General features: G+C 38.1%; 111 protein-coding genes and 1 pseudogene (2 of these 112 cut by a window edge). 69 read left to right on the top strand and 43 right to left on the bottom strand.

Annotated elements, in window-relative coordinates; genetic code table 11:
- Positions 1 to 496 carry the 5' end (the start) of an NAD(P)H-dependent flavin oxidoreductase gene (locus B9T30_RS08150; RefSeq protein WP_086184534.1) on the bottom strand. It extends 551 nt beyond the left edge of the window, so only the first 496 of its 1,047 coding nucleotides appear in the window; its start codon is at positions 494 to 496; the stop codon falls past the left edge of the window.
- Between the two features lie 246 nt (positions 497 to 742).
- Here B9T30_RS08150 and B9T30_RS08145 point away from each other — a divergent pair, with 246 nt between their 5' ends.
- Positions 743 to 1,264 carry a hypothetical protein gene (locus B9T30_RS08145; RefSeq protein ID WP_086184533.1) on the top strand — a complete coding sequence of 174 codons (522 nt, stop codon included), beginning with the start codon at positions 743 to 745 and terminating at the stop codon, positions 1,262 to 1,264.
- Positions 1,265 to 1,485: 221 nt separating this feature from the next.
- Here the strand turns inward: B9T30_RS08145 and B9T30_RS08140 are convergent, their stop codons facing one another.
- The 4 genes and pseudogenes from B9T30_RS08140 to ahpF all read right to left on the bottom strand — a co-directional run bounded on the left by B9T30_RS08140 (position 1,486) and on the right by ahpF (position 5,221).
- Complete coding sequence (locus B9T30_RS08140) at positions 1,486 to 2,187, bottom strand: VIT family protein (protein ID WP_086184532.1); 702 nt, start codon at positions 2,185 to 2,187, stop codon at positions 1,486 to 1,488.
- Between the two features lie 122 nt (positions 2,188 to 2,309).
- Positions 2,310 to 2,654 carry a hypothetical protein gene (locus B9T30_RS08135; RefSeq protein WP_086184531.1) on the bottom strand — a complete coding sequence of 115 codons (345 nt, stop codon included), beginning with the start codon at positions 2,652 to 2,654 and terminating at the stop codon, positions 2,310 to 2,312.
- Positions 2,655 to 2,862: 208 nt separating this feature from the next.
- Positions 2,863 to 3,598: pseudogene (locus B9T30_RS08130) on the bottom strand (IS5 family transposase).
- 57 nt (positions 3,599 to 3,655) lie between these two features.
- Positions 3,656 to 5,221, bottom strand: coding sequence for an alkyl hydroperoxide reductase subunit F (ahpF, locus tag B9T30_RS08125; RefSeq protein WP_086184530.1), 1,566 nt, complete (start codon positions 5,219 to 5,221; stop codon positions 3,656 to 3,658).
- Between the two features lie 275 nt (positions 5,222 to 5,496).
- Here ahpF and B9T30_RS08120 point away from each other — a divergent pair, with 275 nt between their 5' ends.
- Together B9T30_RS08120 and B9T30_RS08115 are read left to right on the top strand one after the other, a co-directional pair.
- The gene (locus tag B9T30_RS08120; RefSeq protein ID WP_004648713.1) at positions 5,497 to 5,718 is read left to right on the top strand and encodes a DUF1653 domain-containing protein; all 222 of its coding nucleotides are present in this window, start codon (positions 5,497 to 5,499) and stop codon (positions 5,716 to 5,718) included.
- 63 nt (positions 5,719 to 5,781) lie between these two features.
- Positions 5,782 to 6,372 (top strand): O-methyltransferase, encoded by a 591-nt coding sequence (locus B9T30_RS08115; protein ID WP_086184529.1) that lies wholly within the window; start codon positions 5,782 to 5,784, stop codon positions 6,370 to 6,372.
- A 142-nt stretch (positions 6,373 to 6,514) separates the two neighbouring features.
- On the opposite strand, the gene B9T30_RS08110 is transcribed toward B9T30_RS08115, so the two are convergent.
- Positions 6,515 to 6,721: a KTSC domain-containing protein gene (locus B9T30_RS08110; RefSeq protein ID WP_086184528.1), complete on the bottom strand. Its 207-nt coding sequence runs from the start codon at positions 6,719 to 6,721 to the stop codon at positions 6,515 to 6,517.
- A gap of 314 nt (positions 6,722 to 7,035) precedes the next feature.
- Between B9T30_RS08110 and B9T30_RS08105 the strand changes: the two genes are divergently transcribed.
- On the top strand, positions 7,036 to 7,809 hold the full coding sequence (locus tag B9T30_RS08105; protein WP_086184527.1) for a glucose 1-dehydrogenase: 774 nt from the start codon (positions 7,036 to 7,038) through the stop codon (positions 7,807 to 7,809).
- Between the two features lie 89 nt (positions 7,810 to 7,898).
- On the opposite strand, the gene ahpC is transcribed toward B9T30_RS08105, so the two are convergent.
- Positions 7,899 to 8,462, bottom strand: coding sequence for an alkyl hydroperoxide reductase subunit C (ahpC, locus tag B9T30_RS08100; protein WP_004648718.1), 564 nt, complete (start codon positions 8,460 to 8,462; stop codon positions 7,899 to 7,901).
- Positions 8,463 to 8,992: 530 nt separating this feature from the next.
- Here ahpC and B9T30_RS08095 point away from each other — a divergent pair.
- From B9T30_RS08095 to B9T30_RS08070, 6 genes are all read left to right on the top strand, one after another.
- A complete protein-coding gene (locus B9T30_RS08095; RefSeq protein ID WP_413772564.1) occupies positions 8,993 to 12,958 on the top strand; it encodes a DUF3418 domain-containing protein in 3,966 nt (1,321 codons plus the stop codon).
- Between the two features lie 33 nt (positions 12,959 to 12,991).
- Positions 12,992 to 14,101, top strand: a complete 1,110-nt coding sequence (locus B9T30_RS08090) for a beta-ketoacyl-ACP synthase III (protein WP_086184525.1) — start codon at positions 12,992 to 12,994, stop codon at positions 14,099 to 14,101.
- Between the two features lie 392 nt (positions 14,102 to 14,493).
- Positions 14,494 to 16,512, top strand: coding sequence for a hypothetical protein (locus B9T30_RS08085; RefSeq protein ID WP_086184524.1), 2,019 nt, complete (start codon positions 14,494 to 14,496; stop codon positions 16,510 to 16,512).
- A gap of 88 nt (positions 16,513 to 16,600) precedes the next feature.
- On the top strand, positions 16,601 to 18,316 hold the full coding sequence (locus B9T30_RS08080) for an AAA family ATPase (protein WP_086184523.1): 1,716 nt from the start codon (positions 16,601 to 16,603) through the stop codon (positions 18,314 to 18,316).
- Positions 18,317 to 18,434: 118 nt separating this feature from the next.
- A complete protein-coding gene (locus B9T30_RS08075) occupies positions 18,435 to 19,418 on the top strand; it encodes an ion transporter (protein WP_086184708.1) in 984 nt (327 codons plus the stop codon).
- A gap of 247 nt (positions 19,419 to 19,665) precedes the next feature.
- Positions 19,666 to 20,118, top strand: coding sequence for a hypothetical protein (locus B9T30_RS08070; RefSeq protein WP_086184522.1), 453 nt, complete (start codon positions 19,666 to 19,668; stop codon positions 20,116 to 20,118).
- A 49-nt stretch (positions 20,119 to 20,167) separates the two neighbouring features.
- On the opposite strand, the gene B9T30_RS08065 is transcribed toward B9T30_RS08070, so the two are convergent.
- Together B9T30_RS08065 and B9T30_RS16795 are read right to left on the bottom strand one after the other, a co-directional pair.
- Positions 20,168 to 21,112: a 3-carboxyethylcatechol 2,3-dioxygenase gene (locus B9T30_RS08065; RefSeq protein ID WP_086184521.1), complete on the bottom strand. Its 945-nt coding sequence runs from the start codon at positions 21,110 to 21,112 to the stop codon at positions 20,168 to 20,170.
- Between the two features lie 408 nt (positions 21,113 to 21,520).
- On the bottom strand, positions 21,521 to 21,652 hold the full coding sequence (locus B9T30_RS16795; protein ID WP_264754377.1) for a hypothetical protein: 132 nt from the start codon (positions 21,650 to 21,652) through the stop codon (positions 21,521 to 21,523).
- Positions 21,653 to 21,857: 205 nt separating this feature from the next.
- Between B9T30_RS16795 and B9T30_RS08055 the strand changes: the two genes are divergently transcribed.
- The gene (locus B9T30_RS08055; protein WP_086184520.1) at positions 21,858 to 22,778 is read left to right on the top strand and encodes a LysR family transcriptional regulator; all 921 of its coding nucleotides are present in this window, start codon (positions 21,858 to 21,860) and stop codon (positions 22,776 to 22,778) included.
- A 238-nt stretch (positions 22,779 to 23,016) separates the two neighbouring features.
- Here the strand turns inward: B9T30_RS08055 and B9T30_RS08050 are convergent, their stop codons facing one another.
- Positions 23,017 to 23,469, bottom strand: coding sequence for a DUF441 domain-containing protein (locus B9T30_RS08050; protein WP_086184519.1), 453 nt, complete (start codon positions 23,467 to 23,469; stop codon positions 23,017 to 23,019).
- Positions 23,470 to 23,609: 140 nt separating this feature from the next.
- Between B9T30_RS08050 and B9T30_RS08045 the strand changes: the two genes are divergently transcribed.
- The gene (locus B9T30_RS08045) at positions 23,610 to 24,320 is read left to right on the top strand and encodes a pseudouridine synthase (protein WP_086184518.1); all 711 of its coding nucleotides are present in this window, start codon (positions 23,610 to 23,612) and stop codon (positions 24,318 to 24,320) included.
- Here the strand turns inward: B9T30_RS08045 and B9T30_RS08040 are convergent.
- From B9T30_RS08040 to B9T30_RS08030, 3 genes are all read right to left on the bottom strand, one after another.
- Entirely contained in the window at positions 24,317 to 24,757 is a 441-nt protein-coding gene (locus B9T30_RS08040; protein ID WP_086184517.1) for a GNAT family N-acetyltransferase, read from the bottom strand. The genes B9T30_RS08045 and B9T30_RS08040 overlap by 4 nt on opposite strands.
- 91 nt (positions 24,758 to 24,848) lie before the next feature.
- The gene (locus B9T30_RS08035; protein ID WP_086184516.1) at positions 24,849 to 25,184 is read right to left on the bottom strand and encodes a type II toxin-antitoxin system RelB/DinJ family antitoxin; all 336 of its coding nucleotides are present in this window, start codon (positions 25,182 to 25,184) and stop codon (positions 24,849 to 24,851) included.
- A gap of 115 nt (positions 25,185 to 25,299) precedes the next feature.
- Complete coding sequence (locus tag B9T30_RS08030) at positions 25,300 to 26,205, bottom strand: pseudouridine synthase (protein WP_086184515.1); 906 nt, start codon at positions 26,203 to 26,205, stop codon at positions 25,300 to 25,302.
- Positions 26,206 to 26,340: 135 nt separating this feature from the next.
- On the opposite strand from B9T30_RS08030, the gene tsaE reads away from it, so the two are divergent.
- From tsaE to hfq, 4 genes are all read left to right on the top strand, one after another.
- Positions 26,341 to 26,817 carry a tRNA (adenosine(37)-N6)-threonylcarbamoyltransferase complex ATPase subunit type 1 TsaE gene (tsaE, locus tag B9T30_RS08025; RefSeq protein ID WP_086184514.1) on the top strand — a complete coding sequence of 159 codons (477 nt, stop codon included), beginning with the start codon at positions 26,341 to 26,343 and terminating at the stop codon, positions 26,815 to 26,817.
- Entirely contained in the window at positions 26,810 to 28,768 is a 1,959-nt protein-coding gene (gene mutL, locus B9T30_RS08020) for a DNA mismatch repair endonuclease MutL (RefSeq protein ID WP_086184513.1), read from the top strand. The genes tsaE and mutL overlap by 8 nt, the downstream gene beginning before the upstream one ends.
- Positions 28,769 to 28,774: 6 nt before the next feature.
- Positions 28,775 to 29,719, top strand: a complete 945-nt coding sequence (miaA, locus tag B9T30_RS08015) for a tRNA (adenosine(37)-N6)-dimethylallyltransferase MiaA (protein WP_086184512.1) — start codon at positions 28,775 to 28,777, stop codon at positions 29,717 to 29,719.
- A gap of 91 nt (positions 29,720 to 29,810) precedes the next feature.
- Positions 29,811 to 30,341: an RNA chaperone Hfq gene (gene hfq / locus B9T30_RS08010; RefSeq protein WP_086165791.1), complete on the top strand. Its 531-nt coding sequence runs from the start codon at positions 29,811 to 29,813 to the stop codon at positions 30,339 to 30,341.
- 215 nt (positions 30,342 to 30,556) lie between these two features.
- On the opposite strand, the gene B9T30_RS08005 is transcribed toward hfq, so the two are convergent.
- Positions 30,557 to 31,861: a peptidylprolyl isomerase gene (locus tag B9T30_RS08005; RefSeq protein ID WP_086184511.1), complete on the bottom strand. Its 1,305-nt coding sequence runs from the start codon at positions 31,859 to 31,861 to the stop codon at positions 30,557 to 30,559.
- Complete coding sequence (locus tag B9T30_RS08000; RefSeq protein WP_086184510.1) at positions 31,861 to 34,323, bottom strand: LPS-assembly protein LptD; 2,463 nt, start codon at positions 34,321 to 34,323, stop codon at positions 31,861 to 31,863. The genes B9T30_RS08005 and B9T30_RS08000 overlap by 1 nt, the downstream gene beginning before the upstream one ends.
- Positions 34,324 to 34,443: 120 nt before the next feature.
- On the opposite strand from B9T30_RS08000, the gene B9T30_RS07995 reads away from it, so the two are divergent.
- The 28 genes from B9T30_RS07995 (at position 34,444) to pyrF (ending at position 56,531) form a co-directional block, all read left to right on the top strand.
- A complete protein-coding gene (locus B9T30_RS07995; protein ID WP_086184509.1) occupies positions 34,444 to 35,457 on the top strand; it encodes an aminoglycoside phosphotransferase family protein in 1,014 nt (337 codons plus the stop codon).
- Positions 35,457 to 36,146: an N-acetylmuramate alpha-1-phosphate uridylyltransferase MurU gene (murU, locus tag B9T30_RS07990; RefSeq protein WP_086184508.1), complete on the top strand. Its 690-nt coding sequence runs from the start codon at positions 35,457 to 35,459 to the stop codon at positions 36,144 to 36,146. The genes B9T30_RS07995 and murU overlap by 1 nt, the downstream gene beginning before the upstream one ends.
- A gap of 84 nt (positions 36,147 to 36,230) precedes the next feature.
- The gene (rsmG, locus tag B9T30_RS07985) at positions 36,231 to 36,863 is read left to right on the top strand and encodes a 16S rRNA (guanine(527)-N(7))-methyltransferase RsmG (protein WP_086184507.1); all 633 of its coding nucleotides are present in this window, start codon (positions 36,231 to 36,233) and stop codon (positions 36,861 to 36,863) included.
- A 25-nt stretch (positions 36,864 to 36,888) separates the two neighbouring features.
- Positions 36,889 to 37,671, top strand: coding sequence for a ParA family protein (locus tag B9T30_RS07980; RefSeq protein WP_086184506.1), 783 nt, complete (start codon positions 36,889 to 36,891; stop codon positions 37,669 to 37,671).
- Positions 37,668 to 38,555: a ParB/RepB/Spo0J family partition protein gene (locus B9T30_RS07975; protein WP_086165797.1), complete on the top strand. Its 888-nt coding sequence runs from the start codon at positions 37,668 to 37,670 to the stop codon at positions 38,553 to 38,555. Before B9T30_RS07980 ends, B9T30_RS07975 begins: the two co-directional genes overlap by 4 nt.
- 24 nt (positions 38,556 to 38,579) lie before the next feature.
- Complete coding sequence (locus tag B9T30_RS07970) at positions 38,580 to 39,218, top strand: MotA/TolQ/ExbB proton channel family protein (protein ID WP_086184505.1); 639 nt, start codon at positions 38,580 to 38,582, stop codon at positions 39,216 to 39,218.
- Between the two features lie 8 nt (positions 39,219 to 39,226).
- On the top strand, positions 39,227 to 39,649 hold the full coding sequence (locus B9T30_RS07965; protein ID WP_004648746.1) for an ExbD/TolR family protein: 423 nt from the start codon (positions 39,227 to 39,229) through the stop codon (positions 39,647 to 39,649).
- Complete coding sequence (msbA, locus tag B9T30_RS07960; RefSeq protein WP_086184504.1) at positions 39,649 to 41,376, top strand: lipid A export permease/ATP-binding protein MsbA; 1,728 nt, start codon at positions 39,649 to 39,651, stop codon at positions 41,374 to 41,376. Before B9T30_RS07965 ends, msbA begins: the two co-directional genes overlap by 1 nt.
- A gap of 3 nt (positions 41,377 to 41,379) precedes the next feature.
- On the top strand, positions 41,380 to 42,384 hold the full coding sequence (gene lpxK / locus B9T30_RS07955) for a tetraacyldisaccharide 4'-kinase (RefSeq protein ID WP_086184503.1): 1,005 nt from the start codon (positions 41,380 to 41,382) through the stop codon (positions 42,382 to 42,384).
- A 12-nt stretch (positions 42,385 to 42,396) separates the two neighbouring features.
- Positions 42,397 to 43,158, top strand: a complete 762-nt coding sequence (gene kdsB, locus B9T30_RS07950) for a 3-deoxy-manno-octulosonate cytidylyltransferase (RefSeq protein WP_086184502.1) — start codon at positions 42,397 to 42,399, stop codon at positions 43,156 to 43,158.
- Positions 43,159 to 43,187: 29 nt separating this feature from the next.
- Positions 43,188 to 44,171, top strand: a complete 984-nt coding sequence (locus B9T30_RS07945; RefSeq protein WP_086184501.1) for a DNA polymerase III subunit delta' — start codon at positions 43,188 to 43,190, stop codon at positions 44,169 to 44,171.
- A 17-nt stretch (positions 44,172 to 44,188) separates the two neighbouring features.
- On the top strand, positions 44,189 to 44,530 hold the full coding sequence (locus tag B9T30_RS07940; RefSeq protein WP_086184500.1) for a PilZ domain-containing protein: 342 nt from the start codon (positions 44,189 to 44,191) through the stop codon (positions 44,528 to 44,530).
- Between the two features lie 27 nt (positions 44,531 to 44,557).
- Positions 44,558 to 45,331: a TatD family hydrolase gene (locus B9T30_RS07935; RefSeq protein WP_086184499.1), complete on the top strand. Its 774-nt coding sequence runs from the start codon at positions 44,558 to 44,560 to the stop codon at positions 45,329 to 45,331.
- Positions 45,332 to 45,376: 45 nt separating this feature from the next.
- On the top strand, positions 45,377 to 45,994 hold the full coding sequence (locus B9T30_RS07930; protein ID WP_004648754.1) for a TetR/AcrR family transcriptional regulator: 618 nt from the start codon (positions 45,377 to 45,379) through the stop codon (positions 45,992 to 45,994).
- Between the two features lie 9 nt (positions 45,995 to 46,003).
- The gene (locus tag B9T30_RS07925; protein WP_086184498.1) at positions 46,004 to 46,564 is read left to right on the top strand and encodes a prepilin-type N-terminal cleavage/methylation domain-containing protein; all 561 of its coding nucleotides are present in this window, start codon (positions 46,004 to 46,006) and stop codon (positions 46,562 to 46,564) included.
- Positions 46,554 to 46,967 carry a type II secretion system minor pseudopilin GspI gene (gspI, locus tag B9T30_RS07920; protein WP_086184497.1) on the top strand — a complete coding sequence of 138 codons (414 nt, stop codon included), beginning with the start codon at positions 46,554 to 46,556 and terminating at the stop codon, positions 46,965 to 46,967. The genes B9T30_RS07925 and gspI overlap by 11 nt, the downstream gene beginning before the upstream one ends.
- A complete protein-coding gene (gspJ, locus tag B9T30_RS07915) occupies positions 46,964 to 47,602 on the top strand; it encodes a type II secretion system minor pseudopilin GspJ (protein ID WP_086184496.1) in 639 nt (212 codons plus the stop codon). The genes gspI and gspJ overlap by 4 nt, the downstream gene beginning before the upstream one ends.
- Positions 47,603 to 47,653: 51 nt before the next feature.
- Positions 47,654 to 48,601, top strand: coding sequence for a type II secretion system minor pseudopilin GspK (gene gspK, locus B9T30_RS07910; protein ID WP_171264147.1), 948 nt, complete (start codon positions 47,654 to 47,656; stop codon positions 48,599 to 48,601).
- 142 nt (positions 48,602 to 48,743) lie between these two features.
- Complete coding sequence (locus tag B9T30_RS07905) at positions 48,744 to 49,340, top strand: 6-pyruvoyl trahydropterin synthase family protein (protein ID WP_086184494.1); 597 nt, start codon at positions 48,744 to 48,746, stop codon at positions 49,338 to 49,340.
- A 49-nt stretch (positions 49,341 to 49,389) separates the two neighbouring features.
- On the top strand, positions 49,390 to 50,103 hold the full coding sequence (gene ung / locus B9T30_RS07900; protein WP_086184493.1) for a uracil-DNA glycosylase: 714 nt from the start codon (positions 49,390 to 49,392) through the stop codon (positions 50,101 to 50,103).
- A complete protein-coding gene (locus tag B9T30_RS07895; RefSeq protein WP_086165812.1) occupies positions 50,100 to 51,224 on the top strand; it encodes an enoyl-CoA hydratase/isomerase family protein in 1,125 nt (374 codons plus the stop codon). Before ung ends, B9T30_RS07895 begins: the two co-directional genes overlap by 4 nt.
- A gap of 2 nt (positions 51,225 to 51,226) precedes the next feature.
- Entirely contained in the window at positions 51,227 to 51,763 is a 537-nt protein-coding gene (gene tadA / locus B9T30_RS07890) for a tRNA adenosine(34) deaminase TadA (RefSeq protein ID WP_086184492.1), read from the top strand.
- Between the two features lie 45 nt (positions 51,764 to 51,808).
- Complete coding sequence (locus B9T30_RS07885) at positions 51,809 to 52,240, top strand: SRPBCC family protein (protein ID WP_086184491.1); 432 nt, start codon at positions 51,809 to 51,811, stop codon at positions 52,238 to 52,240.
- A 17-nt stretch (positions 52,241 to 52,257) separates the two neighbouring features.
- Complete coding sequence (cmk, locus tag B9T30_RS07880; RefSeq protein ID WP_086184490.1) at positions 52,258 to 52,947, top strand: (d)CMP kinase; 690 nt, start codon at positions 52,258 to 52,260, stop codon at positions 52,945 to 52,947.
- A 107-nt stretch (positions 52,948 to 53,054) separates the two neighbouring features.
- Positions 53,055 to 54,731: a 30S ribosomal protein S1 gene (gene rpsA, locus B9T30_RS07875; RefSeq protein ID WP_004648769.1), complete on the top strand. Its 1,677-nt coding sequence runs from the start codon at positions 53,055 to 53,057 to the stop codon at positions 54,729 to 54,731.
- Positions 54,732 to 54,894: 163 nt separating this feature from the next.
- Positions 54,895 to 55,197, top strand: a complete 303-nt coding sequence (locus B9T30_RS07870; protein WP_004648770.1) for an integration host factor subunit beta — start codon at positions 54,895 to 54,897, stop codon at positions 55,195 to 55,197.
- 25 nt (positions 55,198 to 55,222) lie between these two features.
- Complete coding sequence (locus B9T30_RS07865) at positions 55,223 to 55,588, top strand: lipopolysaccharide assembly protein LapA domain-containing protein (protein WP_086184489.1); 366 nt, start codon at positions 55,223 to 55,225, stop codon at positions 55,586 to 55,588.
- A 262-nt stretch (positions 55,589 to 55,850) separates the two neighbouring features.
- The gene (gene pyrF / locus B9T30_RS07860) at positions 55,851 to 56,531 is read left to right on the top strand and encodes an orotidine-5'-phosphate decarboxylase (RefSeq protein WP_086184488.1); all 681 of its coding nucleotides are present in this window, start codon (positions 55,851 to 55,853) and stop codon (positions 56,529 to 56,531) included.
- 82 nt (positions 56,532 to 56,613) lie between these two features.
- Here pyrF and B9T30_RS07855 read toward each other — a convergent pair whose 3' ends face one another.
- Positions 56,614 to 57,522: a lysine exporter LysO family protein gene (locus B9T30_RS07855; protein ID WP_086184487.1), complete on the bottom strand. Its 909-nt coding sequence runs from the start codon at positions 57,520 to 57,522 to the stop codon at positions 56,614 to 56,616.
- A gap of 51 nt (positions 57,523 to 57,573) precedes the next feature.
- Entirely contained in the window at positions 57,574 to 59,085 is a 1,512-nt protein-coding gene (locus B9T30_RS07850) for a flavin-containing monooxygenase (RefSeq protein WP_086184486.1), read from the bottom strand.
- 158 nt (positions 59,086 to 59,243) lie between these two features.
- Between B9T30_RS07850 and B9T30_RS07845 the strand changes: the two genes are divergently transcribed.
- From B9T30_RS07845 to B9T30_RS07835, 3 genes are all read left to right on the top strand, one after another.
- On the top strand, positions 59,244 to 60,251 hold the full coding sequence (locus B9T30_RS07845) for a helix-turn-helix domain-containing protein (RefSeq protein WP_086184485.1): 1,008 nt from the start codon (positions 59,244 to 59,246) through the stop codon (positions 60,249 to 60,251).
- Between the two features lie 84 nt (positions 60,252 to 60,335).
- Positions 60,336 to 61,484, top strand: coding sequence for a cell division protein ZapE (zapE, locus tag B9T30_RS07840; RefSeq protein WP_086184484.1), 1,149 nt, complete (start codon positions 60,336 to 60,338; stop codon positions 61,482 to 61,484).
- Between the two features lie 362 nt (positions 61,485 to 61,846).
- Positions 61,847 to 64,009 carry a malate synthase G gene (locus B9T30_RS07835; protein WP_086184483.1) on the top strand — a complete coding sequence of 721 codons (2,163 nt, stop codon included), beginning with the start codon at positions 61,847 to 61,849 and terminating at the stop codon, positions 64,007 to 64,009.
- A 400-nt stretch (positions 64,010 to 64,409) separates the two neighbouring features.
- On the opposite strand, the gene B9T30_RS07830 is transcribed toward B9T30_RS07835, so the two are convergent.
- Both B9T30_RS07830 and B9T30_RS07825 read right to left on the bottom strand, forming a co-directional pair.
- A complete protein-coding gene (locus B9T30_RS07830; RefSeq protein WP_004648781.1) occupies positions 64,410 to 64,874 on the bottom strand; it encodes a MarR family winged helix-turn-helix transcriptional regulator in 465 nt (154 codons plus the stop codon).
- A gap of 183 nt (positions 64,875 to 65,057) precedes the next feature.
- Positions 65,058 to 65,375 carry a hypothetical protein gene (locus B9T30_RS07825; protein ID WP_086184482.1) on the bottom strand — a complete coding sequence of 106 codons (318 nt, stop codon included), beginning with the start codon at positions 65,373 to 65,375 and terminating at the stop codon, positions 65,058 to 65,060.
- Positions 65,376 to 65,883: 508 nt separating this feature from the next.
- Between B9T30_RS07825 and B9T30_RS07820 the strand changes: the two genes are divergently transcribed.
- Both B9T30_RS07820 and B9T30_RS07815 read left to right on the top strand, forming a co-directional pair.
- A complete protein-coding gene (locus B9T30_RS07820; protein ID WP_086184481.1) occupies positions 65,884 to 67,410 on the top strand; it encodes a TerC family protein in 1,527 nt (508 codons plus the stop codon).
- A 255-nt stretch (positions 67,411 to 67,665) separates the two neighbouring features.
- On the top strand, positions 67,666 to 68,397 hold the full coding sequence (locus B9T30_RS07815) for a hypothetical protein (protein WP_086184480.1): 732 nt from the start codon (positions 67,666 to 67,668) through the stop codon (positions 68,395 to 68,397).
- A 59-nt stretch (positions 68,398 to 68,456) separates the two neighbouring features.
- Here B9T30_RS07815 and thiM read toward each other — a convergent pair whose 3' ends face one another.
- From thiM to B9T30_RS07800, 3 genes are all read right to left on the bottom strand, one after another.
- Positions 68,457 to 69,278 (bottom strand): hydroxyethylthiazole kinase, encoded by an 822-nt coding sequence (gene thiM / locus B9T30_RS07810; RefSeq protein WP_086184479.1) that lies wholly within the window; start codon positions 69,276 to 69,278, stop codon positions 68,457 to 68,459.
- Between the two features lie 60 nt (positions 69,279 to 69,338).
- Positions 69,339 to 70,508 carry a hypothetical protein gene (locus B9T30_RS07805; RefSeq protein WP_086184478.1) on the bottom strand — a complete coding sequence of 390 codons (1,170 nt, stop codon included), beginning with the start codon at positions 70,506 to 70,508 and terminating at the stop codon, positions 69,339 to 69,341.
- 230 nt (positions 70,509 to 70,738) lie between these two features.
- The gene (locus B9T30_RS07800) at positions 70,739 to 71,002 is read right to left on the bottom strand and encodes a hypothetical protein (RefSeq protein WP_004648786.1); all 264 of its coding nucleotides are present in this window, start codon (positions 71,000 to 71,002) and stop codon (positions 70,739 to 70,741) included.
- Between the two features lie 407 nt (positions 71,003 to 71,409).
- Between B9T30_RS07800 and pepN the strand changes: the two genes are divergently transcribed.
- Entirely contained in the window at positions 71,410 to 74,019 is a 2,610-nt protein-coding gene (gene pepN / locus B9T30_RS07795; RefSeq protein WP_086184477.1) for an aminopeptidase N, read from the top strand.
- An 81-nt stretch (positions 74,020 to 74,100) separates the two neighbouring features.
- Here pepN and B9T30_RS07790 read toward each other — a convergent pair whose 3' ends face one another.
- The gene (locus B9T30_RS07790) at positions 74,101 to 75,249 is read right to left on the bottom strand and encodes a DUF1624 domain-containing protein (protein ID WP_086184476.1); all 1,149 of its coding nucleotides are present in this window, start codon (positions 75,247 to 75,249) and stop codon (positions 74,101 to 74,103) included.
- Between the two features lie 784 nt (positions 75,250 to 76,033).
- On the opposite strand from B9T30_RS07790, the gene B9T30_RS07785 reads away from it, so the two are divergent.
- A complete protein-coding gene (locus tag B9T30_RS07785; protein ID WP_086184475.1) occupies positions 76,034 to 77,728 on the top strand; it encodes a DUF4394 domain-containing protein in 1,695 nt (564 codons plus the stop codon).
- A gap of 119 nt (positions 77,729 to 77,847) precedes the next feature.
- On the opposite strand, the gene B9T30_RS07780 is transcribed toward B9T30_RS07785, so the two are convergent.
- Together B9T30_RS07780 and B9T30_RS07775 are read right to left on the bottom strand one after the other, a co-directional pair.
- On the bottom strand, positions 77,848 to 78,291 hold the full coding sequence (locus B9T30_RS07780; protein WP_086184474.1) for a universal stress protein: 444 nt from the start codon (positions 78,289 to 78,291) through the stop codon (positions 77,848 to 77,850).
- Positions 78,292 to 78,426: 135 nt separating this feature from the next.
- Entirely contained in the window at positions 78,427 to 78,867 is a 441-nt protein-coding gene (locus B9T30_RS07775) for a universal stress protein (RefSeq protein WP_086184473.1), read from the bottom strand.
- 268 nt (positions 78,868 to 79,135) lie between these two features.
- Between B9T30_RS07775 and B9T30_RS07770 the strand changes: the two genes are divergently transcribed.
- From B9T30_RS07770 to B9T30_RS07760, 3 genes are all read left to right on the top strand, one after another.
- The gene (locus tag B9T30_RS07770; RefSeq protein WP_413772563.1) at positions 79,136 to 80,146 is read left to right on the top strand and encodes an alpha/beta hydrolase; all 1,011 of its coding nucleotides are present in this window, start codon (positions 79,136 to 79,138) and stop codon (positions 80,144 to 80,146) included.
- A gap of 90 nt (positions 80,147 to 80,236) precedes the next feature.
- Positions 80,237 to 80,569, top strand: a complete 333-nt coding sequence (locus B9T30_RS07765; RefSeq protein ID WP_413772562.1) for an SMR family transporter — start codon at positions 80,237 to 80,239, stop codon at positions 80,567 to 80,569.
- An 8-nt stretch (positions 80,570 to 80,577) separates the two neighbouring features.
- Positions 80,578 to 81,132 (top strand): TetR/AcrR family transcriptional regulator, encoded by a 555-nt coding sequence (locus B9T30_RS07760; protein ID WP_086184470.1) that lies wholly within the window; start codon positions 80,578 to 80,580, stop codon positions 81,130 to 81,132.
- A gap of 385 nt (positions 81,133 to 81,517) precedes the next feature.
- Here the strand turns inward: B9T30_RS07760 and B9T30_RS07755 are convergent, their stop codons facing one another.
- The 4 genes from B9T30_RS07755 to B9T30_RS07740 all read right to left on the bottom strand — a co-directional run bounded on the left by B9T30_RS07755 (position 81,518) and on the right by B9T30_RS07740 (position 85,584).
- Entirely contained in the window at positions 81,518 to 82,702 is a 1,185-nt protein-coding gene (locus tag B9T30_RS07755) for a benzoate/H(+) symporter BenE family transporter (RefSeq protein WP_086184469.1), read from the bottom strand.
- Between the two features lie 187 nt (positions 82,703 to 82,889).
- Positions 82,890 to 83,540 carry a leucine efflux protein LeuE gene (gene leuE, locus B9T30_RS07750; RefSeq protein ID WP_086184468.1) on the bottom strand — a complete coding sequence of 217 codons (651 nt, stop codon included), beginning with the start codon at positions 83,538 to 83,540 and terminating at the stop codon, positions 82,890 to 82,892.
- A 76-nt stretch (positions 83,541 to 83,616) separates the two neighbouring features.
- Positions 83,617 to 84,606: a transaldolase gene (gene tal / locus B9T30_RS07745; protein WP_086184467.1), complete on the bottom strand. Its 990-nt coding sequence runs from the start codon at positions 84,604 to 84,606 to the stop codon at positions 83,617 to 83,619.
- An 87-nt stretch (positions 84,607 to 84,693) separates the two neighbouring features.
- On the bottom strand, positions 84,694 to 85,584 hold the full coding sequence (locus B9T30_RS07740) for a LysR family transcriptional regulator (protein WP_086184466.1): 891 nt from the start codon (positions 85,582 to 85,584) through the stop codon (positions 84,694 to 84,696).
- 104 nt (positions 85,585 to 85,688) lie between these two features.
- Here B9T30_RS07740 and aceI point away from each other — a divergent pair, with 104 nt between their 5' ends.
- Positions 85,689 to 86,117 carry a chlorhexidine efflux PACE transporter AceI gene (gene aceI / locus B9T30_RS07735; protein ID WP_086184465.1) on the top strand — a complete coding sequence of 143 codons (429 nt, stop codon included), beginning with the start codon at positions 85,689 to 85,691 and terminating at the stop codon, positions 86,115 to 86,117.
- A gap of 153 nt (positions 86,118 to 86,270) precedes the next feature.
- On the opposite strand, the gene B9T30_RS07730 is transcribed toward aceI, so the two are convergent.
- On the bottom strand, positions 86,271 to 87,788 hold the full coding sequence (locus B9T30_RS07730) for an acetyl-CoA C-acetyltransferase (RefSeq protein ID WP_086184464.1): 1,518 nt from the start codon (positions 87,786 to 87,788) through the stop codon (positions 86,271 to 86,273).
- Positions 87,789 to 88,029: 241 nt separating this feature from the next.
- Here B9T30_RS07730 and B9T30_RS07725 point away from each other — a divergent pair, with 241 nt between their 5' ends.
- From B9T30_RS07725 to dnaX, 5 genes are all read left to right on the top strand, one after another.
- Positions 88,030 to 89,421: a 3-oxoacyl-ACP reductase gene (locus B9T30_RS07725; protein ID WP_086184463.1), complete on the top strand. Its 1,392-nt coding sequence runs from the start codon at positions 88,030 to 88,032 to the stop codon at positions 89,419 to 89,421.
- A 165-nt stretch (positions 89,422 to 89,586) separates the two neighbouring features.
- Positions 89,587 to 90,441: a MaoC family dehydratase gene (locus B9T30_RS07720; RefSeq protein WP_086184462.1), complete on the top strand. Its 855-nt coding sequence runs from the start codon at positions 89,587 to 89,589 to the stop codon at positions 90,439 to 90,441.
- Positions 90,442 to 90,538: 97 nt separating this feature from the next.
- Positions 90,539 to 91,789: a serine hydrolase domain-containing protein gene (locus B9T30_RS07715; RefSeq protein ID WP_086184461.1), complete on the top strand. Its 1,251-nt coding sequence runs from the start codon at positions 90,539 to 90,541 to the stop codon at positions 91,787 to 91,789.
- A gap of 120 nt (positions 91,790 to 91,909) precedes the next feature.
- Positions 91,910 to 92,371, top strand: a complete 462-nt coding sequence (locus tag B9T30_RS07710) for a copper resistance protein NlpE N-terminal domain-containing protein (RefSeq protein ID WP_086184460.1) — start codon at positions 91,910 to 91,912, stop codon at positions 92,369 to 92,371.
- A 134-nt stretch (positions 92,372 to 92,505) separates the two neighbouring features.
- A complete protein-coding gene (gene dnaX / locus B9T30_RS07705) occupies positions 92,506 to 94,608 on the top strand; it encodes a DNA polymerase III subunit gamma/tau (RefSeq protein WP_086184459.1) in 2,103 nt (700 codons plus the stop codon).
- A 2-nt stretch (positions 94,609 to 94,610) separates the two neighbouring features.
- Here dnaX and B9T30_RS07700 read toward each other — a convergent pair whose 3' ends face one another.
- Both B9T30_RS07700 and B9T30_RS07695 read right to left on the bottom strand, forming a co-directional pair.
- Positions 94,611 to 95,048: an acyl-CoA thioesterase gene (locus tag B9T30_RS07700; protein WP_086184458.1), complete on the bottom strand. Its 438-nt coding sequence runs from the start codon at positions 95,046 to 95,048 to the stop codon at positions 94,611 to 94,613.
- A gap of 122 nt (positions 95,049 to 95,170) precedes the next feature.
- The gene (locus B9T30_RS07695; protein ID WP_086184457.1) at positions 95,171 to 96,331 is read right to left on the bottom strand and encodes an iron-containing alcohol dehydrogenase; all 1,161 of its coding nucleotides are present in this window, start codon (positions 96,329 to 96,331) and stop codon (positions 95,171 to 95,173) included.
- 117 nt (positions 96,332 to 96,448) lie between these two features.
- On the opposite strand from B9T30_RS07695, the gene B9T30_RS07690 reads away from it, so the two are divergent.
- Genes B9T30_RS07690 through B9T30_RS07675 form a run of 4 tightly spaced genes read left to right on the top strand, consistent with a single transcriptional unit; the run spans position 96,449 to position 100,199 of the window.
- Positions 96,449 to 96,973, top strand: a complete 525-nt coding sequence (locus B9T30_RS07690) for a low molecular weight protein-tyrosine-phosphatase (protein ID WP_086184456.1) — start codon at positions 96,449 to 96,451, stop codon at positions 96,971 to 96,973.
- 13 nt (positions 96,974 to 96,986) lie between these two features.
- Entirely contained in the window at positions 96,987 to 98,021 is a 1,035-nt protein-coding gene (gene murB / locus B9T30_RS07685; protein ID WP_086184455.1) for a UDP-N-acetylmuramate dehydrogenase, read from the top strand.
- Positions 98,022 to 98,027: 6 nt separating this feature from the next.
- Complete coding sequence (locus B9T30_RS07680; protein WP_086184454.1) at positions 98,028 to 99,155, top strand: YdcF family protein; 1,128 nt, start codon at positions 98,028 to 98,030, stop codon at positions 99,153 to 99,155.
- Positions 99,156 to 100,199 (top strand): alpha/beta hydrolase, encoded by a 1,044-nt coding sequence (locus B9T30_RS07675; protein ID WP_086184453.1) that lies wholly within the window; start codon positions 99,156 to 99,158, stop codon positions 100,197 to 100,199.
- A 488-nt stretch (positions 100,200 to 100,687) separates the two neighbouring features.
- Here the strand turns inward: B9T30_RS07675 and B9T30_RS07670 are convergent, their stop codons facing one another.
- Positions 100,688 to 101,686: a helix-turn-helix transcriptional regulator gene (locus B9T30_RS07670; RefSeq protein WP_086184452.1), complete on the bottom strand. Its 999-nt coding sequence runs from the start codon at positions 101,684 to 101,686 to the stop codon at positions 100,688 to 100,690.
- A gap of 196 nt (positions 101,687 to 101,882) precedes the next feature.
- Between B9T30_RS07670 and B9T30_RS07665 the strand changes: the two genes are divergently transcribed.
- From B9T30_RS07665 to B9T30_RS07650, 4 genes are read left to right on the top strand one after another with little or no spacing between them, the layout of a single operon-like run.
- A complete protein-coding gene (locus B9T30_RS07665; RefSeq protein ID WP_086184451.1) occupies positions 101,883 to 103,439 on the top strand; it encodes a circularly permuted type 2 ATP-grasp protein in 1,557 nt (518 codons plus the stop codon).
- 24 nt (positions 103,440 to 103,463) lie between these two features.
- Positions 103,464 to 104,066 (top strand): alpha-E domain-containing protein, encoded by a 603-nt coding sequence (locus B9T30_RS07660; RefSeq protein ID WP_086184450.1) that lies wholly within the window; start codon positions 103,464 to 103,466, stop codon positions 104,064 to 104,066.
- The gene (locus B9T30_RS07655; RefSeq protein ID WP_086184449.1) at positions 104,063 to 104,842 is read left to right on the top strand and encodes a transglutaminase family protein; all 780 of its coding nucleotides are present in this window, start codon (positions 104,063 to 104,065) and stop codon (positions 104,840 to 104,842) included. Before B9T30_RS07660 ends, B9T30_RS07655 begins: the two co-directional genes overlap by 4 nt.
- Before the next feature lie 26 nt (positions 104,843 to 104,868).
- A complete protein-coding gene (locus B9T30_RS07650) occupies positions 104,869 to 105,603 on the top strand; it encodes a proteasome-type protease (protein ID WP_086184448.1) in 735 nt (244 codons plus the stop codon).
- A 96-nt stretch (positions 105,604 to 105,699) separates the two neighbouring features.
- Here the strand turns inward: B9T30_RS07650 and alr are convergent, their stop codons facing one another.
- Positions 105,700 to 106,767 carry an alanine racemase gene (gene alr / locus B9T30_RS07645; RefSeq protein ID WP_086184447.1) on the bottom strand — a complete coding sequence of 356 codons (1,068 nt, stop codon included), beginning with the start codon at positions 106,765 to 106,767 and terminating at the stop codon, positions 105,700 to 105,702.
- 428 nt (positions 106,768 to 107,195) lie between these two features.
- Between alr and B9T30_RS07640 the strand changes: the two genes are divergently transcribed.
- Positions 107,196 to 107,612 carry a DUF4259 domain-containing protein gene (locus B9T30_RS07640; RefSeq protein WP_086184446.1) on the top strand — a complete coding sequence of 139 codons (417 nt, stop codon included), beginning with the start codon at positions 107,196 to 107,198 and terminating at the stop codon, positions 107,610 to 107,612.
- Positions 107,613 to 107,698: 86 nt separating this feature from the next.
- On the opposite strand, the gene dnaB is transcribed toward B9T30_RS07640, so the two are convergent.
- The 9 genes from dnaB to cyoC all read right to left on the bottom strand — a co-directional run.
- On the bottom strand, positions 107,699 to 109,144 hold the full coding sequence (gene dnaB, locus B9T30_RS07635; protein WP_086165854.1) for a replicative DNA helicase: 1,446 nt from the start codon (positions 109,142 to 109,144) through the stop codon (positions 107,699 to 107,701).
- 252 nt (positions 109,145 to 109,396) lie between these two features.
- Entirely contained in the window at positions 109,397 to 109,843 is a 447-nt protein-coding gene (gene rplI, locus B9T30_RS07630; RefSeq protein WP_004648824.1) for a 50S ribosomal protein L9, read from the bottom strand.
- Between the two features lie 9 nt (positions 109,844 to 109,852).
- Entirely contained in the window at positions 109,853 to 110,080 is a 228-nt protein-coding gene (gene rpsR, locus B9T30_RS07625; RefSeq protein WP_004676982.1) for a 30S ribosomal protein S18, read from the bottom strand.
- Between the two features lie 11 nt (positions 110,081 to 110,091).
- A complete protein-coding gene (rpsF, locus tag B9T30_RS07620) occupies positions 110,092 to 110,478 on the bottom strand; it encodes a 30S ribosomal protein S6 (RefSeq protein WP_004648827.1) in 387 nt (128 codons plus the stop codon).
- 144 nt (positions 110,479 to 110,622) lie between these two features.
- Complete coding sequence (locus B9T30_RS07615; protein WP_086184445.1) at positions 110,623 to 111,375, bottom strand: DUF3142 domain-containing protein; 753 nt, start codon at positions 111,373 to 111,375, stop codon at positions 110,623 to 110,625.
- A 7-nt stretch (positions 111,376 to 111,382) separates the two neighbouring features.
- Positions 111,383 to 113,494, bottom strand: coding sequence for a hypothetical protein (locus tag B9T30_RS07610; RefSeq protein WP_086184444.1), 2,112 nt, complete (start codon positions 113,492 to 113,494; stop codon positions 111,383 to 111,385).
- 112 nt (positions 113,495 to 113,606) lie between these two features.
- Positions 113,607 to 114,485 (bottom strand): heme o synthase, encoded by an 879-nt coding sequence (gene cyoE, locus B9T30_RS07605; protein ID WP_086165857.1) that lies wholly within the window; start codon positions 114,483 to 114,485, stop codon positions 113,607 to 113,609.
- 10 nt (positions 114,486 to 114,495) lie between these two features.
- A complete protein-coding gene (gene cyoD / locus B9T30_RS07600; RefSeq protein ID WP_004648831.1) occupies positions 114,496 to 114,822 on the bottom strand; it encodes a cytochrome o ubiquinol oxidase subunit IV in 327 nt (108 codons plus the stop codon).
- Positions 114,822 to 115,343: the 3' portion of a cytochrome o ubiquinol oxidase subunit III gene (gene cyoC / locus B9T30_RS07595; protein WP_004648832.1), read on the bottom strand. Its footprint extends 96 nt past the window's final position; only the last 522 of its 618 coding nucleotides appear in the window; the start codon falls outside the window, past its right edge — the gene reads right to left on this strand; its stop codon occupies positions 114,822 to 114,824. The genes cyoD and cyoC overlap by 1 nt, the downstream gene beginning before the upstream one ends.

Genomic DNA, 115,343 nt, shown 5'->3' with positions numbered 1-115,343 from the left:
CGGCTTCAATTTTAAGTGCTTCAGCTAGATTCGTCGCTGAAACCATAGTCATAATCCCAGCATTTTTTAATGCTTGAATTTGATGTGGATGTGGAATGCCGAAGTGGAAACTGACTGCTTTAGGCTTTGTTTCTAAAACTAAATTTAAATAATCATCATGATCTAAAAAACTTGGATAAATACATTCTAATTCAGTTGGAGGAACTGCATTATATTTCTCAAATTGAGGAATTAAATATTGAATCCACTGCTTTGCAAGGTCATGGTCTAAAGCTGAACTTTGGTGGCAAAAGAAATTCACTTGAAAGGCTTGGTGAGTCAGCGCTTGAGTCTCTAAAATCTGTTGGCGTGCTGCTTCAACAGAACTTGCACCCAAGCCGAGTGAACCTAAACCACCTTGATTAGAGACTTCTGCTGCCAATTGAGGGGTAGAAACACCTGCCATTGGGGCAAGGAAAATAGGATGTTTAATATCGAGTTGTTCTAATAAAGTCATATTTAGCTCCTACGAGTACAGATTACTTTGCCCAAGCACTAGAAATTAAGCAAATAATATTCGTTATTTCTTTACGAAATAAAATGATTATTTTTTTGATTTTCTTGAATAAAGAAATTTGAAAATAACCTTTCACACTGGAGCGTATAAAAGTTCAATCCATCGGTTTAATAAAATGAAAAATCAATTTGACTGGATATTTTCAGGCATAATATTGTGCTGTATTCGGTAATTATTGGACAATTTATGCTGAAGCCGTTAATTTTAGCGACTTTAATTTCAACTTTAGTGCTTTCAGCCTGTTCATCTTCTGAACAAAATGAAACACAAATTGATCCTCAAAAGTATCAAGTTCAGGATGTTGCCAGCTTGCAACAGCGCTTTGACTTATTGAATCAAAAATTATCGAAGGATTATCAAGCCTTTAAAAAAGCAAATAGTATTGCTTTCTCAGACCAGTCGGTATTTGATAGTCGTCAGCTTAAGACTCTAAATTTACATGCAGTCAGTCGAACGTCTTTAAAACCAGTTAAAACAGCCTATTGCGAAATGATGAATGGTTATTTTGCTGAAATGTATCATTTGGGGCATCAAAATTTGAGTTTGATAGGGCAGCTTCAATTGCCTCATGCGCAGCATGAAGATTTAGCAAAAAGTTTTGCAAATGCAGATCAATTTTATGATTTTATTTTAAATCGTTATACATCGTACCGTCAGGCACAAGAAATTATGGGTTTTGGCTGTAATTTAAAAGAAGCCTTAAATTAGATTTAAAAAACCAAAACTCAAAAAGCCCCTATTTAAGGGGTTTTTTCATCACTAAAAATGTGTGATTAATAGTCCGTTTATTTTGGATTGTGGGCTTTCACTAGGGGAGCGGATTGGATGATATTTTACCCTGATGCCGTTACCGATAAAGGAAAAGATGAGCCATATAGTCTTTTTAAATGAGCGTAATTGATGCTTTATATCAGTACAAATCAATTAATTTACATGGGATGGACGTTAAACATTGAACCAATCCATGCAGAGAAGCTCATGGCAATAATTCCCCAAATCACGACACGTAAACTGCCTTTGAGCATAGATGTTCCTGCAAAGTAGCTCGATAAAGCACCTAGCCCAGCTAAGGATAAAACGCCTACAATCATGACGACTGTTGCAACATATTGATCTGGACTAATTAAAATAGAGAACATTGGGAAGAGTGCACCCAATGAAAAGGCAAGAGCAGATGAACCCGCAGCTTGTAATGGGTTGGCAGCCGTATTTTCATGAATACCTATTTCATCACGTGCATGTGCGCCAAGGGCATCATGAGCAGTGAGTTGCACGGCAACTTCATGCGCTAACTCTGGGTTTAAACCGCGCATGATATAAATCTGGGTTAATTCTTTGAGTTCATGTGTTGGATTTTTATCTAATTCTTTAGCCTCCATATGTAGATCTGCTTCTTCAATATCCACTTGTGATTTTACGGAAATATATTCACCAGCAGCCATGGAGCTTGCACCTGAAATGAGACCCGCTACACAAGTGATCAGTAGCACTTGAGTTGATGCTCCGCTTGCTGCCATCCCTATAATTAAACTGGTGACTGAAATAATCCCATCATTAGCCCCGAGTACTGCGGCACGAAGCCAACCAGTTCTATGAATATAATGTTTTTCATTATGATGAGAATATGACATATAAACATGCTCTTAGGAAATTTTAGCACTTTAACCATATAAGGAATGGGAGGTAAAAAGCAAGGTTGATCTAAGAAATAAAAAAGCTCCAAATAAGGAGCTTTTTTATTTACAAAATAAAATTATTGTTGAGTTTTTTCTTTAACATCTGCGGCACCTTTTTCAACCGCACCAGCGGTCGCAGCAGTTGCATCTTTTGCTGCTGTTTTTACATCATCTGCCGCTGCTTCAGTTTTTTTAGCCGCTTCATCTGCTGCGGCATCAATGTGAGCTACTGCTTTATTTGTTGCAGCTTCAGTTTTTGCCGCTGCTTCGTCAGCAGCATTTTTAATGTCCTGACCTGCTTGAGTTGCAGCATTTTCTATATGTTCACCAGTTGTAGCACCTGTTTCAGGTGCTTTTTCTTTATTACAGCCAACAAGTGCAACAGTAGCAGCAAGACCTAAAGCAACAAGTAGTTTGTTCATTGTCATATTTCCTTTTAATTGTTTTATCCACATGAATGGGATATGTGCGAATATAATAGAAAATAGCTCAAATAAAGATCAAAAAATTGTTAATAAAATGTAACCTTTGATAAAAAAATAATTGAAAAAAAAGCTTATATCTATTCGTAGATATAAGCCTATGTATTATCATTCAATATAAATGATTTAATTTACCTAGGGCGTGTCATCAATTAAGCCAAATTATTGTTGAAGCAAGATAGATTGCTGACAGGAAGTTTTGAGCCAATTTGTCATAGCGTGTGGCAATACCTCGATACTGCTTGAGTCTGGCAAAAAAGTTCTCGATTAGATGTCTTGCCTTATAAAGATGTTGGTCATAATCACGCTGATCAATAGCATTACTTTTGGCTGGCATCACAACTTGACCATTGTTCTTATGGATCGGATCAATCACTCGACCCTCGGAGTTATAAGCTTTATCCATGAGCCAAGTCTGGCTTAATGATAAGTCTAGCAGCACATCAGCACCATTTAAGTCAGCAGTGAGATAAAAGCCTGTTGGGTTGCCTAAGGCATCAGTACGGGCATGAATTTTAGTGCTTAAGCCACCTTTACTACGTCCGATTGCCTGATCTTTTTTTTCCAGCACTGTGTTGATGAGCGCGCACAATGGTGGAGTCTAGCATGGCATATTCATTGTCACTGTCATGTGACAGCACTTCAAAAACTCTCTGCCACACGCCTGTTTTAGCCCAGCGGCTAAAGCGAGTATGCATGACTCTAAAATCACCAAAGCGTTCAGGCAAATCTCGCCACGGGATACCTGAGCGGTAACGATATAGTACTGCTTCAACAAATAATCGGTTATCTTTGGCGGTTACACCAACCGTACCTGTTCGTCCAGGTAACAGATCTTTAATCTGTTCCCATTGATCGTCTCTTAATGCATAGCGTTTAGTCATAAAAGAATAATAAGGACGCGTCAGATTTTATCAACCTAATTGATGACACGCCCTAGATTACTGCCCTGAACGGATGATGTAATCAAAAGCCGACAATGACGCTTTGGCACCTTCACCTGTGGCAATGATGATTTGTTTGTATGGCACAGTGGTACAGTCACCCGCCGCAAACACACCTTTCACATTGGTTTCATTACGGTCGTTAATCACAATTTCACCACGGTTTGAAAGCGCAACATTCGATGTTTTTAAGAAATCCGTATTCGGCAATAAACCAATTTGTACAAAGATACCTGCAAGCTCAATTGTATGTTCTACATCCGTAGCACGGTCTTTGTATTTAAGTGCCGTCACTTGTGAACCATCGCCCACGACTTCAGTCGAGAGTGCATTCATAATCACGGTGGTATTTGGCAAGCTGTTGAGTTTGTCTTGTAGCACTTGATCAGCACGCAGTTTGGTATCAAACTCAACCAAAGTCACATGCTCAACAATCCCTGCAAGGTCAATCGCCGCTTCCACACCCGAATTACCCCCACCAATCACTGCAACACGTTTGCCTTTAAACAAGGGACCGTCACAATGTGGGCAATACGCCACACCACGGGTTTTGTATTCTTGCTCACCCGGTACATTCATTTCTCTCCAACGTGCACCAGTCGATAAAATAATGGTTTTTGATTCCAGTTTAGCGCCATTTTCCAAAGTCACTTCAACCAAACCATTCACGGTTTCATCGGCACCTTTAATGGCAGCCACTTTTTGTAAGTTCATGATGTCGACATCATAAGCACGCACATGCGCTTCCATTTCAGCAGCAAATTTTGGGCCTTGTGTTTTTTGTACTGAAGTGTAGTTTTCAATGTCCATGGTATCCATGACCTGACCACCAAAGCGTTCCGCCACAATCCCCGTTTGAATGCCTTTACGTGCTGCATAGATGGCTGCGGTATTGCCCGCAGGGCCACCACCAATCACCAGTACATCAAACACCCCTTTAGCATTGAGTTTTTGTGCATCTTTGCTGGATGAGTGCGTATCAAGCTTTGCCACAATTTCTTCCAAAGTCATACGACCTTGACCAATATGCTCACCATTTTGGAACAACATCGGTACGGCCATGATTTTGCGCTGTTCCACTTCGTCTTGGAAGAACGCGCCATCAATCATGGTTGCCGTAGCATTTGGGTTATTAATGGCAATTAGGTTTAAGGCTTGCACCACGTCAGGACAGTTATGACAGCTTAAAGAGACAAATACATCAAAATCAGCCGTTAAGTTTAAGCCTTTAATTTGTGCCAACACTTCATCAGACACTTTAGGCGCATAACCTGAAACTTGTAATAAGGCTAAAATTAAAGAGGTGAACTCATGACCCATCGGCAAGCCAGCAAAGTTAACCCGTGGTTGCTCACCAACTTTGGCAATACCAAAACTTGGACGACGGCTATTGCTTCCATCAAAACGAGCAGTCACTTGATCGGATAACGCTGCAATTTCAGTGACCAATTCTTTAATTTTGTCTGATTTGTCGGAATCATTGAGCGATGCCACAATTTCAATTGGACTTTCTAAGCGTTCAAGTAGGGTTTTTAATTGTGCTGAAGTATTTTGATCTAACATGGCAAACGTCTCCAAAGGAGTAAATGTCTATTGAATGCAGTCATCATAAAACAAACCATTAAATAGGTAAAACAGTTTGTTTTTATAATTAAGATCGAATAAGTAGATTGATCTGTTCTTCATTAATGTAAACAAGCTTTTAACTTGGAAGATGAGGGGTTAATGTGAATATTCAAGTATTTATCCGATATTTCATGGAAATAATAGGATTTATGTAATGATCAATAAAAAATTTGATTATGATGAGGGGGACGTTTTTCACTAGGCAAAAAGCAATGAATCTTAAATCTGGAATTTATCAACATTATAAAGGGAATTTATATCAAGTTTTTCATGTGGCGACACACAGTGAAACGGGTGAAAAGCTGGTGGTCTATCAGTGTTTATATGGTGATTATTCTATGTGGGTACGTCCATTAGAGATGTTTCAAGAAACGGTTACTTTATCTGATGGTCAAGTCTTACCACGATTTAAATTGATTCAAGAAACGGCTTAAATATAGATTTTTATTATAGATAAGTTAGACTTAGTACAAACACTAAAAATAGAGACATCTGACATGAGCATGAGTTTTGTATTTCAACAACGGATGCAAGAGTTGTATCAAAATTTTATTAAATTTGATGCCTTACAAACTGATCGTATTCAGCGTTATCGAAATATTGAACCAGACTCTGCATTATTTCTAGCCATGCAAATTCGTATTCAACAATCGCAGAGTATTCTGGAGATTGGAACTTCAACAGGGTATTCGACTTTATGGCTGGCAGATGCTGCGCAAGAAACGCAAGGTCATGTAACCACATTAGAAATAGATCAATCTCGCACAACTCAAGCAAAGCAATATGCTCAAGAGTTGGCATTGGATCATGTGATTGATTTTTGGGTCGGTGATGCGCAAAACTTTCTTGAAAATAGTGCAAATCACTATGATTTTATCTTATTAGATGCTGAACGCGATGCTTATGTCGATTATTGGATTTTTCTACAAAAAATGATTCATCCGCAGGGCGGTGTTTTGATTGTTGATAATGTCATCTCTCACGCTGCGGAAGTTAAAAAATTTATTGAGTTGGTTGAAGGTGATGAACGTTTCATCAGTATGACTTTGTCTATAGGCGCAGGATTATTTATGATTTGTTATAAATAATGCTGCTTCTGACAGCAATGAGATTGCCGATATAAGGCATTTTTTAATCAATACAGATTGTAAAAATGTTCAAACTAATATTTGAACATTTTTATGTTATATGTTGCTCTTACCACTCTGGTTTTTTTGCATATTTTTTAATTTATTGAATTGAAATGCGAGTGAAATGCACATCGTATTCTAAGTACTTGTGTACAAAGGCTGTTTTGTCACTACAGCGCAACAAATTATTATAGATAAATTCAGGCACAGGGTGGTACAGCTCTCCTGAGCCATTATTATAAAAAATTTTTAAATACCGTGAAGATGCATTGTATTTATAAGAAGTTACGATAAGTAATGTTCCCATAAGCAACTCCTTTTTCTTCTTTTTTATAGACTTTTTTTGCGACCTTTGTTTTATTTAAAGGTAATGAAAAAGACCTGATGAATGTATAGCAAATTTGTAACAGGAAAATAAAAGCAAACAAGTAAGTGCAATATACAAAAAAGAAATAATAATTGAAAAGAGCTCAATCAATTTTAAATTTCTGGTTTATTGAAAGTTAATAAAATGTTACCTATGCAGTTAAATCTAGATATCAAAAAGTTATGCAATGATATAAAACTAATCAAGATGATGGTATTTCTTCACTCATATAAAATTTTATAAAAGGTATCAGCATGAAAATGAATGAGCTTTTTAACCTGAAAGATAAAGTCGCTATTGTTACAGGGGGTGCGGATGGTATTGGTAAGGCAACGGCATTACTTTTAGCAGAAGCAGGTGCACATATTGTTATTGCTGATTTAAATATAGAAAAAGCTCAAAAAGTGGTGGAAGAGGTTGAGCAAATAGGCGTACGAGCTTTAGCTGTGCAATGTAATATTTTAGATGATCAGAGTCTGGTTGATCTTGTTGATTTAACCGTGAAAACTTTTGGTACGGTCAATATTTTAATTAACAATGCAGGTGGTGGAGGTGGAGGGCGTGAAAATCCTTTTCAAATTACCATTGATGACATTAAACGTGATTATGAGCTTAATGTATTTAGCGGTTGGCGTTTAAGTCAGTTATGTGTACCGCATATGAAAAAATCAGGTTATGGCTCTATTGTAATGACGTCTTCAATGTCTAGTAAAAATACATCTCCAGATATGAGTGGCTATGGAAGCTCTAAAGCTGCTGTCAACCATATGGTAGCGAACTTAGCCTTTGATTTTGGCCCAGACGTTCGAATTAATGCTGTAGGACCTGGGGCAACGCGAACGGCTGCTTTGGCAAGTGTACTTACCCCAGAGATTGAAGCAAGAATGTTGCAACATACACCCATTAAAAGACTGGGAACGGCAGATGATATTGCTGGAGCGATATTGTATTTGGCTGCACCAATTTCATCGTGGGTGAGTGGACAAACCATTTTTGTAAATGGTGGCGGTGTTCAGACTTTAGATTAGAGTCTAATGTGATTAAGTTAATAAAAATTTAAGCAATAAAAAACCACGCTAAAAGCGTGGTTTTTTGAATCAGTTCAATCTAATCTAAATTAGATTTTACCCACTAAGTCGATTGAAGGCGCTAAAGTCGCATCGCCTTCTTGCCATTTAGCTGGGCAAACTTCACCTGGGTGAGCATGAACGTATTGAGCTGCTTTAACTTTACGAAGAAGTTCTGAAGCATCACGGCCAATACCACCAGCGTTGATTTCAACGATTTGGATTTTACCTTCAGGATCGATAACAAAAGTACCACGATCAGCAAGACCAGCAGATTCGATTAATACTTCAAAGTTTTTAGCAAGTGTCCAAGTTGGATCGCCTACCATTGGGTATTCAATTTTTTTGATTTCTGCTGAAGAATCGTGCCAAGCTTTATGAGTAAAGTGAGTGTCAGTAGAAACTGAGTAGATTTCAACGCCTAATTTTTTGAATTCAGCATAATTATCTGCAAGGTCGCCAAGTTCAGTTGGGCAAACAAAAGTGAAATCAGCTGGATAGAAGAAGAATACAGACCATTTTCCTTTAAGGTCAGCTTCAGTTACTTCAATAAATTGACCGTTAAGGAATGCTTGTGCTTTGAATGGTTTAACTTCTGTATTAATTAAGCTCATCATTGTCTCCATGATCGAGGTTTGTATTTAATTTCTAAAAGAATAGCGAATTTTTTGTTATTGCTGAAACAGTATTTTTACATCATTCAAATCGGAAAAACCGAATTAAGTGTTATGAAGCTTACAATTCCAGCAAATCTGATGTTTCTGCCTATTTTAGTCATACAAAGATGATGGACTAATGACAAAATATCAGTTCTTCAGCTTGCTTAAGAACATGAAGGTTCATGAACTAAAATTCAAGGGTAAATTTTTAAAATTAAATTCTTTTTCTGATTAAGACAATGTTATTAGGGGTAAATTATTCTTATAAAAAACAGTTTTGAACATGGTCAAAGTATGAAAACATTCGATTTTAGCTTGGGTCATGCGCTATTTTTATGCTTTTGAATATTCTTTTCATTAAACATAATGAATAAATATTATGTTGTCTTTCTCTCAAGAGCGTTACAGCGTAAAATATGTAGTTCAATTTTTTGTTTTGGGATAAGTTATCTGTGTTCAGTCATTTAAATGTAGATCAATGGGTCATGGCACGTGACCGTCATCGTTTAAATCGACTACGCAAAGGTAAAGATGCCAGTGAGGCGCAATATCAAGAACTTTTTGAAAAATCTAATCATAAAGTACGTGAACGTCTATCGCGGCTCCCAAATATTCGGTTAAATCAAGATTTACCCGTTACCCAATCTGCTGATCAACTGATAGAAGCCATTCAACAACATCAAGTGATTATTGTGGCAGGGGAAACAGGATCGGGGAAAACCACGCAGTTACCACAAATTGCCATGCTGGCTGGACGTGGTCTAACTGGGATGATTGGTCATACCCAACCGCGTCGTCTGGCGGCACGTAGTGTATCGCAGCGTATTGCCGAAGAAGTCGGTGAAAAACTGGGTGAGTCGATTGGTTTTAAAATCCGTTTTAATGAACAGGGATCGCAAGATTCGATTGTTCGTTTAATGACAGATGGTATTTTGTTGGCCGAACTGACGAATGATCGCTATTTAACCAAATACGACACCATTATTATTGATGAAGCGCATGAGCGTTCGCTCAATATCGACTTTATCATGGGCTATTTAAAACAGCTCCTGCATAAACGTCGTGATTTAAAAGTCATCATTACCTCAGCAACCTTAGATGTAAATCGCTTTAGCAGTTACTTTTTTGATGCCCCCGTTTTTGAAGTGGAAGGGCGAAGCTTTCCCGTAGAACTTCGTTATCGCCCCATTTCAGAAATGAGCATTGGTGGTAGTGATGATGATGAGTTTGATGACTTTGAAGAAAATTTGCCACGCGCAGTGGTGCAAGCGGTAGAAGAATGTTTTGCTGATGCGCAACAAAAGGGGCATCCTGAACATGCCGATATTCTAATTTTTGCCAGTACAGAACAAGAAATTCGCGAACTACAAGAAACCTTGCAAAAGCATGGCCCAAGGCATACGGAAATTTTACCGTTATATGCACGTTTAGCTTTAGCTGAACAACAAAAGATTTTTAGCCCAGGTGGTGGTGGACGACGCATTATTATTGCCACCAACGTTGCTGAAACGGCTCTAACCGTACCGAATATCCGTTATGTGATTGATAGTGGTTTTGCCCGTATTTCACGTTATAGCTATCGTTCACGGGTTCAGCGGTTACCGATTGAGGCTGTATCTCAAGCCGCAGCCAATCAGCGTAAAGGGCGTTGTGGTCGTATTGCACCGGGTGTGTGTATTCGCTTGTATTCAGAAGATGACTTTCAAAGTCGTCCTGAATTTACTGAACCTGAAATTAAGCGTACCAATCTCGCATCGGTGATTTTGCAGATGCAAAGTCTCAATTTAGGCGATTTAGAAAGTTTTGATTTTATTGAACCGCCAGATCATCGTTTGGTCAATGATGGCCGTAAGCTATTGATTGAACTTGGGGCAATGGTGGAGAAGAAAGCACTATCTCATAATCCCTCTAAATCCCCTACGCAAGGGGGAGATTTATCTGACAATAATCCCTCTAAAGGTGAAAATCCAAACGCAAATCCTCCTCTTGCGGAGAAAAACTCCTCATCCTTTGTTAAAGGAGGACTTCAAAGCAGTGGCTTAACTAAAATTGGTCAGCAAATGGCGAAGATGCCCATTGACCCACGTTTGGCACGAATGATATTAGGCGGTGCCCATTTTGGTGTGCTCAATGAAGTATTGATTATTGTTGCGGCACTTGCTGTGCAAGACCCACGTGAACGCCCAAATGATAAACAAACCCAAGCCGACCAAAAACATGCGTTATTTAAAGAAGGCGATTCTGACTTTTTGTTTTACATTAAGTTATGGGAAACTTTACAGAATAACCGTGAATCGATGAATGAAAATAAGCGTCGTAATTTTGCGCGTCAGCATTTTCTCAGTTGGTTGCGTTTACGTGAATGGAAAAAAACCCATGAACAACTTTCTGAATTGGCTCAAGGTTTAAAGCTTTCATTTAATGATAAAAAAGCCAGTTATGAAAACTTGCATCGTGCTTTATTGACTGGGTTGCTTTCGTTTATTGCCAATAAAACCGATGAAAAAAATGTCTATATGGCAGTGCGTCAGCAAAAAGCCCGAATTTTCCCTGCATCGACTTTACATAAAGGTGGTGCATCTTGGGTAATGGCATTTGAGATGGTAGAAACCTCACAAGTGTATTTACGGACTTTGGCGAAAATTGAACCTGAATGGATTCTACTGGCTGCCCCTGATTTGTTGAAGCATCATTATTTTGAGCCACATTGGTCGAAAAAAGCGGGCATTGTGAATGCCTATGATCAAATTTCATTGTTTGGTTTAATTATTGAACCGAAGCGTTTGATGAATTATGAAAAAGTTGATCAAGCTGCCGCACATGAAATCTTTTTGCGGGATGCTTTAACCACAGGTCATTTGGGTGTTACACCGCCATTCTTAAAACACAATTTACAGAAACTAGAAGAAGTAGAGCGTGTTGAGGATAAATTACGTCGTCGTGATTTGGTGGTGGATGAAGAAACCATTTATCAATTCTATGCGTCAAAAGTACCTGAGGAGGTCGCCAGCCGACGTGCCTTTGAAGATTGGCGAGCGACCATAGAACCGCAAAATCCACGTTATTTATTTGTTGATGATGATGCGTTGTGGATGAATGATCGTCCAACCACGCAGCAGTTTCCTGACTATCTGCATAATGGTTCATTGCGTTTCGCGGCAAGTTATCGCTTTGACCCAAGTCATGATGAAGATGGTGCCACGGTTAAAATTCCTGTACAGGCTTTGCCGCAGGTTGATGAAAATATTTGGTCATGGGGGATTCCTGGTTGGCGACAGGATTTGATTGAAGCCTTATTAAAGTCTTTACCAAAGGATAAACGTCGAAATTTGGTGCCTATTCCAGATACAGCACGTAAGTTGATGAAAGGCATTGATGCAGTACATTTACGTGAACACATTTTTAGCTACTTGGCATTTCAATTGCGCGCGGAGCAAATTACAGCGAAAGACTTTAGTTTTGAACGCATTGATCAGTATTTGTTGCCGTTTATTAAAGTGATTGATGAAAAAGGGCATGTGATTGAAAAAGGGCGTGATTTAGTTGAGTTGAAAGCCCGTTGCCGCACAGAAACACATAGTCCAGTCAAACAGCTTCAAGGTGAATTTAACACTTTCCCTGAGAGTTTTACTTTTGAAGCCTCACAGAAAGTCACAGGCGTGATTGTTAAGCAATATCAAGCTTTAGTTCCAGTGAAAGCATTTGCAGAACTGGATGCAAAAGATGAATCGGGTGTGGTGATTCAAACCTTTAATGATCAGGCTGAAGCCATTCGTCAGCACCGTGAAGGGGTGATTCGTCTGGTATATATGCAGTTGGGGGATTTAATTCGTCAACTGAAAAAACAGATTTCAAAACCGCTGGCTTTGGCATATTCGCCATTAGGTGATAAAGCCAAATTAGAGCAAATGTTGGTTTACGCCACCCTACAGATGGCAATAAAAGATCTTCCTGTCAATACTGAAGAGTTTCAAAATTTAATTTTAAATGTAAAAAAATCTTTCCTTACGCACGGACAAGAGGCATTATTAATACTGAGCGATATTTATATTCAATGGCAGGATATTCGTCGGAAATTGTTGGTTTTAGACGAATCTCTGTTTGGGAAAAATATTGATGACATTGAAGATCAGCTTGATTTAATGGCTCTTTCCAACTTTGTATATGTCAAATCTTCAGACATATGGCAGGAATTCCCTCGTTATTTGAAGGCGTTGGTCTTGCGTTTAGAGCGCTTGCCAAATAACCTACAAAGAGACAATTCTGCCATTGATCAAGTTGATCCGTGGATGGAAAAATTATTTAAGTTTAAAAATGATGCGCGCCTAAAAGAACTGTACTTCATGATTGAAGAATTTCGTATTTCTTTGTTCTCACAGCCAATGAAAACCAAGATGCCGATTTCTCCAACCAGATTGCAAAAAGTATGGAATCAATTAGGCATCGGTTAACATAGCGCGAGATTAGTTTAGTAGGAGTTTTACATGGGCATTCGTATTACAGGTACAGGCTTGTATCATCCAGAAGAAGCCATTACCAATGAAGAGTTAGTAACCAGTTTAAATGCTTATGTGGAACTGTTTAACCACGACAATGCTGACAAAATTGCAGCCGGTGAAGTAGAAGAACGTCGCGGTTCAAATGCTGAATTTATTGAAAAAGCATCTGGTGTTAAAAGCCGTTATGTTGCTGAAAAATCAGGTGTGTTAGATCCAAAACGCATGTATCCACGGTTACGTGAACGCAGTAATGATGAGCTTTCTATTCAAGCAGAATGGGGTGTGACTGCGGCTAAACAAGCGATGGAAAATGCAGGGGTAACGGCAGAAGATATCGATGTGGTTATTTTGTCATGTTCAAACATCCAGCGTGCTTATCCTGCTGTAGCCATTGAAATTCAATCTGCTTTGGGTATTCAAGGTTATGCTTATGACATGAATGTGGCATGTTCTGCTGCAACTTTTGGTTTAAAACAAGCCGCAGATGCCATCAAATGTGGCGCACGCCGTGTATTGTTAGTCAATGTCGAAATCACCTCGGGTCATACCGATTTCCGTTCACGTGACTGTCACTTCATTTTTGGTGATGTTGCAACAGCATCTATTATTGAAGATACGACCAGCAAAACTGGTTTTGAAATTTTAGATACGCATTTATTTACTCAATTTTCAAATAACATTCGCAACAACTTCGGCTATTTAAACCGTAGTGAAGATGCGGTGGTCGATGATAAATTGTTCAATCAAGATGGTCGTAAAGTTTTTAAAGAAGTTTGTCCGTTGGTGGCTAAAATCATTACTGCGCAACTTGAGAAAAATAATATTGCACCAACCAATGTGAAGCGTTTTTGGTTACACCAAGCCAATGCCAGCATGAATGATCTAATCTTGAAATATGTCGTGGGCAAAGATGCTGACCGTTCACTTGTACCGATTATTTTAGATGAATTTGCCAATACGTCTTCAGCAGGTGTAATTATTGCATTGCATCGTACTGCACACGAAGTTAATGATGGTGAATATGGTGTACTTTGCTCATTCGGTGCTGGTTATTCTGTTGGATCGATTCTTGTGCAAAAACATGTGGTTGGCTAAGTTATAAAGAAATAATAGGTGGGTCATCATACATTTACGCTGTGATTGATTCACTGAAGATTATTGTACTTATACAGTAAAGATAAAATGGTTATGGTTAGTATGGCTGACCATAGCCATTTTTATTTACCGATCTAACGTAATTTTATTTTCAATTTATGCCATGCCAAAATTCAATACATATTGAACATCTGAAAATGTGAACATCTTTTAATTTTGAAATTGGTATGGTTTTACCTATGTTATAGCCATATTTTTTATAATTGAATATCAAATAATTAACGATAAATACTGGTCGAGAGAGATTTGCTTAAATTTTCTAGTCAGCATACATTGTCTTCACTATATATTATTAAATTCACCGTAGGATGTGAGTTCAATGTGAGGCGAGTATGGGACAGGATCGTTTAGTACCGCAGTATCAATGGGTTGCAAAACAATTATTCAGAATTTCTAAAACACTCAATGAAATTTTTCAGGATCAGCTTAATATTGTTACTGATCTAAATGCACAAAATATGTTTCGGATTGATCAAGAGCAGCATTGTGTATACATCGCAAATGGTTTATTTCAACTGCAATTTTCTGCACCTACATCTACACCAGCGTCAGTTCAGGGTAGTATTTTATGTTGTGATTTTAATTATTGGGGGCAAAAAGCAGAATTGGTTGAAGAGTTTGTATTGCATGATCTGTATTTTTTGACTGGCGATTTAAAGCCACAACATTCTCTTTTTCTGCGTCAAAAGGCACAGCAGTTTCGGCAAGTTTTATTGGATCAAGTTTATTTATGGATCAATGGTGCTGAGCGGGTCAGTATTTTTTTAACACAGCTTTCTTTGCTTCAGGCTGAAATGATTGATCATCTGATGATAAAGGCTGATTTTTACCAGTCTGCTGTCTTGACGGATTGTGTGATAAATGAAACCCAAGTACCTGAATTAATTATTCAAATGTTGCAAGAGATTTGCTCCATTCAAGGCATTTGTGTGGATGAAATTCTACCAATACAGCCTTTAATGGAATGTTTGGATGATTTTTGTTTTAGTGCTGCTCAATTTTTACCTCGTCCCATGTACCGTATTTTGGCATTGTCATTTGAAGAGCGCTTTAATTTAAATGAGTTAATAGAACATCAAGATGATATCAATTTGCTCTATCGTCATGCAGAAGAGAAAAGCCATTTATTGGGTTTTGTTCGCTTAATGCGGCGCGAACTTTGGCAACGCGATGATTTATTGTCAAAGTATAATTTTCTTGATCTGAGCGCGATTGTTTGGCAAAAGAAGGTGGCAAAACTACCATTATTTGATTATCCGCGTACGGTGAACTGGTTGTTTAAGCAGTCAGCCGAAGTGTTGGATTGGATCAGCGCAAATATTCAACAAAGCAGTGTAAGGGTTGCTGTGACTGCACTTAGTTTTGTCGATACCAGTCAGGTTCATCCACAGATTATTTTAGCCACCTTACAGTATTTTCAGCATTCATCTGCACGCATGTTTATCCAGAGTTGTCATTATTTTGCCATGCAAGAAGCGTGGTTTAAACATGAAAATAATTATACCGTCATTCTAAAAGGACAAAGACAGTCTATTGAGGATCAGCGCATTGCCATTAGTCCATCTATTTTGTATTTAGATGAATGGATGGCATTGATGCGTAATGTTGCGAAAACAGATGATCAAATGGTGAAACATATCTATGTACGTTTAAGTCGGGTCATGCAAGCGTATATGTTGCATTTATACAAAATAACGCAAGCATTGCCTGAAGATTTTATGGGCTATCTTCGTCCCGAAACCCATCAAAATCGTGATTTTTATACGGTGTTGCAGCGCTATAAAATGCAGTTGGATCAGTTTAGACAAATTTTTTATTTACGTCATCGCTATACCCGAGTGTCGGTCTTTGATGCTTATGTACGCGATTATTTGGTTGATTATTTTACAGATAATAAAATTGTGCCTAAAAGTATTACGTGGATGGGGCTTTTTCATCAAGCGGTGCATTGGCATGATCAGATTCAAACACAAGAAATCATGAGCAAGTTAAAGAAAAATTTCGCCTTAGCGGTATGGCAGCCCATTACATTAAGAAAAAAGATCCAATTTTTAGATTGGTGTTTTGAAGAGCTGGCAGATTTAGAGCGAATTATTGAAGAATCGAAGCGGTGTCATCATTGTTTAGCGGCAAGTTATGCACAGCAAATTGTTGATGGGGAATATGTGGCTTTTCATATGTCATCTCAAACGGTTCAACAACATATGACATTGGGTTGTTATCTTCGAGAGGGGAAGCTGGTCTATGATCAGTTGGAATATTCCAATAATCGTAAAGCGGAAGCGCTTGTTGTGGATGTTGCAGTGCAATTTATTGCTTGGTTAAATTCACAGTTATTGTTGCTTAAGTGACATCTCGTGTCGTTTAACTTTTTTCTGGGCTTAACTTTTGAGGAAAAAATCGGTAGGCTATAGCCGTTAATTTATGGTTATAGGTCTTATGAAACAAGAAACTGCACTCAAGCTTTTAAAAGCGGGCGAAAATGTCTTTTTAACAGGTTCGGCTGGTGCAGGGAAAACCTATACACTCAATCAGTACATCAATTATTTGAAAGCGCGTAAAGTACCTGTTGCGATTACCGCTTCAACAGGTATTGCTGCAACCCACATGAATGGAATGACCATTCATACATGGGCAGGCATTGGTATCAAAGATTTTTTATCTGATGCCGATTTAAAAAATATGAAAGAACGTAAATATTTAAAAGAGCATTTAGAAAATGCCCAAGTGCTGATTATTGACGAAATTTCAATGTTGCATGCCAAACAACTAAATTTGGTTAATCAAGTTTTAAAATATTTTAAAGAAAGTGATGATGCTTTTGGTGGTGTTCAAGTCATTGTTGCGGGTGACTTTTTTCAGTTACCACCAGTCGGTAAAAAAGATGAGAACAATCGTGATAAGTTCTGCTTTATGTCAGAAGCTTGGGTGGAAGCGAAATTTCGGGTTTGTTATTTGACCGAACAACATCGTCAAGGCAACGATTATTTAAATGACATCTTAAATGCGATTCGTAGTCAAAGTATTACCACGGAACATCTGCAAGCTTTAGAGCAAACCAATCAACAAAATATTGGTGAAACCTTTACCCGTTTATACACCCATAATATGGATGTCGATGCGATTAACTTTAAACATCTGAATGCGATTGAGGCGGATGGTCGCCAATTTGATGCGGTATGTGATGGTAATGACAAGTTAATTGAAACATTGAAATCTTCAGTTCGTGCGCCTGAAAATTTAACCTTAAAGAAAAATGCCAAAGTGATGTTTGTAAAAAACAACTTTGATATGGGGTATATCAACGGTAGTTTAGGTGAAGTGATTGGTTTTGAAGAAGACGATGATCATGGCATTTTACCTAAAGTAAAACTCACCGATGGCACTGTGCTTGTGGTCGAGCCTGAAACATGGTCTGTGGATAATGATGCAGGTAAAACCATTGCCAGTTTTCAGCAAATTCCACTGCGTTTAGCATGGGCCATTACCATTCATAAATCACAAGGTATGACCTTGGAAGCTGCGGAAATTAACCTGAGCCATACTTTTGAGAAAGGGCAAGGTTATGTTGCCATATCACGCCTGAAAGCCTTAAATGGCCTAAAACTGCTTGGGATTAATCAACAGGCACTTGAGTTAGATAGTTTAGCCATTAAAGCAGATCGACGCTTTCAGGAATTGTCAGCTGAAGCAGAAACTCATTTCGAGTTGATTGATTTAATCCCGCAACATAAAGCATTTATTCGTCATTGTGGCGGGACATTGAATGAAACAGAAATTCAGCGTAATGAAAAGAAAATTGCTAAAAGTAGTGGTAAAACCAATTACGCCACTGCAACACTTGATGAAACGCGTGCACTTTTTGAAGGAGGTTATGAAATTCAAGATATTGCGGTTGAACGTGGCTTAACACCCGCGACAATTATCAATCATTTGGCTAAATTGCACAAAGAGCAAGGCTTAGATATTTCTGTGGCTCATCCGGGGGATGAAGTGGTTGAGCAAGTGCGTAAAATTTATAAACGCTTAATGAAACGTCAAAGTGCTGAAAACTTTAGTGAAGAAGGGGCAATTAAACTACGTCCTATTGTAGAAGCGACTAACCCGCGTATGGGTTATGATCAGGTACGTTTAGCCCTTCTTTTTGTCGAATAGTATTGAGGATTATCAGTTTAAAGCACTGCAATCTATGATTAATTTTTGGAAAATTTCATATTCCAAGACTCAAGTTGCGCTACACTGGAAAAATCTTATTCAACAGCAACCCACGAATATGGAATTCAACGCGTGGTACAAGCTTCGCAGATTTGTTTATGATAATTTGCATAACGATGACTATGAAAGTACTTTTAGTCGTTACGTAAATGTCTTTCTTATTTTATTGATTATTGCTAATACGGTTGCTGTTTTACTGGAATCAATTAACGATATTTATCTGTCGTACCAAGTGTTTTTTGATGCTTTTGAATTATTTTCCATCTTTGTTTTTACAGCCGAATATTTATTACGATTTTGGGCGGTTGCTGAAAAAAATCCGTTTAATAATGCATGGCAAAATAGATGGTTGTGGGTGCGAAGTGGTGGTGCCATCATCGACTTACTTTCAATTTTACCTGCATACATTAACTTCTTTGTACATATTGATTTACGTTTCCTACGCATCCTCAGATTATTTAGACTGCTTAAGCTGACCCGTTATTTTGTATCGTTGCAAATTTTATTGCGTGTGATTGAACGTGAAAAGGGCTCCTTTCAAGCGGTTATTTTTATTTTACTGATTATGATTGTGATGGCAGCAGCTGGGGTGTATGTCGTTGAAAATAAAGCACAGCCCGAAGTATTTAGTTCAATTCCTGCTTCTATGTGGTGGGCTGTGGTCACACTGACGACAGTGGGTTATGGTGATGTTACGCCAATCACGCCATTGGGTAGGTTCCTTGGGGCGCTGATTACGATTTTAGGTGTTGGTTTGGCGGCACTTCCCGCTGGTATTTTGGCGAATGGTTTAGCGAGTGAACTTGAGCTGCGTAAGCAAAAGTTGGAATTAAAATTTCGTGAACTTTTACAGGTCGCTGAAATTGATTTTTTTGCTGATGAAGAAAAAATTGAAAACTTGCGTAAAGAAGTGGGTCTGACTGTTGAGCAAACGCAGGATATTTTATTACAGCTCATTCGTGAGCGTAAGGAAGAAGAATTAGAGCAAGAAAGGAATAAATATTGTTTTTGCCCGCATTGTGGACATAAGTTGCCTGACTAAAGTTTGAACTTCATAGCAAACATCAATCCAGCACTTCTTCAAGTTTATTGTTAATTTTGGCTTTACGAACGACTTGTATTGATTAAAAAACAACTTGTGAAAGAGGTCTAGTCTTTATAAAAAAATTAGTATAATGACTGGATTTAATTACGCTTAACTAAAAATAATGTTCGAAATTAATGTGATAAATGAATATATTAGCTATGTATAAGGAAAGCACATTATTAAATAATAAGAGTAAGTCATAATGAATAAAATATTTGTAATTTTAGGGATCACTTTTGCCGCAATTTTAAATACAAGTTGCGCGGTTGTGATGGCAAGTAAGCAACCCACAAAGAAGAATATAGACATGTTATCTGTTGGTATATCAAGAAGTTTGGTGGTTGCTGAGTTAGGGGCACCGATTACATCTGAATACAAGAATGGTCAACGCTATGAAATTTATACATTTACTCAAGGTTATTCTAAAGCAGCTAAAGTAGGTAGAGCATTTTTTCATGGCGCAGCCGATGTTGCGACTATGGGATTGTGGGAACTTATAGGAACACCAACGGAAACTGTAATGAACGGTCAAAAAACGTCTTATGAAATGATTTTTGATGAAAATGATCGTTTATTAACAGCCCAGTTATTAACTTTAGATGGAAATAGTGAGTCCAAAGCAAAGCAGGAGAAAGCTTTATTTAATGATAAATAGATAAAGTCGAAAAGCTAAAAAAGAGGAAGTATTTGCTCCCTCTTCTTGATCATTTAGGTTCTGCTGTCATCATGCCCATGCCAGCGATCCATTCTTGAATCGGTTCATAATAATGGATTTCAGAATTATATTCACCGTAGGCTGAAAGTGCTGCAAAAGCTGCAATCCATGCTCTGATTTCTTGACCACCACGCCCACCATCACGACGAATTTCATCATTGGTCATTTGGGCTAAATAATCAAAATCTGCATTTTTAAAGCGCTGTAGCAAATCTTTATCCCACTCAGGATTGAGCGGTAAGGCTGCTGATAAATCACCTTCTGCCAAACGTTGACCAACTGCAATGACTTTGGATTGGCGATGCTCACGTGCCTCTGGAGTGGGATTACGCCCAGCGATAAGAAATTCCTGCACTTCAGTGGGTGCCGTTTGAATTTGTGGTGTTGGAGGATCATGGGATAAGCCACCCGATCCAATAATTAAAATTCGTTCATCCAAGGTCTTAAGGTATTCACCTATTACTTTGCCCAGTTCAATGACTCGTTTGATTCGTGGCATAGGCGCAGCAGCCGCATTAATAAACACAGGAATCACGGGATAACGATCCAGTTGACCTTCACAAAGTAAGTCTAGTGGCTGAGTAAAACCATGATCGGCTTGCATACGGTATGAATAAGAAAGATCAATTCCATGATATAGACAGTGTTCAATTAAGCTAAGCGCTTGACCTTCTGGCACATTTAATGGCGCTGGTCCATAGTTCCAGTCCCCAGCGGCCTGTGCTCGAACACCTACGCAAAATGCAGGCATAAGGTCATAAAAGAAGCCATTAAAATGATCTGGGCCAAAAGAAATAATTAAAGTTGGATTATATGCTTTGACTTGATTGGCTAACTTTTGAAAAGTGGCTCGTGCTGAAGCCTCAATTTCTGCAGGGGGAGATGCAAAATCAAGTAATGGGGTGTGGGATACACAAATGAGTTTTATGGGCACTATTTTCTCTCACATCTACATTTGTTAATCATTGCAGCTTAAGTTTAAATGCTTGTGGAAATACAATATTTATCTTAGATCAAACCATAGTAAAAATATTGGTATTGGATTTATTTGTCGATGTTTTATTTTTTTAAGATATTGAAAATATTTATATATTTTATTTTTGGATCATTTGAAGTTGTGGGTTGTAATAAAGTTTAACTCGAAGTAATTGAGTATTTTGATACTGCTAAGACCAAAGTTTTAAATTCATTTGAAACTTAAGCATGAGAGATGGAGAGTCCCTGTGTTGACCCAAAGATGTTCAGCAGGAATGGTTTGTAAAGCACTATCAATTTGCGCCACTGTTACGTTTAGATGCTTCATTGAAACGTGTAGGAATGAAACCTAAACGTACAACAGACGTTAAAATATTGTCATAAAAAAGTCACCTACAGTAATGTATGAAAGCTCAGCATTAACTTGCAATTGCCAATTTGTTGCTTCTACTGCTTGAGCCTTTGCTAAAAATTCAGCTTGGGTTGTTTCACCTTTCAATATGATTCTTCCGCAAATTTAAGTTCGCATTTTGCACCCACACGTGGGTAGCCAAGAATATGAGAAGTAATCGTTATGATGTTTTTCTAAAGGAGCTGTTTTTCTTTGAAAATATCATTGAATAAAATTAAACATGAAATAAACTAATTAATCTTATGCTAAGATGAGATATATTCATTAGTATAAATTTATTGGTTCTTTGTTCATGCTAGAAATTCGCCATTTGAAAACTTTAACTGCTTTACGTGAGCACGGTTCATTGGTCGCTGCTGCCAATGATTTGTGTTTAACACCTTCGGCTATTTCACATCAATTGAAAGAATTAGATCATTGGTATGGGGTGGAAGTGGTCAATCGTCGTAGTCGACCTGTCACATTTTCCAATGTAGGGCAACGTATACTTAAGCTTGCTGATGATGTCTTGCCGCAAATTCAAATTACTCAGACAGATATTACTCGGATTGTGCATGGTCAGACGGGGCGAATTATTTTTTCATCTGAATGCCATAGTTGTTTTGATTGGCTCATGCCTTTATTGAATCAATATCGTCATATGTATCCTGATGTGGATCTAGACTTTGCTTCAGGTTTTGAATCAAATCCACATGAACTGCTGCAAAATGCAGAATTTGATATGTTGATTACCGCTGATCCTATTGCTTTAAAAGGTATTGAGTATTTTCCGATTTTTGAATATGAATCCCGTTTGGTTTTATCCAATACGCATCCTTTGGTTAGAGCAGAACGTGTTACGGTACAAGAGTTGGCAGAAGAAACTTTAATTACTTATCCTGTGGATAAGCACCGTTTAGATATTATGGCTAAATTATTTATTCCTGCCAATATTTTGCCAAAGCATATTCGGACAACCGATTTAACCCAAATGTTGATTCAACTGGTCGCAAGTGGTCGTGGAATTGCAGCATTACCAGATTGGGTAGTGAATGAGTATGAGCAAAAAGGCTGGGTAACTTCCCGTCGTTTAGATTGCGTTTCATCTACAGGATTACGTCGTACCTTATATGCAGGTTATCGAATAGAAGAGAAAGAAAAAAGTTACTTTGAAGGTTTTTTAAAGCAACTGACCAAGTTCTCTCAAAAGCGTAATCAATACTATTCTGCATAATCGGATCCATCTTTATTTAGAATATTGAGAAAGTTAATACACAGATGAGTTGAATGATTAATTCATCTGTTTTTTATATTTTAAGCCCAAACAAATAAAATGAATTATTTGATATAAAAATGATAAAGAGAGCGGATATTTTTTTCGGGGGTACTGTGATTTTAACTTTAAGATACAGTGAGCTGATTATATTTAATTCTGATTAAATTTTAACGAGCCGACAGAGCAGCTCGCTTTTTTATGAAGATCCAATAAAGAGTGTCAGTATACCTGCGGCAATTAAAGGCCCCACAGGGACACCGCGCAAGACAGCAACACCAGCAACCGTACCAATAAGCAAGCCTGCAACCACATCAGGTTGATTGGTCATGAGTTTAACCCCACGGCCACCCAGCCACGCCACTAAAAGACCAATTGCGATTGCAAGTAAAGACTTCCAGCTCATAAATGATTTTAAAATAGCGTCACCTGGAATTTTTCCACTAGCGATAGGGGTGAGTACGCCAATGGTCAGAATAATAATGCCAATATTTAAACCATGTTGTTGTAAATAAGGAAAAAACTCACTCAGTGGTGTAATTCGGAAAACAATCAGTACTCCAGCTGCAATAGTGACAGCATTATTATGGCTGAAGATGCCACAAGCCAATAAAACCAAGAGTACGATGAGATTTAAATCTAAATTAGACATTACTTTTGCAGGAGATTAGGAAAGATCATGTCTATTGTATAGGGTTTTAAACCTAGATTTGCTTTAAAGCGCACGAACAATAAAATTAGTCTTCATTTCAGTATAGAATGCGCTTTTCATGCGAGTTAAAAGGGTTGTTTATGTTCTTGGAAAAGATGTTGCAGTCGCAAGGTTTTGGTTCACGCAAACATTGCCAGCAGCTCATAAAAAATGGAGCGATTGCTATCCAAGGTGAGGTCATGACCAATGCAAAACATAAACTTGATTTGAATGATTTAACCTTTTCGGTTTATGGTGAACGTTTTGATTATCGTGAAAATGTTTATATTGCCTTAAACAAGCCACAAGATTATGAATGTTCACATCAAGCAACGCATCATTTTAGTGTGTTTGATTTATTCGATGATGTGTTAATGAACCGTGGTTTGCAATGTGTTGGTCGTTTGGATCAGGACACGAGCGGACTTTTATTGTTGACCGATGATGGTCAATTTCTACAGGCTTTAACACACCCAAAAAAACACGTCGCGAAAGTATATCGAATGCAAACGGCCGATCCTGTGACCGAACAACAAATGCAGCAATTGAGACAGGGTGTCGAATTACGCAATGAATCGGGGAGTTTTGCCGCAACAGATGTGATGAAAATTGCAGAACACGAATTACAGATGACCATCCATCAGGGGGTTTATCATCAAGTGAAGCGGATGTTAGCGGCGGTGGGAAATAAAGTTGAACAATTGCATCGTCAGCAAATTGGCGCTTTGGAGCTTCCAGATTTAGAGCAAGGGAAGTGGATTTATCTTAGGTCAGAACAAGTAGAGCTTGCCAAAACACGTATGTCTATTTAAAGGAAACAATGATAGGTTTGAAACTCATCATCTTTGATAAAGCCCATTTGTTCATAAAGTTGATGTGATTGATAATTATTTTTTGCTGTTTGTAGGCTAATGTGCTGTGCATTTGCATGTCTTGCAAATAAAATTGCAGTATCAATCAATTGTTTTGCTGAACCCTGACGACGATACGTTGGGGTGACATAAACATCATCCAAAATATAATAGGTCGAGCAAGCCACAGAAGAAAAGCCCATATACAGTAAAATAAAACCAGTCAAAACATCATCTTTTACATGAATAAAAATAACACTTTCTTCATTTTGAAAGCGCTGTTTTAAAAACTGATAGGACAGGTTTGAATTTGAAGATGCGCCGTAAAATTGTCGATATTCATCGAATAAAACAGCAAGTGGATGTAAATCCTCCAAAGTTGCACGTCTTACGATCATCTGACACTCCATGCTTTTTTATCTTCTTTGCATGAAGCATACCTAAGTTTTTATGAGATTTTTTTAAATTTTGTTTGTAAATGCAACACTGTTAAGTTTTGTCACTTTCACCCAAAATTGCATTCAATTCCTCAAATAAATCGAAATGATCATCATCTAAAATAAATTCTTGATCGGTCATAATAGATTGTTCTATATCATTATTTAAAGTATTTTGCTGTTGCTTTAATTTGCGAACTTTATTGAGCTGATCTAGATTTATGCTCTGATTTTCAATTGAAAATGGGATGGATTTGGTTAAGACGACTTGTTTAAAAAAAAGTCGCACGGCTTGTGCAGGCGTAATCCCCAGTTGCTTAAATACAGCAAAAGCATGCTTTTTTTCTTGGGAGTCAAGTCTTATCTGATAAACTTCTGTTTTTCTCATAATTTTTTGATTACATCTAATTACTTAACTTTTCAGCATTTATTTTAATCAAATCTAATGTAATTTCAATATTCATACACGATATTTACCAAAATAATTTGTAATGACAAGCATATTACAATGTCAATTCGAAATGTGATGAAAATGCCATTTCTTGTAAAGTAATCGGATCATTGAAACGAATATGCTTTGCAAGCAGCTGAAGCGGGGCTGAAAAGTCATCTTCCCTTTTGTGTTGCACCACTGGATAGAACGGATCATTTTTTATTGCAATACCTAAACTGTTTAAATGAACGCGTAATTGATGCTGCTTTCCTGTAATGGGTTGCAGTTGATATTTACCCCAAGCGGTATTGTGTTCGAGTAAATCAATTTCCGTTTCACTGTTTACAGTTCCAGCAACCACTTGCATGGTATAGAACGGTTCACCTTTTTGCATTCTTAAGCGAGTACAACACGGAAATGTTAGATCTGCATGAAAAGGTGCAATGGCATGATAGGTTTTTTGAACTTCACGTAGCGCAAACATTTGTTGATAAATTGCTCGTGTGGCTGCTTGTTTAGAGAATAAAACCACGCCCGCCGTTTCACGATCTAGACGGTGAATGGGCGTTAAAAATTCATTACCCGTTTGTTTTTTTAAACGAACCAAAAGTGTTTCTTGGACGTATTGACCTGTTGGGCTAATGGTTAAAAAATGTGGTTTATCGATCACTAATAAATGTTCATTTTCAAATAAAATTTCATGCTCAAAGGGAACATGTATTTCATGTGCTAAAAAACGATAGTAAAACACATGATTATTTTCAATATAGGGCGAATCGCAGCCTAAGATATTACCTATAGCATCATAAATTAAATCATCGTTAAAGCGTTGTTGCCATTCGGTTGCTGCAATGTGTGGAAATTGCTGGCAGAGATATTGATAGAGACTTTGAGGTGTAGGTAAAATTTTCGGCAAAAATACTTTGCTTGCACTTACGCCATCAAGCATGGGGGGGGTAAATTCAGTCTGAGTCATGTGGTGTATCGTGCGTATCAATCAATAAAAACTACAATGAATGTAGGAAAAGTTACACATTTAGAAGTGCGAGCATGGGCAATAAAGTAGTGCGATGCTATCATAATTGTTCTTTTGAGTTTTGTCGTGAGTAATATGCAGTATTCATTTAATTTTAACCTAAACAATGAAGACGATACCCAAAATTTGGCACAGGTTTTGGCGCAGCATTTTACCACGGGTGTAGTTTATTTAATTGGTGATTTGGGTGCAGGGAAGACCACGCTGACCCGTTATTTTTTGCAAAGTTTAGGGCATAAAGGTGCGGTTAAAAGCCCGACTTATACCTTGGTTGAACCTTATACAATTCAAGCGAAAGATATTTTTCATTTTGATTTATATCGCTTAAATGATCCTTATGAACTTGAACTGATGGGAATTCGTGATTATTTAGAAACACCTGATGCCCTATTTTTATTTGAGTGGCCATCCAAAGGTGGTGATGAAATTCCACAACCTGATTTAATTATTAATATTGAAAAATCTGAAGATGAGTTGACGCGTACAGCCCATTTAAGTTTTTCATCAGCAGTCCTCAAACAAGCATTAGAGAGTCAATTGAACAATGCGTGATGATTTAAGCGAACGTCGTATTCATACCCTTAACCCTGCATTGGCCAATCAAATTGCCGCAGGTGAGGTGATTGAGCGTCCTGCATCAGTGGTGAAAGAGTTATTAGAAAACTCGATTGATGCGGGTGCGACAGAACTAATTATTCGTGTTGAGCAAGGTGGTAGTACCTTAATTGAAATTATTGACAATGGTCGGGGTGTACATCCTGAGGATTTAGCCTTAGCGGTTATGCGGCATGCCACCAGTAAAATTCAAACTGCGGATGATTTACAAGCCATTATGAGCTTGGGTTTTCGTGGTGAGGCATTGGCTTCCATTGCTGCTGTTTCACGTTTAACTTTAACCAGCAGTCAAAATAATGACGGTATTGGTTATCAAGTTGAAGTGAATGGTACGGCTTTTGATCATCAAGACATTCAAGCTGTAGCGACTAGGCAGGGAACGCACATTCGTGTGCAAGACCTTTTTTTTAATGTCCCTGCTCGGCGTAAATTTTTAAAAAAGCAGGGCACTGAGTTTGGACATATTGAAGAAATCGTGCGTCGTTTAGCACTGACACATTTTAATATGCGCTTTGTGCTCGAACATAACAATAATATTCGTTTGAATTTACCCATTGCAGATAGTGGTGAATTACGTTTCCAACGTGTTCAGCAACTATTAGGTCGAGCATTTACCGAAAATGCCTATTGGATTGATGCCGATAGCATCAGTATGCGTTTATCTGGATGGTTAGGTCATCCATCCGATGCACGTGGGCAAGCGGATTTACAGTATGTCTATGTCAATGGGCGGATTGTGAAAGATAAAACCATTTCCCATGCGCTACGCATGGCTTACGATGGTATTTTGCATGGACATCAACATGCTGCATATTTACTTTTTTTAGAAGTCGATCCTGAAAATATTGATGTTAATGTACACCCGACAAAACATGAAATCCGCTTTTTAAATCAACGTGAAGTACATGAATTTGTCCGTCATTATGCCAAAGAGACACTGGCTCAATTTCAAACGGCAAGTATTGATTTAGCGCAAGCTATGAAAGTACAAGATAATGTTGTTCATGCTCAGGCGCAACATCCGCGTTATCAGGAACAGTTTCAATTGCATCGAACTGCGGAGGCTCAACAGCCTGTGATGTCAGTTGAGTCATCGACTGAGTTATTAACGGATTTTCATGCCAGTAGTCCACAAACGGTGCAATATTCAGCAGCATCTTCACAAAGCAGTTATGTAGGCTCACAGCAGGTCAATAATGCTCTGAAAAGCTATTTATCCCCCTTGCGAGATGGCATAACAGCAAATTCAGCAGATATAGAACTGAACCAGTTTGAGCAAAGTCCAGTCGTAAAGGTGGATGAGCATCCTTTGGGGATTGCAATTGCACAATTGCATGGCATTTATATTCTTGCGCAGAATATTGAAGGCTTAATTATTGTGGATATGCATGCTGCACATGAGCGCATTGTATTGCAACAGATGAAAGCTGCATGGGATAAACCTGAATTTTGGACATCACAGCAATTGCTCATTCCTAAAGTGATTAGCATTAGCCGTATGCAAGCCATGCGGGTTGATGATTTAAAAGATCAGCTTGCGCGCTTAGGTCTTGAAATTGATCAATATGGCGATGAACAGGTGATTGTGCGCGGTGTACCCGCTATTTTACATAAAGCCAATTTTGAATCTTTAGTGCCTGAATTACTTAATGATTTAGATCCGAATGATGAAGCTCAAGGCTTATTACAAAAACGTGATCAAATTTTAGCGGGTATGGCATGTCATGGCGCAGTCCGTGCCCATCGAATACTCAGCCTTTCAGAAATGAATGCTTTGCTACGTCAAATGGAACAAACTGAATTTGCCAGCCAATGTAATCATGGTCGTCCAACTTGGCGTGCATTTCCACTTTCACAGTTAGATAAACTTTTTGCTCGAGGAGAGTAGTTGTACATGTCAAATCAATTGCCGGTCATCAATTTAATGGGGCCAACTGCAAGTGGTAAAACCGCTTTGGCATGTGAACTGTATGAGCAAGGTCATTTTGAGCTTATATCCGTTGATTCAGCGCTTGTTTATCAAGATATGGACATTGGTACAGCAAAGCCGACGAAAGAAGAACAGGCGCGCTATCCACATCATTTGATCGATATTATTAGCCCGTTGGAAGTTTATTCAGCAGCACAGTTTGTAGAAGATGCTTGTGTGTTGATTGACGACATGCATGCACGTGGAAAAACCCCGATTTTAGTCGGAGGAACGATGCTGTATTTCAAGGCGTTGTTAGAGGGATTGTCGAGTAATTTACCGAGTGCAGATTATGCTGTCCGCGCTGAAATTGAAGCTCAAGCGGAGCAACAGGGCTGGGAGGCGGTTTATGCTGAATTATGTAGCGTAGATGCATTGGCAGGTGAGCGATTTAAGATCAGTGATAAACAGCGAATTATCCGTGCTTTAGAGGTTTTTAAACTCACTGGGCAGCCGATTACAAAACTACAAGCTGAACAACCAAAAAATGTACCATATCGCTACACTTTTCATAATCATGCTTTACTGCCGGATCGTGTAGAATTGCATAAACGTATTGAAAAACGTCTTAAAACTATGTGGGATATCGGATTTTTACATGAGGTGGAAATACTGATTGGAAAATACGATTTGAATGGTGATTTGCCCTCAATGCGTTCCGTCGGTTATCGTCAAGCTATAGAATTTATACAAAAAAGTGACCAAAGTAATGAAAAACGACAAGAAATGGAGGATAAATCTTTATTTGCAACACGACAACTTGCCAAACGTCAATATACTTGGTTAAGATCTTTGCAAGAGTCGCATAATTTTAAAACATATTTGACGATAAAGCAGGCTCAAGAAGACTTGCGAAACTGTTACGGATAAAGCAAAATTTAGTAACTATCTTTTTTATAATTTTTAATTGAAAAATAGAGATAGTTTTTGCGCTGATTTTTAAATTTTTTGGAGTTATAACATGTCTAAAGGTCAAACTTTACAAGATCCGTTCTTGAATTCTCTCCGTAAGGAACGTATCCCTGTTTCTATCTTCCTTGTGAACGGTATTAAATTACAAGGTCATATTGAATCTTTTGACCAATATGTAGTTTTATTAAAAAATACTGTAAGCCAAATGGTTTACAAACATGCAATTTCTACTGTTGTTCCTGCACGTAATCCACGTCCTGCTGGTGCTCCTGCTGGTGCTCAAGGCGCTGGTGGCTTCGGTGGTGCTCAACCTGGTCAAGGCGGCTTCGGCGGTCAAGCTGGTGGCTTCGGTGGTCAAACTGGCGGCTTTGGCGGTCAAGGTGGCTTTGGCGGTCAAGGTGGCTTCGGTGGTCAAGGTGGCTTCGGTGGTCAACAAGGCGGCTTCGGCGGTCAACAAGGTGGCTTCGGTGGTCAAGGCGGCTTCGGCGGTCAGCAAGGTGGTTTTGGTGGTCAGTCAAATACTGGTTTTGACGGTGAAACTAAATTTGAAGACTCTCAAGAAGACGAAAATAATCGTTAATTGTTGATTCTTAAAAACCTCTCCTCGTGAGAGGTTTTTTTATGAAAAATTTATATTTTTTATATTAGTAAATAGATGTAATGGTTTTTAAACAAGATTTAAACTAGCTATCAAGCTCAGTTGAAATAGCCAATCATAAAATAGATTTATCATGAATAAAAAAACCAGCTGCTAATAGCAACTGGTTTTTTTTATTCATGATAAATAAGTTGAGATTATTTATTTTTTTTACGATCAAGATTTGGATCTTTTATCTCTACAAAGGCATTGCTGCGAATTTCACGTAACCAACTATCTAATTCTGAATCGAATTGACGTTCACCTAAAATTTGACGAGCCATACGTTCTTGGTATTCGTGGGTCATGTCTTGTTGACGAGTATCTGTTACTTGAAGAACGTGCCAACCAAATTGCGTTTGGAATGGTTCACTGGTTTGACCGACTGGTGTACTTTTCATACGTGCTTCAAATTCAGGAACCATAACGCCAGGACTTACCCAGCCTAAGCTACCACTATCACGTGCAGAACCAGGGTCATTGGAGAAGGTCGATGCCAATACTGCAAAATCTTCACCCGCTTTTAAACGGTTGTAAATACTGTTGATTTGCTGTTTTGCATTGTCTGGGCTGACCACTTCTGATGGTTGAATCAAAATATGGCGTGTTTTATATTGAGATACAATTGCTTTTTGCTCTGCACCTTTGCGATCTACCAGTTTTAAAACATGTATACCGTCACGTACAGGAATTAAATCAGTTGTTTGACCCACTTCTAGGGGGGTGACACGTGCTGCAAGTTCGCTCGGGATTTCAGACAGATTACGAAAGCCCATATCAGCACTTTCAACTTTCACGCCATTGGCTGTAAATTTTTTATCAATTGCGGCAACATCATTGCTATCTTTTAATGCAGCTTTAACTTGTTCTGCAACCTTTTCGATATTTTTTTCACCCGAAATACGTACATGTAATACATGGACTTGATTGCCTAATGCTGCTTGACCTTGTGGGGTTTTTAAGAAGTTTTCAACGTCTTGGTCACTAATTTTAATTCGTGACATCACCATTTGCTGGCGTAAACGATTAATGGCTAAATCTTCTGCAATGCGATTGCGCAGAGACTCATAAGTAGAAGGTGCAATGGCATCTAATTTTTGTTGAAAAGCTTCTAGACTTTGGCTTCCAGATTGGTTTGCAACTTTCATGACAGCTTCATTTAAGCTTTTTTCATCTGGTTTGATGTTGTAACGTTTAACTTGTTCAAGTTGCGCTTGGCGAATAATCAGTTGATCAAGTGCTTGTTGTTGCAAATACTGCTCTGGTGGAACTGGTTTTTTTTGCGCTTCAAGTTGATGCTTGATTTCTGCAATATTTTGTTCTAAATCACTTTTTAGAATGACACTGTTATCTACTACAGCAACAACCTCATTTTTTGATTGTGCGAAAGTAGTCATTGATGAAGATAAGGCTAAAGCAAGCGCAGTCGCTTTAAAAAAATGTTTTAACTGGATTGTCTTCATTAACGTTGTGTCCAAGATTGATTAATATTATTGAAACCTAGAATACGATTCTCTAGTAATGATGAAAGCTTGTTATTGAAACCACCTAAGCCTTTGAGGCTAATTTCAGCCATGATGGCACGTTTAGCATTCACACCATCTTCATTTACATTGTCTAGGTCGTTGTAGTAAGAACGTCCATACACTGAAACTCCCCAACAACACGACTCATAATTGACACCGAGTAAATATTCACGTGCTACGTTATTTTCGATATCGTATTGGGCATGGCCCATAATGCGCCAGTTATTTGATATTGGCTGAATGAAAGATGCCACCACTTGATCATATTGATCTTGTCGGTTTGGAATATCTTTACGATAGAAGTAACCCACATTATAAAGATTGCCTTTATCGCCAGTGTAATAGAGCTGTAAATCACGTTGGGCATTGTCACCATTCGACATCCAAGCCGAGTTTGCACCAATGCTAAGTTTTTGTGAAAGTTGGCTAGATATACTTAAAACAGGGCCTGTATGGTGTTCAGTATCAAACTCATCTGCAACATTATCTAAACTAACTCGACGATCTTCAAAATAATAACTTTGACCGATGCTGGTTTTTAATCGCTCTAAGCCAATTTCATCGAATAGGCTGTAGCTTAGACCAAGCGTTAAGAAGTTATTGTCTTCTAAGCGGTCATGTCCATAGAAACGGCGTGCACTAAATAATTGATCATAATTAATAGAAGCGGTTGCTGAGTCAAAGTTCGGATGACCTTCTTGGTTTCTGTACGGTGCATAAGCATAAAATGCGCGTGGAGTAAGGGTTTGTAAGTACTTACCATCTTTTTCAAAGGTTAAACCAGCATCTAAAGTAAATTGTGGCACCGTCACAGATTGACTTTCATTGGATGAGTTGGTGTCTTGATTAAGTGCATCAATGGTATTTTGATCGTAAAAAGTATTTACATTACGAAGGGATACTTCAGGAATAATAAATGACCAAGGATTGCGGTAATTATAGCGAACAGCAAAATCATTATAGATACGAGTACCACTTGGTTCGAAGGTTGTACCCGTTCCATTGGTGAAGTTGCTGATCTCTTTTTTGAAGTAAGCGGTATCGTGATTAAACTCGTATTGTAAACCCAGTGGATTTCCCGTTTTATAATTTAATAGGAACTGTGGTAAACGTGCGTAAGGACGGTCTTCATCAGAAACGGTTTTGTCCAAGGTTTGAAAGTTTTCAACCTTTAACTGGGCTTTTAAGCCAGGAATACCATTTTTATAGTTAAGTTCCCATGCACGACGTAAATTTAAGTCAGTTTTAGAGTTTGGATTATTATTTAAATCAGTGAAATAATCTTTATCTGATGCGTAGTTATAATCTAGGTTGGTAGAGAACTGCTCATTGATTTGCCAGTTGTGCAGTAAATGTAAATCTTTACGGTCTTGGTCGTCATACTTCTCATCAGAAGCTAAATAACCACCCCAAATCATACCTGAGCCGAAATTTTCGGTTAAGTAACGGAATTCACCTTCAAGCATTGCACCACGATCAGCAATATACCGTGGTGTTACTGTCGCATCGTAATTAGGTGCTAAATTTAAATAAACAGGTACAGCAAGTTCTACACCACCATCATTGGTGAAGCCAAAGCTTGGGCTTAAGATACCCGTAGTGCGGCGGTCATCAATCGGGAAGTTAAAATAGGGAACAGCTAAAACGGGAACATCTTTAACATAAAGCTTGGTTCCGCGAGTTTCTCCGCGCCCTGTTTCTTGATTCAATGTGATTTTGTTGGCTTGGATTTTCCAAGTCGGTGTTTCATCTGGTGGGCATGTGCTGTATGTCGCATTGTTCATCACCACAATGTTTTCAGAGGTGCGGGAAATCTTTTCCGCGCGACCATGCGCATGTTGTTCTTCTGAAATATAGAAGCTGTTATTTAAGTCGCCTTGCTGTGTTTTTAGGTTGTAATTGATTTGATCGCTTTGGGCGAGCAAACCAGCCTGAGCCATTTGAACACGGCCTTCAGCATTGGCAAATGTTTGTGTTTTATCAATGGTAATTTTATCGGCACGAATTTGACGACCATCTTGGTCAATGAGTACATTGCCTTCAAGTACTGAGTCACCATTTGGATCGTAATGACCATAATCGGCAGTAACCACTGAAGTGGCTTCAGCAGCACCTGGCGCTTTCGTTTCAGGGCTAATCGGGGTGATCCAAGCGCCTTGACAATATGCCGAGCTTAAGTGCTGTCCTTGCCGTTGTTGAGCCTCAGGAGTCGACTTGTCAACGTAGTATTGTTCAAAAAACTGTTGTCCAGGATAAGCTTCTTGAATGCTGTCCTTCATTTTTTGATTGTTGACAGTCGAAGCTGGAAGTGTGGACTCAGCATAGCTTGAAATCGAGCTGCCACATAAAAGGGTCAAGATAGCAGTCGCTAAAGGATTAAATTTGAACTGATGCTTCATTTGTCTCATTAACCAAGTATGCTTAATCGCAATTAATTATTCTCGCATCATAGAGAAAAAGTTGATAAGTGGCTACACTTAGTACTTTAAAAACTCAGCCTGTTTTAGAATTTATCGCAAATGAAAACACAACGTGAACAAATCATACATACATGGATTACATCTGTACTTGATTCAGATCAATTTGAAATTAATTTTTTGCCAGGCGATGCAAGCTTCCGTCGTTATGCACGAATCAAGTTGAATAATAAAACATTTATGCTTATGGATGCACCACCAGAAAAAGAAGATTGTGTACCTTTTGTGACGATTGACCAGTTTTTCGATACGCATGGTGTTCGTGTACCGCATATTGTTGCAAAAGATTTACAGCAAGGTTTTTTATTACTTGAAGATTTTGGTGATGTTTTACTCTCAACTTTGCTTAACGATGACACTGTTGATGCCTATTATGCGCAAAGTTTTAAGCAATTGATCGAATTGCAAGCAATTGATGGGGTGAAACAGTTTCCTGAATATTCGTATGAAAAATTGCTCAGTGAAATGCAATTATTGACGGATTGGATGTTGCCATCACTGCACATTGAGCCAAGCAAAGAAGAGCAGGCGTTAATTAAACGAACGTTTGCAATTTTGGCCAATGCTGCATTAGCGCAACCTCAAGTGATCGTTCATCGCGATTTTCATAGTCGTAATTTGATGAAAATTGAAGGTGAAACGGAACTTGGGGTGATTGATTTTCAAGATGCGGTGATTGGTGCGGATACTTACGATTTAATTTCCATTACCCGTGACGCTTATGTGCAGTGGAATGCAGATCAAGTTTATGCATGGTTTAAAGTTTTCTATGATTTGTTGCCTGAAGTTGCAAAACAAGACCGTGATTTTGAACAATTTAAACGTGATGCTGATTTAATGGCAATTCAACGACACATTAAAATTTTAGGTATTTTTGTGCGTTTATTTGAACGTGATGGAAAAACGGGTTACCTCAAAGATTTACCGCGTGTAATGTGGTATTTGCTTGAAGAAAGCAAGCCGTATGCAGAATTACAACCGTTTATGCAGTTTATTCACGCTAAAGTAATGCCGAAATTTGAAGCCAAATACGGTATTTACGAGGTTGCTGCATAATGAAAGCCATGATTTTAGCTGCGGGTCTAGGCAACCGCATGCGTCCACTGACTTTATATAAGCCAAAACCATTACTTGAAGTCGGTGGTAAGCCATTGATTGTATGGCATATCAAAAAACTAAAAGAAATTGGTGTGACTGAAATAGTGATTAATTCTGCATGGTTAGCAGATGTTCTGATTGGCGCTTTGGGTGATGGTTCGCAGTTTGGCGTGCAGATTCGCTGGACACGTGAGGATGAAGGGTTGGAAACAGCTGGTGGTATTATTAATGCCTTGCCCTTGCTTGGGACAGAACCTTTTATACTCGTGAATGGTGATGTCTGGACAACCTTTGATTTTACTTCTTTACTTAAGGTAAAACTTGAAAATGATCTTGCCCATTTGGTCTTTGTGAGTAACCCTGAACAGCATCCGAATGGTGATTTCACCCTTGCAGAAGGGCGAGCTTATACTTTTGATCAAAATCAACAGGGTGAAAATTTAACCTTTAGTGGGGTTTCTGTTATTCACCCTAAAATGTTTGATGGTCTGGAAAATGGCAAACGACCACTTGCACCTTTATTAAAAAATGCCATGTTGGATGGAAAAATTTCAGCAGAAAAAATGCAAGCAGCTTGGGTTGATGTTGGCACACCAGAACGATTAAGTGACCTAGATCTACAGATTCGTCAAGGGATGTACGCTTAAGTGCATAATCACTAAGCGTTAACTACTGTTCCACGGCTTAGAAATCGGTATACTTCAGTTTAATTTTATTGAGATGTCTTCTTTATGCATCCTTTTTTTCAAGACTTAAAGCAAGGTAGTCAAAAGCTTGGCTTAGATTTGAGTGAAGAAGCATTAAATCTATTGCTGAAGTATCAAGATGCCCTTGTGCTGTGGAACAAAGCTTATAATTTAACCGCCATTCGTGATCCTAAAGAAATGTTGGTGAAACATTTACTTGATAGTTTGAGTATTTTAAAAGACTTACCAAAAGGTCGGTTGCTTGACATTGGTACGGGCGGTGGTATGCCAGGCATGATCATTGCTTTATGTCAGCCAGAACGCGAATGTGTTTTACTCGATTCAAATGGCAAAAAAATTCGTTTCTTGAAGCAATTTATTGCTGATTTAAAACTAAAAAATGTAATTGCAGTGCAAACACGTGTTGAAAATGCAGACAGTATCAATGACTTGGGACAATTTGATGTCATCACCAGTCGTGCTTTTGCATCTCTAATCGACTTTGTTGCTGCATCGAAACCTTATATGCATGAGCACAGTGTTATTGCTTCAATGAAAGGCTTAATTCCTGAAGAGGAAGTTGCAGTCATTAAGCAAGAATTCAGCTGTGACATTGTTGCATTAACGGTTCCACGCTTAGATGAACAACGTCATCTACTTTTATTAAAACGTATTTAATTATTTTTGAAGGGTTGGGGTTACCATGGCACAAATTATTGCGATTGCGAACCAAAAAGGTGGTGTAGGCAAAACCACAACCGCAGTAAATTTGGCAGCATCGTTAGCTGTGTTAAAGAAGCGCGTTTTACTTGTGGACATGGATTCACAGGGAAATGCCACGATGGGATCTGGTATCCAAAAAAATGATATTTTATATTCAGTTACGGATGTTTTATTGGGCGAAGTTCCGATTGAAACAGCCATTACCAAAGCTGAAGTGGGTTATAAAGTTTTAGGTGCAAATCGTGATTTGGCTGGTGTGGAACTTGCGATTGCAGAACAAGATGGTCGTGAGTTTATTCTGCGTGAAGCATTAAAAGAAATAGATCATTCTTTTGATTATATTATTGTGGACTGTGCACCTAGTCTGAGCTTAATTACGGTCAATGCTTTAGCTGCGGTACACGGTGTGCTTATTCCAATGCAATGTGAATATTATGCACTAGAAGGTTTAGCTGATTTGACTCAAACCATTGATCGTATTCAACAAGCGCTTAATCCAGATTTGAAAATTATAGGTGTGCTGCGCACCATGTATGATGCGCGAAATGCATTGACGCGTGATGTTTCTGAAGAGCTTGAACAATACTTTGGCAAGAAACTGTATGACACTGTCATTCCACGTAATGTACGCTTAGCTGAAGCCCCTGCACATGGTTTACCGATTATTTTCTTTGAAAAAAGTTCAAAAGGTGCAGTTGCTTACTTAAATTTAGCAGCTGAAATGGTAAAAAAAAGTAAAGTACAAAAAGGAATGACAGCATGACCATAAAAAAACGGGGTTTGGCTAAAGGTCGTGGTTTGGATGCCTTGCTTGGTTCAATCCAAAAAGAAAAACTACAAATGGAAGCTCAGGCTTTAGATCATGGTCAGTTAAAACAAATCAATGTTCATTTGTTGACCCGTGGTGAATATCAACCACGACGTTTTATTCATGAGCACGATCTTCAAGAGCTTGCTGCTTCAATTGAAAAACATGGTGTGATGCAGCCGATTGTCATCCGTCCCATCGATGATGAAAAATTTCCTTATGAAATTATTGCTGGTGAACGCCGTTGGCGAGCGGCACAGCTTGCGGGTTTAACCGAAATTCCTGCGATTGTGCGTGATTTAACCGATCAAGTTGCCATTGCTTTGGCATTGATTGAAAATATTCAACGTCAAGATTTGAATCCAATTGATCAAGCGATGGCATTACAGCGCTTTCATGAAGAATTTGGCTTAAGTCATCAAGAAATTGCCGATACAGTCGGCAAAGCACGGACGACCATCAGTAATTTATTGCGTTTACTGTCTTTGGCGGACTCAGTCAAAGACTTTATGCAGCAAGGCTTACTTGATATGGGGCATGCTCGTGCAATCTTAACGTTAAAAGCCAAAGATCAGCTTAAAGTTGCAGAACATGTAATTGAAAAAAGTTTATCTGTACGTCAAACAGAGCAATTGGTGCGTGATTTGAATGCACCTAAACAAGAAAAAGCCAAAACAGACGTTGCACCAGATATTCAACAATTAACACAACGTTTAGCCGAGCGTTTTAGTGCAGATGTAAAAATTGATCATAATAAGCAAGGTAAAGGAAAATTGGTCATTCAATACCATTCTTTGGATGAGTTGGATGGCATTTTAAATATCTGTTTTGCAGAATAATTTTTTATTTTATTGGGGAAATACATGTGGGAATTAGTCAAAGCAGGTGGGTGGTTAATGCTGCCCCTTGTTTTATGCTCGATTTTTACTGTTGCAATTACAATTGAACGCATGATTCGGTTAAAAAAATCAATGATTTTACCAAAAGCATTGTTATTGAGTCAGACTCAAAATGCAGATGCGGTCATGCAGCAATTACAACAAGATGAAGCATTAAAGGGCAGTACCTTGGGGCGTATTTTTACTGCTGGCTATCAAAGTAAAAATCAAAATGAACAATATGCTCGTGCGCAAATGGAAGTCACGGCTTCTCAAGAAATTGGCTATTTGGAAAAAAATATTAATTTCTTAGGTACATTAAGTGCTGTAGCGCCACTTTTAGGTTTGTTGGGTACAGTTTTAGGTATTATTGAATCATTTTTAGTGATCGATTTAGGCACCAATAGTAATCCGACGCTGATGATTCCGGGTATCTCAAAAGCCTTGATTACCACTGCGGCAGGAATGTTTATTGCAATTCCAGCGTTGTTTGCTTATCGTTATTTTCAGCGCTTAGTGCAAGAATATGTTGCAGAACTTGAGCAACAATCGACATTATTTCATGCGGCACTTTTCTATCAAAATTCTACAGTTGAAGAACAAGATCTTAGAAAAGCAGGTTAGGGTGAAAAATGAAATTCAAACGCACACAAGTTGAAGATATTCACATTAATCTGACACCCATGATTGACTGCTTATTGTTTATCTTGGTTTTTTTATTGTTATCAACCACATTTAACCAATTTAGTCGTATGAATTTAACTTTGCCCGATGCGCAAGGTGTTCCGCCTAAACAATATGAACATAAAATTGAAGTGGTTGTTGATGCTTCAGGGCATTATTCAATTAATGGACAATCGATTGCGAGTAAAGATGTTGTTGATTTAAATACTGCAATTAAACAGATTTCTAATGAACGTCGTGATTTAATGTTTGTGATTGCTGCCGATGCTAAAGCCACACATCAAGATGTGATTCGTGTGATGGATGTTGCGGGTCAGCTTGGGTTTGTTAATATCAATATCAGTACTAAAGTTCCGTCTAGAGGTTATTAGTGAAGCAAGATTTTAAAGTCTATCTACGTCTTTTGGGCTATTTAAAGCCTTTTTGGGGTATAGCGATATTAGTTTTTATCGGTTTTGCAATTAGCGCAGCAACAGAAGTATCTATTGCAAAATTATTAGAAAAAATCATTACCGCAATCCAACATAGAGATCAAGGCTTTACTTCTATATTTCCTTTTTTAGTGGTTTTGTTGATGTTTTTCCGTGGTGTAGGTTCCTTTATCGGGGGCTATTTCACGGCAGTGATCTCTCGGAATTTAGTCTTTAATATCCGTCAGGAAGTTTTTGGTAAATTACTTAGACTTCCATCTCAGTATTATTTAGATAATACCAGTGGTCATATCACCGCTAAAATTATGTACAACGTGGAGCAATTAACGGCTGCTTCATCAGAATCACTAAAAACGATTGTACAACAAGGTTTGATTACCATTGGGTTGTTGGGGTATTTGCTGTATAGCAATTGGCGATTGACCCTTATTATTCTGATTTTTGCTCCGTTGATGGGTTTTCTGGTTCGTAAAGCATCGAAACGTATGCGGATATTGTCCATACAAGTTCAAGACACCATGGGTGATGTCAATCATGTGGTGCAAGAAACAGTTAATGGCAATTTGGTTGTAAAAGGTTTTGGTGGGCAAGAGTATGAACAAACTCGTTTTAAAGATCACTCGCTTGAAAACTTAAAACGTGGTTTGAAAATGGTGGTGGTACAGCAGCTCAATAGCCCTGTTGTACAATTTATTATGTCCATTGCCATGGGTATCATTATTTGGATTGCATTACGACCAGAAATTTTACGTGATACCAGTGCTGGTGAGTTCGTTGCTTACATTACAGCGGCGGGTATGCTAAGCAAACCAATCAAAGCATTAACAGATGTAAATGAAAAATTACAACGTGGTATGGCGGCAGCGCATTCAGTTTTTGAATTACTCGATTTGTCTGAAGAGCAAAATACGGGGACTTTAACACCTGTGCTTAAAGGTAATATTGAATTACAAGATGTGAATTTAACTTATGCAGATGGTCATCAAGCGATTCATGATTTTAATTTAAATGTTAAAGCGGGTGAAACGGTTGCTCTGGTTGGGCGTTCAGGTGCGGGTAAAACCTCCTTAGTGAATCTATTGATGCGTTTTCAAGAGGCCAGCACCGGTCATATTTATTTAGATCAGCACGATATTCAAGATATAGATCTGACTAGTTTGCGAACCCAAATTGCGATGGTGAATCAACAAGTGGTGCTGTTTAATCGTACTGTTCGTGACAATATTGCCTATGGACAGCTCGAAGGTGCAACCGATGCAGATGTTATTGCCGCAGCAAAAGCCGCTTATGCACATGACTTTATTATGGCTTTACCGCAAGGCTACGATACACAACTGGGTGCACAAGGTTTGAACTTGTCCGGTGGACAACGTCAGCGTATTGCTATTGCACGTGCCATTTTGAAAAATGCACCAATTTTGATTCTGGATGAAGCCACCAGTGCGTTAGATAATGAATCGGAATACTATATTCAACAGGCTTTTGATGCTGCCATGCAGGATCGCACGACCATCGTGATCGCGCATCGTCTATCGACGATTGAAAATGCTGATCTTATTGTGGTGATGGATAAAGGTAGGATTGTCGAGCAAGGTACGCATGTGGAATTAATTGCCAAGCGTGGTGCTTATCACCAATTGCATCAGCGTAATTTCGAGGAAAATTGATTTATGTCAATTGCACAATTGATTCAAGATGCTTGGAATAAACAAGCGAAGTGGTTAATTGTGCTTAGACCTTTGGCATGGCTTTATCGTGGTGGTTTTTTATTAAATAAAAAACTGTACCAAATGGGCATTAAATCAAGTTATCAAGCAGCTGTACCCGTAATGGTGATTGGAAATATCACCGTGGGGGGGAGTGGTAAAACACCGTTACTGATCCAACTGGTCAGTTATCTACAAAATAAAAATATTCGTGTTGGTGTGATTAGTCGTGGTTATGGTGGAAAAGGGCCTTTCCCAGCCTATGTTGATTTGGAATCTGTGCCAGATGTCGTGGGTGATGAACCTTGTTTGATTGTGCAATCAACTTGTGTTCCTATGGTGGTGGGTTCAAATCGACAACAGAGTATTGAGTATCTATTATCCAAGCATGACTTGGACTTAATTATTAGCGATGATGGTTTGCAACATTTGGCTTTACAGCGTCAAATTGAGTGGATTGTACTGGATCAAAATCGTGGTTTAGGCAATCAAAAATTATTACCTGAAGGCTATTTAAGAGAACCCGTAAGTCGATTAAATACAGGAACTGTGATTGAGCATGCAGCAAGCCCTACATCTGCTTTAAACATGCATTTAGAAGTGGATACACCCTATTTACTCAATGCAATGGAAGCTAAAATTTTTAATCCAGCCAATAATTTCTATGCTGTCGTCGGGATTGGTTTTCCGCAACGCTTTTATAAAACTTTAGATTCTATCGGTATTCATCAATTTCAATGTCATGAATTTCCAGATCATTATGATTATGAAATCACCGATCTTCAATTTGAAGATGCCAATCCAATCATTACCACTGAAAAAGATGCAGTGAAAATTTTGCCTTTATTAAAGCAAAACCCAGATTTTAGACGGGAAATTTGGGTCGTTCCTGTTGAAGCAGTACTTTCACCTCAGTGCTATGAGATTTTACATCAGCAATTACAGCAAGTCGGTATTCAAATTTCTTAAGGTTCATCATTTATGAAGCATATTGTTATTCCTGCACGTTTTGCAAGTTCACGTTTACCAGGTAAGCCATTGTTGGAAATTCATGGTCGTCCAATGATTTTGCGTGTGGTTGATCAAGCAAAAAAAGTCGCGGGTTTTGATGATTTATGTGTGGCTACGGATGATGAGCGTATTGCTGAAGTTTGTCGTGCTGAAGGGATCGATGTTGTGCTGACCCATGCAGATCATCCATCGGGTACAGATCGCTTAAGTGAGGTTGCGCGTATTAAAGGTTGGGCAAGTGAAGATATTGTGGTTAATGTGCAGGGCGATGAGCCTTTGCTTCCAGCACAATTGGTGCAGCAAGTTGCACAATTATTGCAATCACAGCCTGAATCTTCCATGTCAACGTTGTGTGAACCAATTCATAGCCTAGAAGAATTTAAGCGTGACAGTATTGTGAAAGTGGTGATGTCTAAATACAACCAAGCTTTGTATTTTAGTCGTGCGACCATTCCTTATGATCGTGATGGTGCTCAGAAAGAGGTTCAATCACTGCATCCACAAGCATATCGCCACTTAGGTTTATATGCTTATCGCGTCAATTTGCTACAAGAATATGTGTCTTGGGACATGGGGGTATTGGAACAGCTTGAAAGCTTGGAACAATTGCGTGTACTTGAAAATGGTCATCGTATTGCGATTGCAGTTGCAGAAGCAAACTTGCCACCAGGTGTTGATACACAAGCCGATTTAGACCGTCTGAACGAAATGGATGTATCTTGCTTTGAGTAGAATTTTGGCGCAGGTTGGATTTAAATTTAATGCAGAATAATGTGGTTGCACAAGTTTACCCATGGCAAAAAACGGTTTGGGATACGCTCACTGGGCGCTTCCCAAAACTTGGACATGGCTTGCTTTTTTATGGCAAAAAAGGCTGTGGTAAAGAAGCTTTTGCACAATATTTTTTGGCATGGGTTTTGTGTGCAAATCGACATGAGAGCAATGCTCCCTGTGGTGAATGTAGTAGTTGTCTCTGGTTAAAGTCGGATACTCATCCGAACTATGTATACATCAGCACAGATGAAGAAAATAAAAAGCAAAATGCTAAAATTAAAATTGAAAAAATTCGGGATTTATTGCCTTTTGTGCAACAAACCGTAGATGGTTGGCGTGTCATTGTGATTGAGCCAGCGGAAGCGCTTAATATAGCTTCTGCAAATGCATTGTTAAAAACACTTGAGGAACCGGGTGATCGAATTGTCATTATTTTATTGGCAGATCACTATTTGAAACTTCCTGCGACCATTCGTAGCCGCTTACAGCATTTTGCTTTGGATCGTATGTCTGAAGCGCAAGCAGACGCATATTTGACTGAGTATTTGCCAGATCTAGATCAGACACAAAAACAATTGTTGCTTAATTTGTCCAATCAAATGCCACTGCAAGCAATGCAACTGGCAGAAGCTGAATGGCCAAATAAACGACAAGAGTTTTTAAATGATTGGCAAAAACTCGTGACACAAAAGAATATGCCGATGGCAATTGCGACCAAGTGGAATAAAGCACTTAATTTTAGTGATTTTGTGCAAATGTTTGAATACTTGTTGTCCGATTTAATTTGTGTCAAGCTAAATCAACAAGTCAAAAATCATGATTTGGATTTCACTGTACTATCAGAACAATATTCATTGGAGTTCTTATTTAGTATTTACGCTGACTTGCAACAATCTAAACAATTGATTGAGCAAAATGTACAAAGCAATTTGGTGCTTGATCAATTGTGTATAAAACTAATGAATATTTAAATTTAAAGGGGAATGTGATGCAACCACGTATGGGCGGTATTATTCAAGTGAATATTCCAGATAAAGACACTTTGTACGCCAGTTATATGCCTTATGTTGTAGGTGGTGGTTTATTTGTTCCCACCAAGCAACCAATTAAATTGGGTGAAGAAGTTTTTGTACTGGCAACTTTACCTGAACAATCACAGAAAATCCCTTTAACAGGTAAAGTAATTTGGATTTCACAAAAACAAAATGGAATTAAATTACAAGGGTTTGGTATGCAGCTTTCAGGAGAGAAAGGCATTTATTACAAATCAGAAGTCGAAAAATTGCTTGCAGGTATTAAGTCTGAAGGACGAAGTAGTTACACTATGTAGTTGTTTAAACTCTTTTAGGATTTTACCGTGTTTGTAGATACTCACTGCCATTTAACCTTGCTTGATTTAACGCCTTATGATGGCAATTTAGATTTAGCATTAGCACAGGCGCGTGAAGCAGGTGTATCCAAATTCATGAGTATTTCGGTTGATCTAGATGATCATATCGAGCTTGCTAAAATTGCAGCACGTCATGACGATGTTGGATACAGTGTTGGTGTTCATCCTTGTGAAGACCCTGCGACGATGGCACGTGCAACCACAGATTATTTAATTGAGCTTGCGCAAGCAGAAAAAGTTTGGGCGATTGGTGAAACAGGTCTAGATTATTTTCACAGTACAGACTTTATTGCAGAGCAAAAAGAATGCTTTGCACGGCATATTCATGCTTCTCAGGTGGTGAAAAAACCTGTAGTTGTGCATACTCGTTCTGCAAAGCATGACACGGTTGATGTTATTCGTGCTGAAAAGTCGACCCATGGTATTTTGCATTGTTTTACTGAAGATTGGGAAACTGCCAAAGCCGTGCTTGATTGTGGTTATTATGTGTCATTTTCAGGTATCGTTTCGTTTAAAAATGCCCAAGATTTAAGAGATGTAGCGAAGCAAGTACCACTTGATCGTGTTCTGATTGAAACGGATAGTCCTTATCTTGCGCCGATGCCTTATCGAGGAAAATCTAATGAGCCAAAATACGTTCCCTATGTAGCCAAAGCCTTAAGTGACGTATATGATAAGTCCATTGAGGAAATCGCTTTCATTACTATGCAAAACTTTGAAAACCTCCTCAATTTAAAGTAAATAATTCGAATTGATATAAGCGCATAAGAGAGTTACAGAGTGAAGATGGATCGTCAGGCTCAGTTTCGGGCAAGAGAAGCGTTAATTTTTCAAGTTGCAGAGCAACTATTGTTAGAAAATGGCGAATCAGGAATGACACTTGATGCGTTGGCAGCAGAACTGGATCTTGCCAAAGGGACTCTGTATAAACATTTTCAAAGTAAAGATGAACTCTATATGCTTCTTATTATTCGTAATGAGAACATGTTATTAGAAATGATAAAGGATGCCGAAAAGGCTTTTCCAGAGCATTTAGCATTTTTTATGTTACATCATTTGCACCATCCTGAACGTACAGTATTGTTCCATCAAATTGAAGAACGTCTTTCTACGACAGGTGTTGGTATTCATCTTTTGTTTAGTGAGCTTTATCAGGTACGAAAACAGCGTTTGCGAATTATCTTCCGAATGACTGAAAGTTATTTAGAAAATATTCAAAGTGCGATGTCTGTGCGTGACTATTTGGCTTCAATTTGGGCTTTAACGCATGGTGCGGCAGCAATATTAAATTCTAGCTTCTATCAGCGTTATTTAGGTTCACGCGATACACTTCGTGTTGCCTATATCGATCAGGCTTTGGCGATGCCCAAGAAGCAAATGAGTTCAACGGAACAGTTCGCTTAAAGGTCAGTTATGAAGCACACAAAATCAGCATCAATTCGTGGTTTCACTCTAATAGAATTGATGGTGGTTATTGTGATTATGGCAATTATGACCTCTTTAATTTTAACCAATATTAATGGAGTGGATCAGCGTAAAGCGATGCAAGCACGAGAAGTGTTTATTATGGATTTGCGCAGGATTAACCGAGAAGCCAATGATCAAGCACGCATTTTTGCACTTGATGTTCAAACTGCAACCGATGTATCACCATTTCGTTATGCTGTGATTGAATATTTAGTTCCATCCATTCAAGCTGCACAAACATCTCAATTTTCTAAAAATCAAAAATGGCAAAACTATGCCGAATTTAAACCGCGTGATTTACCTGAGCAGGTTTCTTTCAATGTGCAGTTACTCGATCAGCAATATGAAAATGCCAATAATGATGATTTGCTTAATACCAATGCGCCAAAATTACTGTGGTTAGGCAATGGTGAAGCAAAACCAGTCCGTATCCAATTTTATTTTGAACAACGCCCAATTGGTGAAGAAATTGAGATTGATCATTTAGGTAAAATCAATGAAAGCTAGATATTCAAAGCAGAGCTATCTCACTTATCGCCACTCAGGATTTACATTGCTTGAAGTGATGGTTGCTTTGGCTATTTTTGCTACAGCAGCAATCGCATTGACTAAGGTTGCAATGCAATATACCCAAGCCACGTCTAATGCCATTTTACGCACGAAAGCACAATTTGTGGCGTTAAATGAAGTTGCTGTGATGGAAATTAATCAAGAGTGGTTGCAAGGAACGCAGTCAAAACAGATCACGCAGCAGAGTGAAACTTGGCAAATTGATAAATCTGCACAATCAACCATGAGTCCAAATGTGCAACGCATTGAAGTTCAAGTCAGCTTATTTGATGCTGAAGCAGGCAAAGTAGAATCAGGAATCACGCACTTGGTTTTCTTTAACCATAAGGTTGAATCATGAAAAACCAGCAAAAGAAGAATAAAAAAGGTTTTACTTTGGTTGAGTTGTTGGTTGCGATTGCTATTTTTACCGTGCTTTCGGCATTGGGTTGGAAAGTTTTTGATTACTTGATTAAAGTCAAAGAACGTAATACTGAACATGAGGTTAATTTAGGGCAGCTACAGGAAGCTTACCAGCAATTTTTGCGTGATACCGTTCAAGCCGTGCCGCTGACTGCAAATATAAAGAATGAGATTCAACCTGCCTTGGTTTTGCAAAATGGGCGTTTTAGTTTTAGTAAAACAGGTGTAACCGATCCTTTACAGCAGGGTATTTCACCAGATGAGCGTGTGGAATATCAATACCGTGCGGATGAAAAAAAACTGTATCGCCTAAAATACCGCCATTTAAATAGTACTGGACGTGAACAACCCGAGTCGAGTGTTTTGTTAAGTGAAGTAGATCAGTTTGAAGTAATTGTGTTAAATCCAAATGAAGCAACTTCATGGCCAGATGCGCAAGCTGATTTAATGGATATCACGCAAAAACAACGCTTACCGAAAGGGATTAAAATTAAATTAACAGTCAAAGATGTTGCTTATGAATGGATTTTTAGCCTGTTAAATACAGATTATTTAAAATCCGCAGGACAATAATTAAAACCACCATGCAAATAATTCAACGTCATAAGGTCTAAACAATTGAGCATCAAGCAGCAACAAGGTATTGCCTTAATCACGATATTGGTAATGGTGGCATTAGCGACTATTCTTGCTGCGACCATTGTAAAACGTCAGGCGAATACTGCGGAGAATACAGCCTATTTAATGCGTCAAAATCAATCCTTGTTGTATGCTAAAAGTGCGGAAGCTTTCTTTTCAGAGCTTTTGGTTGATGATGCAAATAATGCTGGTGCTGTGGATCATTTACAAGAAAATTGGGCAAAACCGATGCCTGCTTTTCCAGTTGAAGACGGCTTTGTCTCTGGAACTTTGCAAGACGAATCAGGTAAATTTAATTTAAATAGTTTAGTGAATGCTGAAGGTGTACCAAATCCTCAGGCAAAATTGTGGTTTGAAAAGCTCTTGCTACGTGTCGGTTTGTCAGAAAAATTAAGTGAAGCGGTTATTGATTGGCAGGATACTAATGACGAAACCAGTGGTACGATGGGAGCAGAAAATGGCTATTATCAAGGATTGTCACAGAGTTATTTAGCTGCAAATGCGAAGTTTCATAGTGTAGAAGAGCTTAAACTGGTTCGTGGTTTTGAAGATCAGAAGTATTTGCAAATCGTGGATTATGTTAGTGCCTTACCTACATCGGACAGCAAGGTGAATGTAAATACAGCACCAGCGATGCTGCTTGCGAGTCTAGACCCTAAATTGGATATTAAAGCTGTTGAACAAGCTTTACAAAAACGCCAAGCCAATTTGGAGCATTTTTCTAATATTAATGATCTTTGGGCAACGGAGCCTTTTAAACAAGTAAATCCTGATGTGCAAAGTCAAGTCAATGCTTTGTTGGGTGTGCAATCCAATTATTTCAAAGCTAAAATTGAAGTGTTGCTGAGTGAGCGTAAACGTCAGTTTAGTAGTGATTTAGTCCGTAAAGATAAAACAGTGTATGTTGTATATCGAAGTATGGCACCATTTTAATTAGATGGATCACTCAGTTGGCTATGCTGTTTTATCGCCATGCAATTTCCCAATTACATTGAACAGTAAAATTAATGCGCAGACTTTCACTTTTGCTTTATAATCCAATTTAATTCACAAATTTTGGATTGCATCACGGCACATGTTAATTCGTAAGTTATTTAAGTTTGAAAATGCTCATATCGTGCGAAATTGCACATCGGATCGCTGTAAGCGTTCAATTCATGGCCATAGTTATAAAGTTGAATTATTGCTTAAAGCTTCGAAGCTAGATCATGGTCAAATGGTGTATGACTTTGGGTTGTTGAAGGGTGTCATTAAAGATATTTTCGATAGTTTCGATCATGCCATTTGTTTTTGGCAGCATGATGATGCTGAATATATTGATGCTTGCAAAAAATTTAGTGCGCGTTGGGTATCTTTACCTGTTTCGCCATCAGCAGAACAATTTTCACGTATTTTTTTCTATTTAGCTCAACAAGTATTGGCATCTACAATTACCCAAAATGGGGAAGGTGATGTAGAGGTTTACTCGGTTATTGTGCATGAAACAGATACAGGTTATGCACAAAGCTTTGTAGAAGATATTGAAAATGAGCAAATGGGTGTGCTTAGTCTTGAACAAATCGTGTTCTCTGAACAAGTTCAAGCTGAATGGGCAGACTCAACGATGTATAAAAAACTACAACAAGGAATTAAATTCCAAAACCCAAGTGTCGATCTTCAAGTCAAAATTTAAAGACGGAACTACATTTGGGTCAGTTTTCAACAAGGATTAGGAAGAAGTCATGTCTTTAACTGAACAACAGCAGATTAAATTGGATAAAATTCAATTGGATGCGGGTTGGAAAAGTGGTTTGAGTGAATTTTTACTCAGTCCAAAAATGGATGAGTTAAAAGACTTTCTTGTTCAGGAAAAAAAAGCAGATAAAGTGATTTATCCACCAAGCTCACTGATTTTTAATGCATTAAATACTACGTCTTTAGCCAATGTTAAAGTGGTGATTTTGGGGCAGGATCCATATCATGGACCGAATCAGGCACATGGATTAAGTTTTTCAGTTCAGAAAGGGGTTGCAATCCCCCCATCTTTACGTAATATTTTTCATGAGCTAAATACAGATTTGGCTATTGTTAAACCGATCCATGGTGATTTAACTCGCTGGGCTGAACAAGGTGTATTGTTGCTCAATGCAGTATTGACTGTTGAAGCTGGTCAGCCGACTTCGCATCAAAAACGGGGTTGGGAAGACTTTACTGATCATGTAATTGATGTTTTAAATGAGCAACGTGACCATGTGGTGTTTATTCTTTGGGGTGCGTATGCGCAGCGTAAAGGACAACGCATTGATCAAAATAAGCATTTGGTATTAAAGGCTGCTCATCCTTCACCATTGGCGGCAAATCGTGGTGGTTTTTTTGGTTGTAAAGTATTTTCGAAATCGAATAATTATCTGAAACAAAATGGCATTGAGCCTATAAATTGGCAGCTGGACGCATGACACTATCTCCTGAACTAAGAAGTTATCATTCCGATCTAATTGTAGAGGAAGCAAAGAATGGCTGGCGCATTGTTCGCCTGAATCGCCCGAAATCTCTACATGCTTTAGATGAATCAATCGTCACTGCACTATTAAAAGTGTTCCAAGATTTTCACCATGATGATGCCGTAAAAGCAATTTGGTTAGATTCCACAACTCCTAAAGCATTCTGTGCAGGTGGCGATGTTCGTAAACTTCGTCAGTTGGTCATTAACGATGAAGTGGATACAGCGAATAAATTCTTTGAACAAGAATATGCATTAGATTTGTTGTTACATAATTATGCTAAGCCTGTACTGGTTTGGGGTGAAGGTTATGTCATGGGTGGTGGGCTAGGGTTGTTTATGGCCGCACCATTTCGCCTTGTGACTCCATATTCACGTTTAGCGATGCCTGAAATTAATATTGGCTTATATCCAGATGTGGGGGCTACACGTTTCTTGGCAGATCGTGGTGCAATCGGTTTGTTTACGGGCTTAACCGGTTCAATTATGACCGCAGCGGGTGCTTATGGCATTGGTTGGGCAACCCATATTTGTGATGCACAGCGTGATAATGTGCTGGAAAAACTAATCAATATTGATTGGGGACATTATCCTGCTGGTGATTTTCGTGCCATCGATGACACTTTAAATAGTATGCATCGTCCAGTCGGGCCTGGGCCACTACAAAACTCATTGGATGTGATTCAAAGTGTTTGTCGCGGTGTTAGTTTTGAGCATGATTACGAATCTATTATTGGTTTGAGTGATGCAAGAAGTGATTGGTTGCGTCAAGCCAGTGAAAACTTGCAAAAAGGTTCACCGACCACTGCTGCTTTAACATGGTTGTTATGGCAATGGGGTAAACAAGTTCATTCTTGGAATGAAGTTTTTGAACTAGAAACCCAAATTTCGGATTGGAAAATTCGTCATCCAGATTTTGTCGAGGGTGTTCGTGCACGTTTAGTGGATAAAGATCTTTCCCCAGAATGGAAAAAGGGTGTTGATTTCTCACTTAAAGCAATTTTGTCAGATTGTCCGCCTGTGACCAAAAATGAGAGTTGGAATAACCTGTTGAAACATTATGCTGTGATCGGTTAAGAATGGCAGATGAAATACAGCTGACAGACGAATATTGGATGCAGTTTGCTTACGAGCAAGCTGCCATCGCAGCATCGAAGCAAGAAATTCCTGTTGGCGCAGTCATTGTCAGTCAAAATCAAATTATTGGCGCAGGATATAATGCACCCATTTCACTGAGTGATCCGACGGCACATGCCGAGGTTCAAGCATTACGTCAAGCCTGTTTAAATCTGAATAATTACCGTCTTCCAGAAGACTCCATTCTTTATGTGACTTTAGAGCCTTGTACAATGTGTGTCGGTGCTTTAATTCACGCTCGGGTTTCGAAAGTCGTGTTTGGTGCAACTGAACCCAAAGCAGGTTCTTTGGTTAGTGCAAGAAAGTTATTTGAAACAGGTTATTACAATCATCAGTTTAATGTTGAGGCAGGCTGTTTGAATGAACAATGCTCCAAACAACTGAGTGATTTTTTTAAAATGCGTCGTGAGCAAAAAAGACTGCAAAAGTTACAAGAAAAGTCCTTAAATGATCAGAATAATTCATCTATAAGTATGTAAAATAGAATGACAATAATTATTGTCAATTAAAGGTTAGGATAATTTATGAATTCTATTCAAATTAAAAAAGAATTTAATGCACCAATCGATCAGGTTTTTAATTTGTTATCAAAACATGCGACTTATAATGTTGCCTTTGCGCCAATTCAAGTGGTGCGTGTTAAAGATTCTGCTGATCCAGAACGTCCTGATGGCGTAGGTTCGGTACGTCGTATGGGTTTTGGTCCAATCAAACCTTTACAAGAGCAAATTACTTTGCTTGAACCGAATCAACGAATTGAATATCAAATTATTAAAAATCCTTTGGTTAAACATCACTTGGGGATTATTGAGTTTCAAGCAGTTGATGCAGATAAAACGTTAGTGACCTATACCATTGAGTTGCAAGCACGTGCACCCTTTGTGAGTAAATTAATCCTTGCGCAGCTTAAATCTGCGATTAAACTAGGTTTTTCGAAATTAGCTAAAACTGTATAGCGTAAAGTGGAAAATTAATGACAGTTCAAATTATTACTATCGATGGTCCGAGTGGTTCTGGAAAAGGCACACTTGCGGCTAAACTCGCAGCGCACTATCAATTTCATTTGTTGGATTCTGGTGCTTTATATCGTCTGTTGGGGCTGTCATTATATCAACACAATTTATTGGATACTTTGGATTCAGCACTTGAACAATGCATTAAAATTGCAACAAATTTAGACATAAAGTTTGTTACAACTGAAACGAATAATACGCAGGTTCAGCTTGAAGGTGAAGATGTCACTCAAATTATTCGTACTGAACGAGTGGGTGAATTTGCATCAAAAGTTGCCGCAATTCCTGAACTTAGAGCAGCGCTTTTAGAGCGTCAACATGCTTTTGCACAAGAACCTGGGTTGGTTGCGGATGGGCGCGATATGGCAACAGCCATTTTTCCAGAGGCTCAAGCCAAGATTTACCTCACTGCATCGGCTGAATCTCGAGCGGCACGACGTGTAAAGCAGTTGCAGGGTATGGGGCTAGATGTTAAAATAAACGACATTTTAGCTAATATTGAAGCTCGAGACAAAAGAGATATGGAGCGCACAGTCGCACCACTCAAGCCAGCAGCAGATGCTTATATCATTGATAGTTCAGAATTGGGCATCGATGAAGTATTCCAGCTGATGACCAGTTTTGTCGATAAGCAATTATTAGCCAATTAAAGAATTTTCAGCCAAAGCATAGCTAGATCAGTTTATTACGGACTATGTGGAGGCTTTATTAAACCGGCCTTGTCTGATCCAAGACCGCTGACTTTATCAGGTATATCATGACCGAATCTTTTGCAGCCCTCTTTGAAGAAAGCGAATTAAACCTCAACGTTGAAAAGGGTGCAGTCATCCAAGGCGTTGTAGTAAGCATCGACTCTGATTGGGTAACAGTTGACACTGGCCTTAAATCAGAAGGTATTGTTGACCGCGCTGAATTCTTAAACGACCAACGTGAACTTGAAGTTCAAGTTGGTGATACTGTTGACGTTGTTGTTGAAGCTCTTGACAACGGTATGGGTCAAACAGTTTTATCACGTGAAAAAGCAAAACGTGCTGAAACTTGGACTAAACTTGAAAAAATCTTTGAAGACGGCGAAATCGTTACTGGTGTTATCTCTGGTAAAGTTAAAGGCGGTTTCACTGTTGACATCGGTCCAGTACGTGCGTTCTTACCAGGTTCTTTGGTAGACACTCGTCCTATCCGTGACACGACTCACCTTGAAGGTAAAGAGTTAGAATTCAAAGTAATCAAACTTGATGCTAAACGTAACAACGTTGTTGTATCTCGTCGTGCTGTTATGGAAGCTGAATCTTCAGCTGACCGTGAAGCTCTTCTTGCTCAGCTTGAAGAAGGTCAAACAGTTACAGGTACGATCAAGAACCTTACTGATTACGGCGCATTCGTTGACCTTGGCGGTATCGATGGTCTTCTTCACATCACTGACATGGCTTGGAAACGTATCAAGCATCCTTCAGAAGTTGTTGAAGTTGGTCAAGAAGTTACTGTTAAAGTACTTAAATTTGACCGCGAACGTAACCGCGTATCTTTAGGCCTTAAGCAATTAGGCGAAGATCCATGGTTAGCGATCATGAACCGTTACCCTAAAGGTTCAATCGTTAAAGCGCGCGTAACTAACCTTACTGATTATGGTTGTTTTGCTGAAATCGCTGAAGGCGTTGAAGGTTTAGTACACGTTTCAGAAATGGATCACACAAACAAAAACATCCACCCATCTAAAGTTGTTCAGATTGGTGATGAAGTTGATGTTATGGTTCTTGAAGTTGATGAAGAACGTCGTCGTATTTCTCTTGGTATCAAACAAACTCGTGCTAACCCATGGGAAGAGTTTGCTAAAGACCATGACAAAGGCGAAAAAGTATCAGGTACGATCAAATCAATCACTGATTTCGGTATCTTCATCGGTTTACCAGGTGGTATCGATGGTCTAGTTCACTTGTCTGATATTTCTTGGAATGAACAAGGCGAAGAAGCTATCCGTCGTTACAAGAAAGGTGACACTGTTGAAGCGGTTATCTTGTCTGTAGACGCTGAAGGCAACCGTATCAGCCTTGGCATCAAACAAATGAACAACGATCCGTTCAATGATTTCTTGGCAACTAACGAACGCGGTGCGCTTGTTAAAGGTACTGTAACTGCTGTTGACGCTAAAGGCGCAACTGTTAAGTTAGCTGACGAAGTTGAAGCTTCTCTTAAAGCTTCTGAAATCAACCGTGATCGCGTTGAAGATGCAACTAAGTTCTTGGAAGTTGGTCAAGAAGTTGAAGCTAAAATCATCAATGTAGACCGTAAATCTCGCTCTATCAACTTGTCTATCAAAGCGAAAGACGAAGCTGAAGAGAAAGAAGCTGTTGCAAACTTAAAAACTGCAACAACTGGTCAAGACAATGGTCCTAAGACTATTGGTGATTTGATCAAAGCTCAAATGAATCACTAATAAGTAGATGTTGAAATGTATTGTTAATGTAAATTAACCAATACTTTTTACACAAATACTGTAAACGGTAGCGTAGTATTAACTTATTACGCTACCGTTTTGTATTTAAACAGGTTATTATCGGATTATCTACAAAGTAGCTTGATAATTAAAGAGGTCAAAAATGACTACGGAAGCACTTAATAAGTCTGACTTAATAGAGCGAATTTCCCTTAAAAACCCACACTTAGCAGAGCCTTTAGTCGAAGAAGCTGTTAAAATTATGATTGATCAAATGATAGCCGCATTATCATCTGATAATCGTATTGAAATTCGTGGTTTTGGTAGTTTCGCTTTGCATCACCGTGATCCACGTGTGGGGCGTAATCCTAAAACAGGTAAATCTGTTGAGGTGGCTGCAAAAGCAGTTCCACATTTCAAACCTGGTAAAGCTTTACGTGATGCAGTAAACGAATCTGCAGAGTAATAAAAAATTCCAGAAAGGGGTGTTTATGCGTTACGTATTAGTCGCTTTGTTAATTGTACTATTTGGCTATTCATTGGCTTTGGTCTTGCAAAATGGTACTGAGTTAACGGTAGACCTATTATTTACCCAAGTTCCTGCTATGCGTTTAGGTCTATTGTTGTTATTAACATTAGCTTTGGGTGTAGTGTTGGGTTTGTTATTAGGTGTGCAGGTTTTCCGAGTATTTCAGAATAGTTGGGAAATTAAGCGACTTCGTAAAGACATTGAACACCTCCGAAAAGAGCAAATTCAAGCTGCTCAGTTGGCTGCTGCTGAAGCTGCTGCACATACTCGACATGAAAAAACAGTGTTAGATATCAATCCTAACGATCGTTCATCTAATCCATTGTAAGTCGAATTATTTAGCTTCTGGTTGGTGTATCTATACTGGAGTCGAGCTAAATGGTGTATGTGTAAATAAAAACTGATAACACTCCAAAGTATTTTTTTGGGGTGTTTTTTTATGGGTCTAACTTATAAAGCTTGTACAAAATTTATTAGAAAGTAAGGCACTTATTTTATCAATTGTGCTTAATGCAATTTTTTCAACTATCAGCGTGCAGGGATATTCTTTATAATGAGCTTTCTTTTTGTCAAAATGAAGGGTAAGTCTCTTGAGTATCATTGTTGCATTAGATGCTAAAAGCCAATATGACGCACTTACAATTGCAGAGCAGTTAGATCCTGCATTGTGTCGAGTAAAAGTTGGTAAAGAGTTATTTACCCATGAAGGCCCCAGTGTTGTTAAGGCATTACACGACAAAGGCTTTGACGTTTTCCTTGATTTAAAATTCCACGATATTCCAAACACGACAGCACAAGCAGTTTGTGCAGCAGCAGACTTAGGGGTATGGATGGTAAACGTTCATGCATCTGGTGGTCGTAAGATGATGGAAACTTGTGCTCAGCGCTTAAAAGCAGGCAATTACAGTACGCAATTAATTGCGGTGACTGTGTTGACATCAATGGGGCGTGAAGATCTTAAAGACTTGGGATTGGATATCGAACCATTTGAACAAGTGAAGCGTCTTGCTAAATTGACTCAAGAGAGTGGTTTGGATGGCGTGGTGTGTTCTGCTCAAGAAGCAAAAATGCTGCGTGAAACATTAGGACAAAATTTTGCTTTGGTCACACCGGGTATTCGTCCTGTGGGTTCAAATGCAGATGATCAAAAGCGCATTGTGACACCGAAGCAAGCGATGATGGATGGCTCAACTCATTTGGTGATTGGTCGTCCAATTACACAATCGGAAAATATGTGTCAAACATTGAAAGATATTTTAGCATCGTTATAAAAATTCATCCCTTTATCAAGAATGAGAAACATTGTTTATAAAGGGGGCTTGCCTCCCTTTATAAAGGGGAGGTTGGAGGGATTTATATAGCAGCCAATATACTCACGACAATTGGTGCAAGTACAGATAAAACAAAGCCGCTGACCATCGCATGTGGAATAAATTCATTGCCACAGGCTTGTTTCACCATGGGTAGGGTGACATCCATTGCTGTTGCCGCGGCAGATGAAATGGCAGAGCGTGGATAGCGCCAACCAATGCTATACATCAAAAGAATTGCAATAATTTCTCTAAATAAGTCGTTCATGAGGGCGATACTACCCAGTTCGGCATTTTTTAATTCAGTCACAACAATGCCTGTCATGGAATAAAAACCATAACCTTGCGACAACATAATTAAATCTTTGAGGCTAATATCTTTGATGATTGTTGCCGTAAACAATGCCCCCGCTAGTGATCCGATAATACAGCCTATAGGAACGAGCATGATTTTCCAATTAAGCCATGAGCGGTCAAGTGGTGAATAAGCTAGATCCAAACCAATTAAAAACATAAAAATAAGCAGTAAATTCCATGTGCTGACATGTAATGTATAGTCAAAATGATTAAACAGTTCGGCAAGCCCATAGCCTAATGCGAGTGCAATAAAAGCATAACTAATATTGATGAGTGATTTGACCAGAAGTTCTGCTGAAACTTTGCCTTGCATTGGTTGGTAGCCAATACTTTTAAACAGAAGGTAGCAACAGAGAAAGGCACCGACGGATGTTGCAATCGAGAGTGTGAGTGCATTGGATAAAATTTGTAGTGGGCTGCTTATGTTCTGCAATGTTTGAGAGAATTCAATTGCAATCGTAATCAGCAAAATATAAGTAAAATACGGCAGCATTTTAAATGCTAAGCTTTCTAGCCAATAAGGGAGTTTACGTGCAAGAATGAACCCAAAGCATAAACAGATAAGAAGTTGAATAATCAACCAAAGCGATTGCATACAAAAAGTCAGCAGATGAAAAGACACCTGCTTATTATGACCATTAAGTGATTAAGCTGCACGATTTCCAGATGTTTTGTTTAACAAACGGTAATCTGCGGGATTAAGTTTTTTAGTTTTTAGCCAATATTTCCATGTGTATGTTGGCCAAAGCGCAAAGTTTTTACCGCCATCTTGTTGATACCAACTGACACAGCCAGATTGCCAAACAGTTCCGTTGAGTAATGTTTGCACATCTTGGTTAAATCGGGTTTGTGCTTGGTCTTTGACCACAATTGCATGGCTATGGCTTTGTTTGACCAGCTGAATCATTTGTAAAATATAGTTGACCTGAGATTCAATCATAAAAATGACAGAGTTGTGTGCTAGAACGGTATTGGGCCCTAATAACTGAAAAAAATTTGGGAAACCTTTGGTACAAATGCCATAAAAGCTTTCTGCGCCATCGTGCCAAGCATCGCGTAAATCCAGCCCATTTTCCCCAACACATTGAAATGATTTTAAGTAAATGCGCGGATCGGTAATAAAGCCCGTCCCATAAATTAAGCAGTCAATCGTGCGTTGTTTGCCATCTTTGGTGATGATGCTGTTGCTGGTTAGTTCTTGAATGCCGTCGGTAATTAGTTCAACATTGCTACGATTGAAGGTCGGAAAATATTTATTGGAAATTAGAATGCGTTTGCATCCCATAATATAATTGGGGATCAGTTTGTGGGCGATATTTTTATCTTTTACTTGGTACTTAATATAAGCTTCAGCTAATTTTTGCGCATATTTCATCACGGTTGGCTTAACAATCGGTACAACGCGAGATTCATTTGACCAATATAAACGTGCACGGTGAATTTTTCGCAACCAATCATATTTGGCAAAGAGTTTCTTTTCTACATTTTTATAAGTACGTTCATCGCGTGGAATCACCCAAGCTGGGGTGCGTTGCATGACATACAGTTGCTTAACTTGTTCTGCAATTTCTGGAATGTATTGAATGGCACTGCCACCAGTCCCAATTGATGCAACAGATTTGTTATTGAGGTCATATTGATGATCCCATTGCGATGAATGGAAAACTTTGCCCTGAAATTTTTCAATGCCTTTGATATGTGGAATTTGTGGCACATGTAACGGACCAGATGCAAAAATAACAAATTGTGCGATGAGGGTTGTGTCATTATTTAAAGTCAGTGTCCAATCACAACGTTGTTCATTGTATTTGGCAGCGATAACTTCACAATTAAATTGGCAATATTTTTTTAAATCGTAAGTGCTGATTAAGCTTTGTATATATGCAAAAATTTCAGGTGCTTCAGCATAGCGCTTTGACCAATCACTTTTAGGTGCAAAAGAAAGTGAATACATATGGGATTGCACATCACATGCAGCACCTGGGTATTGGTTTTCACGCCATGTCCCACCTATATCGTTGGCTTTTTCTAAAATAACAAAATCTTGAATGTTATTTTGCAACAAGCGAATTGCCATGGCTAAGCCACCAAAACCTGCACCAATAATTGCAATTTGAGTTTGCTGTGCTGTTTGCTTTATTTGAGTTGTATTGCGCATTATTTTATTTGCCTTGTACACTTTTATTTTTTTATAGCTTAAATGAATAACAGAACAAGTAACATGATAAGCATGACAAAAAAATTGATAGATTCGGCAATTTTCAAGCACGAAATTTTATAGTAAAAAATGTCATATTACTTTAATCAGAAAATGCTATGAAACGGTCAGTTCTCGGCTTGATGTATTTAATTCAAGGCATGCGTAAAGCTGGTGTCGAGGTTGATCAAAAACTTCAAAGTATTGGTTTACGCGCTGATGCTTTAGATCCCAGTTCAATTATTCATCCTTGTTTGGAGTGGAATGTATTAAGTGTGATTGGGCAAGATGTCACTCCTGAAACAGGTTTGTTTATTGGACAGCATTATGCACTTGCAGGCTATGGTCCTTTGCTTATGTTATTGGTGACCAGTAAGGATATGCGTACAGCTCTAGAGCAAGGAGTTCAGTATCAAGCGCTTACCCATTTAACAGGGGAATTAAGTTTGAAATATACAGAGCACAAAGTTGCACTGTGTTATGAACCACAAGATTTAAACAGTGATTTGGGGTTACTGCGCGCGCAATGTGAAATTTCAGGAACGTATAAATTTATTCAAGATCTTTATAAAATGATGGGGTTGAGCATTCCTAAAATTCATATTGAATTGCCATTTGTACAATCAGAAAATCGGCAGTTCTTAGACATTTATCAGGATTACTATGGTTCAGAGTTGCAGTTTGGGTCGGAGAGTGCAGAATTTTGGTTCGATGCTGCGGTACTGAATGTACAAATTCCATCGGCAGATCAAATGACTTTTATGATTTATGAAAGAAAATGCGTTGCCGAATTGGAGCGATTAAGTATAGATGAACAGATTCCTTCATTGGTACAACGGGTGCAAGATTATTTGGAATTACAGCAAGGTGTAATGCCTACGATGGCAGAAACAGCACAAGCCTTACAAATTCCAGAGCGAACCTTACGTCATCAATTGCAACAACTGCAAAGTAGCTATAAACAAATACGTGAACAGTTAATTAAAGATAAAGCATTAAGGCTTATAGAATATAAAGAGTATTCCATTGAAATGATTGCCGAGTTGTTGGGGTATTCAGAACCGGCAGCTTTTAATCATGCTTTTAAACGGTGGTTTGGATACAGTCCACGTCAGTACTCTAAATAGCCTAAGTTTATTAATGCCAAAGTGCTATATATTCCTTCTCAATCTTCGCTATACTTTGCATAGCCTAAAATAGTATTCAATGATATGTCTGATTTAAATTCTAAGCACAGCACAGCCTTTACACCTTTGTCACCTGCAGAACGTTATGCGCAAGCGATATCTTCTGGTCAGTTCATGCCAGATGATGCACAGGCGCAAGCTGTTCATGAGTTAGATCGTGTTTGGCAAGAACTGATTCAACGCTTTAAGGCATCGAAAAAAGCCTTTCGTCGTTTCCGTCGTCAAACATCTCCACAAGGTGTATATATGTGGGGCGGTGTGGGGCGCGGTAAAACATGGTTAATGGATCAGTTCTTTGATTCAATTCCTTTTCGCCGAAAAATGCGTATGCATTTCCATCATTTTATGCAGCATGTTCATCGTGAATTAAATAAGTTGTCGGGACAGCGTAATCCACTTGATTTGGTGGCTGACCAAATTTATCAACAAGCAGTGGTGATTTGTTTTGATGAATTTTTTGTTTCAAACGTCACCGATGCCATGATTTTAAGTGAATTATTCCAAAAATTATTTAATCGTGGTGTCACGCTGATTGCGACATCAAATATAGCTCCAGATGGTTTGTATAAGAATGGTATTCACCGAGACCGCTTTATTCCAACCATTGAAATGGTGAAAAAGAACTGTGCGATATTAAATGTCGATGCAGGTGTGGACTATCGTTTACGTGTACTCAAACAAGCTCAATTGTTTAAAAATCCACTGACGCATGATCATAAAAATTGGATCGCACAGCGTTTTAGTGCATTGACACAAACGCAAACCATTTCTCAAGAGCCAATTATTATTAATAATCGTATCGTTGAAACGATTGGGCATACTGAAGATGTTTTATGGTGTGAATTTTCAGAATTGTGTTTCAAACCACGTAGTCCAGCGGACTTTATTGAAATTGCCAATATTTACAATACAGTATTGGTAAGTAATGTTCCGCATTTGACAGATTACTTGTCGGAAGGGACGCGTCGTTTTATTTATTTGGTCGACGAGTTTTATGATCGTGGTGTAAAACTGTTACTCACCTCTGAAGATTCAATTATCGATATCTATCAAGGTGAAAAATTAGCCTTTGAAATTGAACGCACGCGTTCACGTTTACTTGAAATGCAATCCGACGATTACTTGAATGCTGCACATAAACAAATTCAGAAAAGAGAGTCGGAAGTTAATTAAATAGCAAGCGCCAGAAATGGCGCTTTTTTTATAACTAGAAAATATCTGTTTTCTCGACATTTAAGACTGGTTTTTGTCTAATCTTTACTCTATAACTATAGTAATGTTGAATTTAAGCGCTATTTTTATCTATAAGTCTGCACTTAAGTCTAATGTTGACATTTCAAAAACTTTATACACTATAAAAAGGTATTTAAGCTGATGATAATGTCGCTTTTGTGATCTGTGTTTTATTGAATAATGGATCCCTTTATTCTATAAAAAATGATCACTATTTAGGAATGTGATAGTACTATTCAGCTAGATTTAAATCGGTATACTAGAATCTCTTGTTATAAAAAGTAGCAATATCAGGAAAGACAATGACTGCACGTATTCAAAAAGGCAAGTTAGCGATTGCTAAAGAACTTTACGATTTCATCGAAAATGAAGCATTACCAGGTTCTGGTTTAGATAGCGAAACATACTGGAAAAACTTCGAGCAAGTCGTTGTTGATCTTAGTCCTAAGAATAAAGCGCTTCTTGCTAAGCGTGATGATATTCAGGCTAAAATTGATGAATGGCACCGCAACAACAAATTTGAATTAGAAGCTTATAAAGCTTTCCTTACAGAAATTGGCTACTTATTACCAGAAGTAGAAGATTTCCAGATCAGCACAGAAAATGTCGACGAAGAAATCGCATTATTGGCTGGCCCACAACTTGTCGTACCTGTACGTAATGCACGTTACTGCTTGAATGCAGCAAATGCACGTTGGGGTTCTTTATATGATGCACTTTACGGTTTCGACGTCATCTCTGAAGAAGGTGGTGCAGAAAAAGGTAAGGGCTATAACCCAGTACGCGGTGATAAAGTTATCGCATTTGCGAAAAACTTCTTAAATGAAAATTTCCCTCTTGCAGCAGGTTCGCATGCAGATGCAACGCAATATGCTGTAGATCACAATAAACTTGTTGTGACCTTAAAAGATGGCACTCAAACAACGGTTGCACATGAAGCGCAATTTGTGGGTTATAACGGCGAAGCAGCTGCACCTACAGAAATCGTATTCAAGAATAATGGCTTGCATGTCATTATCGAAATTGATGCAACTAGCCCGATTGGTAAAACAGATGCGGCAGGCGTTAAAGATTTAGTGCTTGAAGCTGCTGTAACGACTATTCAGGATTTAGAAGACTCTATTGCAGCTGTTGATGCTGAAGAAAAAGTTGAAGGCTACCGTAACTGGTTAGGCCTCATGAAAGGTACTTTAGAAGAATCGATCGAGAAAAATGGTAAAACTGTTACTCGTAGTTTGAATAAAGACCGTACGCATAAAAACTTAATTGGCGGTGAAACCATTATTCATGGTCGTTCATTGATGCTTCTTCGTAACGTAGGTCACTTGATGACCAATCCAGCCATCCTTGTGGATGGTGCGGAAATTTATGAAGGTATCATGGATGCATTGGTTACACCATTATTGTCTTTTGCAGACATTAAAGGTGAAAACGAAATCAAGAACTCACGTAAAGGTTCTATGTATATCGTTAAACCAAAAATGCATGGTCCTGAAGAAGTTGCTTTTGCTGTAGAGCTTTTTGAACGTGCTGAACAATTATTAGGTTTACCAGCTAAAACGCTTAAAATCGGTATCATGGATGAAGAGCGTCGTACTTCTGTAAACTTGAAAAACTGTATCGCTCAAGCAAAAGATCGTACGATTTTCATCAATACGGGCTTCATGGACCGTACGGGCGATGAAATCCATACCTTTATGGAAGCCGGTCCATTCGTTCGTAAGGGTGAAGTAAAAGCGCAAATTTGGTTCCCTGCATATGAAAACCGTAACGTAATGGTTGGCTTGAAAGCAGGCTTACGTGGTAAAGCGCAAATTGGTAAAGGCATGTGGCCTAAACCAGATATGTTGCTTGATATGTACAAAACTAAAACTGAACATCCAGATGCTGGTGCAAGCTGTGCATGGGTTCCATCACCAGCAGGTGCGGTAATTCACGCGATTCATTATCACCAAATTAATGTTGCAAGCCGTCAAAAAGAATTATTGGCGACTGAAGCATTACCTTTAGATGATTTGTTAACTCCGCCTTTAGCGAAAGACACCAACTGGTCTGAAGAAGAAAAAACCAAAGAGCTAGAAAATAACTGTCAAGGTATCTTGGGTTATGTGGTTCGTTGGGTTGATTTGGGTGTAGGTTGTTCTAAAGTTTTAGACATTAACAACGTAGGTTTGATGGAAGACCGTGCAACTTTACGTATTTCATCTCAACACGTTGCTAACTGGTTGCGTCACAGTATTGTGACACGTGCGCAAGTTGAAGAAGTGATGAAACGTATGGCTACTATTGTGGATCAGCAAAATGCAAATGATCCAGAATATACTGCTATGGGTCCAAACTTTGATGGTATTGCATTCCAAGCAGCGTCTGATTTGATCTTTAAAGGTGGCGAACAGCCTTCTGGTTATACAGAGCCGTTGTTGCATGCTGCACGCTTAAAATTAAAAGGGTATACAGGGGACTAAGTTTCCACTGTAAATAAAAAAGCCTCTTCGGAGGCTTTTTTATTGCCGCGTATAAGAATAAGAAGCCAGATCTAAAGATAGTCGAATATTTGATATTGTTGCTTTATATAAAAATATAAAACTTTAAAAATACCAGTGAAATTGTCTGATCAGTAATTATGATCACGATAGGGGGATTGGTCATTCCAGAATGAAAAACTTATAAGTCTGCTTCATGTGATGCCCACTGATCATTCTTTCTCATGCGTGTTTGGAGGATACAGGTTAGGTTGAAAATATATATTCAATTGCTTGTGGAAATATTCCCAAAGGTAGCGTTTGAATGTTTACATTGACTTAAAGCAGAAATTAAAAGAATTCATCCTTAACTGAATTCTTTTAATTGAATGAAGTTACGTTTTTAATGCGCTAAGTTTTTAAAAATATGCTTAAGGCTTTCCATCATTTTTTCAATTTGTAAGGGCGTTAAACCTTCAAAAGATTGTTCCAAAACGACATTGGTTAGATCATTAATTTTGTGAGTCATTTCTAGACCTTTATCCGTTAAAACAACCCGAGTAATTCGAGCATCGTCTTCACATGAATATGTTTCAGCTAGGCCTTCATCCTTTAGGCGATAAACAATTTTTGTTGTTGTTGACATCTTAGAGACAACCATTTCAGATAAATCTGAAACGCTGGCATGAGGCTTTGACTTTAAGGCAAGCAAGATACGACGGCGTGAATTATCTAAACCATATTTTTTCAAGGCATGGTCTACGTTTTGTACATATTGAGCATGTACTTGAGTAACCCAATAGTATGGAAAATTTTCTAAGGTAAAATCTTCCGCCAAAGGTAAAAATTTACTGTATTTTTTAGTCATGAATGGACTCCCCTGTAAGCTTTGTAATTGTAATTCGTTAACGCACGCATTTTATTATAAAGTTAATTTGCTGCGCAGAATATACTAAATTTTTTTAGAGCTAATCAATCTATATATTAAGTTTTTTATAATGTAATAAGGAAACCTATATAAATAAGTTCTCTTATTACAAACAATTAAAAATTAAGCATGCTCGTTGAGTAGGGACATGGTGTAGCTGTCTTTATCTTGATGAAATACCACAATACTCTGGGCAAAGTTAAGTACTTCTTCTTGAATTTCATAATTTTGATAAGAATCTGAAGATAACATTGCCGCAGGACTGCCATGTTGTAAAACGATAGGTAAGCACATTTCAGACTTTTGGGTATTATGTGTGACTATGGCCTTAACCTGATGCTGATCAAAGGATGAATCTAGATTAAAATATGCACCTTCATAGCTTGTATTCGCAATCGTTTTCGATGTTTTTTTGAAGCTTAATGCTTTTTTATTTGTCATAGCGAATAATCCTGTAAGTTTTTTGCTTGGATTAGAAATGTACACATCTAAGTTTCGCGAATAGATTATTTCATTAATTAATCTTGGCTATGTTTCATTCTAGTGAAAAAAACAGATTTAGGAATTGGTCTTTTTAACAAAAAGTTTCTGATATTTTTGTCATAAGTTGAATAAATTGATATATTTATTAAATAAATATTAATATAATTTTCATAAACAAGAGCTTATGCCGAGGCTTTTTTATTTTTCATTATATTTTTCAAATATGACTGAGTAGTTTGTTTTTTGAAAACAAACAAACAAACTATTGGATGAATAGATGCTGTGAAGTCTGAAATTTATACAATTTAAATATTTAGTGGTTAAAAACATAAAAATCTAATTACAAATTTTATAGATTGTGCATAATAAATTTATCTATTGTTGAACAGGTTACATATATGGATCCGTCGCCGTGCAGGTCTACGTTTCGTTTTTGCCAAATTCATAAAATCGGAGATATAAACTAATGGAGTTTTTATTAGATCCGGGAATTTGGATTGGGTTACTTACCCTTATTGTTTTAGAAATTGTTTTAGGTATTGATAACCTCGTCTTTATTGCCATTTTGGCTGACAAGCTTCCGCCTGAACAACGTGACAAAGCCCGTATAGTCGGTCTTTCTCTTGCGTTAGTGATGCGCTTGGGTTTATTGTTTGCTATCTCTTGGTTAGTCACCTTGACTAAACCGCTTATTACCGTCTTTGACTGGACTTTCTCAGGTCGAGATCTCATTCTCTTATTTGGTGGTTTATTCCTGCTTTATAAAGCAGTAAGCGAATTGCACGAAAGAATGGAAGGACAATCTGAAGTTAAAGTTACAACGAATGTTGTTTATGCAAGTTTTACCGCAGTTGTAGCACAAATTGTAGTGCTGGATGCCGTATTCTCTTTAGATTCGGTCATTACTGCAATTGGTATGGTCGACAATATCTATGTGATGATGGCTGCAATGATTGTTGCCATGGCAGTGATGTTACTTGCTTCGAAACCATTAACTGATTTTGTAAATCGTCATCCGACCGTCATTATTCTATGTTTAAGCTTCTTACTCTTAATTGGTATTAGTTTGATAGCCGAAGGTTTTGGTTTCCATATTCCAAAAGGCTATATCTATTCAGGTATTGGCGTTGCAATTGTGATTGAAGCTTTCAATCAGTTTACCCAACGTAATGCTACCAAGCATGAATCAAAAATTCCATTGCGTCATCGTACCGCAGATACCATCTTAAAATTGATGGGCGGAAAAATGGAAACGCTTACAGATAGTGCTCAACACGCTGAAGCGCAAGAAGCATTTGCTGATGAAGAGCGTTATATGATTGGCGGGGTATTAACCTTAGCCGAAAGATCAGTAGCCTCGATCATGACACCACGTAGCCAAATTTCGTGGGTGAATATTGATGATGCCCCTGAGCGGATTCGTGAACAAGTTTTATCCGTACCACATAGCTTATTTCCAGTTTGTCGCGGCAGTTTAGATAAAGTTTTGAGTGTGGTGCGTGCAAAAGAATTGCTTGATGTTCTGGATGATGAGGAACAACTTAAAGCTCTTATCAAACGTCATCGCCCGATTTATATTTTTGAAAAAATGAAAGTGATTGATGCCATTAATACCTTGCGTACATCAAAAGGTTCATTGGTTTTGGTCAGTGACGAGTTTGGTAACGTACAAGGTTTAATTTCTCCACTGGATGTTTTTGAAGCTATTGCGGGTGAGTTTCCTGATGCAGATGAACAACTCGATTTAGTCAAAATTGATGAGCATACATGGAAAGCTTCTGGCATGTTGGATGTCTATCAACTTGAATTAGAGTTGGGCATGATTGATTTGGTTGATGAAGATGCTGGTTATATCAGTGTTGCGGGTTTAATTTTAGATAAAACCCATGGTGAAGTTGTGTTGGGTACTCAGTTGGAGTATCACGGCGTTCACTTTGAGGTGACTGAATTAGATGAAAACCGAATTAAATCTGTTTTAATTACATATCGCTAGAGCAATATAGCGCATAGCTGTAACGGTATTTGATATCTTGGTCATCGTAATTTTTTGAATTAATTTGAAAAACCCAATGGACGCGTGCTGTTGGGTTTTTTATCCTGTCTCGTTTTTCTTTTAAGTTGTAAATTTGATCAGATGATGGGGAGAATAATTGGATTCATGTGACATGAAAATCCCTATTTTTTGTGATGTTAAAATAAGTAAAATGAGTGATACTTATTATATAAGAATAAAAGATGAGTCACGCTCATGTTAATTACAGAAACGGTTACAGATTTTTCAAAGCTTGCGTCTGGACAAAAAAAACATTTTTTTAAAAAAATATGGGCATTTGATCAGCACATTTTCCCCAATTCTACGGTAAAAGAAATTTATAATTTTGTGCATGATGTGGATGCAGTTTCAGTCCAAGTTATTCATTATTATCATGAAGGAAAATTAATTGGACAAAATGTTCTGCCAATTGTTAAACTTTTTTTAGATGGAAAACCAATCTTTGTTTTGAGTTCTCGAGCAGGTATTTTACCTGATTACCGAAGCGGAAATCGAACACTCAATAGTGCTATTCGTGTGGTACTTAATCATCAAATCCGCCATTTGACTATCCCATTATGGTTTGTAACTACAGTAATACAGCCTAAAGTGTATACACTTTTTGCTTCACGATCACAGCGTTTCTTTCCACGTGCAGGAAGACAGATTCCTCAAGACTATTTACAGGTTTTAAATATTTTTCAGCAACGTAAACATGAAGTGCAAAAACGTCGAGAAGATATTTTTGTTCACCCAATTGTGCGGCCTAAAATAAGCTTAGATCAATTGCGGTGTTTGAGAAATAAAGCGACTACGCATATTAATTTTTTCATGCAACATGTCCCTGATTATTTTGATGGTATGGGCTTGATGTGTGTCTGTAAATTAGATTTAAAAACGATTTTTGAGATGATGTTTAATTTATCTTTTAATCGACATGTGCATTAGGATCACTTGACCTTTTCACAAGTAGAGGTCAAGTGATTTCATTAAAATCAAAGCATCTGCTAGATTTCAAGGATTTGAATATCTGCATATTGTTGAATTAAATCTGGATTTAAACTGTGAATATAATCCATAAATGCCACATTAAAATGACCGAGCATTTTTGTTTGTTCAAATGCCAATTTTCCTGCAATTGCAAAATGTGTATGTGCTGCAATTGTGGCAATGGTCGGTGTTGCTACAGCACAATAAGCGGCAATTAAAGCACCCAATGCACAGCCTGTTGCTGTGACTTTAGGTTGTAAATAACTCCCACCATTGACTTGAATGACTGCATCGAACTCTTTGGTTAAAATAAAATCGGATTCACCTGAAATAGCAATACATTCGGCATGTTCTAATAGTAGTTTAGCTTGGCTATACACATCTGCACTGTTTAAAGTGCTATCGACACCTTTAGATTCAACTTGATTGCCTGCAAGCGTACTAATTTCTGAAGCATTACCACGAATGACAGTCGGGTTATAGTGTAGTAATTCATCCACCATATCTGAGCGCCATTTTAGAATAGTGCCATAGCCCACAGGATCGAGTACCCAAGGTGTGTGGGTGCGCTGCGCCGTTTGTGCAGAAATTTGCATGGCTTGCATTTGTTCGTTGGTTGGAGTACCCAAATTAATGCTGAGTGCTGCGGCAATGGTGGTAAAACTTTCGGCTTCAAATGGATTATCAATCATGGCAGGAGAAGCGCCAGCAGCGAGTAAAACATTGGCTGCATAGTTGGCTGCAACACTATTGGTCATACATTGCACGAGCGGCTGCTGAGTTTGCAGCTGTGTCCATGCTTCAACAATATGCTCGATTAATGTTGAAGTTTGATCCATTGGATTATTCCTTAAGTTGAACAGGGTGTGATTAGAGAAACTAGACATATTTATCACCATTTATTGGGTGAAATAATGGTCTTGATGCTTACAGGTACGACAGCATAAGGTCACATAATTTTCTGCGTCGTAATCCACAGTAAGCTCATTTGAACCACAATACATACAGCGTTTTTGTGAATAAAAACTTAAACGAGGTTCAATCTTTTTCCATGAATGTCGAATGGGTTGGAAAAAAATATTTTCATCGTAGCCTAAAAAGCGAAAAAACAGGATTTCGCTCATTTTACTAAAAGGGATATTATATGGGCGTGGTAGGGTGGATGTTTCCCATTTTTCAGTCACAGCACGTTCACGATATTGTTGTAAAGTTTTCTTTAATAAATTGGTATTAATAAAGTTTTCATTACGTGCCTTGAGTGCTTTTTGTTGGTTTAAATATTCCAGTGCTGTTTGCACCAGAAAATAAATTTGCCCGACAGCCAACGAATCCATCAAGCGATAACAAAAGGTCTGAAAAGCATTATTTCCTGCAATTTGTACGCCCCATGTGCGGCAATAAAACTGGGCAAACTGAATAATTTCTTGATAGAGCACCAAATAGAGTGCATTTTTGACTTCATCTGCATTTTTAAATGGCACACCCATGGTTAAATTTTCATAAAACCAATTTCGCAGTTGTTGAGTAATACTAAATAAACTGGGTTCAGAATAGCCATCTAAGCGTACATTGACATAATAATGATGCGCCTCAGACGCAAAATCTTTAGCGATTAAGATTTGTTCTTTAACCAATTGTTTGATCAAATAATTTTGAAATAAATAATTGGGGGTAATGGAATGGTATTTAATGCTTTCCCAGTCAATGTATTCATGATGTGTAGTATGTTCTTGAACTTGGTTGTCCAAAATACTCAGTAAAAATAATTTATTGAGAAAACTGATTTGATCCAGTCTGTATTCGATCTGATCTTTATTTTTATCTTTAGATTTAATTTTACGTTGCTCTTGCAGTCGTGTTTCCGTGAGCATTCTTTTTCGATTGGCTAAGCATTTGTCACAATGACAGTTATTGCGTTGGTCTTGAAAAACACGATGTTGGCAGTGACTACATTCATGAAAATTAATGGCTTGATCGTATTGTTCTGCTTCAATCCAGAACATAGATGCCTGACATAAAGGGCATGATGTACTTTCATCTAACTGTTTTTGCAGAATTTGAAGAAGCATGGAAAGAGTCAATCACAAGTCTGGTTAATCATGAGATCAATTATACACAGGTCTTTTGTGATGACGTGATGCAATCGTGTTGAATGGATAAAAATGCTTATAGCAAGAGCAGTTCAGTATGATTGAAAATAGCCTAAGCATTTTGGAGATCTCCATCTGGAGATGAAAAATAAATCTTTCCATCTCCAGATAAGGAAAATTTGTGAGATGAGAGCTTTTAAATTCTTGAACTAATAAGAGGCGGGGCAAGGCAGTGACTCATCGTCCTCGCCTAATTGCTTTGCATCGATTAAAGCCTTCACTTTTTTAGATGGAAGTCTTTTGCTGCCCAATGTATCGTAGTTATTCAAAATTGCACAAATATCGGGCGATTGCATCGGAATACCTTCGCAACTCATAAACATCGCAATGACCTTATGATCAATTCCTGCGGCATTGAGTGTTTGCATAGTTTTGATATTTTCCACACGGACAATATGTTCTTTTAGATACATGGGAACACCTCTTTTAGTTCTAACTTAATTTTATAGTGCGCTTTGCACACATGATTACAAGCAAGAAACGTGCTCAAAATGTAGTTATCTTGAAAATAAGTGTCAATTTAAGTGCGCTGAGTTGAGATGCATGGTAACAACACGATATGAAATAGCATGGGGTGTTATTTTTATGTGGAATATTGTTTCAGTTATGCTGTATCAGCGCCATTTTTTCGAGTTATGCATGCTAAGTAAGCAACTAACAGAATAATTGCACTGATGTTGAGGTGATGAATTGAAAATTAACAACAATGTGCCCATATATAACTCAAATCAATCGCGCAGACAGATTGTGAAAGTTGTCGTATGATCGAGGCAGCTCACAAAAAAAGTTTTGGCTTAAAACTACAGGATTAGGACATTATATGAATATCGCGGCAAACCCAGTGGTTGAAGCAGACCAAACTGTTTACTTAAAAGACTATGAAAAACCATCTTTTGCGGTTGATTCAATCAACTTGGATATTCAAGTATATACAGATCATACCAATGTGCATGCAACCTTGGTTATGAAGCGCCAGACAGCAGGAGATTTAGTACTGCTTGGGCGTGATCTAGAATTAAAATCGATTACTTTGAATGGTAAGCCACTCACTGCCAATGATTATTCATTAGATGCAGAGCAGTTGGTGATTGCCAATGCACCAGATGAGGTCATTCTGGAAACAGAAGTGATTATTCATCCAGAAAGCAATACGCAACTTGAAGGTTTATACCAAGCAGGTAGCGATTTATTTGTTACTCAAAATGAACCTGAAGGTTTCCGTAAAATTACTTTCTACCCAGACCGTCCAGATGTACTTTCAGTGTTTACCACACGTGTCGAAGCGGATAAAAAATTTCCAGTGCTGTTAGCCAACGGTAACTTGATGGAAGCGGGTGAAACAGGTGAAGGTCGTCACTACACCATTTGGGAAGATCCAACCAAAAAACCGGCCTATTTATTCGCTTGTGTAGTGGGTGATTTGGCTGTATTGAAAGATTCGTATGTGACTTCTGAAGGTCGTAACGTTGCTTTAGAAATTTATGCGGTAGAAAAAGATATTCCAAAATGCCACATTGCGATGGAAGCTTTAAAGCACTCAATGCGTTGGGATGAAGAACATTATGGTCGTCCGTATGACTTAGACAATTATATGATTGTGGCGACCAGTGCTTTTAATATGGGTGCGATGGAAAACAAAGGTTTAAATATCTTTAATACTTCATGTGTGCTGGCAGATGAGGAATTCACCACAGATGCAGCAATTATGCGCGTACAGTCGGTCATTGCACATGAATACTTCCATAACTGGACAGGGAACCGTATTACTTGTCGTGATTGGTTCCAGTTGTGCTTAAAAGAAGGTCTAACGGTTTTCCGTGATCAGTCTTTCTCGGAAGATTTACAATCGGCTGCGGTACAACGGATTGATGATGTAGCTGTATTAAAAGCACATCAATTTCCTGAAGATTCAGGTCCATTGTCTCATCCACCACGTCCAGACCATTTTGTTGAAATTAATAATTTTTATACCGCAACTGTGTATGAAAAAGGTGCGGAAATTAACCGCATGATGTCGACTTTATTGGGTAAAGAAAAGTTCCGTCAAGGTACAGACGAATACTTCCGCCGTCATGATGGTCAAGCGGTCACGGTTGAAGATTGGGTTGCTGCACTGACAGCAGGTTCGGGTGTAGATTTATCTGCTTTCCTGATTTGGTACAACCAACCAGGCACGCCAAAATTAGAAGCTCAAGGTGAGTACAATGCGGCCGCGCAAACTTATACTTTAAGTTTTAAACAAAGTTTAAAAGCACATGCCAAATATCCAAACTTAAAAGCAGTGCCAATTCCAGTGGCTTTGGCGTTGTTTAATGCAGAAACGGGTGAGCAATACGCACTTAATTCATCTGCATTATTTGAAAATAGCGTGAAAGATGGCGTGTATTTATTTGATCAAGATACAGCAACCATTGAATTTACAGGAGTGACAGCAAAACCTGTGGTGTCTTTGCTGCGTAACTTCTCTGCACCAGTGAATCTTGAATTTAATTATTCAGATGAAGAACTTGCATTTTTAGTGCAATATGAAACCAACGGTTTTAATCAATGGCAAGCAACACAAACTTTACTTGAACGTATTTTGTTAAATGGTCATGACGCTGAAGTGTATATTCAAGCGATTAAAAATACGATACCAGACCTTGTTGAAAAAGATCCATTGTTGGCTTCCCGTTTGTTTGATGTCCCTTCTGAAGGGTATTTAGGCAGCCGTATTGATGCTGATTATAAGCCAGTAGAAATTCAAGAAAAACGTAATGCATTGTTAAATACCTTGGCACGTGAACTGGGTGAATTTTGTAAAGCTACTTATTTGGCTTTAGATCCAGATTTACAAAAAGAGTTTTCACAAGCCATGGGTGTACGAGCGCTAAAAAACATCATGCTGACTATGTTGGCACGTCAAGGTGATAGCGAAGCTTTTGATTTGGCACATGTACAATATTTAAATACAGGTAATATGTCGGAGCGCTTAGGTGCGCTTAAAGTCTTGGTCTGGAATGATGCACCACAAGCGAAAGATACTTTAGCTGATTTCTATAATCGTTTTAAAGATGAAGCATTATCGCTTGATCAGTGGTTTATGCTACAAGCAGCACATCCAAAAGCCACTGTGGAAAGTATCCAGTATTTAACTTCACACCCAGACTACGATTTGGGTACACCAAATCGTATTCGTTCTGTTAGTGGGGGTTTAAATGCCAATCCTGTCAATACATGGGGTTTTGCTGTTCAACATTACATCGATTTAGCCAAATATCTTGATGAGAAAAATCCAATTCTTGGTTCACGTTTACTACAAGTGCTTTCGCGTTGGTATACCTTGGCTGAGCCACAGCGTAGTGATGTAAAAACTGCACTTGAGGCGTTAAAATCACAAGTGAAATCGAAAAATGTAGCAGAGACCTTAAATAGTATGTTGAGTGTTTAAATCTATTTAAATATTTGATATTTAATAAATAAAAAAGTGCCATTTCCCTCCATGAATTTGGGGGAAATAGCACTAAATAATTTAGAAGTATTTCAAAAGAGGAATGTGTTTGTTCTTATGTTTAAAGTTTGAAAATTTAACCATAAGAGGATATAAGCCAATACACAAGGCCAATGAAATGAACCAAAGCATTCCAACACTACTTACGCCGTAATAGTCACCATAATTCTTGCCAAATACTTCGACGGCAATTAGGTAGAGTCCTTTCAATACATATAAGTGAACAATATAAAAGAACATAGGCACTGAACCGAATACAATCAATGGTTTGATCCAGTTTTTTGTTTCCACTTTTTGTAGCAAAACTAAGAGTATTAACCCAATACCGACATTCCATAAAATGAATAAGAGTGAAGGTGGGTACTTTGTCACATTGAAAAAACTCATCAATGATTCGGTAAAGGTCGGCATGATAGACCACGCTTGATCACCATACACATTTATAAATCTTAAGATGAAAAATAAAGTAAGACTTGATAAGCCAAAAGTGAGTAATATTTTATTTCTTTTATTGGGCTCTACCGATTGATCAAAGACTTGAGTACCGATGCAATAGCCAAGAGTGATGACACCAATCCACGGTAACACAGGGTAAGACGTTCTAAAGCGGATCACATCACCAAATTCAATCCAACCTCGCTCATGAAGAATGAGCCATAAACTATGAATGATAGGTACATTGGAAAATGAAATTTGATCAAGCAAGTTATGACCAAAAATAATGACTAAACTAATCACCCATAAAAGTTTTTTAGGTAACCCGATTAAGGCTGCTAAAGCCAGCATACTTAAACCAATAGCCCAGATGACTTGTAAATAAATAACATCAGGAGGGAATTTTCCCGTCCACGCAAAATTAATAACGATTAATTCAAGGAAAATTAAAAAAAGTCCGCGTTTAATCAAAAATTCACGTGTCATACGAATACTATTATTCTTTGCTTGATAGAGATAGGCAGATAAACCAGTCAATACAACAAATACAGGAGCACAGATATGGGCTAAAACGCGACTAAAGAACAGAGATTCTTCTGTGCCCGGAATCAGCATTGGGTCTGGAACTTGATAGTGAAGGTAAAAAGTTTCCCTAACATGATCAACCATCATAATAAGAATAACCAACCCTCTTAATGCATCAATTGCTTGTAAGCGTTTAGAAATATTAGACATAGGATTAAAGAAGGTATGATACGTAATGTTATATTGTATCATTATTATTTAATGATACATTAGCTCTATGTAAGTCTTAATTTAAGAAAAAATTTACTTTCAGTTCCGAATGGATGGAACATTCTGACTTAATGTCATGTTGTTTAAATTCGGGGGTTAAAATGTTTAGCCATCTTGCAGAGCAATGCTTCTCATCTTCAAAGTTAACATTACGTTCTCTTTAGAGAGAAGTCGTGTCCATTATTTTGGCTAGGGTCAATGCGGTGAAGTCAGGGGCATAAACGGTTTATAAGATTATAAAGGTTGGTTTTTGGGCTTAAACTGTTTCGTAGTCAACCATAAAAAACTGAAACTGATATATCAGAGGTGTCATGATTGTCACAGAAAAATGATGAATATATTCATGCATAAATTATGTATGAAATATCAATAAATATGAGTGTAAAATTACAGCAGATAATTGCTCGTTTTATGGGTTGTGCAACCTGTCTAAAGCTAAATAATTAAAAAAACAGAGCCGCTGTGAATTCGGTGTGAAGAATTACCTAAGCTCCACTATTTTACTAAAAAACTCAATAAATCATTTCTTTACTTCAAACAGTACAAATTATAGTTTTGTATGTGTAATAAATTTTAATCAGTTTATCTCGTAAAAAAATTGAAATAATTTTATCTAAGTAGATTTAAAAAGATAAACACAACTTATTTAAATTATTTTAAAACAAGACTTAAAAAATAGGATATTTCTACTCGATTTTATCCACATATTGTAGGGATTAAAGACATGAAAAAAAGTATGCTCACTTTTGCACTTGCCTCGGTCAGTTGTTTTTCTTTAATGGGGTGTAATACCAGCTCAGAGCAGAAAAATAATTTTATTTCTGCTGTTTCTGGCGATACTATTATCTTAACCAGTGACGGTATGATTAGCTCAATTAATCGAGATAATCCAAATAACGTTGTTTCCTCAATTAAAATTCGATTGCTAGAAGCAGAAGATCAGCTGGTGGGGATTGATTATCGACCTAAAGATGAGAAGCTCTATGCTGTTGGGTTACTTGGCAATTTATATACCTTAGATCCCAACACGGGAGTTGCTACATTTCTTCGAAAACTTATTGCTGATCCAACAGATACAACGGATGGAAATCTACCTTTTAGTAAAATTGTAGGGGATGCTAATCTAATTAGTGTAAATTTTAATCCTGCCGCTGATCGATTACGTGTGATCACCAACACGGGACAAAATTTAAGAATTAATGTTGATACAGGTGCAACAATTACAGATGGTACAATTAATCCTATAGCCAATAATCCTGTTATTGTCGCAGCTGCTTATAGCAATGCTTTTGCTGGAACGGCAGCCACTAAACTTTATAGTATTGATCAAACATCGGATCGTATTTACTTACAAAATGCAAATGCTGGAACTTTAGGTGATTCAGCACCATTGGGAGATAATCTGGATACCCAAGGCGGTGGGGGCTTTGATATCGATCCAATCAATAACATCGGTTATGCCGCATTAAAAATTTCTGGCAGCTATAAATTTTATCAATTGAATTTGGCAAATGTGGGCACAGCAAATAATACTGTTTTTAACACCAGTGACTTAGCAAATTATTATACAACGGGTGGAATACGTGGCATTGCGTTAAAACGTGCTAAAGACGCTACAGCAGCAGGGATTGGATTAAGTAATAATAATAAATTAATTCGCTTTGCTTTAAATAACCCCAATAGTGTGACAGAAAAAAATATTACAGGTCTATTGGTGGATGAAAAATTTGTTGGAATTGACTATAGACTAAGAAATAGCACAGAGCGATCAGGTCAACTATATGGTTTAACGAATAAAGCCAATTTATATACGATTAACCCTGAAACTGGTATAGCAATCTTAGTGAATGCGCTTAAAGCGGCAACAGACAGTACCTTTACCAGTTTAGATGGGACTGCATTTGCTGTAGATTTTAATCCTGCCGCTGATCGTTTACGCGTAATTAGCAATACGGGACAAAGTCTAAGAGTTAATGTTGATACGGGGGATACGATCCGCGATGGTGATATTAAAGGTATTGCTGGTGCAATGATCAGCGCAGCTGCATATAGCAATAGTTTTAAAACCAGTGTCGTGGGATTAGCAACAGAACTTTTTGATCTCGATCAAGCCAATCAAATCGTTGTCAAACAAGATCCACCCAATACTGGAACACTGAACCGAATTGGTGGATTAGGTATAAATTTAGGTTTAGATAATGGTTTTGATATTGCTGGTGGAGACAATGGTTATGCTCTAGCGACAGTTGCTAACGCTTCAGGCCCATCTGTTTTATATCGTATTGATCTCAATACAACAATGAGTGATAGCCGTGCAAAACCTGCAATTAACGTGGATGGAACACCCAATATTGCAGCTTCGACTATAGGAACAGCAGCAACTTTACCGCTCATTGATATTGCAATTTTATTAAAATAATCAAACACTGTTTAGATAGTAATAGAGCGCAGATTTCTGTGAAATACGGAACTCTGCGCTTAAAAGCAGCTCAATCAACCCTGCAACTTTTGATGGAGGTCAATCTAGAGCTTCTTTTATTAAACTTTAATAATCAGCACGGGAATAGGGGATTGTGTCAAAACTGCTTGTGCCACACTTCCTAAAACTAATTTTTTGAATCCAGTACGTCCATGTGAACCCATAATAATTAAATCAGCACCAACTTCATCCGCAACATGAATAACACCTTCAGCAGGTGATACACCACGAATTATTTTGGTATCTACATCTATACCGTCACGAAGGAAGGATTGTTTAATATCAGCTAAGCGCAACTGCGCATTTTTTTCAGCCTGCATAAAGTAATCAGTCACTGCGGGTGCAATTTTATAAAAATCTACCCCAACAAATGGGTCTACAGCAATCACACTGGTAATAGTGACTTGGCAATCGAGTGTTTTAGCTAAGGCTAAAGCTTGTTCAACAGCTGCATAAGAAATGGGGGATTCATCTACTGGAACTAAAATATGTTTATAAGTCATGAAATGATCCTTATGGTTATCGTTGAATGGAAAAGCTTTTGTAATTGTGATTGTCAGTCATGAAGACAAATTAAAGAGATATTGAAAGAGTTTAAAGAACCCACCATTAATTTGAAGGGTTCTTTTATTCAAATTTTATTCTTTAACCACTAAAACAGGAAGTTTTGTGCCACTTAAAACATCTTGTGCAAAGCTACCCAGTAAAAATTTTTGAAATCCTTTTCGGCCATGTGAACCGATAACAATCAAATCAGTTTTTAATTTTTCTGCGGTATCGAGAATACCTTCTTCAGAGACATTACCTTTAATAATTTGAATGTTAGCCGTTACACCATTTTCGCTAGCAATAGCTTGAGCCTGTTGCAATGCTTTTTCGGCATTGTCATAAGCTTGTATGAAATATTCTTTCATAATTGGAGATGGATAGAAATCTACATCCGTAAATGGATCTTCAGTGACTAAACTAATTAAGGTTAATTGACTACCAAAAGCTTGAGCAATTTGAGCTGCTTTTTTCACGGCAGACAAGGAAATTTCGGAACCGTCAACAGGGACTAAAATATTTTGATAAGACATAAAATTGTTCCTTTGAGTTTATTGTATCGCTATTATTTATAGATAGCACATTGTCCTAAAATGATCAATTTAGTCTCTGAAAATTGTTTTAAAATTCATTAAATTATATAAATATCATGGATATAAGTGTGTCCTATTTTGCATTTAAATCTGAGTTAAAAGCTCAGCTTTGCTGTAAGTGTTTCTAAATGTTTAGACAAGCATTAAAATCTAAGAAAATAATCTTCTCTGTTCAAAGTAGCAGGAGAAATAATGGCTGGGGGAGCATATAGTGTATTCAAAATATTTAGCTTTAATACTGTGTGGAATTACGGTAATACACAGCAGTGGTTGTCAGAATATACAAACGAGTACCAAGGTGATTGCCAGCGTATTTAATGCCTCTACCCATGTTCAAAAAAAGATGCTTGATAAATATGCACCAGAAGAAATTTTGATGCAAAAAAATATTATCTATATGCAAGAACCTAAGTTGACTTTAGATATTTATCAGCCAAAAAATGTCATGCAACTTGAGTCTCGTCCAACGGTGGTTTGGATTCATGGTGGTGGGTGGGTTTCAGGTTCTAAAGAACATGCACGTGGCTATTTTAAACTCTTGGCTGATCAAGGCTATAACGTCATTTCAGTACAATATCAATTTGCTCCTGAAGCGATTTATCCGAATCAGTTGTTACAGATGAATCAGGCATTAAAGTTTATAACCGACCATGCGCAGCAATATCGTATTAATGCCAATCAAATTTATTTGGCGGGCGATTCCGCAGGTGCAAATTTAGTCAGTCATTATGCGGCACTCATCAGTAATCCTACTTTTGCCCAGCAATCAAACTTCACGCCGCTCATTCAACGTGAGCAAATTAAAGGCTTAATTTTGCATTGTGGTATTTATGATATGGATGCGTTTATTCATACTGCACCAGATGAACTTAAGCTGATTGAATGGGGAGTATTTAACTTAGTTCAAAGCTATACCGGTAATAAAAAAGATGATGTCGAATTTTTAAAAAGTATTTCTCCAATTCAATATTTAACAGCAAATTATCCGCCAGTCTTTATCAGTGGTGGAAATAAAGATTTTTTAACCAAGACCCAATCTGAACCATTTGTGAAAGTATTGATGAGCAAAAAAATACCAGTTACAGAAGTATTTTATCCAGATGCCAAAGAATTTTTAGTACATGAGTATCAATTCATGATGAGTAAAGCTGCCAGTCAAGAAACCTTTAAGAAAACCATTGCTTTTATCAATCATTATAGTTTGCCATCTGAGAAATGATTACATTCCAGAACTTGCAAAATATCAGCTTTTGTTTAAGATACCAACCAAATGGTATGTTTTTTTAAAGGTAAGATAATGAGTCCTATAATGATGGCGTATGGATTGCTTGCACTGGCAATTCTTTCTGAGGTGACTGGTTCAACATTTTTAGTAAAATCAGAAGGTTTTACTAAGCTCGGTCCATCTGTGGCAGTCATTGTTTTATTTAGTATCGCTTTTTATTTGTTATCTCAAGTCATTAAAGTTATTCCCTTAGGAATTGCTTATGCTATATGGGCTGGGGTTGGTATTATCTTAACTGCGATTATTGGATATTTTGTTTTCCGCCAAAGTCTTGATTTGCCTGCTATGCTGGGCATCGGCTTGATTGTATCGGGTGTTGTCGTGATTAATTTATTTTCAAATTCTACTGGACATTAGTATTAAGTATGGAAAATGCGTATCAGCGTAAAAAAGAACCTGAACTTATTCGGCAAAAAATTTTAGCACATGCAATTCAATTATCTGCTGATAAAGGTGTGACAGGGGTTTCAATTCAAGCGGTCGCCGATTTAGTTGGCGTGTCTAAAGGAGGTGTCTTTCACCATTTCCCAAGTAAGCAAAAATTACTTGAAGCGATGGTGATTACCGTTTTAGAACATTTGGATGGTGTGATTGATCAATTCATTCAAGCTGATGATTGTGAATATGGTTGTTTTACCCGCGCTTATATAGAAGTGACATTGCAGAAAAAGATCGTTGGTATGGAGCATTCGTGGTCAGCAATCTCTATGATTATGCTGACGGATCGAACGTTCAATGATCTTTGGATTCACTGGTTAAATGCACGTTTAGAACGACATGCTGTAACAGATGCTGATTTAGAGTTAAAAATTTTACGTTTTGCTGCTGATGGTGTTTGGTTGACGGCATTTACAGAAGTTGAAAATCCTGATGAGACGCTAGAAATGAAACAGGAATTGATTCGCCGTAGTTATCCATAACATTGCTTTAATTATCGGTTAAAAAAAGCACTCGATACAGGGTAAAGCTAGTTAGTTAAGAAATTGACTGGCATTTTATTTTTTAAATTCATGATGTTATTCGATACGCGGAAACGTCATCCGCAACTGTTCGAGGCAAAACTATTTTAAAAAAGTAAGGTTTCTGCGATGAATTGATCAATAAAAGGGATTTGACGAGTTTTGCGGATGACAAATGCCTTTGATTACTTTGGGCTTATCCAAAGTAATAGATGAGCTCCAAGTATTTGCTTTAAAAAATATAAGACTCCGTCGTGAATAATTAAAAAAGCTAAAGACTTTATTTCTAAAATCCTTAACTGATTAGTATTACGCAATAAAGGATGCTTTTTCCAACTCAAAGAAATTATGTTTTAATTTTAGATTTGCTTTTGAATTTGAAAATAAAAGACACCGCAAAACCGAATAATAGTCCCCAAAATGCAGAACCAATGCCAAAGAATTGTATGCCAGATGCGCAGAATAAGAAGGTCATTAAAGCGGCTTCTCGTTCATTGACATCATGAAAGGCAATCGCAATGTTATGACTAATGGTGCCAAATAAGGCAATTCCTGCCAAAGCCACAATAAAAATATGTGGAAATGACATTAATAAGCTGGTTAGAGTCGCAGCAAAAATACCCATCACAATATAGAAAAAGCCACAACTCATGCCTGCGATATAGCGTTTTTTAGGATCAGGATGAACTTGGTCATCTAAACTGACTGCGGCACTAATTGCAGCAATATTAACGGTATAACAACCAAAAGGAGCGAGTAAGGCTTGAGCAACCCCAGTCCACCCAATAAGATGATTGACATGTGGTTGATAGCCATAACTTTTGATCATGGCAATCCCTGGTAAATATTGAGATGCCATGTTAATGACACATAAAGGCAATGCTAAGCCTAAAATGGCTGACCATGTAAAGTCAGGGGTAATCCATACTGGTTTGGCAAGGCTCCATTGTAAAGCTGGAACATGAAATTCCATAAACATTGGACAAAGCACAAGCCCTGCAATTACGGTAATAACAATGCAATAACGTGGAGACAGCCGTTTTGATAGAATATATACCGCTAAAAGTGAAAGGATGAAACCCCAATCATTTTGCATACTTGCAAAAAGTGCGATCCCAAATTTCAGTAATACACCAGCAAGCATGGCACTGGTTAAACTTTGTGGAATATAGGATAAAACTTTCTGAAAAATACCTAAAAAACCTAAAATTGCGGTTAATAAGCCACAAATGAAAAATGCACCAATCGCTTCATATAAGCTATAACCACTGCCTGTGGCAAGAATGAGTGCCAGACCTGCGGTTGACCAAGAGGTCGCAACAGGGTATTTAAACTTCCATGATAAAATAAAACCAGAGAGTCCAATCCCTAAACCTAAGGCCCAAAACCAAGAGGTAATTTGTTCAGGCGTTGCACCTAATATTTGTGCGGCTTGAATGACCAGAACAGCGGATACACTAATACCAATCAGAAATGTAATAAAACCAGCAAATACTGCGGGTATAGAGAAGTCTTGAAGAAGTTTTTGCATGATCCCTTGCTTATCTTATTTTGACTGAATGTAGGGGCTGAAATGTCAACAGAGCCTAATATAAATGTCGTTTAATCATACGCCTTTTCATTATGATTAACAGGTTTTTTGTTTAAAAGTAGTGTGAATATTTAAAGATATTTCATTTATTTTCTGTACTGAAATTGAGATGAATAGGGGAGTAAAACTATAAGGTCGAACTTGCCAGCTTAAGACCAAATGCACAAAATAAAATACCGACAGCAGCCACACATGTTGCAGCGACTTTATAACGAGAATTAAAAAATGATGCCAGTTTAATACCCGAAAAAATCAAAATGGTTAAATAACTCATGCTTATGATTTGTAGTATGACGGACAAAACAGCAAAACTGATTGCTGGATATGGATAGGCAGGATCGACAAACTGTACAAAGAACGAGAGATAAAACAAAATCGCTTTTGGATTTAAAAGGCTGATGGTTAAGGCTGTACGATAAGGACGAGTTTGTTCAATAGCAGCACTTTGTGAGCTGGTCGCTATTTTTTGTGGGCGGTTTTGCCATGTATGTATACTGGCAATCAGTAATTTAATGCCTAAATAGGAGAGATAAAGTGCGCCAACAACTTTAAGCAGAATAAATAACCAAGGAAAAGCATGGAGTAACGATGCTGCACCCAATACTGTGCAAAGAATGAGAATTAAATCACCAGTAAAAACGCCCCAAGCACCTTGGTAGCCCGCTTTAATTCCAAAACGAGATGCAATGGACATCACATAAAGAGAATTTGGGCCAGGCAAAATGACAATTAAAATGGTACCAATAATGTAGGTGGTCACATCAGTAATGCCGAACACAAGCTGCTCCAAAGGATAAAAAACCGATGTTGCATGATAGCAAAATCGGCTTTATTTAACTGTAAAAATCACATTTTTAAGGCTGAATTTCAGCATCTAAACCAAAAGATTGACGCAGTAGGGTACTGAGCTGTTCACGGGCTTTAATAAAGCCATCAATGCCACTTTGTAAAAGTTGGAAAGACATTAAGTCATGTTCAAGTTGCGCTTTAAATGTTTCTTTGGTCAAAGGCGTAACAATACGCTGACAATGCGCTTGAGCATGGTTATTTGAAAGTTGAGCAGCCACTTCACGTTGATCTTGTTCAAGTTCTGCGAGCAGGTTTGGAGAAACGGTGAGTAAGTCACAGCCAGCCAATCCTAAAACTTGATCTATACTACGGAAGCTTGCACCCATAATTTCCGTTTTAATGCAGTGTTGTTTATAGAAATGGTAAATTTGCTTTACAGACAATACGCCCGGATCTTTATCAATCGGGTAGTGATCTACATTTTCTGCTTTTTTGTACCAATCTAAAATACGACCGACAAAAGGTGAAATAAGAGTGATATTGGCTTCGGCACAGGCTTGAGCTTGATGTAAGCCAAATAATAACGTGAGGTTACAGTGAATGCCTTCAGCTTCTAGTACTTTGGCAGCTTGAATACCTTCCCAAGTCGAAGCAATTTTAATTAAAATACGATTTTGCTCAATCCCGTAGGTCTGGTACAGGGCAAGGAGTTCTTTGGCTTTGTTAATCGTGGCTTCGGTATCATAAGACAGTGCAGCATCAACTTCAGTCGACACACGACCTTCAACCAGTTTTAAAATTTCAACGCCAAACTTGACCGTAAGAATATCAATGGTACGTTCAACTAAAAGATCATCACGATAACCTTCAGACTTGGCTTGCTCAAATGCAGCTTCAATCAGCGCTTTATTTTCAGGTTGACTTGCAGCAGCAGTAATCAGTGAAGGATTGGTTGTTGCATCCAGTGGAAGGAATTTTTCAATAGCTGAAAGGTCGCTACTATCGGCAACAATGGTGGTTAAGTTTTTTAATTGGTTTAAGGCTGATTGAGTCATTGGTGTCTAGTTCTTAAAGTTATTTCCCGTATATTTGTTATATCACAATCTCCTTTTATCAGAAGTAAAAAGCGGTATAACGCATGTCTATTTTGTGTTTTTTCTTGAATTTCGGATGTGATTAATCAAAAAACGAGCAGCTGAGCCGAGTTGGCTTTCACGACTCCAGACTAAATCGACATAATATTCAAATTTAGGGCTGAAATCTAAAAAGTTAAGAATTTTAAGTTGCTGTTTAATATGTGGATTCTGATTTAACATTTCTAAAGGTAAAACGCCCCAACCCAAACCTTGCATAATCATTGAGCAGGCAGAAAGATTGTTGTCTGTACGCCAATGTTTTTTTGAAAAGAGTAATTCAGGCTTCAGTGTACGGTCACGACTGGCCACAATAATTTGACGACTTTGTAATATTTGTTCATAGCTGACTTGTTCAAGTGCAGCTAAAGGGGCATGAATGGCAGCGACAGGTACTAAAGCCTCACGCTTTAATTCGACAAACTGTTCGCTACTTTCCAACTGTTCGCGTTCAAACATCAGTGCCAGTTGAGCAGACTGATTGAGTAGCATTTTTTGCGCATCTTCTTGTGGTGCTGAAAAAACATTGATTTGCAGCTCTGGAAATTGCTTTTCGATTAGTGAAATGTAGTCTGTCCACTGGATATGCAGCAGTTCGGATACCACCACAATATTTAAAGATGACTCCAATCCTTCACTTAAGGCAAAAGCATGTTGTTTCCATTGGTTGATTTCGATCAGTAATTGTTCGGTTTTTTCATACAAAATGATGGCTTGTGGTGTTGGGATCGGTTCGCGTCCAACACGCTGAAACAGGGTTAAATTGAGGTCAATTTCTAAATTGGCAATCGACATACTGACCGCTGAAGGAACTTTCCCCAGTTGTCTGGCGGCAGCAGAAAAAGATCCCGTTTCAATTACGGTTTTAAAAATGGTCAGTTGTTCTTGATTGATATTCATTTGTTTATTTAACCTATCAATTATTTTGAAAGAATCTGACTCGATTAATCAATAATACAAACATAAAATACCAAACATCAAGTTAAATTAAAGAGTATTTAAAAATGTTGATTTCCAAGAGAAGGATTATTCATGCACTGAGCTATGAGATCATCCTGTTGGTCATCATCGCAATTGCATTAAGTCTGATTTTTAAAATGCCGTTAGAAGTGACAGGGCTTCTGGGTATTGTGATGGCTGTGACATCGGTGATCTGGAACATGGTATTTAACCATTTCTTTGAAAAATTTGAAGCCAAGCACCAGCTAAAAAGAACAGTGAAAATTCGTATTTTGCATGCGATAGGTTTTGAAGGTGGTTTGATGTTGACCACGATTCCGATGGTGGCTTATGCTTTGCAAATGTCTATTTGGCAAGCGATTGTGCTAGATTTTAGTTTAACCATGTGTATTTTGGTCTATACCTTTATTTTCCAATGGTGCTATGACCACATTGAAGCACGTATGGGGTATCAATCTGCACATTCAGCTTAAACACATTTGATGATGACGTTAAGTCATATTGATGGTTGAGACTTTATTGGGCATTTATAGCCGCTTTGGGTTATTCAATGTTATTTGAAAGATTGAAAAAAAACCGCTTGTTTATACAAGCGGTTTTTTATTTAAAAAGTAAAAGCAGCGCTCTTATTTTTCAATAATGGCGGTTACACCTTGACCACCCGCAGCACAGATCGATACTAAGATACGACCTGAACCTTTTTGATTCAATAATTTTGCCGCAGTTGCGATAATACGACCACCTGTTGCCGCAAATGGATGACCAGCAGCAAGTGATGAACCTTTTACGTTGAGTTTAGTGCGGTCGATTGAACCAAGTGGCGCATCTAAACCTAAACGCTCTTTACAGAATTTTGGATCTTCCCAAGCTTTCAAGGTTGAAAGTACTTGAGATGCAAATGCTTCGTGGATTTCATAATAGTCGAAATCTTGTAAAGTAATACCCGCGCGTTCAAGCATACGTGGAACTGCATAAGCAGGTGCCATCAATAAGCCTTCTTTCTTCGTCACGAAATCTACCGCAGCAGTTTCAGTAAAGGTTAAGTAAGCTAGTACTTCATGGCCATTGGCTTTAGCCCATTCTTCTGAAGCTAAAAGTACACAAGATGCACCGTCAGTCAGTGGCGTTGAGTTGCCCGCAGTCATGGTACGTGCATCACCTTTACCAAAAGCAGGTTTAAGTTTCGCTAATTTTTCTACAGATGAATCTGCACGTAAGTTATTGTCACGCTCTAAACCTAAGAATGGTGTAATCAGGTCATCGAAGAAACCTTCTTCATACGCTGCTGCCATTTTTTGGTGTGAAGATGCAGCAAGTTCATCTTGCGCTTCGCGTGCAATACCCCATTCAAGTGCAGTAATCGCTTGGTGATCACCCATAGAAAGACCTGTACGTGGTTCGCCATTTTTAGGCGCATCCATCAAATCTTTCAGGTTAATTTTAGTTAACGCTTTTAAGCGGTCTTTCGCTGTTTTTGCGATGTTCAATTCAAGTAATGCTTTACGTAAACCGTCACCAAAAGCGATCGGTGCATCAGAAGTGGTATCTACACCACCCGCAACACCGACTTCAATTTGACCGAGTGCAATTTTATTCGCTACAAGGAAGGCTGCTTGTAAGCCAGTACCACATGCTTGCTGAAGATCATAAGCAGGTGTTTCTGGAGCCAATTCAGTATTAAGCACACATTCGCGAGCCATGTTAAAGTCACGGCTATGTTTTAAAACTGCACCTGCAACGACTTCGCCTAAACGTTGACCTTGTAGGTTAAAACGCTCAACAAGACCATTTAACGCAGCGGTAAACATATCTGAGTTTGATGCAGTGAAATAAGCACCGTTTGAACGAGCGAATGGGATACGGTTACCACCAATAATAGCAACGCGGCGAACTGTGTTTTGACTCATGGTTTTATCCTGTTGAACAGACGTTTGAGTTGTAGATTCAGATTTTTTTGTAGTTGAAGGAGTACTTTGACTACGAGGTGACGTAGAACGAGTGCGAGTCGTTTTGGTCGTATTCGTTGCTGGTTGTGTTGCAGTGCCTGAACTTTTAGCTGTGCGTGAAGTTCTTTTTGATGTATTTGACACTGTTTCCGCAGCAGAATTTTCGACTGCTGGATTTTCTTGAGTTGTCTTGCTCATAAGGCTTTTCCAAGCATGCTTACAGTATTCTTGGCGCTTACATTAACACAATACAGAATACCCTGAATTGACTAAAATGACATTGCGCAAAGCATTCAGGTCAAGACATCTACGGTTTAACTCAAGTATGATTCTATGGAAACTGATGGATCTATTGAAATAAGAGTATCTGACATCATATTGAAGTTAAAAGGATATCTTTAAATCCATCAAAAATTAATTAGTATGAGAGATAATAAACATGACTGACCAATACCAAACCTTTGCAAAATCTCCTATTGGTAAATTTGTCATCAAAAATTTAGGTCTGCCAGCACCTACTTTTTTAGAACGTTTTGAATCGGCTACGCCTGTAGTAAAAGGGGCAGTTTTATTCGGTGCTGCACCTTCAAGTACATTATCTGCTGCGATTGCACAAGTTTTGGCAAATATTCATGCCAATAGCTATGCAGGCAACAATGCTGAATTGCAACAAACAGCGGCTAAAACAGGTTTAAACCTAAGTGCATTTAATGCAGGTGATAAAGAGTCGAAGTTTAAAGCGATCATTTTTGATGCTTCAGGTATTCAAAATTCTGAACAGTTAAATGAGCTGTATAACTTCTTCAACCCGATTGCACGTCAAATTCAAGCATCGGGTCGTGTGATTGTGGTTGGTATTACACCTGAAACTGCAAAAACTGTAAAACAAGCCATTGCCCAACGTGCGCTTGAAGGCTTTGTAAAATCAGTGGGTAAAGAATTCAAAAAAGGCATTGCTGCAAACCTGATCTATGTGGATGCTGGCGCTGAAGCAAATCTTGAGTCTACAGTGCGTTTCGCATTATCACCACGTTCAGCTTATGTGTCTGGTCAAGTGATTCGTGTATCTAAAGCGAATGTAATTGATGTAGATTGGGCTAAACCACTTGCCGGTAAAACAGCAGTGGTAACAGGTGCAAGCCGTGGTATTGGTGAAGCCATTGCCCATGTTTTGGCACGTGATGGCGCACATGTAATTTGCTTGGATGTGCCACAACAACAGGCGGATCTTGATCGTGTAGCAAGCGAGATCGGTGGTTCAACTTTAGCAATTGATATTACAGCGAACGATGCAGGCGAGAAAATTAAAGCGGCTGCGGCTGCACAAGGTGGTTTAGACATTATCGTTCATAATGCAGGGATCACTCGTGACAAAACTTTGGCAAATATGAAGCCTGAGCTTTGGGATTTGGTAATCAACATCAACTTGTCTGCAATTGAACGAGTAAATGATTATTTACTGGAAAATGATGGTTTTAATACCAATGGTCGCATTGTTTGTGTATCTTCAATTTCAGGCATTGCGGGTAACTTGGGTCAAACCAATTATGCAGCATCGAAAGCAGGTGTTGTGGGTGTGGTTAAATTCACAGCGCCAATCTTGAAAAATGGCATCACCATTAACGCCGTTGCTCCTGGCTTTATTGAAACGCAAATGACAGCTGCTATTCCTTTTGCAATTCGTGAAGCTGGTCGTCGTATGAACTCGATGAGTCAAGGTGGTTTAGCTGTTGATGTGGCTGAAACCATTGCATTGTTTGCATCTTCTGCTTCTACAGGTTTAAATGGTAATGTTGTCCGTGTATGTGGTCAAAGCTTGTTGGGTGCTTAATTTAAAATCCTTGAATTTTCCCTCTCCTTTAAGGAGAGGGTTAGGGAGAGGTAAAATTATTTGTATTATAAATGTGATGGAATTTCACCCTCATCCCAACCTTCTCCCCGAGGGAGAAGGAGCTTTCAAAAAATATTGAAATAAAAACTTCATCAAAGGTTCAGTATGAATACTCGCCATTTTAGTCAACTTCCAAAGCCTTATTTAGCTTATCCAAAAGTGATTCAAGGCTTAATTTTTAAAAAACCGAAAGGTGAAAAAGTGCTACCGCAAGTTGAATATGTGGTGGATTCATTTAAGGTCGATCAACAACATTTAAAAGCCTACAACGCAGTGTGTGGCTTTAAAAATAATGGTTATATTCCTGCCATTTATTTGGCGGTGTTATCGCAAAGCTTACAAATGCACATGATGACCACTGAAGCATTTCCATTTGCCATTTTAGGTTTGGTGCATATTCGGAATCAAATTAAGCAAACGCGTAAAGTGGGTGTAAATGAGCAACTGAGCTTGTCTTGTCAGTTTGGTGCGTTACAGCCACATGATAAAGGTGTGCAATTCGATTTTATCACCACGGCTAAAGTGGGTGATGAAGTGGTGATGGAAGGTACAACGACTTATCTTGCTCGTCAAAAAACCGATGGAAAAGTTGCAGCGAAGGCAGTCGAAACAAAAACACCCGCTTATGAATTGAATGCAGAATGGAATGTCTCTGAAAATACGGGTCGACGTTATGCATTGACTTCAGGTGATTTTAATTTAATTCACATTCATGCCATTACAGCCAAAGCTTTTGGTTTTAAACAAGCGATTGCGCATGGTATGTGGAGTAAAGCCAAAGTACTGGCCAGTTTAACTTTGCCAGATCGCTATGAAGCCGATGTTTGGTTTAAGTTGCCAATGTATTTGCCTTCAACCGTTGAGTTTTTGACAGCTCCAGCGGGTAAAAACACCGAATTTTTAATTCGAAATAGCAAAAATCAAAAGCCACATGTGACAGGAAGTGTTAAAGCACTTTAAAACTAAGGAGCCTAAATCAACTAGTAATAACTTTTTGATTTAGGCTTTTTTATGCGCTAAATTCGAATAAAAATAAGTGCTAAGGACAGAACCTAAGATGAACGCCATTAAAGAATATCTTCTTGCCAATACAGAACATTATCAAGGTCAGGTGGATGAGCGATTTATAGACCTAGCCAAACAATTTAGCCGTATGCAGGATGCCCGAGCTGAACAAGGTGGGGCTGCGTTGGTGGTATATTTTCAAGGGCAAAAAGTCGTTGATATTTATACGGGGAAAAAGTCAGCCACTGAAAACTGGCAGCCTGATACTTTGTCGATGTGTTATTCCTCGGGGAAAGGTGTACTTTCGACACTGGCGCATATTTTAGTTAGTGAAGGTTTTTTAGCTTACGATGTCCCTGTTGCGCATTATTGGCCTGAGTTTGCACAAAATGGTAAAGCACAAATCACCTTAAGGCATATGCTGAGTCATCAAAGTGGCTTATATGACATTCGTAACTTGATTGCTGATGCGTCTGAAATGGCGGATTGGAATCATATGTTGAATGTATTCGCACAAGCCAAACCGCGTTTTGCAGCAGCGACAGATGCTGCCTATCAACCACTGACTTTTGGTTGGCAAGTGGGTGGTGTGCTTGAAAAAGCCACTGGAAAAGCTTTGTCAGATTTAATGCAACAGTATCTTGTGCAACCATTGCAATTAGACGGTGCATATTTTGGGGTTACCGCAGCTGAATTAGCCCGTGTTGCTCGACCATTACCTAAAGTAAAAACAGCATCAAATCAGTTATCACCAGTAAAATCGAAACCAAAGAAAGCCTCACCCTTAGATAAATTGATTGAATGGTCAGGACAAGATCCGAAGGACTTTCAAGATGCGATGATTCCAAAAGGCATGAAAAATTTTAGTTTCTTGAGTGATGAAGGTTTAAAAGCGGTCATTCCTGCTGCTAATGGTGTTTTCACTGCTAATAGTTTAGCTAAAATTTATGCCATGCTTGCTAATGAGGGAAAAGTGGGGGATCAACAGTTGATTCGACCTGAAATATTTACAGCGTTAAGTACAATACAATATAAAAAACGTGACCGCATTATGCCTTTAGCCATGCATTGGCGTTTGGGGTATCACCGTGTATTAACATTGGGTAAATCATCAAACGGTTTTGGGCATATTGGCTTTAATGGTTCTGCTGCTTGGTGTGATCCTGAACGACATTTAAGTTTTGCTTATACGCATAATTTCCCAACGACCTCGATTGCAGGTGACTATCGTCTTTGGGGTTTAAGCCAAGAAGCCTTACGCTGTGCAGATATGCGCTTAAAAGGGCGAAAGGGTTGGTTCTAATTTTTTAAGACTTATATTTAAGGTGATGCGTATTTAATGTGATGAGACATTTTGCAGGGGTGGATTTTGTGAAAAGTGTGATATTTTCTTTGCACTGAAATTATTAGCTTAAGTTTTTTGATGAAAAAGCCGCTTCTTATTCCCTTAATTGCGTCGTCTGTTTTATTGGGTTGTCAGGATTCTAAACAGTCTGATCGGGAAAATAAGACCCAAACGGACTCTATTTTGCAGCATAAAATTACGGTGGCGAAGTGGGTTGGTGAGTATCAAGGAACAACGCCATGTATGAGCTGTATTTCGCGTTGTGAGGAATGTCCTGGCATGGCTGTAGATTTAGTGCTCAATCAAGACCAAACCTATACCTTAAAACGTGAAAGTTTAAGTGGTCATAATGACGTCGAAATCTTGACAGGACGGTTTCAGTTTAGCAATCAGGATCAGAGCAAACTTGAATTAATACAGGTCAAGACTCGTCATTTAATTTATGTTGATTTAGAGCAGCAACTACTTGAAATTTTACAAGATAACACGGGTCATCTATATGCTTCGGAAGCTGATTTTATTTTAGAAAAGAAAGTTTAGCTTACTTTTTAAGTGATTGTAAAAATCTAAAAAATAGATTTATTTATGGCATTGTTGATCTAAAGCTTTTGCAGATTGTTCATTCACTCTTCGGCAAAAAAACAGTATGCTTAGACCTGTAAAAAGGAGCATACATGTATCAGGTACTTGCGCGTAAATATCGTCCACGTAATTTTAATGAATTGGTTGGACAAAACCATGTGTCACGAGCACTGACCAGTGCCTTAGATCGTGGTCGTTTACACCATGCGTATTTATTTACTGGCACACGTGGGGTAGGTAAAACCACCATTGCACGTATTTTAGCGAAGTGCTTGAACTGTGAAACGGGTGTCACCTCAACGCCGTGTGAAGTATGTCCAACCTGTAAAGCGGTCAATGAAGGTCGATTTATCGATTTAATTGAAATTGATGCTGCATCACGCACCAAAGTTGAAGATACCCGTGAATTGCTTGATAACGTACCTTATGCGCCCACCCAAGGTCGTTTTAAAGTTTATTTAATCGATGAAGTGCATATGCTTTCGACGCATTCTTTTAATGCTTTGTTGAAAACGCTGGAAGAACCGCCAGAGCACGTTAAATTTCTTTTTGCAACGACCGATCCACAAAAGCTTCCAATTACGGTTATTTCTCGTTGTCTTCAATTTACTTTACGTCCACTGGCTGTAGATGAAATTACAGTACATTTGACGGATATTTTACACAAAGAACAGATTCAAGCGGAACAAGATGCGATTTGGCAAATCGCTGAATCTGCACAAGGTTCACTTCGGGATGCCTTGTCTTTAACCGATCAAGCGATTGCGTATGGTCAGGGGGCGATTCAGCATCAAGATGTCAAAGACATGTTGGGGTTGATTGACCGCACCATTATTTATGATTTGATTTTAGCCATTCATCAAAACCAAAAACAGCGTGTCAGTGAATTGCTCATGCAATTTAGACAGCAGGCTTTAGATGTATCATTGGTTTTAGATCAGTTAATTTCAACTTTGCATGAATTGGCACTCTTGCAATATTTACCCGATTTAAGCTTGAAATATAGTGCTGAAATTAATAAAAAAATCATGCAATTATCGCAGCTCATTTCGGCACAAGATTTACAATTGTATTATCAAGTGTCATGTAAAGGTCGTGCAGATTTACAATTGGCGGTCACACAAGAGCAAGGTTTTGAAATGTGCGTGTTGCGCTTATTGGCGTTTCGTCCATTACAACCCAATGAAGTTTTAGTGTCTGCAACACAACAGGTTCAGCAACAACAACCAGTGCCAACCGTCGTACAGAATGTGCAACAACAGATTGTTGATGAATATCCCACAGCAGAAAGTGTTTTAGAAATTCCAACTATAGTCACTCAGCCCAATATAGAACCATCTTCAGATGATTTCTTGGATGAGCCACTGGGTGCTGTGGAAAAAAATATTACAGAAGCAACTTTAACCGAAAATTCAGATCAAATGATCTTTGATCCTGCTTCGGAAGATGCCTTATTTGATTTAGACGAATCGAATGATGATATTAGCATTGCAGCAAATGATGAACCGAATAGTGATGATTTCCTCTTTGATGAAATTGCCCCTTTAAATACTGATGTGGAAACAATAATCACAGAACAGGGCGTAGAAAATGATGCTGCTGTGGTTTTGGAAGCGGATTTATCCTTTCGCCAACAACAGATGCCAATTGAAGCGCTACAACCTAGTATAAACTCTAAAGTTGAGGTGATTGATGAGCCTGTTCATGCGTTAGAGCAAGCAAAACTTAAACAGCCAACAGCAGTGATTGAAGCTGTATCGAAGCAAAATGAAAACTTGATGCCGCAAGATATTTTAAGGCTCACACCGCAACAACTTGACGGTGAGTGGACTGTAGATAAGTGGGAATACTGGTTTAGAAATAGTACATTAACGCCTGCGGTACAAGAGCTGGCACAACAGGGTGTGATGACGGGGCAAATTGATGGTGAGTCGCTATTTCAGATTGCACCAAAATATGAGCAGTTGTTAAATCAGTTACAACACACTTTAGAGCAAGCCTTAAAAAATGAATGGCCCAACACGCATTTTCAGGTGAAATATGCAGAAGTTGAAGCCACAACCCCCTATAGTCTGCAAAATGAGCGTAAAGAAAAAGCCTATGCACGGGCTTCAGAATTACTGCATGCGGAATCTGCGGTGAAGGATATTTTGCAAAATTTTGAGGGTGAACTACAGAATATTCAATTGAAATAGGTTTATTTGTTCATACTGTATTGCAATAAAGCATCTCGCATTTCAATTGGAATGGAGGTGCTTTTTCGTGTTTGTCGATCCACAAAAACATGGACAAAATGACCTTGCGCAGACGCAACATCATGGAATTGTTTGAAAATAGCTAAATCGTATTGCACGGATGAGTTTCCCAGTCTGGAAATGACCACACCGACTTCAATAATTTCAGGATAAGAAAGTTCTTGAAAAAAGCGACAAGTGGAATCAACCACCAATCCAATGATGGGTGAATGTCGAATATCAAAGTTGGCTTTTTCAATCAGTAAAGCATTGGCGGCAGTGTCAAAGTAGCTGTAATAGGTGACATTATTGACATGACCGTAGATATCATTATCTGACCACCGTGTTTGTATTGGTAGAAAGTATAAAAAATCAGCGCGTTGTTTGGGGATTTGCTTCATTATCATTTTATTTTTAATAGGCAATGAACATTCAGTTGTACTGTTAAAAATAAAGGAATGCAAGAGGGGAAAAGCAAGGTCATTTATAGCGTGTTAAATGACCATCAGCTGAAAGTTATAGATTATGCGTAAATTGCTTGATAAATCTGTAGGGCATCTTGTTGGATTAGTTCCCGTGGGTTGTTTTGTAAAAGTCGCGTTTGCAACATGGCATCATTGGCAAGTTGCTCAAGCATATTTTCAGCAACATTCAAATTTTTTAATTTTAAAACCAAACCACTTTTATCTAAATGATTTTGCATATGGTCAATAAATAAGTCACATAAACCGTCAGTACAGCCCGTACTTTTGGGGTCTAACCAGCACATTAGTTCAGCATAGTATTGTTTTGCATGGGGTGCATTAAATTTTAAAACTTCGGTTAAGACTAAAGCATTGCTATGACCATGCGAAATATGGAAATGTCCCCCGAGTGGATAAGCTAGTGCATGTACTGCGGCAACAGGTGCATTGGCAAAGGCTTGACCTGCAAGCATGGAACCGACCAACATATTTTGACGTGCTGCTAAATTTTGACCATCTGCCAAGACTAGACTCAAATTATGGTTGAGTAACCTTAATGCTTGTTTTGCGAGCATATCGGCATAAGGATTCTTTTTGATTTTAGAGGTATAGGCTTCAATGGCATGTACCATCGCGTCAATTCCTGTTGCTGCTGTAATATGCGCAGGCAAGTTTTGAGTAAATGTGGCATCTAATATTGCTACATCAGCAAATAAAACAGGAGAGACAATCCCCGTTTTCGTAGTTTCACCAGTGGTGACAATAGAAATGGGCGTGACTTCAGATCCTGTACCAGCTGTAGTGGGCACTAGGAGTAACGGCAGTCGAGGTGGTTTGGCATTATTAATACCATATAAGTCTGGCAATGTTTGCTGCTGTTGTGGATGAGCAAGTATGGCAATTATTTTTGCTACATCTAATGAGCTGCCTCCGCCAAAACCTAAGACAATATCAACTTTTTCATTTTTTGCGAATTGAACTGCATCTAAGACGATATGTTCGGGTGGGTCTGCTTGAACATTCGAATAAATGACATAATCAAGTTGAATGGTTTCTAAAATTTCAATAATGGGTAAATGCAATTGTTGTTGAATCATGCCTGCATCAGTGACCAACAACAGCTTTTTATAGGGCTGCTGTTGTAATAATGGTTTTAACTGATAGATCGAGCCGAGCCCTGAAATAATATTCGAGACGGTCTGGAATTGAAAATGACTCATCTATTGCATCCTTTTTTATATCAAATTCAAGATTATTGTTTTAGCGTTCTATAGGATTCATCCTATAAATAACTTAACATAAGACACCTGAAAATAAAGCTGTTATCGAGGTTGTTTATGTCATCCCAAACGCCATATAAGGTGTTATGTGTCTGTTTAGGAAATATTTGCCGTTCTCCAACGGCAGAAGTTGTACTTAGACATTTTTGTGATAAACAACAACTCAATATTGTCATTGATTCTGCTGGAACCAGTAATTATCATCCAAACAAAGCACCCGATGGGCGTAGTCAACAACATGCTTTAAAACGTGGCTATGACTTGTCTACATTACGGGCTCGTCAACTCAAAGCTCAAGATTTTATTGATTTTGATCTAATCTTAGGGATGGATCATGAAAATTTATTCAATATTGAAGCGCTTTTAACTCAAGTTCAGACAGAATATGGTGCCAGTCAGATTCGGGCAAAAATTGCATTGATGAGTGAATATGATCAAACTTATCTCAAACAAGCCTTACCAGATCCCTACTATGGCGGGGAAGATGGTTTTGAACGTGTATTAGATCAGTGTGAATCGAGTAGTTTGGCTTGGGTCACTATTTTTAAACAACAGTTCAAACAACAGACAGATGTAAAATAAAGGTTTAAGAACAATGAATATCCAAAATCAAATTCAGCTTAAGCCTTTTAATACCTTAAGTCTTGATGTAACAGCATCGCATTACATCAAAGTTCAAAGTAATGAAGTATTAGTTAAAGCACTCAATTATGCCAAACAACATTCGTTAAATGTTTTGATTTTGTCTGGCGGTAGCAATATGTTATTGCCTGAACAGATTCATGCACTGGTGATTCATATGGATATTCAGGGCATTGAATATCTTACTGAAGATGAGCACAGTAAAACCATTCGTGTGGGTGCAGGACAAATATGGCATGACTTTGTGTTATGGACGACTTCTCAGCATTTATACGGCTTACAAAATTTAGCTTTAATTCCCGGTTTAGTCGGTGCATCTCCAGTGCAAAATATTGGTGCTTATGGCGTTGAAGTCGGTGAGTTTATTGAATCTGTTCAAGTTTATGATCGTCAATTGGAAAAGTTCAGCACCATTTTTGCAAAAGATTGTGATTTTTCATATCGACATAGTATTTTCAAAGATGATCCAAACCGTTTTGTGATTACGCATGTGATTTTTAAATTGCTTAAGCATGCGGATTTAATGCTGAATTATGGTGATTTGAAGCAAGCGGTGGGTGATGAACAAACTGCGGAGAATCTGCAAAAGCAAGTGATTGAAATCCGTCAAAGCAAGTTACCCGATCCCAAAGAATATCCTAACGTCGGAAGTTTCTTTAAAAATCCGATTATTACAGAACAGCTTTATGACCATTTAGCGTTAACATTTTCAAAGTTGCCTCATTACCCTCAAGCGAAAGGTGGGGTTAAAATAGCGGCAGGATGGTTGATTGATCAATCGGGTTGGAAAGGTAAACAGCTCGGGATGGTGGGTATGTTTCATAAACAAGCCTTGGTTTTGGTCAATTATGACAAGGCTACGTTGGCAGATGTACAAGCAACCTATCATGCAGTACAACACGATGTTTATCAAAAATTTAACATTTTATTAGAGCCTGAACCTGTATTGTTTAATGAGTCAGGTTTAATTCGTTCACATTTGGAATAAGAAACTATGGCGAAAGCACATTGGATGGTTCGACTGGTACAAATAGCTTCTGTGTTATTTGTACTGTTCGGCTGTTTTATGGTTTTGATTTATTCGCCATTTTATTCGCAGTGGGTTGTGAAGGGGCTGAATCATTTTGTTCCTGTCGAAGTCAATCAAGTTGCAGCAAAAAGCCAACAAATGGCAGCATTAAGTGAACATGAAAATTTAGAACCCGGTTCTAAACTGTGGATTGCACGCCAAGCCTATTTAAAGTTGATGGAAGAAGCGATACAAAGCCACAATTCTCAAGATTTGACTGTGATTCAAGCGCGGTATAAAGCCTTGCAACAAATGATTGAGGAAGCACAACAGCAAGAAAAGGATGAACAGGAAAAACCACGTATTCCATTGCTTGCAAAAACAGTGGATGAGGAAGTAGAACAAGCAGATCCCACACAAGTGGTCAAAGATTTATTGGATTTGAACAGTACTGAAAATAAAGCGTTAATGGAAAAATATGTAGAATTTCTTCGCACGCATAAAATTGCAGAGCAAGTGGTTGCTCAAGAACCTGTAGATGAAACGATTTATCAAGATATTGCATTAATTCATGAACAGAATGCACAGCCTCAACCGCAAAGTTCAAAACCTTATGCCATTGTGGTATTGGGTGGAGGACTGACTTTAGATAAGAATGGTCAAGATATTGTGGTCAATGATTACACGCGGCTACGCTTAGAAAAGACTTTAGCGATAGAAAAACAATATCAATTACCGATTGTTTTAAGTGGTGTAGAAGCACCTTATATGCAGCGATGGTTAAAGAAATATGATGTGGATGCAAAATTACTGGAAGATCGAAGCATGAATACTTGTGAAAACTCGCGTTTTAGCTCGTTATTATTACAAAAAAAGGGTGGAGCACCGAGGGTGATTTTAATCACAGATCGTTATCATATGCCGCGTACACGTCGTTTATTTGCACTAAATGGTATTGAAACCGTACCTGTTGAAGCACCGATGCCTACACAGTTGACCAACTGGCGTCCAAGTCAGCAGAATTATGATCATAGTCGCCGTGCGAATTATGAAATGTTAGCCACGATTCGTGATGTTTGGTTTGGTTCAAGTGATTGTCGGGAGGTGCCTTAAATGTCAGATATCCCATTTTTAAATCCAACGATTTTAAAACAGTTAGATTTACCAGTTCCGAGTCGAGAAACCACACCACAATTACTGGAAGCATTAAATCTAAATCGGCCTTATCAACCTTCGGTTGAAATTCAAGCTTATCGTAAGTTGTATGGTTTAAATTTATTAGCCTGTGAGCAGTGGCAAGGCTATGTGCAAATGCCTTTATTTAAGTTGCATGTCCAAGTCTTTCAACCGCATTTAGAAAACCTACCTTTTGATCAAATACGTGGGACGGTATTTTTACTGCATGGTTATTTAGAACATAGTGGTATTTATCAGCCGATTATTGCTGAATTGCTGGAACAGGGTTTTAGTGTAATCACCTATGATTTACCCGGTCATGGTTTAAGTGACGGTTCACCTGCGAATATTAAAAACTTTGATCATTACCAACATGTTCTACATGCGGTATATCAATATGTGAAAAATGCCAGTCAATTGCCTAAACCGTGGTTGGGTATTGGACAAAGTACAGGTGGTGCAATTTGGCTGCATCATTTGTTAGATTTTGCACAGCGCCGTGAAAACCCTTATGTAGAGCGCGTTTTATTACTTTCTCCATTGATTCGACCTGCGAAATCTGCTTGGTGGCATAATTCGGTTGGCTTGGGCATTATTCGACGCATTAAACGTCAAGTGCCACGTCATTTTAGACGCAATAACCACAATCCTGAGTTTCTACGCTTTGTACGGTTAAAAGACCCTTTACAGCCACGGATGATGGGCATGGATTGGATTTTAGCGATGTCTAAATGGATGCAAGAGATGGAAGCGCGTCCGGCCTGTCGTATTCCTGTATGGTTGGCACAAGGTGCCTTAGATGAGACGGTTGACTGGCGTTACAATATTGAGTTTATTCGGCGTAAATTTCGACTTCAAACCTTATTGATGTTGGAAGAAGGTTCTCATCAATTGATTAATGAACGTGCCGATATTCGTGCAGCATTGACTGGCCTAATTCCTGCCTTTTTACATGCACAAAGTTCAGATGGTTATTATTAAAACTTTATCGTAGTTTTGATATAGAAAGAGGTCAGATTAATATGACCTCTTTTTTTGATTAAAATATGGGTTTTTAGATCAGAAAAATTTTAAATAAGAAATAAGGTTTTACTTATTTGAGTTTTACATACGTTTTGATTTATACCCGCGATTTGATAAAAGTTCACAATAAATGCTTAATAAAAATTCAGCTTTAATTTGCTGATCTTATGATTTTTCAAAAGTTTTATGCTGTATTACATTGGTTTTAGTTTAGTCACAAGAGGTCGTTAATATGACAATGAAATCAATTCGGTATAACAGTGGAGATCTGGCTTGCTAAAGCTTAACTGCACAACTAAAACCAACAATCATCAAACTTTATATCGGGGTGCAAAAATAAAGTTTGATGGCTTTTTCCGACAATGTAACGACAATAAAACAAACATACAACGATAATGCTTTTGGAGTCCCAGCAATTGGGACTTTTTTTATTTCAATGACTTGGTTTAATCCGTAAGTTGACGTACTGCATTAGAAAGGTCAATCGGTTCAATATGTTGAATTTTGTTGCCAAAGCTTCTTAACCACCAAACCAGTTGTGAAGTAAAGGGTACTGTAGCGGTAATTTGTGCTAAACCATTTTCCAGTTTTTGTATGGTTTGGTCTTTGCTGAGTTGGCTTTCATCAAAATAGTGCGCATCTTCTTCGGACATGGTTAATTCTAAAGCAATATTTTCGGTTGCCTTGTTATAATCTACTCTAAAACCTAATGCGCCAGAGTCAATATAAGCATCAATGTCAAAGTGAATTGGATGCATTGCGCGTGAGTTTAAAACAATGGCTGATTTAAAACGGTGCAAGGCAAAAGTTTGAATATCGGTTTTATCATGGCGAGTACAAATTAAATAAATAATCGCACCTTTTTGTACCAGTGCTAAAGGATTTAAAGTATAGGTTTTTTCTTCACTTAAATGACTACGTCCTTGATAAACACACTCTAATTGTTTGTCTTGCAGTAAACCTTCATAAATAGCTTGTTGAGCGAATTTATCAACTAAAGGTGGAATAAGCGGCTGATTCGCTGGAACAATACGAACACGATTAATCCATTGGCGGACATTGTTTTGAGTGGATAAGCTACGACGTGCCAAATCAAACCATGGATTCATCTCTTCAATTAGACTTGGTGGCAGTAAGTGTTTTAAATGTTCTTCTACCATCATGAACGTCACCGCTTGAGAGCTGGTCATATGCGGTAAACTTTGAATAGGTGCATCTGAACGCCAACGCCAGCCTTGAGGAACCGTTTTACTACTTTCAATAGGAAAACGTAGCGAGATTTGATTTAAATCACGCTGAATGGTGCGTAGGCTGATATCAATACCTTCACGTTGCAAAATTTCTTGTAATTCTCGAGTACCCATCCACTTCCCAGTAGAAAGGCGAGATAAAATTTGCCATTGACGGTACAGACTGTTGGATGTTTCTTTTTCTTGTGAAGACATAACTGAAATTAAAAATCGAGTAGCTTGTTTATATCTGCATTGCTTGCTGAACACAATAAAAAAACTGAATATTTTTCCAAGCTTTTCCAATGAGAACAATCTATATTGGATGAATAAAGAGGCAAAAGTGTTTATAGCTAATTGGCATGCTTGTTGCTTAATTTTACTTACAATAGATAACAATGATGAGGTTTGTATGCTTAAAGAAGATAAAGATACAAATTCGATTTCGACGCTAGAACGTTTTCCTAATGATATGGGATTAAATGTTAATGTAGCTGGAGCAACTCAATTTACAACATCATCAAAAGAAAACACTTTATTTCAACAACTTAAGTCACATTTTTTCAACGAATTGCTTGATGATCACAGCATGTCGGGTGAAACCTGTAACAAAATAGAGCAGTGGTTATCACAACATAGCATTGAGGAATTAAAATCATTAAATCAAACCGCTAAAGATCATTTTTTATATGAGGGGATTACTTTTACCGTATATGGTGAATCTGAGGGGATTGAACGGACTATTCCATATGATTTAATCCCACGGGTGATTGAGAAAAAGCAATGGAATAAAGTCGCACTTGGCTGTGCACAACGGGTTCGCGCACTAAATTTATTTTTACATGATATTTACCATCAACAAGATATTTTAAAAGCCAATATTGTACCTGAATTACAGGTACTGACGCATCAAGCCTATCAACCGCATATGTATGCACACGACTTGAAAGGTAAAATTTATAGTCAAATTAGCGGTATTGATATTATTCGTGACCGACATGGTGAGTTCTATGTTTTAGAAGACAATTTAAGAACACCTTCGGGCGTTTCTTATATGTTGGAAAGTCGCAAAATCAGTCAGAAGCTCATGCCTGAATTATGTCAGCAAAATAATATTTTAGGTGTTGAGCAATATCCACAATTACTCAAAGAAATTTTGGCTGAAAATGCCTATGTAGACCGACCTTTTATCGTGGTACTTACGCCCGGACGTTATAACAGTGCGTATTATGAACATTCCTTCTTGGCAAGGGAAATGGATGTGCCTTTAGTGACATCACGTGACCTTTTTGTAGAGAACGATAAGGTTTATGTCAAAACGATTCGTGGAAGACAGCAGGTTGATGTAATTTATCGTCGAGTCGATGATGAATATTTAGATCCTTTATGCTTTCTGCCTAATAGCTCATTAGGTGTTGCTGGCTTAATGTCGGCTTATTTAAATCACAATGTCGTGATTGCAAATGCACCCGGTACAGGCGTGGCTGATGATAAATCAATCTATCCATATGTGGATAAAATGATTCATTTTTACTTGGGCGAGGATGCAATTTTAAAAAATGTACCGACATATCAATGCCGCGAAGCTCAAGATTTAGATTATGTGTTATCTAACTTAGCCGAGTTGGTGGTGAAGGAAGCTCAAGGTTCGGGAGGCTATGGTATGTTGATTGGTCCACAATCCTCGAAAAATCAAATTGAACTATTTCGAGACAAAATTATTGCTGCGCCGCATTTGTATATTGCGCAGCCGACTTTAGAGTTATCTGTTTGTCCAACAATGACAGACTATGGTGTGGCAGAGCGTCATATTGATTTACGCCCATTTGTTTTAAGTTCGCCATATCGTACTGAAATCGTTCCGGGTGGCTTAACACGTGTGGCGATGCAAGCCGGTTCTTTAGTTGTGAATTCTTCACAAGGTGGTGGAGTTAAAGACACATGGGTTGTTGATAATCTTCATTCATAAACACTTAACCATGGGGGTGAAATCATGATTTTATTAAATAGCAATGCTCAACATATTTTTTGGTTAGGTCGATATTTAACCCGTATTCAATATTTATGTGGTCAATTTCCATTTCATGATAACCAAGATGCATTGGGATATGCACATGCTTTTTGCTTGCCAGCTTTTGATGCGAGCTCATTGAATACTTTATTATTGGATACAGAGCAACCTTCATCTTTTCACCAACAATTTCAATATGCAAAAGATAATGTACAAGATTTACGTGGGGTACTTTCCGCAAAAGCCTATGCTGAACTGAATCAGCTCATTAAAAATGCCAATGAAAATGCAGCATATATATGTGATGTTACTGGAGAATGTCATGAGGTTTTAGAAGCGGAGCCTGAAGATATTTTCCTATTTTTCACTTTGGGTCAAAATATAGAACAGTTAGACCGACAAATTCGTTTGAAACAAGAGCAGGTGAGCACACTCGAAAATATTGATCAGATTGTCAGTTTTTTACATCAGATTGGTTGGAATGGACTGGATCATGCATGGCAGCAACTCAAATTAACCCCAGATAGTATGAATTTTTATCAATTTAGTGATCATATTCAACATTTATTTGAGGTGGATGTATGAAGTTGATGATTAATCACCAAACTCACTATACCTATAGCGATCAGGCATGTAACAGCATTCAATATATTAAAATGACCCCGATGAGCAATGTACATCAGCAGGTTCATTATTGGGATGTGAGTGTGCCAGGTCAGAAAGAAGTTAAAGCGGATGTATTTAATAATATTTGGATTACCAGTTCACAGCGACAACCCTATCAGCAAATGACGATTATGGCGCAGGGGATCATCGAGATGAATCCTCATACCCAATTTGGGATTGATACAGCCATCAATCCAAATTTATTTTTACAGCCGACAGCAAATACTTTGTGTAATGCTGAAATGAAAGATTTCGCCAAGCGTCATGTTCCGTATTTAACACGAGAACATTTAATTAATTTGTCTGCTGCGGTGTTACAGCATATTCCTTACGTGCCTGATCAGACTTCAGTACAAACATCTGCTATTGATGCCTTCCAACATCGGCAAGGTGTGTGTCAAGATCATAGCCATGTCTTTATCGCCATGTGTAAGTATTTGGGTTTACCTGCACGTTATGTATCAGGGTATTTATTTGTACCAAATACTTCTCACCTTGCAAGTCATGCTTGGGCAGAAGTTTTTTTTGAAAATACGTGGTATTGTTTTGATACAAGTAACCAATTATTTGCACTAAATTCACATATTTATGTGGCTATAGGTCGTGATTATTGGGATGTTGCACCTGTTCGAGGTATAAGAGAGCGTGGTGGTATTGAGTCTATGAATTCTATTGTTCAAGTACTCGCTTGCTGAAAATTTGAAGGTCATAGGAGCTGTTAATGACGTATTGTTGTGCGCTACGTTTGAAAGATGGATTAGTTTTTGTTAGTGATACGCGTACCAATGCGGGTGTAGATCATATTTCGGTATTTCGTAAGCTCTATACTTTTGGTGTAGAAGGCGAGCGATTTATAAGCATACAAACATCTGGTAATTTAGCGACAACTCAAGCAGTCATTAGTCATCTAAATAATCATTTAGAACTTAAGCAAGAACCGAATTTATATAGTGTGAATACGATGTTTGAGATTGCAGAGTTGGTCGGTCAAACATTGAGAAAAGTGATTGCAGATATCACGGTAGACCCTGATGAGCACAATAATTATTCGTGTAGCCTATTGCTTGGTGGGCAAATTAAAGGTGCAGATATGCAACTTTATAATGTTTATTCTCAGGGTAACTTTATTAATGCAACAGAAGATACACCGTACTTTCAAATCGGAGAAAGTAAATATGGTAAGCCCATATTAGATAGAGCCTTGGTTTATGAAATGCCTTTAGATGAGGCAGTACGGTGTTGTTTAATTTCTTTTGATTCTACTTTACGTTCTAATGTCTCAGTTGGAATGCCATTAGATACGATTGTTTATAAAAAAGATTCATTGCATATTCCAAATGGTAAACGTATCTATGAAGAAGATCCATATTTTAGGCAGCTGAGTAAACAATGGTCAGATACTTTACGTCGTGGTGTGCAAGAATTGCCAATCCCGACCAATGATTATTTAGAATAATATTTTGCTATTTATGGTAAGAATATAGAGATTAGCTTAGCGACTGAGTTTAATAAAAAACCCAAGTTAAACTTGGGTTTTTTGAACTTCAATTCTTTACTTTCTGATTGGGCGAGCACTTAAACGGCATAAGAGTTCATAGCCAATGGTGCCATTAGCTTCTGCAACATCATCAACCAAGCGGTTTTTACCCCAAAGTTCGACTTCAGTTCCTAAAGGTGCATTTAAGCCAGTGACATCAATGGCAATCATATCCATAGCGACACGACCAACCACAGGTGTGGTTTTGCCCTGAATGGAAACATAGTTTTGTTTTGGAAAGGCACGTGGATAGCCATCACCATAGCCAATTGAAACAATTGCAAGCTGCATTTCTTCAGTTGCAACAAAGTGCGAACCATAACCTACAGATTCACCTGCTTGGATGGTATTTAATGCAATAACTGCTGCGGTGAAGGTCATGACGGGTTTAAGATCTAAATCATTAGCCGTTTGATCTGCAAATGGAGAGGCACCATACAGCATAATACCGGGGCGAACAAAGTCAAAATTCAATTCAGGCCATTTGAAAATTGCGGCTGAGTTACAGCACGAAGCCATTATTGGAGCACAAGCTTCTTTGACGTGTAAGAATTGATTTTTTTGTTGTTCATTTAAAGGATGATCTTTAGCATCTGCATTGGCAAAATGCATGGCAAGAACACAGGTAAAACCTTCTGCTTTTAGTGTATTAATCACTTCAATAATTTCAGCTGCTTTAAAACCTAAGCGGTTCATACCACTATTTAGTTTGACCCAAACTTTTAAGTTTTTAGCAATATAGGCATCTTTATGTGCCCGTAGCCAATCCAATTGTTGATGATGATGTACGATACACTCAATATTATTGTCAACCACAACCTGCATTTCATCTTCAGAAAAGACGCCTTCAATGAGTGTAATGGGTTGTTGATAGCCGAGTTCTCGAATCTCAAGTGCCTCTTCAAGACAGGCGACACCAAAAGCATCCGTTCCACCTAAGGCTGCCAAACAGTCTTTGACTCCATGTCCATAAGCATTGGCTTTAACCATACTTACAATTTGAGCAGTTGGTGCAAGTTGTTTAACACGGTTTAAATTATATTGCAGTGCTTCTCTGTCAATATAAACTGTTGCTTGGCGCACCCTCGTTACTCCTTGGGGTTACAAATATTACATTACGAGAGGGCAAAACCCAGACGTTAAATGAATTTTTGAGAGATTTAAATGAAGAATTTCAGTGGGATTGATAAAATATTTATCATGAAAATATTGAATTATTGTAGTCCTCTCAGTTGAAAATGGACATAAGTTTAAATAATTTTATTGAAAGTTAATTTAGACCAAACCCAGACTTTGCATATAACTTTTTGGGGCTTAATAATTTTTCAGCATTTTATTTTAGTCTAACGAGTCGTAAATTTAGTTTAGCAATTGAATTTTACTGACTCGTTATTTTTTGGATAGAAAATATCAATAAACCTTTGTTTTAATTTGGTTTTAAAGAAAAATTTAAGTAAACTTTAAAAAAGAGCGATAACAAAATTCTCTATTGATAAAAAAAGGACATAATTATGGGTGCTTGGTCACATGAACCATTTGGTAATGATACTGCAAACGATTGGGCTGATGAATTAGAGGAAAGTTCGGATTTTTCAATCGTTGAAAAAGCTTTTAATCAAATTATTGAATCTGCGGAAGAATACATTGATGCGGATATTGCTTGTGAGGCCCATGCAGCAGCAGAGGTGCTTGCTCAAGCTTTGGGAAAGGGGACACAAGATGATGCTTATACTGAAAAAGTTGATGCGTGGTTAACAAAACTGACGATTAAACCTCATGATCTTCTGATTCCCAAAGCACTTCAAGCATTGGGTTTATTGACCACTGAAGATTCAGAGCTAGATGAGCTTTGGCAAGATTCAGAGGAATATAGCCAGTGGAAAGCAAATATCGATGAATTAAAAGAACTTTTAAAAGCTAAACTTTAGATGTTTTTATTTATATTTAATTTAAGCGGGTAATAAAAAAACGGACAAATAAATGTCCGTTTTTTTATTTTTGGAGCATGTAGAAATTATTCTTCATCATTATATTGAGAATAAAACTCAGGTGACAGGTTGCTAAAGCGCGTATATTGACCTTCAAAAGCCAAGCGAACAGTACCAATTGGGCCGTTACGTTGTTTACCAATAATGATTTCCGCTGTGCCTGCTTCTTTGGATTCTTTGTTATAAACCTCATCACGGTAAATAAACATAATTAAGTCGGCATCTTGTTCAATTGCACCAGATTCACGAAGATCGGACATCACAGGACGTTTATTGGGTCTGTTTTCCAGTGAACGGTTGAGCTGAGATAATGCAATCACAGGGCACATCATTTCTTTCGCCAGAGCTTTTAAGCTTCGTGAAATTTCTGAGATCTCACCGACACGGTTATCCCCCATACCTGGAACTTTCATCAATTGTAAGTAGTCGACCATAATACAGCCAATTTTACCACCATGCATTTTGGCAATACGACGCGCTCGCGCTCGTAATTCTGTCGGTGGTAGGGCTGAAGAATCATCAATATATAGGTGTTTTTCCTGCAATTGCAAAATGGTGCCAGTCACTTTCGACCATTCATCACCATCTAATTTACCAGAACGTAAGTGTCCTTGATGAACCTTGCCGTAAGCTGAAATTAAACGCATGGCGATTGAATCTGCGGGCATCTCCATGGAGAAAACCAGCGCGGGTAAGTCACAGTTAAATAAAACACTTTCTACTAAGTTCATTGCGAACGTGGTTTTACCCATAGAAGGACGTGCAGCAACAATAATCAAATCACCTGATTGCATGCCAGATGTTTTGTTATCAAGCTCCATAAAACCTGAAGTTAAACCTGTAATGCTGCCTTCCATTTGTGAAAGTTCATTTAACTTGTCAAAAACATCGGCAACGACGGCATTGATTGGTTTTGGCCCTTGAGCTTTAGCATTGTTATTATGTTGTTCAGCAATCGAGAAAATATTCGTTTCTGCTAAATCTAAAATTTCACTCACACTGCGACCTTTGGTGTCATAGGCATTTTGTAAAATTTCAGAGCTGACTTTAATCATGCTACGCAAGGTTGAAAATTCTTTAATTTTATTGGCATAGGTTTCTAAGTTGTAAAAACTAGAAGGGGAATCTGCCATCAATTGCATCAAATATTCTTCACCACCTACAGCATCCAATAGGTTTTGTTTGATGAGCCAATCATTGACTAAAACGGCATCGTAAGGTGAGTTTTCTTGAGTTAGTTTTTCAATCGCACGAAAAATATATTTATGTCGTGTCGCATAAAAATCATTTTCACTGAGTACATCGCCAACTTGTTCAAAAGATTCAGCCACCGTCATCAGTGCTGCAAGTACAGCCTGCTCAATTGCTAAGTTGTGCGGTGGAGTACGAAACTCTTTTAATTGGCTAGGCTCATTACTTTTATTATCTACTTTTGATGCGTTTAGCGTAGCATTGGCATTCGCCTGTGACATATAAAACCCTAATTTTAAATGCAATAAATGAGTAATTTAGAAAGATGGCACGAAGAATAAAATTTCAAATATTTTCGTATAAATAGATCATACGCACTCTTAAAAAAAATGCGAATCGAAAATTTCATTCATCTAAAAGCAGTCAAAATAAGTTGTGCTAACTACTTGTTGTTAAAGCGACATAAGCTATTTTGACTATTTTCAGAAATAAAAAAAGAGCATGCAAAAGCATGCTCTTTTTCTTGCAGAAAATTACTCAGATACGATAGTAACGAGAACTTCAGCAACAACATCATGATGCAATTGGATTGCGATGTTGAATTCGCCAGTGTGACGAAGTGCACCGTTCGGTAAACGAACTTCTGCACGGTCAACTTCAAGACCAGCATTTGTCAACGCGTCAGCGATGTCACGAGTACCGATAGAACCGAATAGTTTACCTTCGTCACCAGCTTTCGCAGTGATTACGATGTTAACTTCGTCTAATTGGTCAGCACGTGCTTGAGCAGCAGCTAAAACATCAGCTTCAGCTTTCTCAAGTTCAGCACGACGAGCTTCAAAAGCAGCAGTATTCGACTCAGTCGCTGCTACTGCTTGACCTTGAGGGATAAGGTAGTTGCGGCCGTAACCAGCTTTAACTGAAACTTTATCGCCTAATTTACCAAGGTTTTTAATGCGTTGTAGTAAGATAATATCCACAGCTCAACCTCACTTATGATTGTCAGTGTAAGGGATCAAAGCCAAGTAACGAGCTTGTTTAATAGCAAGCGCTAATTGACGTTGGTAACGAGCTTTAGTACCTGTAATACGGCTAGGAACAATTTTGCCGTTTTCAGTGATGTACTGTTTTAAAGTATCGATATCTTTGTAGTCGATGTAAGCAACTTTCTCAGCTGTAAAGCGGCAGAACTTGCGACGACGGTAAAAACGTGCCATTTATGTTCTCCTTATGCTTCAGCAGAATCTTGAGATTGTTGTGCTTCTTCACGTTGTGCTTTACGCGCACGTTTTTCTTCAGCACTTTTAGCAAGCAATGACTCTTCAGTGATTGCATGTTCACGACGAATAATAACATTACGAAGGATTGCATCGTTATAACGGAACAATTCTTCTAATTCATTAAGCGTAGTTTGACCACATTCAACATTCATTAAAATGTAGTGAGCTTTATGAATTTTGTTAATCGGGTAAGCCAATTGACGGCGGCCCCAATCTTCTAAACGGTGAATTTGACCTTCAGCTTCTTTGATGTGAGTTAGGTAACGTTCTACCATACCCACAACTTGATCGCTTTGGTCTGGATGTACCAAAAGTACGATTTCGTAGTGACGCATTGTCAGCTCCTTACGGTTTATACAGCCTCTAAATAAATTCGGAGGCAAGGAGTCACAACCGAGGTTGTGTCGCAAAATTTGCGAAGCGTGAATTTTAGTGGTTTTAAGCTGAAATTACAAGAGCAGCTTTCTGAAATACTGAATTTATATACGTGGCTTCGAGCGTAATAGAAAAACCACATAGCCTTTAAGTTGAGGATCTTGCTGTATAAAAGCCGGATTTGTCCATGCACCATTTTGTACCAGCCCGACTTTATAGGGTAAATGCAGAGTAGAAATTCGTTTTAAGTAGGCCTGATAATTTGGAATTGTACTTGTACCTTGATAAGTTTGGATCACCAATTCATTAATATTCTGCCGTAGTAAATCTAGAGTCTGTGAATCTTGAACATTGGTCCAGTCAAGTAATCCCGTAATGCTGATTTGATATTGTTTCGGCAATTGCTTTCTTAATGTTTGAAGAAATAGGGCATATTGCTTTAGATTTTTTGTCTTTGCATCGAAATCAATTTGAATGCCTTGAATTTGATTTCCGGCATTTTCCCATTGTTTGATGCGTTTTAAAATTTTTTCTAATTCAAGTTCTTGCCAGTTTAAATGATGGTTTCGATAGACCAGCCAAACTTTTTGGTGCGGTATTTTTAAAATCGAGATACCTTGAGGCGTCAATATTGAATTTTGTGTCGATTGATCTAAACGGATTTCGCCTTGTAAAATATAAAGTTCTTTGGCTTGCTTTAAATAAGCAGCAGTAGAAATATCGCCCCAAATCCAAAAACTAGCGTATTGATTGGCATCAACTATAGTTTTAGATGAAGCAGATTGACTCGGTTGGCATGCGATTAAACTCAAGCTACAAAGTAAAACAACAATAATCGAGTGAATCCGCTGTAGCATCTGACATTTACCAATAGAATTTTAATGATTCTGCCCAAGTTGTATTGGGATAATCACGTTTAATTTGATCGAACCATTGTTTTCTTACGGATTTTTCAACCTCTTGATCTTGGCAATCATTTAAACCTGAGGGTGCATAACATTGGATTGCACGATAAAGTGCGTAGGCTTTTAATTCACCATTGGGCTGAGTTTTAATTATATCTTTATAGACTTGTCCACGAGTGAATATAGAACCTTGGAAAGTTGGGTTTTGCTTCTCGCTATAAGTGAATGCGCTGAGCATATAACCATTTTCACTTCTAAAATATTCACCCAAACATAGTCGTAAATTTAAGTCTTGAGGGGTGTCTGCCAGTTTTTGAGTCAAGGTTTTTAAATCAGAACACTTGATTTGTGGGGTAATGGTTGTTCCTTTCCAAATAAAATTGGCTAAAGGTGGCTGACTACGAAATTTTTCAGCAGTGTTTTCGGTATGATTAAACTGGCTAATATGGTTTGGTAGGGCTGCATAAGCCTGATTAAATAAATGGTAATTTTGATGGACTAAAGATTTATTTAGGGCTGTATATAAGGCTAAATTTTTATGCTCTGTACTTGTTGTGGTCTGAATGATTTTCATCAGACTATCTTCATTGGCAGATTCAGAAATAAAGCTTTTTTGTAAAGAGGCCTGTTTAATTTTGGCATTTGAACCGATAAAAGCATCTACATTTTGTTGTTTTAAATAATAAGGATATAGCGTTAATTCAAATAACCCACGTTGATCAGCTGTTTTTGCTTTTGCGAGGAAGGATTCCCAATAGTGTTGTGTAGATTGAGGCTTTTCTAATTTTTCAATAATTCTTCCTTTTAGAAAAACCTGACTGAGTTGTAGATAGTTGTTTATAGCACTGGGATTATCTTTAGGAAGTAAATTTAAGGCCTCTTGCGGTTTATTTTGAATAAAGAATAAATGATTGGCCTGTAAATACTGAAACAGTTTAGGTTGGTTTTTAAATGTTTCTTTTTGACTATTGAGCTGTGTCCATGTGATGACTTTATCATCTACTGTTTCTGGCTTACGCATTTGCATTAAGTCATAAATGGCCAGAAACAGAGGGTCCTTTAAATTTTGAACTTTAAAGTTAGTATTTTGAAAAACATGGCGATCTATTTCATAAGCGATATTATCCATTTCAAGATTATAAAATTTCGATTTGGGGTTGTTAATTTGCCATGCAAGTTCATTAACCAATAAATCATGTCGACCACTTAACCAGTAACCACGTCGTAATAGGCCACGTGCACTGGCGGCATATTCCCTGTTTGGGTATAGCGTTAGATATTGAGTGATACTGTTAAAGAATGCTTTAAGTAGGGTTTGATTGAGTTTCTCTCGTTGAAGATCGCCATATTCCCCAACGCCACTTTGAAAAGCAGCATTTAGATTACTGCGAATAAGCATGTACTGAGCTGTTTCTTTTAACCAAGGATTGTTTATATTGGTTAATAGTGAGTAAATTTTAGTTGCTGTAGAAAAGTTGGTATTATAAAAAGCAATTGTTGCATTTAAATAGGATGCATATTGACGAGTGGTCACTGCCCAGTTTGGATTAACATTAATTAAACTAATTTGTTTTTCACATTCAGAAATTTTGTTGCGTTCACGAATTAAGATTTCTTTTTCGGCTGTAGGTACGGTTTGATCATTTTTCACCTGTTGAATAAAATCAGAACCACCTTTGGTCATGGAATTACAATGTTCTTGATAAGGATCTATATCTGTTGCCACAAACTTACGTGCATTGGATGATCTATTTTGAGCAGATGAGGTGAGTTGTTTGGTTTCAAAAGGAACATCACTATAGCTGGTATCCCAAAGCGAGCTTTTTTCAGTTGTGATTGAAATGCTGACTAAATTTAAATCACTGAGTAATAATAATAAATTGGTTTGGTTGTCGTTGGCAGGCGTAAGGGCGGGTAAATTATTACAAGCTGTATATTCGTTGTTTTGAAGGGCGGTGCTGGGTTCACAGGAAGTGTCAGCACCAGCATAGCCAAAGTTTGAATAAAAAATACATACTGGAAATAAAGAAGTAAAAATAGTGTGGCGTAATATATTAAGTTTAGAATTCATATGGAAAAAGTAACTTTATAATTTTGGTTGTAATATTAGCAACTTGATTGTTGTAGTGAAATAATTCTAGAAGTAAAAAATAAAAAAAAGATAGAGTAGAACTCTATCTTTTTTAAAAAAACACGATTTTTGTTGCGGGTACTTGCGAAGTGAAACTAAAGCATAAACTCACAATTGTAATGAGAATAACCGAAAATAGGAAAAAACGTTTTGCCCATAGTTGGTCATTTTCAGCTTTAAATCCAAGTACACCAATATAAAACCAGTAAATACATAACGCATTTAGAATGACAAGATAAAGCCAATTTGTATAACCATATACATATAAAGCATTCATCGAGATGGTAAATAAAACAACATAAATCAGTGATTCAATTTTAGTACGTAAAATAGAACGTGCTACAGGAAGAATCGGAACACCTGCATTTTTGTAGTCATCAAAACGATATACTGCAATTGCCCACGAATGTGGCATTTGCCAAAGTGCATAACCAATAAAAAGAATTAAGGCAGCTAAGTCAAATTCATGGCTAACAGCGGTATATCCAATCACTGGTGGGCTTGCACCAGAAATACTTCCGATAACGGTTTGGTGAATTGTTGTGCGTTTTGTCCAGAGGCTATAAAAAACCACATAAACTACAAAACCAATCACCGCAAATAAAAAAGCGTACGCATTTACCCAGAACCATAAAATGCTAAAACCAATCGCACCCAATACAAAAGCATAAGCTAGAGCAATAGAGGGAGAAATCGTTTTTTGAACTAGAGCGCGGTTTTGTGTGCGCTGCATTTTGTGGTCGATGTCTTGGTCAATAACGTTATTGACCACACAACCAGAGGCAACAACTAAAGTTGTACCAAGGAGGGTAATAAGCAATAAAAGGAAATCTACAGAACCTTGAGCGGCTAAGAAATAGCCGCCCAAAGTGGTAACAAAGTTACCAAAGAGAATTCCTGGTTTAGTCAGGAATATATACTTTTTCAGCATGACAATCAGTTTAGATCATCATGTTGTAGTGAAGGTAGTTCATGATCCATACAGAACCAATGAGCAATACCGCAATACACAGTACTGTGTAGATAAATGCAATCACGTTCCAACGTTGTTCAGAAGACGAGTTCATGTGCAAGAAGAACATGAGCTGTACAAGAACCTGAGCAACTGCAGTAATAGCAATTACAGTAACCAAAATACCACGTCCAAAGCCACCGCTCATAACCATTCCAAAAGGAATAAGAGTAAGAGCAACTGACAAAATGAAACCAATAGTATATTGCTTCACGTTACCGTGCGATGCACCAGCAGAGTTGTGATCGTGACTCATTAGAGAACTCCCATCAAATAAACGACGCTGAATACACAGATCCAAACGATGTCAAGGAAGTGCCAGAACAAGCTTAGGCAAGCAAGACGACGAGTGTTTGGAAGAGTCAAACCATTTTTCTTGATTTGAATCATCAAAATGATCATCCATACCAAACCCGAAGTTACGTGAATACCGTGCGTACCTACTAATGTAAAGAACGACGATAAGAACGCACTTGTGCTTGGGCCATGACCAGCATGAACTAAGTGATTGAACTCATAAAGTTCCATACCAATGAAGGCAGCACCAAATAACCATGTAATGATTAACCAAGTTAAAACTTGGCTAACATTTTTTTTGTATGCAGCAAGTACGGCAAAACCGAATGTTACAGAAGAGATAAGGAGAGCGAAAGTTTCAGTTAAAACGAAACCTAAAGACTCACCAAAAAGCTCTTTTGCACTTGGAGTACCCATTGGAATGTGACTGCTTAATACAGCGAACGCAATGAAGAGTGTCCCGAATAGGATCAAGTCACT

Source organism: Acinetobacter sp. ANC 4973 (assembly GCF_002135275.1).
In the GTDB taxonomy this organism is placed as follows: domain Bacteria; phylum Pseudomonadota; class Gammaproteobacteria; order Pseudomonadales; family Moraxellaceae; genus Acinetobacter; species Acinetobacter kyonggiensis.
This window is presented reverse-complemented; position numbering and strand designations above follow the sequence as displayed.

Bases quoted from the DNA above. Each gene is read 5' to 3' on its own strand.
- B9T30_RS08145 (WP_086184533.1), top strand. From the start codon at position 743: ATGCTGAAGCCGTTAATTTTAGCGACTTTAATTTCAACTTTAGTGCTT.
- B9T30_RS08140 (WP_086184532.1), bottom strand. From the start codon at position 2,187: ATGTCATATTCTCATCATAATGAAAAACATTATATTCATAGAACTGGT.
- B9T30_RS08135 (WP_086184531.1), bottom strand. From the start codon at position 2,654: ATGAACAAACTACTTGTTGCTTTAGGTCTTGCTGCTACTGTTGCACTT.
- ahpF (WP_086184530.1), bottom strand. From the start codon at position 5,221: ATGTTAGATCAAAATACTTCAGCACAATTAAAAACCCTACTTGAACGC.
- B9T30_RS08120 (WP_004648713.1), top strand. From the start codon at position 5,497: ATGAATCTTAAATCTGGAATTTATCAACATTATAAAGGGAATTTATAT.
- B9T30_RS08115 (WP_086184529.1), top strand. From the start codon at position 5,782: ATGAGCATGAGTTTTGTATTTCAACAACGGATGCAAGAGTTGTATCAA.
- B9T30_RS08110 (WP_086184528.1), bottom strand. From the start codon at position 6,721: ATGGGAACATTACTTATCGTAACTTCTTATAAATACAATGCATCTTCA.
- B9T30_RS08105 (WP_086184527.1), top strand. From the start codon at position 7,036: ATGAAAATGAATGAGCTTTTTAACCTGAAAGATAAAGTCGCTATTGTT.
- ahpC (WP_004648718.1), bottom strand. From the start codon at position 8,462: ATGAGCTTAATTAATACAGAAGTTAAACCATTCAAAGCACAAGCATTC.
- B9T30_RS08095 (WP_413772564.1), top strand. From the start codon at position 8,993: ATGGCACGTGACCGTCATCGTTTAAATCGACTACGCAAAGGTAAAGAT.
- B9T30_RS08090 (WP_086184525.1), top strand. From the start codon at position 12,992: ATGGGCATTCGTATTACAGGTACAGGCTTGTATCATCCAGAAGAAGCC.
- B9T30_RS08085 (WP_086184524.1), top strand. From the start codon at position 14,494: ATGGGACAGGATCGTTTAGTACCGCAGTATCAATGGGTTGCAAAACAA.
- B9T30_RS08080 (WP_086184523.1), top strand. From the start codon at position 16,601: ATGAAACAAGAAACTGCACTCAAGCTTTTAAAAGCGGGCGAAAATGTC.
- B9T30_RS08075 (WP_086184708.1), top strand. From the start codon at position 18,435: ATGGAATTCAACGCGTGGTACAAGCTTCGCAGATTTGTTTATGATAAT.
- B9T30_RS08070 (WP_086184522.1), top strand. From the start codon at position 19,666: ATGAATAAAATATTTGTAATTTTAGGGATCACTTTTGCCGCAATTTTA.
- B9T30_RS08055 (WP_086184520.1), top strand. From the start codon at position 21,858: ATGCTAGAAATTCGCCATTTGAAAACTTTAACTGCTTTACGTGAGCAC.
- B9T30_RS08050 (WP_086184519.1), bottom strand. From the start codon at position 23,469: ATGTCTAATTTAGATTTAAATCTCATCGTACTCTTGGTTTTATTGGCT.
- B9T30_RS08045 (WP_086184518.1), top strand. From the start codon at position 23,610: ATGTTCTTGGAAAAGATGTTGCAGTCGCAAGGTTTTGGTTCACGCAAA.
- B9T30_RS08040 (WP_086184517.1), bottom strand. From the start codon at position 24,757: ATGATCGTAAGACGTGCAACTTTGGAGGATTTACATCCACTTGCTGTT.
- B9T30_RS08035 (WP_086184516.1), bottom strand. From the start codon at position 25,184: ATGAGAAAAACAGAAGTTTATCAGATAAGACTTGACTCCCAAGAAAAA.
- B9T30_RS08030 (WP_086184515.1), bottom strand. From the start codon at position 26,205: ATGACTCAGACTGAATTTACCCCCCCCATGCTTGATGGCGTAAGTGCA.
- tsaE (WP_086184514.1), top strand. From the start codon at position 26,341: ATGCAGTATTCATTTAATTTTAACCTAAACAATGAAGACGATACCCAA.
- mutL (WP_086184513.1), top strand. From the start codon at position 26,810: ATGCGTGATGATTTAAGCGAACGTCGTATTCATACCCTTAACCCTGCA.
- miaA (WP_086184512.1), top strand. From the start codon at position 28,775: ATGTCAAATCAATTGCCGGTCATCAATTTAATGGGGCCAACTGCAAGT.
- hfq (WP_086165791.1), top strand. From the start codon at position 29,811: ATGTCTAAAGGTCAAACTTTACAAGATCCGTTCTTGAATTCTCTCCGT.
- B9T30_RS08005 (WP_086184511.1), bottom strand. From the start codon at position 31,861: ATGAAGACAATCCAGTTAAAACATTTTTTTAAAGCGACTGCGCTTGCT.
- B9T30_RS08000 (WP_086184510.1), bottom strand. From the start codon at position 34,323: ATGAAGCATCAGTTCAAATTTAATCCTTTAGCGACTGCTATCTTGACC.
- B9T30_RS07995 (WP_086184509.1), top strand. From the start codon at position 34,444: ATGAAAACACAACGTGAACAAATCATACATACATGGATTACATCTGTA.
- murU (WP_086184508.1), top strand. From the start codon at position 35,457: ATGAAAGCCATGATTTTAGCTGCGGGTCTAGGCAACCGCATGCGTCCA.
- rsmG (WP_086184507.1), top strand. From the start codon at position 36,231: ATGCATCCTTTTTTTCAAGACTTAAAGCAAGGTAGTCAAAAGCTTGGC.
- B9T30_RS07980 (WP_086184506.1), top strand. From the start codon at position 36,889: ATGGCACAAATTATTGCGATTGCGAACCAAAAAGGTGGTGTAGGCAAA.
- B9T30_RS07975 (WP_086165797.1), top strand. From the start codon at position 37,668: ATGACCATAAAAAAACGGGGTTTGGCTAAAGGTCGTGGTTTGGATGCC.
- B9T30_RS07970 (WP_086184505.1), top strand. From the start codon at position 38,580: ATGTGGGAATTAGTCAAAGCAGGTGGGTGGTTAATGCTGCCCCTTGTT.
- B9T30_RS07965 (WP_004648746.1), top strand. From the start codon at position 39,227: ATGAAATTCAAACGCACACAAGTTGAAGATATTCACATTAATCTGACA.
- lpxK (WP_086184503.1), top strand. From the start codon at position 41,380: ATGTCAATTGCACAATTGATTCAAGATGCTTGGAATAAACAAGCGAAG.
- kdsB (WP_086184502.1), top strand. From the start codon at position 42,397: ATGAAGCATATTGTTATTCCTGCACGTTTTGCAAGTTCACGTTTACCA.
- B9T30_RS07945 (WP_086184501.1), top strand. From the start codon at position 43,188: ATGCAGAATAATGTGGTTGCACAAGTTTACCCATGGCAAAAAACGGTT.
- B9T30_RS07940 (WP_086184500.1), top strand. From the start codon at position 44,189: ATGCAACCACGTATGGGCGGTATTATTCAAGTGAATATTCCAGATAAA.
- B9T30_RS07930 (WP_004648754.1), top strand. From the start codon at position 45,377: ATGGATCGTCAGGCTCAGTTTCGGGCAAGAGAAGCGTTAATTTTTCAA.
- B9T30_RS07925 (WP_086184498.1), top strand. From the start codon at position 46,004: ATGAAGCACACAAAATCAGCATCAATTCGTGGTTTCACTCTAATAGAA.
- gspI (WP_086184497.1), top strand. From the start codon at position 46,554: ATGAAAGCTAGATATTCAAAGCAGAGCTATCTCACTTATCGCCACTCA.
- gspJ (WP_086184496.1), top strand. From the start codon at position 46,964: ATGAAAAACCAGCAAAAGAAGAATAAAAAAGGTTTTACTTTGGTTGAG.
- B9T30_RS07905 (WP_086184494.1), top strand. From the start codon at position 48,744: ATGTTAATTCGTAAGTTATTTAAGTTTGAAAATGCTCATATCGTGCGA.
- ung (WP_086184493.1), top strand. From the start codon at position 49,390: ATGTCTTTAACTGAACAACAGCAGATTAAATTGGATAAAATTCAATTG.
- B9T30_RS07895 (WP_086165812.1), top strand. From the start codon at position 50,100: ATGACACTATCTCCTGAACTAAGAAGTTATCATTCCGATCTAATTGTA.
- tadA (WP_086184492.1), top strand. From the start codon at position 51,227: ATGGCAGATGAAATACAGCTGACAGACGAATATTGGATGCAGTTTGCT.
- B9T30_RS07885 (WP_086184491.1), top strand. From the start codon at position 51,809: ATGAATTCTATTCAAATTAAAAAAGAATTTAATGCACCAATCGATCAG.
- cmk (WP_086184490.1), top strand. From the start codon at position 52,258: ATGACAGTTCAAATTATTACTATCGATGGTCCGAGTGGTTCTGGAAAA.
- rpsA (WP_004648769.1), top strand. From the start codon at position 53,055: ATGACCGAATCTTTTGCAGCCCTCTTTGAAGAAAGCGAATTAAACCTC.
- B9T30_RS07870 (WP_004648770.1), top strand. From the start codon at position 54,895: ATGACTACGGAAGCACTTAATAAGTCTGACTTAATAGAGCGAATTTCC.
- B9T30_RS07865 (WP_086184489.1), top strand. From the start codon at position 55,223: ATGCGTTACGTATTAGTCGCTTTGTTAATTGTACTATTTGGCTATTCA.
- B9T30_RS07855 (WP_086184487.1), bottom strand. From the start codon at position 57,522: ATGCAATCGCTTTGGTTGATTATTCAACTTCTTATCTGTTTATGCTTT.
- B9T30_RS07850 (WP_086184486.1), bottom strand. From the start codon at position 59,085: ATGCGCAATACAACTCAAATAAAGCAAACAGCACAGCAAACTCAAATT.
- B9T30_RS07845 (WP_086184485.1), top strand. From the start codon at position 59,244: ATGAAACGGTCAGTTCTCGGCTTGATGTATTTAATTCAAGGCATGCGT.
- zapE (WP_086184484.1), top strand. From the start codon at position 60,336: ATGTCTGATTTAAATTCTAAGCACAGCACAGCCTTTACACCTTTGTCA.
- B9T30_RS07835 (WP_086184483.1), top strand. From the start codon at position 61,847: ATGACTGCACGTATTCAAAAAGGCAAGTTAGCGATTGCTAAAGAACTT.
- B9T30_RS07830 (WP_004648781.1), bottom strand. From the start codon at position 64,874: ATGACTAAAAAATACAGTAAATTTTTACCTTTGGCGGAAGATTTTACC.
- B9T30_RS07825 (WP_086184482.1), bottom strand. From the start codon at position 65,375: ATGACAAATAAAAAAGCATTAAGCTTCAAAAAAACATCGAAAACGATT.
- B9T30_RS07820 (WP_086184481.1), top strand. From the start codon at position 65,884: ATGGAGTTTTTATTAGATCCGGGAATTTGGATTGGGTTACTTACCCTT.
- B9T30_RS07815 (WP_086184480.1), top strand. From the start codon at position 67,666: ATGTTAATTACAGAAACGGTTACAGATTTTTCAAAGCTTGCGTCTGGA.
- thiM (WP_086184479.1), bottom strand. From the start codon at position 69,278: ATGGATCAAACTTCAACATTAATCGAGCATATTGTTGAAGCATGGACA.
- B9T30_RS07805 (WP_086184478.1), bottom strand. From the start codon at position 70,508: ATGCTTCTTCAAATTCTGCAAAAACAGTTAGATGAAAGTACATCATGC.
- B9T30_RS07800 (WP_004648786.1), bottom strand. From the start codon at position 71,002: ATGTATCTAAAAGAACATATTGTCCGTGTGGAAAATATCAAAACTATG.
- pepN (WP_086184477.1), top strand. From the start codon at position 71,410: ATGAATATCGCGGCAAACCCAGTGGTTGAAGCAGACCAAACTGTTTAC.
- B9T30_RS07790 (WP_086184476.1), bottom strand. From the start codon at position 75,249: ATGTCTAATATTTCTAAACGCTTACAAGCAATTGATGCATTAAGAGGG.
- B9T30_RS07785 (WP_086184475.1), top strand. From the start codon at position 76,034: ATGAAAAAAAGTATGCTCACTTTTGCACTTGCCTCGGTCAGTTGTTTT.
- B9T30_RS07780 (WP_086184474.1), bottom strand. From the start codon at position 78,291: ATGACTTATAAACATATTTTAGTTCCAGTAGATGAATCCCCCATTTCT.
- B9T30_RS07775 (WP_086184473.1), bottom strand. From the start codon at position 78,867: ATGTCTTATCAAAATATTTTAGTCCCTGTTGACGGTTCCGAAATTTCC.
- B9T30_RS07765 (WP_413772562.1), top strand. From the start codon at position 80,237: ATGATGGCGTATGGATTGCTTGCACTGGCAATTCTTTCTGAGGTGACT.
- B9T30_RS07760 (WP_086184470.1), top strand. From the start codon at position 80,578: ATGGAAAATGCGTATCAGCGTAAAAAAGAACCTGAACTTATTCGGCAA.
- B9T30_RS07755 (WP_086184469.1), bottom strand. From the start codon at position 82,702: ATGCAAAAACTTCTTCAAGACTTCTCTATACCCGCAGTATTTGCTGGT.
- tal (WP_086184467.1), bottom strand. From the start codon at position 84,606: ATGACTCAATCAGCCTTAAACCAATTAAAAAACTTAACCACCATTGTT.
- B9T30_RS07740 (WP_086184466.1), bottom strand. From the start codon at position 85,584: ATGAATATCAATCAAGAACAACTGACCATTTTTAAAACCGTAATTGAA.
- aceI (WP_086184465.1), top strand. From the start codon at position 85,689: ATGTTGATTTCCAAGAGAAGGATTATTCATGCACTGAGCTATGAGATC.
- B9T30_RS07730 (WP_086184464.1), bottom strand. From the start codon at position 87,788: ATGAGCAAGACAACTCAAGAAAATCCAGCAGTCGAAAATTCTGCTGCG.
- B9T30_RS07725 (WP_086184463.1), top strand. From the start codon at position 88,030: ATGACTGACCAATACCAAACCTTTGCAAAATCTCCTATTGGTAAATTT.
- B9T30_RS07720 (WP_086184462.1), top strand. From the start codon at position 89,587: ATGAATACTCGCCATTTTAGTCAACTTCCAAAGCCTTATTTAGCTTAT.
- B9T30_RS07715 (WP_086184461.1), top strand. From the start codon at position 90,539: ATGAACGCCATTAAAGAATATCTTCTTGCCAATACAGAACATTATCAA.
- B9T30_RS07710 (WP_086184460.1), top strand. From the start codon at position 91,910: ATGAAAAAGCCGCTTCTTATTCCCTTAATTGCGTCGTCTGTTTTATTG.
- dnaX (WP_086184459.1), top strand. From the start codon at position 92,506: ATGTATCAGGTACTTGCGCGTAAATATCGTCCACGTAATTTTAATGAA.
- B9T30_RS07700 (WP_086184458.1), bottom strand. From the start codon at position 95,048: ATGAAGCAAATCCCCAAACAACGCGCTGATTTTTTATACTTTCTACCA.
- B9T30_RS07695 (WP_086184457.1), bottom strand. From the start codon at position 96,331: ATGAGTCATTTTCAATTCCAGACCGTCTCGAATATTATTTCAGGGCTC.
- B9T30_RS07690 (WP_086184456.1), top strand. From the start codon at position 96,449: ATGTCATCCCAAACGCCATATAAGGTGTTATGTGTCTGTTTAGGAAAT.
- murB (WP_086184455.1), top strand. From the start codon at position 96,987: ATGAATATCCAAAATCAAATTCAGCTTAAGCCTTTTAATACCTTAAGT.
- B9T30_RS07680 (WP_086184454.1), top strand. From the start codon at position 98,028: ATGGCGAAAGCACATTGGATGGTTCGACTGGTACAAATAGCTTCTGTG.
- B9T30_RS07675 (WP_086184453.1), top strand. From the start codon at position 99,156: ATGTCAGATATCCCATTTTTAAATCCAACGATTTTAAAACAGTTAGAT.
- B9T30_RS07670 (WP_086184452.1), bottom strand. From the start codon at position 101,686: ATGTCTTCACAAGAAAAAGAAACATCCAACAGTCTGTACCGTCAATGG.
- B9T30_RS07665 (WP_086184451.1), top strand. From the start codon at position 101,883: ATGCTTAAAGAAGATAAAGATACAAATTCGATTTCGACGCTAGAACGT.
- B9T30_RS07660 (WP_086184450.1), top strand. From the start codon at position 103,464: ATGATTTTATTAAATAGCAATGCTCAACATATTTTTTGGTTAGGTCGA.
- B9T30_RS07655 (WP_086184449.1), top strand. From the start codon at position 104,063: ATGAAGTTGATGATTAATCACCAAACTCACTATACCTATAGCGATCAG.
- B9T30_RS07650 (WP_086184448.1), top strand. From the start codon at position 104,869: ATGACGTATTGTTGTGCGCTACGTTTGAAAGATGGATTAGTTTTTGTT.
- B9T30_RS07640 (WP_086184446.1), top strand. From the start codon at position 107,196: ATGGGTGCTTGGTCACATGAACCATTTGGTAATGATACTGCAAACGAT.
- dnaB (WP_086165854.1), bottom strand. From the start codon at position 109,144: ATGTCACAGGCGAATGCCAATGCTACGCTAAACGCATCAAAAGTAGAT.
- rpsR (WP_004676982.1), bottom strand. From the start codon at position 110,080: ATGGCACGTTTTTACCGTCGTCGCAAGTTCTGCCGCTTTACAGCTGAG.
- rpsF (WP_004648827.1), bottom strand. From the start codon at position 110,478: ATGCGTCACTACGAAATCGTACTTTTGGTACATCCAGACCAAAGCGAT.
- B9T30_RS07615 (WP_086184445.1), bottom strand. From the start codon at position 111,375: ATGCTACAGCGGATTCACTCGATTATTGTTGTTTTACTTTGTAGCTTG.
- B9T30_RS07610 (WP_086184444.1), bottom strand. From the start codon at position 113,494: ATGAATTCTAAACTTAATATATTACGCCACACTATTTTTACTTCTTTA.
- cyoE (WP_086165857.1), bottom strand. From the start codon at position 114,485: ATGCTGAAAAAGTATATATTCCTGACTAAACCAGGAATTCTCTTTGGT.
- cyoD (WP_004648831.1), bottom strand. From the start codon at position 114,822: ATGAGTCACGATCACAACTCTGCTGGTGCATCGCACGGTAACGTGAAG.